We start from the raw sequence: 87,639 nt of genomic DNA, 5'->3' as shown, positions 1-87,639 counted from the left end.
GAGCCGATGGTACTGCGGTAAAACGTGGGAGAGTAGGTCGGTGCCAAATCTTAAATCAAGCCCTTGCTGGAAACAGTCAAGGGCTTTTTTGCGTTTCATTGGTTCACTGGTTCATTGGTGTTCGGTTGGATACCGTACCGTTCGGGTGTTCGGCACTGAACGCTTATATGGTTTATAGACAGTAGGTTAAGTGTTCGGGCAATCATAGAACATGCAATTCACAGGCTGATCAACGCCTCCGTTCGCAGGCATAGCCATGTTATAATCCATCAATCTTCAGAATAGCACAGCGGAATAGGGGTATCCCTGCCGGCACCTCGTCGGCTCCTTATCTGCCACCGTTAGGTCGCCATCGCCTACCTTAATGCCGTCAATATGTACCCTTCGGGTACCGGGGTTTGGGTGTGGGCTGTTTTTGGCGGGGGCTGAGTGGGAAAATCCATCTTGTTATATTGGTAATTTCTGTTAACAGAATTGCGGCGGGTAAGTACCCTGTCGCGACAGTGCATTTGAAGATATAGAACCGAACCAGGCGTTATAAGGATGATTGTTTTGAGGTTTACGTCTGGTACCTCAGCTCGGCCGGTTCGGCGGCTGTTTCGGCAATAAAAAAGCGGGTTTTAATATCGTCGCGGTGCTTAAAAAGCGTTAAATGCTCGCCCGTTGCCAGGCGCTTTAAAAATATCGAAGCCACCGTTTGGGTGGTATCAAAACCATCGGGCAAATCGGGGAAACTGGTTTTATCCATACTTACCGGGCCGGTATAGCTCATGTAGGTTTCCGCGCCGCTTATCCCAAACCCTTTAATAGCCTTAGCATCAAGCTGCTGCACCTGGTTACCCGTTTTCTCAACCTTAAAGTCGACAAGTATGGGCGATTGCTGCCAGTCGCGGTAATTAATATACCCTTTTACGGTATCGCCGTTATTTTTTAAAATATAACCCGCATGATAGTTTGATTGTGCAAAAATAGCCAGCGGAAAAGCTATTAACAGGATAAGGCAAAAAGGCTTCAAATACATAGTGCGACTTGGTTCAGACGCCAAATATAACATAATTCTGTTGCGTATCATGTGCTGCGTGTCGCCAATTTAAAAGCAACCAACCCGCCGGTGAAACTAAAAAAGTCTTGCTACCTGCTACTTACTACTTGATACTAAAACTCCCCATCCCCGCACACAAGCCCAAAAAAATCTTGCTACCTGATACTTACTACCTGATACTAAAACCCCATCCCCGCACACAAGCCAAAAAAGTCTTAACTCTTGATTCTAACCTCTTGAATTCTTCTTCCGGGCGTTCCCTGCGGGCCGGGCTTTACATTCATACGCCTGCAGGCATTACGCTCGTGGGCCGGTACCCATTTCAATCCCTAACGCAAACGCCGGGAAATTGTAAACCTAAGGCCTCCCAATAGAATCCAGGTTTGCACGCGGGTACACCGGCCTGCCGCAGCATTAAAGGTTGCTTTTCTACAGCATATGCAACAAAGTCGAACGAATTTGCAACATATGAGTAGGTGTTTTCTTTGGTCGACTAAGTTTATTTGTAGAGAAATAAATGACACTTATGGTTAATTAATTAACTGAATTGGTGGTATTTATTGCTCTTAATTTAAATAATCAAAAAAACAAAAACCATGAAACACAAACAGTATGAAGTTGATCCGGAAATGACCAACAGTTTAATCGAAACCATCAATCATCCTAACTTTAAAAAGTTTATTTCGGATATCGAGGCGCAGCCCGAAGCAGAGCGGCTTGATTATGCCCGTAAAATTACTAATATCGATGAAATGAGAAAAAGGCATATTCCCATCAACGAGAAATTCAGGATCACGTTACGCACTTTTGAAGATCCCTCACATCCGCTGGCATCATTTGATTATAACCCCGCTAAAGATGATGATGCCTTAAGGATAGGAGGCACGCATACCATTTGTGGTTCTGTTGGCTATATTGCCTGCGCTACCTACGGTTACTCGTGGCCTGCAACCGATACACCTCAATAACCTAAATTTTTTTTTGACATATGACACAATCCTTAGTAACGTACACCGAAGACGAATTAAAAAGTGTTTATGCCGAGCTGATCTCTTTTTACAACGATGAACCGTTTCAAAAAGTGGTTGCCGAACTTTTTTCAATACCCGATAGAAGCGGGCGCTTTGAATTTGTAAAAGAGCAACTGATAAACAAGGAATATTTGCTTGCAAAAGGTGTTGATGTGCCTGAAGACATCATTGTTCAACGGTCGTATTTTTACGATAACCGCCCAACATTATTTTGCCTTACCAAATACCTGCAGGATAAAAAAAGAAAAGTGACGATAACTATCGACGACGGCGCTTTTTAATGCGGCGCTGGTTTTTGCCGGCTAAATGCAACGCCAGGTTCACTTGAGCCTGGCGTTTTGTTGTTAACTGACGTTTTGAGGCGTTAGCGAACCAGGCGAAAGTATGGCATATTCGCGTGCGCTATCGGATGGGAGCGTTGTTGATAAGATCGGCCATAGGTTGACAAGCTAAAACGGTTTACAAATTGCCCACCTTTTTGCTTACGCACGTGTGTCGTTATCCAATTGCCGGTATCGAACTGGAAAATATATACTGTGTCATGGCGTTTACCTATCAGTAGCACACACGAAACGGATAGGTCAGCATAGGATAAAATCGGTGATAGCCTGGGATGCTAAAACGATTTATAAATTGCGCACGTGTTTCAACCTGTGGGCAGTGTGATAACACCGACCAGAAGCTAAATGAAACAACAAGACTCACAATTACATTGGTATATGAGAGGATTGGAAATGGGGAATAAATAATTAAATTGAATTATGAAACAGTATTTAACCGAAGAGCAGATTAAATCCAACGTAAGACTTGGCAAATCCATAGAACAGTGGTTAGGTTTTACCGGGGAAGATGATTGCGTGATACTTAAATGGTTAAGGATCGATAAGGAGAAAAATCAAGGCTATTCAGTATCATATTTTGAATCCTTCGACGAAGGAAATGAAGACTTATTAGACATTTACGAGTTTTTATTATTAGATCCTGATGAGCCTTTCGGAGTAATAAATACGTTTGCATCAATAGATGAAGCCTTGGAATTCGCAACTCAAACATATAATGCATCAAATACTAAATATGTTTCGGCTGGAATGATTCAAGAAGAGTATAGGGATTATCTTAACCGATAATTGTAAACTATAAATAATATAACACAGAATGCAAGAGCTCACTATGCGCACTACCGCGTAGATAGCTACCGCAAGCGTTTTGTCGCTGCCGCAAGGCTCCAGCCTTGTGGCCCGCTGATAGGTAAACGCCATGATAAGTAATGAATATGCAAATCCCGGATGTTTAATTTCATCCAGGATTTTGTATTTTAAACAGAGCATAAGAGTAATAGAAGAACTTAAGGTTAACAACAAACATTGTTGATTGTCCTAAAGGCACGGCGTAAACTTAGCATGTGGGCCACAAGGCTGGAGCCTTGCGGCAGCGGGGGGGGGGACTCGTTCGATTGAATCTAATTAAGCACTTATTTTACTTCTAAAAGCTTGTTGTTTAGCAACGCCGCTAATTCGCAGCCGATACGTGGCCATCTCAACGCTTGAATTAAAGTGATGAGCAATTTGTTCAACTGTATAGCCCCGCTTTAATGCCCATTGCAGGCCTGGTCGCGCTATTTGAAGAGTAGAGCCAAGACAAATTGCTTCTTCTTCCTGTAACTCATCAAAATGTCTCATACCTAAAGGTATATTGAAATCGTAGATGTCCAGTGATTGTTTATGCTCACATATAGCATGTGCTAATTCATGCATTATATCACTTTGTTGCCGAGCTTGAGAATGGTATGGATTGTGAATTATGATTCTATTGTTCGCGCGGGTAACCATCGTTAATGCGCTCCAGCCAAAATTCTCATTAGAAAGTTTATCTATCTCATTAGGCAAATTCAAAAACTCGGTAGCACTATAAATAGGTATATTTAGGTGCTCGGCAAGTTTAAAAGCGCAAAGAGGTGCACAAGGGTGTATGGACATTTTTGTCCGAAACTCTACTGATAACCTTTCAGCTTTTGCTTTAAAACCATACTTGAGTAAATCTTTGCCCGCCACGTCAATATTATTTTGAATTATAAGCCATATCAATCATTTTGACAAGCATATCAACAGTTTCTTTGTTCAACTCCTTATCTGCGCGAAGATGAGCGACTACACGTTCTTGATTTGACGACTCGTTATCAGACTGGCCGATGATGAAAAAATCAGTCGATACTTTGAGCCATTTACATATACTTACAAAAGTATCTACATCAGGAACTCTGCCTTGTTCTATTCGTGATAATGTGGGAGCGCTAACAGTCCCAATTTCTGCCGCAATTGCTCGCAAGCCCTTGTTACCTCTTTTTGATTTGAGCATATCTGCCAACTTCGATGTATCGAGTACAGTACTCATATGTTGATAACTTGCATAAATGTGTTAGTAATTAAACAAATGTTTCACTTGTGATACATATCTGTTTTGTATCTTTGATGAAACGAATGTATTAATAAAACAACATTCGGTGCAAATAAATTTCAATAAAAATTAACTGTTACGAAATGAACAAAAGAGTGTATGTTGAACGCCGTGATCAGGGTGATTACGCCGTTAGAAGGCAAGGTTCTCAGAGAGCATCGGATGTTTTACCTACCCAGGGGGAGGCGATTGAAAGAGCGCGGGAATTAAATCCCGGTCACTCTCCAAATGTAGAACGGGTTCGACATACGAGTGTCGGCAAACCTGATCAATGGAGAAAAGCTTAATTGGAGGCAAATGGTTAAATTAAGTATCGATGTTTTATAACATCAATACTTTTTACCATGGTCAATGTAGGGATTATAAATTATTATTTGTAATACCTTATGGATGATAGAAGTTGAGCTAATCTTTAAATAAGTGATAATGGAAAAAGACAAAACTGCATTTAAGATTCTATCGATAGATGGTGGCGGTATCAAAGGTCTATATAGTGCAACTATATTGGAACACCTTGAGAAAAAACATGGTCAGATATCCGATTATTTTGATATGATATGTGGCACTTCTACGGGTGGGTTAATTGCGTTGGCTTTGGCACAAAAAATACCTATATCAACAATATGTAAAATGTATCAGGATAAAGGAGGTGTGATTTTTCCAACACAAAGCAAGATAGCAGGAATTTTAAAGCAAATTATGTGGAAGGGAAAATATAGTGACAAGCCTTTAAAAGATGTGTTGACAAGCCTTTTTGGTGATGCTAAAATTGGCGATAGCTCAAATTTGCTTTGTATACCGTCCTATAATTTTACTAATGCTATTCCAAGAGTTTTTAAGTTTGACCATAATCACTTGCCCGGCAGAGATAACAATCTCTCTTGCGTAGACGTTGCATTGGCAACATCAGCAGCACCGACTTATTTCCCCCTTTGTGAAATTGAATCACTTGACAATCGACAGTTCATAGATGGCGGAGTATGGGCTAACAATCCTACAATGGTCGGGGTAATTGAAGCATTAACATATTTTGTTGGAAAAGATAGAGATTTTGACTCAATTGAAGTATTATCTGTAAGTAGTTTAAATAATGCATCCGGTAAGCCACTTAACTTGAAGAGGGAACGGTCTTTTTTACAATGGCGTAATGATTTATTTGAAACCTCATTGATAGGACAAAGCTATTTTACCAACTACATGATGGAAAAGCTTTGTGAGCTGAACAATATAAATATTAAATACATTCGTATACCATCCGAAACAATATCAGCAGAACAACAACATCTTGTACAACTGGATTGTGCAACTCCCCACGCTATAAGATTTATTAGAGGAAAAGGTAATGACAGAGGCTTCCTTGTTCAAAATGATCAAAATATAGCTAAGTTTTTTAAAAGTCGTAAACATTTTAATATCAACTAAATGGCTAATTGTCATAATTTATTTCAAGATTATAATGGTAAAATCAAACTTTCTGATGCCAAGCGAATAGAATTGATAACCGTAAGAGATGATTTGCGAGCAAGGATCATTAATGGCTACAATTTATTTAGCCACGCATTAGCTCAGTACCATCGCATAGAGTTTCAAAGCCAAGGCTCATTTGTCATGGATACAATCATAGTACCTATCCACGATGATTACGATTTAGACGATGGGGTTTATTTCATAGGCAACATATCTAAAGAACAGAGGCCTGCCCCGGCAGTTTTTCATGAATATGTCATCAGAGCAATTGATCACGGGTATGATGATATTGAAAAAATTGTTGATAAAGAAACTTGTGTAAGGGTAATCTATAAAAAAGGGTTTCACGTTGATATCCCCATCTATTATGCAGATAATTTGGACCATCCAGACCTTGCAAATAAAGCTTTAGGATGGATATTAAGTAACCCAATAGAATTCATCGCATGGTTTGAAGATAAAATACAGTCAGGCTTCAAAAAATCATACCTCTTAGAAGCTGCAATGTATGATGAGTACCGCAGATGGATAACCGACATTCGCAAGCAAGATCATCAATTGCGTAGGATTGTACGATATCTTAAAAGTTGGGGGGATTTACGCAGAGAGGAAATGCCCTGTGGTTTGATTATGACTATCCTTGCTACTAACCATTATCATCCGCACGAACGGGACGATATAGCTTTAAAAGAAACGTTGGTAAATATGCAAGCTTCCCTACAACGAAAATTTGAATGTACACGTCCTACTACGCCAAAGGGAGAAGATTTGCTCGGGAATTATAAGAACAAAGATGCTTTTATGAACTACATCGGACAGTTTATCGAAAATGCAAAAAAGGCTCTTGAGGAACCAAACCAAAAAATAGCATGTGGCCACTGGCAAAAAAGCTTGGGGGACAGGTTTTCTTGTGAGAATTCTATAAATAGTACAAGTTTTAATATTGGCTCTGCCGGCTTAGCGGCTGGTGCTGCAAGTTCAAGGCCATGGGGGAAATTGGTTTATTAATGGGGTATGAGTTGTTTCTTGCTCAAATACCTGCCGTGTTAAATAAATACCCTAAACTCTTTCAAATTGAAAGAGATGGGAAATCCATTTTAGCAGGGGAAATCGATGTTGTAGACAGAAACGACAAATTTTGGGAAACATACAATGTTGAGATATTTTGTAGTGATGGTTTTCCAAACAGATTTCCTAACTTATATGAAGTAGGTGGCAAAATACCAAAGATAGCAGATTGGCATATATATGAAGATACTTTATCTTGTTGCGTTAAAATTTTGCCTGAGGAGATTTTGCGATGCATCAAAGGTATCTCATTAGAACAATATGTGACGGAAGTAGTATTACCATACCTCTTTAATCAAACGCATCGAAAAGTAGAAGGGTATTATGTAAATGGCGAGTACAGTCATGGTAGTTTGGGGTTTTACGAGTACTATTCGCAACTCTTGAAGACAGGGAATTTAACTCAAATTGCAAGGCTTTTACATGGTATCGCTACGATACTTAAACCTGATAGAACGAGTTTGTGCTTTTGTGGTAGTGGGATAAAATATCGTTATTGCCATAGAAAGAGTTACGAAAAACTCGCCCCCTTGGGAACAGAATTACTAATCGAACACGCAGTGAAGTTTTACAATATTTCTAATAAATTATGATAAAGCGTGGTGGCCTGTGTTGGCAATCTTGGTTAGTAATTTGGTGGGGCATTAAAAAATGTAAAGTTTATTTTGGATGGGTCTACTTATCTAATTGAGTTCAACAAAATGAAATATGGTCAATCACAATTTATTAGATCGCGTACTTACTTAAACCCTTCTTAAAAACATTCCTATTATGCCATTCCACATTCCCTAAATCAGGATAATAAACTTCGTGGTTAGGCAATTTAATAGGCGTACCATGCAGATGTTTCAGGCTGTAGGGATGTTCGGCATCTTCAATAATATGGGCCGATACCATTACCCGGTAATTGGCGTCGATGCTGATAAGTCCACGGTCGAAGGCGCGGTGCAGGTTGGGGCAAAGGGCAATGCCGTTGCTAACCTTATCATCGTGAGTAATGCTAAAGGGTACAATGTGGCAGGCATCGATAAAATTATGCCCAAAGGAAGATGCCAGGCGCATGCCGGTAATGCAGCAGGTGTTGTTGTAAACTTTGGGGATCAGTTTTTTAAACAGGCCGCCGCGTACAAACTCGTCTTCCTCGGTTTCAATTTTTATTTTGCGGTATACGGGTTCGGGTTCGTTTAAAACGTAGCCTTCCAGGGCATGCAGGTAACCATAGCCGGTTTGCTTGCTTTGCAGGTAATTGGCTTTGGTGCCGGGGAAATAGGTATCTAATAACAGGGCTTTGATGGCAGTCCGCGAAACGGCATCCTGCAATAACAAATAAACTTCGGGCGAGAAATAGCCAAAATTTAACACATTGGCTAGGGTGTTTACGCTGCCTATGTAGGCGTTTATCTGGCAGCCCGGTTTGGCTTGCAGAAACCAGAATGGCTGGCCGTTAAATTTTTCGTTTTGCAGGTGGTAAAAGGGCAGGGTAAAGTCGGGCGTATTGAGGGTGGTAACCAGCAAGCGCCAGTTTTCCTGGAAAGTGCCCACAAGGTCGGTATCGACAAATAACTGGTTGTTGGTTATTATTCCTTTTTCAAATAACTCCACCATGGTAACTAACAGCACAGGTTTGTGCGGTGCCTTGCCATAAGCGGTATTACCACGGTTTAACCGTGCTAACTTGTTAAGGAATTGGGTTAGTAATGACAACGGTGTTTATTATATGTGAAAATAGAAAATTTTGTATGGCAGCATATCGTGATACAATAATTTAATAAAACGTTTGCAAATAGCGTTTGATTAATGATATATTTATAATATAAACCACTAACTCCTTATACCTAAATAGTCACAATGAAAAAAAAACACTTTTTGCTGCTCAGCTTTTTTACCGCGTTACTCTTAAATGCATATGGTCAAGACCAGATGATTATGAAAAACGGCAACGAGATACAGGTAAAAGTACTTGAAGTATTACTCGATGCCATAAAATATAAAAAGTGGGACAATTTAGATGGCCCATCTTATACGGAAGATAAAAGTAATGTTTTCATGATAAAGTACAAAAACGGCAGCAAGGACGTGTTTAATCAAACATCCCCTGTTGCTGTTGCACCTGTGCCGACATCGGCAGAAGACGAGAAAAAAGCCATGGCAGTTGAAATGGTAAATAACTATTATAAGAATTTTTTTGGGAACGATCCTACTCATAGTTACAACTTAATTTCATTTAAAAAAACCAATGGCATTATGCGTAATGTGATGGGGCAATACGTATATGAAATTGATTTTGAGATAACGATACAAACGCAACGAGGCGGGTATAAGACAGGGAATGGGATGGTAGGATATTGGCAGGATTTTAGTTTATCACCGCAAAAACCAGATCTATATGCAACGGGGCAACAATTTTTGTATGATGTTAAATTTGTGCCCGTAGGTACCGTTTTGGTTTTTACAGGTGAGATTACCCTTGAAAGTTCAGATAATGGGTATCAGATTAAAAAAAGACATATCAGTACTGTAAAAGATCTGGGTGTAAGGAGTGTATCAAATATCGCCGCACAACAAACTGAAAATGGAGCTGCACCTGCTGTATCGTACACCGCCCCACCCGTAAATTTGACAAATGTGTTAGGTAGAATGATAGCCGATGAAAAAAATTACATTGTTAAAGTAAAAAGCATTGATGTTACCGATGCTGCTACCAATGCTAATTATGTAATATCTAAGTTGGTTAAATTTTTGGCGAATGATAAAATTCTTGATCGTACCCTGGAAGGTTTGGCGGATACGTTAAAATTAGTTGCAAAAGTTAACCTGTCAAGCCGGGATTATTCTACTAATACCAAGTTGGCTTTTTTTACGGATGCCGTTGTTGAGTTATCATTTTTAAATACAAAAACCAATCAGACAAGCTGTTTTAATAGTTTTAAATTAACAAATTTTAGCCTGTTGGCCACGGCATACTCTTCAAAGCAGGAATCAGAAAATGCGTTTGTTAACTCAGAACTAATACCAACAATAGGGATTTATTTGATAGGAAGTTTTCCAATTACAGGAAGCATCACTGAAATTACGGAACGAAATAGTAAAAAGGATGAGGCTAAATTGGTTAAGATAAATATAGGCAGAAACCAGGGGTTGATGGATAACTTTGAATTATATCTGCCTGATGTTGGCCGAACAAAAAATTTCGACCTCATAATAAAGGAGTTATATCCGGATTATGCTATTTGTAAGGTTAAAAACAACAGTAAAACGATAGCGACAACTGTTGATATGGGAAAAATTGTAAAAGTAAAAACATATTATTTACCCACTGATAAATAATATGTTCATCCACCTTGTTCTACTCGTTACCCAAATGATGATGCATAAAACCAAACCTTCTTTGCCTGTATCATACTACCGGGCCGACGAATATTTGCGCTCTCCCCCAAAGCTGGCGCACGCGTATCGCGTGTGCCCCGATGATAGGTAAACGCCATGCTTAGTATTGAAAAATGCAAATCCCGGATGTTAAGTTACACCCGTTTTTTAATTTACCCGCAGCTCGCGTTAAGGATTGCAGTGAAAAGCCCGCAGCGCGCAGGCCCCGGCTGCAAAGGCATGGCGAGGACTTGTAACGTAAAGCCTGACCGCCGCTTCTACCAGCGGGGGTAACGCCATTATTTTAATTTCGAAAGGAAGTACTAAATGCTTACTCGCCCCAAACCCTAATACTTAAAATCAAACGGAACAGGGCTATACGTGCTTTCGCTGCCATTGTGCGTTAATGCCGAACTGTGCGGGATACTCCTCCGCCCTTGTTGATATTCCTCCCCGCACTTTGTTAGAGTTGTCCTCCAACAAACTCGTTACCCGTTATAACGTCGCAGAAAACCGAACCCTCTTTGCCAGTATCGTAATACCGGCCGACGAATATTTGCGCCCTGTGCTCTTGCCACTGCGGCTGATGTGCCGCCCTTTCATGGCTATTTGGTTGGTGTATTTTAATCGATGGGCTATGCCCATCGCAGGCGGATATTGCCCTTTCAGGGCTGGCCAGGGGCGTTGCGGCATATTTTTAGTACCCAGGTAAATTTTTGAATTTTCCCGGCCCTGAAAGGGACTAATCTCTCAGCACCGGGCATCGCCCTGTGCTGTTTGGTTGGCATGGTTTAATCGATGGGCGATGCCCATCGCAGACGGATGTCGCCCTTTCAGGGCTGGGCAGGGGACGCCGGTGTGCTGTCTTTCTTTCAGAATTTTGCGAAATTTTAGGGTTATACATGACGTGTTCGGGGGGCATAAACCTTCGGTTGAACGCCGGCTACGACTCACCCCGGCTACGCTTCGCTGGCCGACCCTCTCTCCGGCTGCGCCGCAAAGAGGGTTGAGGAAAGAAAAATAATTTTTTGGCCCCTCTATGCGCGAAGCGGAGGGGCAGACGGGCTACGCCCGACCACCCTCTCTTCACCTGCGGTGGAAAGAGGGGCTTGAACGTTCAATATCAATATATTATAGAAAAAATAAATAATAAATTTTCAAGCCCCTCTTTCCGGCGAAGCCGAAGAGAGGGTGGCCAGCGCAGCGTTGCCGGGTGAGTCTTCGCCGCCATGCGATACAACCCACTCAAAACTGCAAACTACTTCACCACCGTTACACTGCCCGATAGCGCCTTCTTGCCGTTTTTCAGGTTTACGATGTAGTAATAGGTGGCGGGCGGAACGGGCTGACCGTTGAAGGTACCGTCCCAGGAGGTGTTATAGCCGGCAGAACGGAATATCCGCTGGCCGTACCGGTTAAATACTTCTACCGTGTTTTGGGGGTAGGCGCTTAAGCCGGTGATGGCCCACAGATCGTTGCTGCCATCGCCATTGGGCGAGAAGCTGTTGGGGATGCTGATATCAACCGGAACCGCCGACGGGTTTACGGTAATGGAAAACTGAACCGGCAAACCGGGGCATTCGTTATCGCTCAAAATAGCCATAAACCTGCCACCGGACTGAACGGGGATTTGTTGGGTAACCGCGTTGGTAGCCGCGTTGATGACGGATATATACGGCGAAAGGGAATTAACCACATAAACCTTGCTGCCATCGCTGTTGGTGGTGATGCCTGCCGGGTTTTGGCCTACATCAATAGGGGTTACAATGCTGCGGCTGAGGGTGTTGATGACGATGACTTTTTTGTCGTTAATCAGGGATACGTAAAGCCTTGCGCCATCGGGGCTTATGGCCAGGCAATTGGCGGCCGTGCCAACATCTATTTTATACAGGATACGCCTGGCGGCAATATCTATTACGGCTACATCGCGCGAGTTATAATTGGCCACGTACAGCGTTTTATTATCCGGGCTGATGATAATACTGTTGGGCGTTGTGCCGGTAATGATGGCATATTCAAAATAACCGGTGGCGGTATCATAAAACTGCACCAGGTTTGAGCCGGCATTGATGATGTACAGTTTTTTACCGTCGGCGCTGATGGTTAAATCATACGGGGTATCGCCCGTGGTAACGGTTTTTATAACGGCGTAATTAGCCGTGCTGATGGTGGTTAACTGGTTGGTGCTGCCATCGGTAACATATAACTTACTGCCGTCGGGGCTTATGACCATGCCAACAGGATCAAACCCGGCCGGGAAGGTAGTGACTACCTTATTGGTGACGGTATTGATTACGGCTATGGTATGCGAGCCCTCGTTTTCTACATACAGCAGGCTTTTATCGGGGTTAAACAACAGCCGCTGCGGGCTGGAGTTTGCAGGCATCCCTTCGGTAATAACCTGCTCGGTATTGCCGGTAATGGTATTGATAAGCGAAACCGAGTTGGCCGGGCTGTTGGCTGCATAGGCATAGCTTGCCGGCGCCGGGGTAACGGTAATATGTGCTGTAACAGGCGCAGCACCCGTGTTTACGGCTGTAAACGAAGGTATACCCTGGTTTCCGCTGGCGGCCAGGCCGATGCTGGTGTTGTCATTTGTCCAGCTGAAGTTGCGGGCGGTGCCGGTGAAAATAACGCCCATGGTAAGCTGTCCGTTTTGCAGGGTTTGATCGGGAATTGGGCTAACCAGGGGCAGGGGGTTAATGTGCCCGGTTACTCTTGCCGTTTGCGTTACATCGCCGGAAGTTAGCGCGACATCGCCCGAAATATTACCCGCTACCGCCTGTGCCGATGAACGTACATAAACCACCTGGCTGGATATTAAGCCGGATGTTTGCGTAAGCATAACACTTGCGCTAAAAGTGCCATCGGCAGTAAGCGATACCTCGAAATCTGCGGGTGCTGTAACCAGTACATCGGCAGATAAGCCGCTTGCCGAGACCGTAAATTGCTGAATGGCCGGACTTGCAGACGCGGTACCGGCGCAGGCAGAAATAGCCCCGGTTACCTCGCCAATGATAAGCTGTGGCGTGGCGGTTTCGGCCTGGTGTGATATTTTAAATAAAATAGGGTTTACTGGTTTGCCCGGCCGCGCCCAAACTCCTGTAATTACAAGAAACAGGGATACAATTATTAACAGGATAGGCAGGTGTTTTTTCATATAACTTCGTCGCCGGAAAATTAAAACGAATGTTAAACGCTGTAATCTATGCAAATATAGGGCTATCCTGACTTACCTGGTAAAGCTTGGGCATACAAACACTGTTTTTAAAGTTTTTCTTTTAAAACATGGGTAGCTTAAGCAATTAAAATCCATTTATTCCTGCATCATCTGCTATATTCATTTTTTTAGTACTTAATTGTATTATTTTATTGCTATTAAATACAATTAAGTACTATATTTGTTTATTCAATAATTGGTTTATCCCCAACGATAATCCATATTTACATAAACAATCATTTAAGTGATTTTGAACGATACTACCAACATTGCTGTTATAGGCTCGGGTTTTGCCGGGTTAAGTGCTGCTGCGTACCTGGCCAAAGCCGGTTACCAGGTGGATGTGATTGAAAAAAATTTGGTAACTGGTGGCAGGGCAAGGCAGTTAACTACCGATAACGGGTATATGTTTGATATGGGGCCAAGCTGGTACTGGATGCCCGAAGTGTTCGAAAAATTCTTCGCCGACTTTGGCTGCAAACCGGCAGATTTTTATGAACTACAGCAACTGGATCCCGGTTTTACGGTAGTGTTTGGCAAAAATGATGTATTGGCCATACCTGCCGATTTTGATGCTTTATGCCGGCTGTTTGAATCGATAGAAACGGGTAGCGCGGCGCAATTAAAGGCGTTTTTGGCCGAGGCCGCTTATAAATATAAAACAGGGATGGATAAACTGGTTTACAAGCCGGGTTTGTCGCTTACCGAATTTTTGGATTGGGACCTGTTTAAAGGTGTTTTTAAACTGCAGGTGTTCACCGCTTTTAGCAAGCATGTGCGCGGGTTTTTTAAAAACCCCAGGCTAATTGCGCTTATGGAGTTCCCGGTATTGTTTTTGGGCGCCATGCCCCAGGATACTCCGGCTTTATACAGCCTTATGAATTATGCGGGCCTGCAGTTGGGTACCTGGTACCCAAAAGGTGGTTTTGGCAAAGTAATAGATGCCATGCAGCAAGTTTGCGCATCGCAGGGGGTAAAATTTAAAACCGGTACTGCGGTTACTGCTATCAGGGTTGATAAAAACCGGATTTCGGCCGTTGTTACCGGCGATGACAGTAAGGCTTATGATGGCGTTATAGCCGCCGCCGATTACCACCATGTGGAAGAGAAGCTGCTGGAGCCCCGGTTAAGAAACTATAAAGAAGCTTATTGGGATAAGCGGGTGATGGCGCCATCGAGCCTCATTTTTTACCTTGGCGTAACCTGCAAAATTGACCGCCTTGACCACCACACCCTTTTTTTTGATGCCGACCTTGAACAACACGCGGTGGAAATATATAAGGAACCGCAATGGCCGTCGAAACCGCTTTTTTATGTTTGCTGTCCTTCAAAATCGGATGATGCCGTGGCGCCGCCCGGTCACGAAAACCTGTTTATCCTGATGCCGCTTGCGCCGGGAATTAAGGATGATGATACCCTGAGGGCCAAATATTTTGATTTGATTATGGATAGACTGGAAGATTTTACGGGCATGGCTATCCGCAAACAGCTTGATTATAAAAAAAGCTATTGCGTAAATGATTTTATGGCCGATTATAATTCATACAAAGGGAATGCCTATGGGCTGGCCAACACGCTGATGCAAACGGCCAACTTAAAACCATCCATCAGCAACCGCCGGGTAAATAATTTGTTTTATGCCGGGCAGCTTACCGTGCCGGGCCCCGGTGTGCCGCCGTCAATCATATCGGGCAAGGTTTCGGCCCGTCAACTGATCAACTACATCAACCAAAATAAATGAAAGCGACATTCGACAAGTTATCTGCCACATGCAGCAGGGAAACTACCCGGCTGTATAGTACCAGTTTTTCGCTGGGCATCTATTTTTTGAAGAAGGAGCTGCGGGCGCCCATTTACGCCATTTATGGCTTTGTGAGGCTGGCCGACGAAATTGTAGATAGTTTTCATGAGTACCCCAAAGCTGCCTTGCTGGAAGAATTTAAGGAAGAAACTTTCCTGGCCATTAGCCGCGGCATCAGCATAAACCCGGTGCTTAATTCGTTTCAGCAGGTGGTTAATAAGTACCGCATTGAACACGGCCTTATAAGGCAGTTTTTAAAAAGTATGGAAATGGACCTGGCCGCACAGGAATATACACCGGATAAGTATGAAGAATACATCCTTGGATCGGCTCAGGTGGTGGGGCTGATGTGCCTGCATGTGTTTACCAACGGCAACGCTGCCGATTTTGAGCGGCTGCGCCTGCCGGCTATGAAGCTGGGGTCGGCTTTTCAAAAAGTAAATTTTTTGCGTGATATCAACGCCGATTACCGGGAACTTAACCGCACCTATTTTCCGGAGGTAAACCTGTCTGCTTTTTCTGATAGTGATAAAAAGGCTATTGAGGAGGATATACATCGCGAGTTTAATGAGGCCCTGGCCGGTATCAGGCAGCTGCCGCGGTCATGCCGGAAAGGGGTTTACCTGGCCTATGTTTATTACAGGCAGCTGTTTCGTAAAATAGCCAATGTACCGGCCGAAAAAGTATTGGACAAACGGATCCGGGTATCAAACGGGCATAAATTTTGGCTGATGTTTGATTCGCTGGTGCGCTACAAGTTAAACGTGTTATGAAGCTTGCCCTATATATTACGCTGATGCTTCCCTTACTTAGCCCGCAGCAGCAGGGGCCGCCGCTAAAACAGTTGCGGTCGCTTTACAGGTATGCGGTAACCGACAAAGACTCGTCGGCAAAATTGCTGCAGCTTACCACAACAGTTGATAGCAGCGCGGCGCCTATACTGAGTTGTTACAAAGGTGTGGCCCAGGTTTTACAGGCCAGGTTTACCGGCAGCCCTTTCAGTAAGTTCAAAAAATTCAACGCTGGTAAATTAATAATGGAAAACGCCATAGTCCGCGATACACTGAATGTAGAGATGCGGTTGTTGCGTTACAACATACAGGCAAATGCCCCGGCGTTTTTAGGATACAATGGTAGTTTGCAAAAAGACGGAGCATTTTTAAGGGCCAACCGTTACAAACTTGATGATACCGATTTAAAACTGATGGTAAATAAAGCTTTGGCGGCCCCCAAAAGCAAATGATAATTTAATACAGGTACGATGGAAGAGCGTGTTATTTTGGTTGATGATGATGATAACCAGGTGGGTACCATGGAAAAGATGGAGGCCCACCTGAAGGATAAAAAGCACCGTGCATTTTCGGTATTTGTTTTTAACCTCAAAGGCGAGTTGCTGTTGCAGCAACGGGCACTGGATAAGTACCACTCGGGCGGTAAATGGACAAACACCTGCTGCAGCCATCCGCGGCCTGGTGAGGATACACTTGAGGCTGCCCATCGCCGCTTGATGGAAGAGATGGGTATGGATTGCCCGCTAAACCACGTTTTTAGTTTCAGCTATCGCTCGGTATTGCAGGCAAACATTGTTGAAAACGAATATGACCACGTATTTTTTGGCGTAAGCAATACAGCGCCCAATCCATCGCCCGGCGAGGTAGAAGCCTACAGGTACATCAGCCTTGAAGACCTTGCCCGGGAGCTGTATGAACATCCTGCCGATTATACCGAATGGCTAAAGATATGCTTTGAGCAGGTGCGCGCAAATTATTACCAATAACCCCAATTAATCTGCAATAATGAACGCTCTAATTATCATAATCACTTTTATGGGCATGGAGGGTGTTGCCTGGCTCACCCACAAATATGTAATGCACGGTTTGTTATGGGTATGGCACCGTGATCATCATAAAAAAGAACAGCCCGGATACCTGGAAAAAAATGACCTGTTTTTTCTCATCTTCGCTATACCGGGTATCAGTTGCCTGGCTGTGGGTACCTTAGGAGCTATGCCGGTTTTTACTTGGGTGGGTACCGGTATAACGCTTTATGGTGCCTGTTACTTTTTTGTGCACGATTTATTTATACATCAGCGCATCAAAGTATTGCGCAACTCGCAAAACAGGTATTTAAAGGCCATTCGCAGGGCGCATAAAATGCACCATAAGCATATTGGGAAAGAAGAAGGCGAATGTTTTGGCATGCTATGGGTTCCTCTTAAATATTTCCGCGAAAACAAAAACAGTCAGCCCGCATGAAAAACACTTATCTGTTGATTGATTTTTTTTCAATCCTGGTACCTTTTCTGTTTTCGTTTCATCCAAAGCTAAAGTTTTACAAAAGCTGGCCGGCCTTTTTTCCGGCAGTGCTTATTACGGGTTTGCTTTTTATTGGGTGGGACATGTATTTTACGCACCTGAAAATATGGGGGTTTAATCCGGCTTACCTTATCGGCATAAATGTTGGTAACCTGCCCATTGAGGAAGTGCTGTTTTTTGTATGTATTCCTTATTCCTGTGTTTTTTCTTACGTGTGCCTTAATATGCTCATCAAAAAAAATATACCAAAGGCGCTGGAATCTGCCATTAGCATTGCCCTGGTAGCTTCATCGGTTTTTATGGCGGTGTTTTTCAGGAATTTAAGCTACACAACCTTCACTTTTACGGCGCTGGCCATCCTGGTTTTTGTAGCAAGGTTTGTTTTGCAGGTAACCTGGTTACCCGGTTTTTATGTGAGTTACCTTATATTATTATTGCCATTTTTAATTGTGAACGGGTTGCTTACTGGCACAGGTTTGCAGCAGCCGGTTGTTTGGTATAACCCGGCACAAATGCTCAATATCCGCATCCTGACCATACCCGTTGAAGATGTTTTTTATGGTATGGACCTGATACTTTTAAACGTAATAATTTATTCATGGATAGGGGATAAGCAACGCCGCCACAATGAACTTGCTAAAAAAATGGCGCCAGTTATAAACCTGGGTTGAATTGTACACCGAACACTCAAATATATTAATGATAAACAACGATACTTTAATTAAAAACGATAGGGGCAACGATTTTGCCGATGCTGCACTGGAACATGCTGGTTCGGCATTTGATACACCTTTGCGCAGCGACGCTTTTGAGCTTGACGATGAAACTAAAATAGAATTGATTGAAAAGCATTTTGCCGGCATTATGCATGTGTTAGGCATGGACCTGGACGATGATAGCCTGAAAGATACGCCTAAGCGGGTTGCCAAAATGTATGTTAAGGAGATATTTAGCGGCTTAAACCCGGCTAACAAGCCTGTGCCCACGCTTTTTAAAAACCCATTTAATTACAACCAGATGCTGGTTGAAAAAAATATAGCGGTATTTAGCAATTGTGAGCATCACTTTGTGCCTATTGTGGGCAAAGCTCATGTTGCTTATATCAGCAACGGGCAGGTAATTGGCTTGTCAAAACTTAACAGGATTGTTCAATACTGCTCGCAAAGGCCGCAGGTACAGGAAAGGCTTACGATACAAATTGCAGGCCTGATAAAAGAGGCACTGGGGACAGAAGATGTGGCGGTAATAGTAGATGCTTACCACCATTGCGTTTCCAGCCGGGGTGCAAGGGATACAGGCAGTACAACTATTACGGCCGAGTACAGCGGCAAATTCCTTAATCCCGAAACAAAAAATGAATTTCTTAAACACATAGGCTCATGAATTTTCATGGCAAAAATATTGTGGTAGCGGGCGGCAGCTCGGGCATCGGGCTGGCCCTGGTTAAACAGCTTAGCCAGGCCGGGGCACAGGTTTATGTTATCTCCAGGAACCTGTCTGCCAGTTTGCCGCAGGGTGTTAAGCACCTGGCAGCTGATGTTACCGGCAATCTGGAAACTGCAGCCACTTTTTTTCCCGAAGTATTGCACGGCGTAGTTTACGCTGTTGGCAGCATCAATTTAAAGCCATTCGGCAGGCTTACCGATGTTGATTTTTTGAATGATTACCAGCTAAACGTGGTAGGTGCGGCCCGGGTTGTACAGCAGGCGCTAAAAGCGTTAAAGGCCTCGGGTTCATCATCTGTAGTATTTGTAAGTTCGGTAGCGGCAAAAACAGGTATGCCATATCACGCCAGTATAGCGGCAGCTAAAAGCGGGCTCGAAGGGATGGCCCTGTCCTTGGCGGCCGAACTGGCCGGTCAAAAAATAAGGGTAAACGTTGTTGCGCCATCGTTAACAGATACCCCCATGGCGCAAAACCTGTTAAGTACCCCCGAAAAAAAGGAAGCATCAGCAAAAAGGCACCCCATGGGTAAATATGGGCAGCCCGAAGATATTAGCCAGGCCATTGCTTTTTTATTGTCGGACGATAGCAGCTGGATAACGGGCCAGGTTATAGGTATTGATGGCGGATTGGGTAAATTGAAAACAAACTGATATGGCAAGTATTAATAGCGGGCAATTTGCGGCTATGGAAAAACGGTACCGGGTTAACCTGGTAAATAGTTTAAACGGCTTTAAATCGCTTAACCTGTTGGGTACCATTAACCCCAATGGTATAACCAACCTGTGTTTGGTTAGTTCGGTTTTTCACCTTGGGTCAAACCCGCCGTTGTTCGGTATGATCATCCGGCCCGAGCGCGAACATAATGATACCCTGCGTAACATTAGCCAGGTGGGGCAATATACCCTTAACAATGTGCTGCCGGCATGGTACAAGCAGGCGCATCAAACCAGTGCAAGCTACCCGTCTGGCGTGTCGGAATTTGACGAGTGCGGATTTAAAAAAATGTATAGCCGGGGTTTCCTGGCACCCTTTGTTGCAAACTCCACCTTGCGGATGGGGCTCGAACTGCGGGAGATGACAGAGCTGGCAATAAATGGCACTACCATGGTGATAGGCGAGGTAGTATTACTAATGGCCGATGATAGCCTGATAGCCGATGACGGAACGGTGAATCATGTTGCCGCGGGCACCATGACGGTGTCTGGATTGGATAGCTATTACCTGCCGCAGCCTTTGGGCCGCCTGGCGTACGCAAAACCGGGTGTTCAACCTAAAGAAATAGAATTATAAACGGGCAAATGAATGGCTCGATTAATGCAGCAATGAAGAGCAGAAGGCTTGCAGCAGGAGCTATTATTCAATCAATGAATTAAAATGAGTGGGCACCATACTTATACCAACGAGTTTTTGAACGGCAAAAGATTGCTGGGCGACCAGCCTGCCGATGCGTTTATTGCCCAGGCTTTTAAGGATGCCGGTTTGAAAAAGGATTTGCAGCTTTGGTTAAGTGGTGCCGCGGGCTATAGCCGGTTAACTGAGCAATTTCCGGGTGTGGCATTCATAAATGAAGCCAATTGTTTGCCGGCATGGGCCAGTCCCAGGCTAATGAAAATCGGGGCTGCTTTTTTTGCAAGGCATGCCGAAACTATTATGACTTTGCTGGGCCTGCTTTCGCTTCCGTATTGTTACACCGCTGCCAATGGCGCCATGGTGCTCTATCTTTCGGAGCGGATGAGAAATGAAACCAGTAAAAGACTGCACGAAACCGCAGTATTTGTTTGGGAAATAATGGCGCCCGGCGCTTTTGCAGGCGATGGGAATGGTTTTACCGAAATACTGAAGGTAAGGCTAATGCATGCCGCCGTACGCTACTATACGCTGCAAAGCGGTAAATGGGACGATGCCTGGGGATTTCCTATCAACCAGGAAGATATGGCCGGTACTAATCTTTCGTTTTCCCTAATCGTTATCCGTGGTCTGCGTCTTATGGGCTTTACCGTGAGTGAGGCCGACCAGGAAGCCTATATTCACTTATGGAATGTTATCGGCTATTTATCAGGCCTTCAGGAGGATTTAATCCCCACAACCTCAAAAATGGCCCAGCTGCTTGACCATACCATTAATGCCCGCCAGTTTTGCGTTTCGGAACATGGCCGCCGGCTTACACAAACACTTACAACACATATCGTATCGGTTAACGAGGGTAAAGCCACAGCCAAAGAGATACTTGGGCTAATGCGTTATTTACTGGGTGCTGATGTTGCCGATATACTGGGCATTGATGCGCCTGTTTTGCCCGCTTATAAATTAACGCTGTTGCGCACTATAAATTTGTTCAAAGGCTTTAAGCCCGAAAAAGATCCGCAAACGGCTTATAGTAGAGCCTATTCGGAGTTCAAAAAGCAGAAAACAGCATAACAAGATAAAACTTATAAATTTGGCAACAAATGGTAGTAACCGGTAAATAGAAAAATCATGAAATCATACAAACTCATTCATCAATTGATAAGCCTTGTAGAAGAGATGGAGAAAGAGCATAAAGGCGATGAAGTTTCTATTCAGGATTTTACCGGTTTTTTACTTAACCATGTAGCCGACCCAACAGACGAATATGTTAATGGTGATGTCCGTTTTGGTAAAAGCGAAAAAATGGCTCTTGAAGTGGCGTACCAGCTTGATAATAATATAGGCAGGCTGTTTGTTTTCATGAGCCGTTATGCCAAATTCTATATTAAAAAAGCGCTGGATGGCACCCCCCTGCAAACCGCCGAGGAATTTACCGGGCTGGCTATTTTGCTTACGCATGATCATTTAACAAAAAGCGAGTTGATTAATTATAACCTGCAGGAAAAAACATCGGGCACAGAGGTGATCAGGAGGCTGATAGCTGCTGGCCTGGCCAGGCAATGGGACAACCCTGAAGACAAACGCGGCAAATACGTGGGTATTACCGATAAGGGCAAGCAGTTATTATACGAGGTTTTTGTGGATACCAGCTATGCAGGCAAAATGATAACCGGCAAACTCAGTATTCCCGAGAAACTTACGCTGCAGCACCTGCTTCAAAAGCTGGAAGATTTTCATTATGAACATCATGAAAAGAAAACCATCAGCACAAAAGCCGATATGAAAGCATTTATTGAAGAGGGCGTTGATTAAAAATCAAACCTAACGTTTTGTGAAGCCATATGGAAAATAGCACCTCAATCATCTCGCCAGCCGAACTTACCGCGTTATTGTTATTGGCAAAGCAAGCCGGCGCCGGTATTTTAACAGTTTACAATACGCACATCGAGGTAACGCTGAAAGATGACTTGTCGCCCTTAACGCTGGCAGATAAGGTATCACATGATATTATTACCGAAGGTTTAACCGCGCTTACTCCCGATATCCCTATAATTTCTGAAGAAGGCAAGGATATTCCCTATGAGACCAGGAAAAATTGGGAGTACTACTGGTGTGTTGATCCGCTTGACGGCACCAGGGAGTTTATTAAACGCAACGGCGAGTTTACCGTGAACATTGCGCTTATGCATAACAATATCCCCGTTTTAGGCATCATCTACGTACCGGTAACCGATGTGCTTTATTATGGAGGTGAAGGGATTGGCAGCTGGAAAGAAACAGCCGAAGGCGGAAAAACGCAAATTTATGCCGACGTGAACGCGAAGGAATGGATATCTGTAGGCAGCCGGTCGCATGCATCAGCTGAGGAAGCGGAGCTGCTGGCGCGATACCCTGTTTCGGCTACTATTTCCATTGGCAGTTCCATTAAGTTTTGCCTGATAGCCGAAGGTAAAGCCCATATTTACTACCGCCATGGCCCCACCATGGAGTGGGATACCGCCGCCGGCCAGGCCATTGCCATTTATAGTGGCGCCGTAATGACCAGGCCCGATGGTCAGCCATTTGAATACAACAAACCATCGTTATTAAACGGAAGTTTCCTGGTGAAGGTAGGATAGGGGAGAATATTAACCAAATCGATTTGCCAGGCGAAAGCTGTAAAGGATAATTGGAAAGTAGATAGGGGATTGAAAAAACGGTAAGTACATATTGAGCGATTGAGTTTAACGTTTTTCCAAATCCTGCACATTAAGGAAACTTATAAAAGTTTATCGGTGCCATACAAAGCCATCTCCAGGCTGTTATCTAAGTTATAGATGTCGGTAAGGCTTATCAGTTCACCATCTTTTATTTCGCAGGTTAAATAAGTGATTTTGATGGGCATGGCTTTCTTAAGGTAGATGTTTTGCTTAAAATAAGTGTTCAGCCCTTTATCCAGTACCTTGATCTTGTCGGCCGAGTCGTCATTTTTTAATAAAAGTATTGCAAACCGGCGTGCTTGTTCAATGCGGATACAGCCGTTGCTTAAAGCCCGGTTCTTTTTGGCAAATAACGATAGCTGCGGGGTATCATGCAGGTATATTTTATAAACGTTATCAAAACGGAATACCACCAGCCCAAGCGCATTGTCGCAGCCGATGGTTTGCCTGGCATAGTATTGCGTGGGGTTGTTTTTTATTTTGGTTAGGTTCGCCGGGGTTGGGTCAATAAAGTCGCCGGCCTGGCTATATATGCCGTAATTGTTATTGTTAAGGTACGCGGTATCATTAATAGCGTTTGGCAATACGGTGCCGGCGAACATTGCTGCAGGAACTTTCCATTCGGGGGCAGTTGTTAAATAGTTAACGGCGCTTTGCAGGGTTGGTGTTGGCGTTTCTGGCCTGCCTACAATAACTTTAAAACTACAGGTCGAATCTTTAATATGCAATTTTAAAGTGTACGATGGAATATTGATATGTATGTAATACCTGTCGCCGGTATTTATCCATCTCAGTCGTTCCATATTAATGGCAATCTTGCGTTCCTGCGCTTGCGGAAGCTCGTAACAATTATTTTGGCGGAGGCCTTCAAGCAGGTAAAGTTTTCGGCGCAGGTCTGCGTATTCAGGCATGGCAGGCTGAACTGCAGCTATGGCTGTTATTAATTTTTTTTGCAGCAGGGCAAGCGTCAGTGTTTTATCGGCCATGAAGGCCGCATCGGTCAAAGCGTCAATTTTGCTTGCCGGGTACTCGGGGTTTAGCTTTCCGTAATGCAGGTTATTAATCAGGTTAATGATGGCATCCGTCAGCATAATATCAAACATGGCCTGTTGCTGAATTCGCACCTTTTTTGGGGTATCCAATATGTTATGTAATTGGTCATTAATCAATTCTTTAGGATGGTAGTCGGCATGCGAAAGTCCGAATTGCAAAACGCAATCAATCATTTGCATGGCTTGCCAGGCTGGCCCTTCATAGTTTTGCGGTTTTATCCACACCGGCATAAAGCCCGTTTGTGTATATAAGCGGCTTACCGATTTGGGGTAGTATAATTGCAGCCTTACATCCTTATCGGCTAATTGCTTTTGAATCTCGTTGCCTAAGCTATCAACAGGGTTAATGTTATTGTTGAACGCAAATGCACTTTCAACGCGGGCACCTGATAGCATGAACATGGTTATGCCTGCCAACAAAATGCACTTGGTTAAATTCGATTTCATGCTAATGGGATTATAGCGTAAAAATGGATGATTGAACGCCCTTAAATAATGACTTTGGGCATGTTTAATTTTGATTTTAAACACGATAAAACTCCGGGGAAAATGAAAAATACCCACATAAGCAGGCACTCAAACTGTTAATAATAAGGCTTCAATTAGGTTGTAATAGCGTTATTAAACTTGTGCGGTATTTAACTGTTTCTGATGCACAGGGATAAAAGCCATAGCCATCCCGACCGGGTTGTTACAACAACCAGCCCCATGTGCGGGCCATTGTCGGGGATACGTTATTGGTTACCAAAGTCATATAAATATGCGCTTGCGCCGCCAAATGTATATGATTCAATTTTTTTGTATTTCAATTTATCTAATGTACCAATTATAAATTTTTCTGCATCCGTACCTTCATAACTTAGCAAAAGCCAATTTTTACCTTTCAATAGTTTCAACTGGTTTATATAGTTATTTCGGTCCGGGTCGTAAAATCCATAAGTAACAGGATTCTTTAGGTTCATAAACCGGGTTTGGTTATAATATGTAAAAGCCGGCACTAAATCATAGTAAACATACACCCGCTGGTTATCTTCCAGCCTGGATTTGATAAAATTAATGCTCTGTTTTATCTCCGTATGCACCATTGGGAAAGAATTAAAGTAAACGAAGGAGCAAAAATAGATGGGTATAACTACCACAACAGGTGCCAGCTTCGCAAGTACTTTAGGTTTTACTATGCCTGCCAGCTTTACCCTGCAAAAATCGAATCCAAAAGCTATTGTGATAATAAAAATTGGATACAGATACAATATCAGGCGCTTATCAAAAGGATACATTTTGAGCCCGGATAGTGCTAAATGCACCATAATTGGCAATGTGATGAGCATGATACTGCCAAATGCTTTTCTGCTGTATAAATTAAAAATGCCAGTTAAAAATAGTAAAGGAAAAAAAATCTTCCCAAGGTTGCCATACCCGAACAAAAAGTAAAAAATCATCTGGCTTTTTGCGAAAAGGAAAAGATAAAAACTCCGGCTTAATGGGTTTAGGGGAAGGAACGCCTGCTCTCTTGACCAATACCCTACCATATAATCTCTTGTTGGGTGATTTAGGATGAAGGAAAAATAATATATTCCAAACGTTATTGACCATGTTAAAAATACATAGATAATACCCGGATGCCATGCCTTTTTTTTGTAACTATTAAAAATGAGGTATAAGCCAAATGTAAATAATATGATAATGGAGATGTTTGATAAAAAGATAGATACCGCGCCAACAATAGCCAGGGTAATGTACCTGTTGAAATCGCGCTTATAGGTTTTTAGTAAACAATAATATAGCACATTGGCAACCAGTACATCGCTCATATACTGCTTAACCTCACTTGAATAGTAAAGTAAAACAGAATTAAATACAAATAACGATAAAGCAAAAATATGTGTTGCGCGATTTTTAAACGCAATTTTAAGAATCTGATATAAAAAGAATATGGAGGCTATAAAACTCAATAAAGGGAACAACCTTAATCCGTATTCGGTTCCTGAAATAAAATAAAAGGTGAAATGCTCAATTTCCAAAAACAACAAAGGGGCAACCTGGGCAAGATCTAACGGTTTAAGTAATTTAGCAGGGCTTTTATGGATAATATTTAAAGATAATGTAGCTTCATCATTCCATAAACTTCTGTTGTAAAGAAACTGGTAAACGGATAATAATACCCCCAGTGAGATAATAAAGAAGATCAAAAGTTTAAACAGGCCCGGTTTATTCATGCTTGAAAGTTAACAAAATTCAGTGTACCTGCCTGAAGGTGCTGATATAAAATATACCTTTTGTAACCCCAAACGTCCCGATTAATGATTTTGCCGGTTTTGAGAGGAGGCGGTAGAATGCAATAATCGGATGCCTAAAGGAAGGATAGCAGCTTTGCCGGTTGTGTTTTTTTATTTTACCATTTGAAGTTACCATCCATGAATTTTTGGTACCCATAATAGGCAGATGCTTAAATATAACGTTGTTGCCTGGAAATAAAAAAGCGCCCGTATAAACAGGCGCTTTAACTGTTAATAATAAGGCGTCAGTTAGGTGGTAATAGTTTTATTAACTTGTGCAGTATCCAGTACCAAATTAAACAGGTCTTGCTTAACCTGCCTGAATTCGCGGGTAAGGTTGGTCATAAAATAGGCCAGCTTTACCTGGGTAGGCGCAAGTGCATCGGTATCTTCGGGTATAATATCTTCAGACATGAGTTCCAGCAGCCTTACCTGTCTTGTCAGCAACTCTTCAACTTCTGTATCCTGGAGGTGTTTTAAAGCTTTCCCGGCGGCAATTAATTTATGGATATGATTGGCATCCTGCAAATTGGCAATATGCTTATCCAATAACCTTTGCAGGAACGATGTTTCTATCTTAAAAAACTCAAGATCGGATAACCAGCGCCGCGCTATTACGTAGTACTGTAAAGAACGTGCAGACATTGATGTGGTAGATTGCATATTTAATTTACTAATTATTTAAGATTGCATTATTGCTTCGCCGGTAAAATTAGCCGGCCTTTTATACATAAAAAATGATCGTGGTCATCTTTAAGTTAATTAAGAGCACGCTCAAACAACCATTTAATTGGTTTAGGCTTAGCTTTTGCTTTCAGGCCATATTGTTTAATGCTTTTTTCTTTGATAAGGTTTACAGCCTCTTCAATATCATCGGTAACCAGGCAAAGGCTGGCGTCAAGTTCGCCTATTGTGGCGTTCTCTTTCATAACCTGTATATGCTTAACCAGTTCTTTGTGGTATTCTGTACCGAAAATGATTACCGGAAAATTGTTTATTTTATGTGTTTGGATAAGGGTAAGCGCTTCAAAATATTCATCTAAAGTGCCGTAGCCGCCAGGCATCACTATAAATGCAAACGAGTATTTTACCAGTAAAACCTTACGCAAAAAAAAGTGCTTCATGTACACCCACTTATCCAGGTAGGGATTGGGTTTTTGTTCAACTGGCAGCTGAATATTACAGCCAACCGAGCGGCCCCCAACGTCTTTGGCGCCACGGTTGGCAGCTTCCATCAATCCGGGGCCGCCACCCGTAAGAATAGTAAAACCAAGCCTGGCAAATTCGCCGGCCGCCTTCCTGGTAAGCTGGTAGTAAGGGTGATCTTCCGGGTACCTGGCCGATCCGAAAACGGTTATACACGGGCCAATAAAATGCAGGGCCCTAACGCCGTGTATCAGATCGGCCATGGTTTTAAACGTAAATTTGAGTTCGCTTAACCTTGATTGCGGGCCTTCAAGAAATTGTATCTCTGCATTATTCATGTTTATTTTTATTAGGTTAATATCCATCAAATACAACGTAAAGGTTTAAGTTATTTATTGCTCAAAACATGACAACGAACATTATAGTACATGTTTGTTGTCAGTTTACCGGGCGGCCGGGCCAGGCACTATAGCGTAAACGAATAAAAAATGATCATCGTCACATTTATACATGAAAACAATTATATTTTAATCGGCTGTTTATGCTAATATTTGTGATGTTTATCAGTTTATGGAAAACACCTGTATATGGAAAATGCGGCCTTACTAAAAGCTATTATTGAAAACGCTATTGATGGTATAATAACTATCAACGGACGGGGCATCGTAGAAACGATTAACCCTTCGGCTTGCAAGCTGTTTTTGTGTACGCCGGAAGATGTTATTGGCAAAAATATATCGGTACTGATGCCGCAGCCATATAAGGCACAACATGACGAGTACATCCACCGTTATCAACAAACAAACGATCCTCATATTATAGGCATTGGACGGGAGGTTACAGGTTTGCGAACAGATGGTACAACCTTCCCCTTCAGACTTGCAGTAAGCGAAGTTGATTTTGCCGGCAGAAAGATTTACGCCGGTTTTATACACGACCTTTCAAGGGAAAAAGAAGCCGAGGAGCAGTTGCGGGATTATGCCGCCCACCTGGAAGATTTGGTTGAGCAGCGTACACAAACACTTAAAAATACAGTAGGCGCACTGCAACAGGCAAAAGAAGAGGTGAGTGTTTCGCTTGAAAAAGAGAAGGAACTGGGGCATTTAAAAAGCCGTTTTGTATCTATGGCCTCGCACGAGTTCAGGACGCCTTTAAGCGCCGTGCAGCTATCGGCGTCGCTAATAGAAAAATATGCCCAGCCTTATGATAATGCCAACATCCGCAAGCATGTAGCAAAAATTAAAAACGCGGTTGGCAATTTAACAACCATCCTTAACGATTTTCTGTCGCTTGAGAAATTGGAGGCCGGCCGGGTTGAGCCAACCTGTACACCGTTTGACCTGGTGAAATTTTCGGAAGAAATAACCGAAGAGCTGCAAATGGTTGCCAAGCAAAACCAAAGTATTATTTATCAGCACACCGGCACGCGCAGTATAGTAAACCTCGACCCTAACCTGCTTAAAAATTGTGTTATTAACCTGATGTCAAATGCCATCAAATATTCGGGCGAGAATACTTTTATCGAGTTTAATACCGAAATTGCCGATAGCAACTGTATTATAACTATAAAAGATAACGGCATTGGCATACCTGATACCGATCAGAAACATTTGTTTGAGGCATTTTTTCGTGCGCATAATACGGGCAATATTCCCGGTACGGGATTGGGCCTTAATATTGTTGCACGCTATACCAGTTTAATGAATGGCCGTGTTGAGTTTAAAAGCAATATTAACCAGGGTACATTGTTCACAATAACTTTTCCAATATCATGAATAAAAAAGTTTTGATCATTGAAGATAATAACGACATCCGCGAAAACGTGGTTGAAATTCTGGAGCTTGCCAACTACCAGGTTTTTGATGCCAATAATGGCAAAAAAGGGGTAGAGATTGCCGTAAAAGAGTTACCGGATATTATTTTATGCGATATCATGATGCCCGAACTGGACGGTTATGGCGTATTATATATGCTGAACAAAAACCCGGAAACAGCCGCCATTCCTTTTATATTTTTAACGGCTAAAGCCGAAAGGCTGGATTTGCGTAAAGGCATGGAAATGGGCGCTGATGATTACCTTACCAAGCCTTTTGATGACATGGAACTTTTAAATGCTATTGAAAGCCGGTTGAAGAAAAAAGAACTGCACGAAACCTTTTACAGTAAATCGTTAGACAGGCTGGGCGGCCTGATAGCAAAAAATGACGGCCTGGCCGAATTAAGGAAGATAATCAGCGAGCGTAAAAGCCGCCATTTTAAAAAGAACCAGGTAATTTATTACGAGAGTGATAAAGGTAACGGCCTTTACCTTGTAATAACCGGCCGTATAAAAACAATAAAACTTGCCGAGGACGGACGCGAACTGATGACTGGTATTTACGTTGGTGAAGATTACCTGGGTATTAATGCTATTTTATCTAACGAGCCCTATTCAGATACGGCCACTGCGCTTGAAGATAGCACACTTTGCCTTATCCCTAAAGACCAGATAGATCACTTGCTGAGCCATTACCCCGAAGTGGCCCGGGAATTTATAAAGTTACTTGCCAATGATATTCGTGATAAAGAAGATCAGTTGATGCAGCTGGCTTATCACTCGGTACGTAAAAGAATGGCCGAAGCGTTATGCCGACTGCACCGGCAGCATGCGGATAATGAGGGGATTAAAATTACCCGCGAAGACCTGGCCGCCATGGCCGGCATGGCTACCGAAACGGTAAGCCGCACGCTGTCTGACTTTAAAGACGAAGGAATAATAGAAAAAAAAGGCAGCCTGATTACAATTCTTCAGCCCGAAAAGTTATCTAAAATGAAAAACTGATAATAATCATTTATTGAGTTGATAGTGCTCATTCTATTGCTGCTTATGCAATTGTAGTTTTGTTTTTATAAACAAGATACGATGAAAGCGGTAGCCTACAGTATAAAACCTTTCGAAAAAGAATACCTGGCCAAGGCCAATCAAAAAAAGCACGATATCACCCTGATTTCAAATCCATTGGGGCCCGATACTGCTGTTTATGCCGAAGGTAAAGATGCTGTTATTGTATTTACCAATGATGATGTTTCGTCCGTTGTAATAGGAAAACTGGCTGCACTTGGGGTAAAATATATCGTTACCCGATCGTCCGGTACCGATCATATCGATAAAGATGCCGCCGCCGCGCATCATATAAAAATTGCAAACGTACCTTCTTATTCGCCGCAAGCCATTGCCGAGCATGCCGTAGCTATGGCCTTTGCCCTTAACAGGCAGGTTGTGAAGGCCGATCAGCATAGCCACGCGTTTGATTTCAGGAACGACGGCCTCATCGGCTTTAACTTTGCCGGAAAAACCGTAGGGATAATAGGATTAGGTAATACCGGCCGGGCCGCGGCGGCTGTTTATCATGGGCTGGCCTGCAACGTTATTGGCTACGACCCATTTTTTCCGGCCGATGAAATTTACGCTAAACCGGTATCGCTTGATTATTTACTGCAAAATGCAGATATCATAACCCTGCACGTTCCGTTAATGACAGGAACAAAGCATTTGATAAACGCCGAAAGTATTTCGAAAATGAAAAACGGCGTGATGCTGATAAATACCTCGCGCGGCTTGCTTATTAATACCGCCGATGCGCTTTCGGCAATTGAAAGCGGCAAAATAGGATACCTGGGTATTGATGTGTATGAATTTGAGAAAGGTTTATTTTTTGAAGACCATCAAAAAGATGCTGTAAAAGATCCTTTGCTAAATAAGCTGATGGAGCATCCCAATGTGCTGGTAACCCCGCACCAGGCATATCTTACCCGCGAGGCATTGCAGGAAATTGCCAACTCAACCATATCAAGCCTTGATTTGTGGCAGCAAAATAAATGCGTAGGCAAAGCCTGCGCATGTTCAAAAGAATGCCGGAAAACGGTAACCAACAACATAACGACAGACGTTAATAATGGAAAATAAATCGCTCCTGCTAACTGATAAATATAATGTAGCTGTTCCGCGCTACACCAGTTATCCAACAATGCCTTATTGGGATGCCAATACCTTTAGCCCCGAATTGTGGCAGCAATCGGTTAAATTTTCGTTTACAGAAAGCCATGCCCAATCGGGCATCAGTTTATATATTCATTTACCTTATTGCGAAAGCCTGTGTACCTATTGCGGCTGCAATACCCGTATCACCAAAAACCACAGGGTGGAGGAACCTTACATAGCGGCTGTTTTAAAAGAATGGGCTATTTATTTAGCAATGTTTAACGATATGCCCGTAATAAGGGAAATTCACCTGGGCGGGGGTACACCTACTTTTTTTGCCCCCAAAAACCTGCAAATGCTGATAAATGGCATTATTAAAAAAGCCAAAGTTCATCCTGATGCCGAATTTAGTTTTGAGGCGCACCCGGCAAATACAACGGTCGATCATCTGCAGGTTTTGTATGATCTTGGTTTCAGGAGGCTTTCATTGGGGATACAGGATTTTGATCCTAAGGTGCAGTTTATCATCAACCGGCATCAAACCGCCGACCAGGTAATGGCCGTAACCCAGCAGGCCCGCCGGATAGGTTATACATCAGTCAATTACGATTTAATATACGGACTGCCTTTGCAAACTTTGGCCGGCCTTGCCGATACTATGAACAAAGTTGCCTTATTCAGGCCGGATAGGATTGCTTTTTACAGTTATGCCCACGTGCCATGGATAAAACCCGGCCAAAGGCGTTTTACCGAGCGTGACCTGCCCGATGCCGCCGCCAAAACCAAACTGCACGAAACCGGCAGGGCTTTGCTAATGCACTACGGCTACCATGAAATTGGTATGGATCATTTTGCACTGCCTGGCGATGAGCTTTTACACGCAGAACAAAATGGCAAACTGCATCGTAATTTTATGGGGTACACCCACCAGCATACACAGTTGCAAATTGGCTTGGGCGTATCATCTATAAGCGATTCATGGTATGCTTTTGCCCAAAATGTAAAAACGGTTGACGAGTACCTGCAACTTACAACTGCAGGGCAACTGCCGGTGTTTAAAGGCCATATTTTAACTGCAGAGGATTTGATTGTAAGGAAACATATCCTGAACATTATGTGCAAAGGCCAAACAGTGTGGAACCATCATGGCCAGCCTTGCGCTGCCGTAGCTGATGGCCTGGAGCGATTAAATGCCCTGGCAGATGACGGCCTGGTTGAACTAACTGCCCTGGGGATGACTGTTACCGAAATTGGCAAACGCTACCTGCGCAATATTTGTATGTGCCTTGATGCCCGCCTATGGGCCGATAAACCTGCGTCGCAGCTGTTTAGTATGGCTATATAAATATTGAGTGTCAATTAATTAAAAACAAAATGTCATTTCGACGAATCTGAAGGGGATTGTGTACAGGGGGAGAGGAGAAACTATCTCTTGAGCGCAGCGAAAAATCTTTTACACCCTGCATTCCACGAAGCATTGTAAGTATAGCAGGGCGTAAAAGATTTCTTTTTCGCGCCCTGCTCTTTTCCCTCCCTTGCTCTATCGAAATGACATTTTTTGTTGAAAAGATGTTGGTACACGGTAGCTTTATGCATTAATTCATTGCCGTTGGCTTCAGCCTGATTTTCGCATTCTGCCTTAAGCTTATGTCCATAGTATTTTTTAGCCCAAATAAAAACCAGGTAACTTTTAGGTTCCTGGCTTTTGTTTGGATTATGATGTTGATTTTTGGGGCGATATTTTATGGTTTGGCTATCTCTAATACAACGCGGCCGTCAATTTTGCCGGCTTTCATATCGTCAAACACCGTGTTGATATCCTCTAATTTAGCGGCGTGTACCGTTGCTTTAACCTTGCCCTCAACTGCAAACGCAATGGCTTCTTCCATATCTTTACGGGTACCAACTATTGATCCTCTTACGGTATAGCGGTTAAGCACGGTTTCAAATATCGGCAGGTCAAAGGCACCTTTGGGCAAGCCGTTAAGCGCTATGGTACCTTTGCGGCGCAGCGCCGATATCCCCTGGCTAAAAGCTATTGGCGATACTGCCGTAACCAAAACACCATGCATACCGCCGGTTTCTTTTTGCAGGTACGCGCCGGGATCTTGTTCTTTAGCATTAACAATCAGTTCGGCGCCTAATTTTTGGGCAAGTGCCAGTTTATCATCAGCAACATCAATTGCCGCCACGTGCATGCCCATGGCCTTGGCATATTGTACAGCAAGGTGGCCTAAGCCGCCAACGCCGGATATAGCTACCCATTCGCCAGGTTTCACTTCCGTTTCTTTTAATCCTTTATACACCGTTACACCGGCACAAATAATAGGCGCCATCTCGGTAAAATTAATGCCCGCAGGGAAGTGCGCCACATAACGCGGATCGGCCAAAACGTACTCGGCAAAGCCGCCATCTACACTGTAGCCGCCGTTTTGCTGGGTTCCGCAAAGGGTTTCCCAGCCTGTAATACAAAACTCGCAACAGCCGCAGGCGCTGTGCAGCCAGGGCACACCTACAATATCTCCTTCTTTTACGTTCTTCACCTCGGCGCCCAGGGCCACAACATAGCCAATAGCTTCATGACCCGGAATAAGGGGGAGTTTGGGTTTTACCGGCCAGTCGCCATTGCAGGCGTGCAAGTCGGTGTGGCAAACACCACAGGAAATTACTTTAACCAATATCTGGTTTGCGTTCGGGGTTTTAACCTCCACGTCTTCAATTTGTAGTGGTGCGCCAAACTCACGTATTACGGCTGCTTTCATTTTTTGAGGTATCATAGGTATATTAAATAGTAAACACAATAAGCATCAGGGCATGAAGCGCTATGCTTGCAGCAAACAGGGTAAGCAAGGTTTTAATGCCGGCGCCGCCCATACCCGCAATAATGTTGGCAAAAAATAACGTTAAGGTTACAACCAAAACAAGTATAGGGGCGTTAAAATAATATAACAATATGGCGGGTACCGGTAAAAAAAATACACCCTGAAAAACCAGTGATACCAGAAACCATAATGTTTTACTATCGGCCTGGCTATTTACAAAGGTGTTCCATTTGTAAGTTAAACTTTGGGTGTTTTTTTCTGTTGTTGGTTTGGTGGTCCATTGGACACGGGTACTCATTGTAGTTTCCATGATTCAATTTATTTTTATACCGCAAATATCCCTGGAATTAACAGGGAGCACCATGACAACAGGCACTGCAAAAAGTGATGATCGTCACACCATGGGTGTTTGGAGGAAATAAAAAGGAGGGGGTGTGCGATTCGTTATTGGGGGAAGGAGGTATATCACATGGCGACTAAGACTCACCCGACATCGCTGCGCTTGTCACCCTCTCTTCACCTGCGGTGGAAAGAGGGGCTTGAATGCTGAATATCAATATATTATATAGAAAAAATAAATAATAAATTTTCAAGCCCCTCTTTCCGGGGAAGCCGAAGAGAGGGTGGCGGGCGTAGCCTCACCGGGTGAGTCTCGGCCAGCGTTCAAAGTCGATGTTTGACTAAACATGGTACCAGTAGGATGTAAAAAAATTACAGTAGCCCGTTGGAAGTAATTAAAAAATATTCGATTGCAGTATTTAAATCGGCCCTTTCAAACGGCCTTGCATACTCCGGTAATATTGCTTAACCGCAATGCGAAAAATATCATACAACAAGGTGTATATTAATATGATAACAGGGACGAAAAAACAATAAAAATGCAGCCAGCGAAAAATATAGGCACCTGCCAACGCGCCGCACATAAAAAAGAGGATAATAGCCATGCGTAATTTTATTTTAGCTTTTAAGGCTGTCCTATCCTCTGCTTTACGCCTGAAAAGCTGGGCGAGTTCAATTCCAAGGTCGGTAAATGTACCGGTAAGGTGGGTGGTACGTACAACCGAACCCGACACCATTGATACAAGCGCGTTTTGCAGCCCCATGGCAAATAGCAGGCTACCGGCAAATATTTCTTTTCCCACTAAGCTATGATCATACCGGTGGCCCAATAGTGCAACGCTGAGCAGTATGGTAGTTTCAATTAAAATAGGTATTACGTAAGAATAACGCTGATTTTTGCCTATCCGGGAAATAATAAAACTCGACACAAATGCTCCGGCTAAAAAAAGGAACATCCATAAGGCAATTACCCGGGCTGTTTTCCAGTTTTGCAGGGCAATTTGCTCGGCAAATAGTGCCGCATGCCCTGTTACATTGGTGGTAAGCACGCTAAAGCCAAGAAGACCGGCTGCATTTACAAAACCTGCAGTAAGCCCAAGCAGCGAAGCAAGTTTTACGTTATGCTTGTACGTTCTTTTATTACCCAGGTGTCTCAGCATTTGTTATAAATAAGTCTTAAGTACTAAGCCCGAAGCCTTAAGTTCTGAGCTTGAATTGTCATTTTTGACTTAGAACTTAAAACTTTCGACTAAGAACTATCCTAACGGCAATTGTTTATTTCCTGCGATTGTGTAGCAGGGCTTAGGTAGGGGATGTTTAAACCCAACCCGCGCAGCACAAACCACAACCCTAAACATACCATTAGGTAAGGCATGGCTTTATTAATACGGTTGCGAACCCGCGGCCCGATAAAACCCATACTTACCGTGGCCAGTAGCATTAACGGAAAAGTACCTATCCCGAACCAGAACATATACTGCGCGGATGAATAGGGCGAACTTGTATTTACCGCGCCAATAAGGGCCAGGTATACAAAGCCGCAGGGCAGGAAACCGTTAAGCAAACCTACCGCGAAATGACCTGCCTTATGTTTCAGCGCGAAACCTATAAGCTTGTTAATTGGGGCCAACATTTTGGGCATCAGCTTACTTTGGCTAAACTTAATTTTAAACATACGCGAAAAGCCGGCCATGATAATTAATAAGCCGCTTATTATACTGACACTTTGTTGTAAACCGGCCAGCCAAAGCTGCCTGCCCAATAAGCCTATCAGCAAACCCAGCAGGGTATAAGTAATAACGCGCCCGGCGTTGTATACAAATTTATCAACCACTACCATCCACCACTGCGAATGAAACGATGGTACTGCAAAAGCAAGCGGGCCGCACATGCCAATGCAGTGCACGCTGCCAAACAGGCCAATAAAAAAAGCTACCTGGTTGCTGCTCATTCTATATCTACTTCCTTTTCGTACAGGTACAATTTTCGGTCGCTCTTCCATTCCAATACCATATTCCAACGGCCTTTAACAAGAGCAGCAGCATCGAGATTGGCAGTTTTGCCGAGTTCGGTGTTTATGGAGAAGGTTTTATCGAGCGCCTGGCTGGAAGGGCGAATGAATTTAACGCTGCCTGTTGCGGGCGCTATAAAGGTTATGCTTACCTGTTTGCCGTTTATGCGTATTACCGGTTGGGCATGGTCTGTAACAACCTGTTTTTCTTTTGCATAATCTTTATCAAAATTAAGCCCTTTTTCATAATAATGGTGGTCATATTCATCGGCTGGTAAAGCAAACATTTTTACGCACATAAATATGATAAACAGCATGAACATGGCCATGCCCGCAATTAATCCTTTTCCCCAATTCATCTTTTTAATCATTTGGTGGCCCTACAAACGCTGTACTGACCGTTTGAATTACTTTGTTATTTAATACCAGGTTGATTTTGACATCCGTTTTTGCCGATTTGATATGCGTGGCCGGGATCATCAGGAAAAACACGGTTTTAACCGAGCTTCCGGCAGCTATTTTTCCGGGTGTCTGGATGTATTTTATCTTTATAGCCGGATCGTTAGGTTGTATGGTAATATCGCGGCTTTGGTTTGATTTGTTTATAACCTCGGCATTATAAATATTACTTATAATACCATTTTTTTGTTCCTGGTACAACATGCCGGCGCTGCGCATAACCGCAAGGTCCATATCGCCCCTGCTGAAAATGAAGTAACAAAGCACCGTCATTAAAACAATAATGATTCCGCTATAGCCCATCATCCTGCCGGTAAACGACGGTTTCTGCTGCTTGTGGATCATGTTTTCCGAGTAAAATCCAATCAAGTTAAGCGGTTTATGGATTTTATCCATTACCTCGTTGCAAACATCAATACACGCAGTACAGTTAATACATTCCATTTGTGTGCCCTGCCTTATATCTATGCCGGTAGGGCATACAGATACGCACAGGCCACAATCTACGCAATCGCCTTTTTTGGGGCCATTATTGGCTGTTTTTGAAAGCTTTCCCCTTGGTTCTCCGCGCACCTCATCATAGGCTACCACCAGGGTATCCCTATCCAGTAGTACACCTTGCAGGCGTCCGTAGGGGCATGCTACCGTACAAACCAGCTCCCTTACCTGGCTGTAAACCAGGTAAAAAACAATAGTAAAAACCCAGATGCTTAAAAAGCCAACCAGGTGCAGCTGTACCGGTTCGGTTATTATTTTAAATAATACATCGCTGCCTACAAGGTAAGCTAAAAAGGTGTTAGCTATCAGGAACGAGAATATGATGAACAGCAAATGTTTGCTCCCCTTTTTCAGTATTTTTTCTTTGGTCCAGGGGCCTGCGTCTAATTTTTTTTGTTTGCTGCCATCTCCTTCAATCCAGTTCTCAATCTTTCTGAAAAACATTTCCATAAAGATGGTTTGCGGACAAATCCAGCCGCAAAAAACACGGCCGAAAGCGATAGTAAACAATACCACGCACACCACAAATACCAGCGATGCCAAAACAAACAGGAAGATATCCTGGGGCCAGAAAACCTGCCCCAGGATAACAAAATGCCTCTCCATAAAATTCAGCAGCAGCAATGGTTGCCCGTTGATCCTGATAAGCGGGCCTGCAAAAAATAGCAGCAGGTAGCCATAGCTAATCCACGAGCGCCATTTATATAGTTTTCCTTTACGGATTAGCGGGTATATCCACTTGCGCTTATTCGTCTCTTTCGCTACCAGTAATCCGTCCATGGTTATTTATTTGCTGCAAGTTTATCGTCTGTATCGGTCTCTTTTGTTCCCTGCGGCTCTTTTGCGCCAGCGGGGTGAGTACCGTGTAATGATTTAACGTAGTTGGCCACATCGGCAATTTGCTTTGGCGATAATTGTTTTTCCCAGGTTGGCATCCCTTTGGCAAGCACTCCGTATTTAATGGTTTTAAACAAATCGTTTATTTTGCTGCCGTGCAGCCAAAAATCATCTGTAAGGTTGGGGCCAACATTTCCCTGGGCATGATCGCCGTGACAAGCAACGCAATTGGTTTTAAATATCCCCTCGCCAGCTGCAAGTACCGCCGGATCTTTCACCAGTTTTACCGTGTTTTCATCAACCCGGTTGGCGGCTTTGCTCAGGAACGCCTTTTTTTCGATGTCGGCCTGTGCCATTTCTGTTTTATACTCGGCATATTGCAACTGCCCGGTTTTAAATACATGGTAGTTAAGCAGGTAGCCTGCTCCAAAAATAATGGTGCCATAAAAAAGATACATAAACCAGCCGGGTATTGGGTTGTCAAGTTCCTGTATGCCATCGTAATCATGCTGTATAAGGAGTTCATGTTCCTCTTCCAGGGGCCTGAGTGAAAGAAGCTTTTGCCAAACTTCTGCTTTTGGTTTCCTGGCTTTCTTTTCCTTAACAGGGTTCATTTGCTCGGCTATTTCGGCTTCTGATAATCCCTGCTGTTTAAGCATTACACGTGCTAAAACGTTAAAGGTTTTTACCAGTACCAGCATAGCTATTAAAAAAAGCAGCAACATGCCAACAACAACTCCATAAGCAATATAATTCATTACATCACCCGGAATAAGACCATCAGCCATAACGGGCTGAATAAATAATACAAATGCTGATATTAATATAATGCGTTGGTACTTCATGACTGAAAAGGTTGTTGATCTGTTAAACTATCTTCTAATGGCAAATCGCTCATATATTGAACATGTGGCTTCCTGATGCGAATGAGCATAATGGTTACTACAATAAAAAACACAAAGAATATCCCCAACGAGAACAGCAGGTATGCCTGGTTTGCGTTGATGTTTTCTGTAAATTGCTTAAACATGATGGTGATTATTTATTGGCAGTTTTGTTTGCTTTAATGTCTGTTCCTAACCGTTGCAGGTAAGCAATTAGGGCGATGATTTCCTTGTTGCTTTTAACCTTAATGTGGTCGGCATAAAGGTTGTCCCTAATTTCTTTTTCCTGTTTTTCGAGGTCCTGGTTAGCTATGTTTTCATAACCTGCCGGATATGGTACACCTAATTTGCGCATAGCGTTTATTTTTGCGCGGGTTGATGCCGTATCCAGGTTTTGGGTTATCAGCCAGTCGTAATTAGGCATGATGCTTCCCGGCGACATCAGGCGCGGATCCATCAGGTGATTGTAGTGCCATGCGTTACCATATTTTTGACCTTCGCGGGCCAGGTCGGGTCCGGTACGTTTCGATCCCCATAAAAACGGGTGATCGTACACAAATTCGCCGGCCTTGCTATATTCCCCATACCGTTCTGTTTCAGACCTGAAAGGGCGGATAGTTTGCGAGTGGCAGCCAACACAACCCTCGCGAATGTATAAGTCGCGGCCCTGAAGTTCAAGTGGTGTATAAGGTTTTACAGCGGCAATGGTTGGGATATTTGAAGATACAGTTAGCGTTGGCATCAGTTCGATAAAGGTGCCTACAAGGATAACCAACAGGGCAGCAATGAGCATTTGTATGGGTTTACGTTCCAGCCTGCGATGCCAGCTGTTTTCCCTCGCAATCATATGAACGGGCTCAAGTGGCATTGCCTGCGCTGCTTCATCGGCAACCAGCTTGCCTTGCAAGGCTGTGCGGGTAAGGTTATAAGCCATTACTATTACACCCAATAAATACATAGCGCCGCCTGCAGACCGCATCATGTGCATAGGCAATATCTGCAATGTAGACTCCAAAAAGTTTGGATATTTCAGCATGCCTTCGGCGGTAAACTCTTTCAGCATCAGGCTTTGTGTAAAACCGGCCCAGTACATGGGTATGGCATAAAATAGGATACCCAGTGTGCCTATCCAGAAGTGGAACGAAGCCATTTTTTTAGAGAACAACTCTGTTTTATAAATACGTGGGATTAACCAGTACAGGATAGCAAAGGTTAAGAAACCATTCCAGCCTAAAGCGCCAACGTGCACGTGTGCAATAATCCAGTCGCTAAAGTGCGCTATACCGTTTACTTGTTTAAGCGAAAGCATAGGGCCTTCAAAAGTGGCCATACCGTAGGCGGTTAAACCTACAACCATAAATTTAAGGATCACATCGTCCCTTACCTTATCCCATGAACCGCGCAGGGTTAATAATCCGTTTATCATACCGCCCCAGCTTGGCGCTATCAGCATTATAGAAAAAGCTACACCTAATGATTGTGCCCAGCCGGGTAAGGTGGTATATAAAAGGTGGTGAGGGCCGGCCCATATGTAGATAAATATAAGCGCCCAAAAGTGCAGGATACTTAATTTATAGGAGTAAATAGGGCGGTTGGCCATTTTGGGCAAAAAGTAATACATCATACCCAGGTAAGGGGTGGTCAGGAAAAACGCAACAGCATTGTGGCCATACCACCATTGCACTAATGCATCCTGAACGCCGGCATAAACCATATAGCTTTTAAATGCAGATACCGGTAACTCAAATGAGTTTACAATGTGTAACACGGCTATGGTAACAAAAGTGGCTATGTAAAACCAAATGGCTACGTATAAATGTCTTTCGCGGCGTTTAAATATGGTGCCAAACATGTTCCAGCCAAACACCACCCAAATTACGGTGATGGCAATATCTATAGGCCATTCCAGTTCGGCATATTCATGTGATGTAGTTAAACCTAAGGGAAGTGTAATAACTGCCGATAAAATAATAAGCTGCCATCCCCAAAAATGGATTTGGCTAAGTACATCGCTAAACATCCTTGCTTTGAGCAGGCGTTGCAGCGAATAATAAACGCCCATAAAAATGGCATTGCCCACAAAGGCAAATATTACCGCATTGGTATGTAACGGACGGATACGACCGTATGTAGTGTACTGGTTACCCATGTTGGCGGCCGGGTGATAAAGCTGAATGGCTACAATTAAGCCTACAGTCATGCCGATTATCCCCCAGATTACGGTAGCGATACCAAAATTCCGGACGATTTTGTTGTCATAGTAAAATTTTTCGGGCTGCATAAAATGTTATCTTTTTATGGGTGTAAAATTATTGAAGTGCAATGGGTGACAGAATGATGACAGTTTGCTTTAAAAGTGATTAGCATCACTTTTTATCGGCTTCAGCATCGTCATCATCAAGCAGGATACGCATAGATGGTGTGTACAGGTCATCATTTTGACCGCTGCGCTGCGCCCAGAAAAAGGCGGCTAAAAATATCAGCGCGAGCAAAACGCTGCAGCCAATTAAAAAATAAATGATGTTCATATGAGTTTTCGTTTTTTGGCTGCAAAATGGGTTGCCAGCGTAGTAAATGAAATAATGGTAACAGTACTCAATGGCATTAATATGGCGGCTATTAAAGGAGATAAATGACCGGTAACCGCGTAACTAAGGCCTATGATATTGTAAGTAAGGGAGATGAGGAACGACAGGCGGATAACGTTTACCGTATCCCTGGCAAAGCGAAGGAAAGCTGGCAGTTTGCTAAATGATTTTCCATCTAAAATAGCATCACAGCCCGGCGAAAAGTTGTTTACATCGTCTGTAACCGCTATCCCGGCATCGCTTTGTTTTAGTGCACCCGAATCATTTAATCCATCGCCCAGCATTAAAACTTGTTTCCCTTTTTGCTGAAGCGCTTTTATAAACTCCAGCTTATCCTGGGGCGACTGGTTAAAATGCATGGCTTTATCTGCCTTAAAAAATTGTACCAGGTCTGTACGTTCATGATCATGATCGCCTGAAAGCAAAAACAGGTCATAGTTATTAGTTAGCGAGCCGATGTTTTCCATCCCCGCCCTGTATTCCTGCGCAAATTGAAAATACCCCAGGTAATGGTTATTAATCATTATATGCACACTGGTATTGCGCACGCCACCTTCGGCAAAGCCAAATACGAAGGCCCCGCTACCCATGCGTAAAGTATTGCTTTCTACAGTTGCTGTAATTCCCTTACCGGGAATCTCTTTATAATCTGCTACCGGCAGCTTTTTATAGTCGCCTAAAAATTGACAGATCATTCGGCTTAGGGGATGTATCGAGTTACGGCAGGCACTGTATATCAACTGTTTTTGTTTTTCGGTAAGCTGGCCTTGTATTACTACGCTTTTGCTGTTACCTGTTGATATAGTGCCGGTTTTATCCATTACAATAGTGTCAATGGCGGCCAGTTGTTCAACAATCCGGGTATTTTTAAGGTAAAAAAGGTTCCTGTCAAATATGCTTAGTGCCGCGGCCATGGTAAAGGGCGTGCTTAGGGCAAGGGCGCAGGGGCAGGCAATTATAAGTACGGCAGTAAAAGCATCAATTCCCCGCCGGTAATCGGTAAATAGCCAAGCCAATAATGCCCCAAATGCAATAATCAGCAGCGCTATTGTAAAGTATTTGCTAATTGTTTCACTAAAGGTCTTCGTTCTGCTATCCTGTTTCCGGGTAAAAGCTTCGTTATTCCAAAGCTGTGTAAGGTAGCTTTGCGATACCGGCTTCACTACTTCCAGCTCAATGGCATCGCCGGTTTGCCGCCCTCCCGCGTAAATAATTTCGCCCCATGTTTTATTTACAGGGATTGCTTCGCCGGTAACAAAACTAAAATCAATGAGCGCATCTCCTTTTAGCAGGATAGCATCAGCCGGAATAATTTCATTATGGCGTATCAATATCCTTTGGCCGGTAACAAGCTGTGCCAGGGGTATAGGTTTTTCAGTATCGCCGGTTAATACCTGTACTGCAACGGGAAAAAATGAGCGGTAGTCGCGCTCGAACGAAATATGGTGATATGTTTTTTGCTGTACAAATTTGCCCACCAGTAAAAAGAAAACCAGGCCGCAAAGGGTATCGGCATATCCGGCCCCGGTATGGGCTAATACTTCGGCTACGGTGCGAATGAAAAGTACAGCGATGCCCAGCGCTAATGGAAAATCAATATTGAGGGTCCTGGCTTTTAAATTATTAAAGGCAGAAACAAAATAATCGCGACCACAAAAAAATACCACGGGCAATGTGAATACTATATTCAGGTAGCCAAAAAAATGTTTAAAAGTTTGCTCAAAGGCCGAAAGGCCAAAATATTCGGGAAAGCTTAGCAACATAACATTGCCAAAGCAAAAACCGGCCACAGCTATTTTTTGAACCAGGTTGCCTTTATTGGCTGAGTTTTGCTTTTTGATAACATCCTGCAGGCTGATTAATGGTTCGTAACCGATATCATAAAGCAACTCTACCAACTGTTGCAAGCTGCAAATACGATGATCAAAACGTACTATTAATTGCTTTTTTAAAAAGTCGACCCTGGAGTAATGTATGGCAGGGTTAAACCTGTTTAATTGTTCAAGCAGCCACAAACACGAGCTGCAATGAATGTGAGGTATATATAAAGTGATGATAGTGATATGCTCATCGGTATAATCCAACAAATCGTTAACTATAGATGATTCGCTTAAATAATCAAATCGTTTGCTAACCCGTGCCCGGGTTGCACCCGGGTGATCGTTGTAATTATAATAACTGCCAAGGCCGCTGCCTGCCAAAATCTGGTACACGCTTTTACAGCCCTGGCAGCAAAACTGTTTTTCATCTGCTACAAATGAGGTAGTTAAACATTCATCGCCGCAATGGTAGCATAATGTTTTAACAAGAATTGTGTCGTTCGTCATCTTTTTATTCTGGTTTATCAAAAGTCCATTTTCAGGGCGGGAGTTTAAATGATGGACGTTATGGGCTAAAGTGACCCTCGTCATTTTTTGGGAGCATGAACGCTGATAGATTTGTTGTTGATGAATAGGCCGGAAACTTTTGATGTTAGGATGATTGTTCCAGACACAACGCACGTTGATATTTTTGAAAAGCTAAGTGCGTTGGAGATTGGTCAATCAATAGTAATAAATCATGACCAAAACCCGCGGCCGCTTTATTTTCGTTTACTGGCAGAGTGTAAGTATGCGTTTGGCTGGGAAACACTGCATGATGGGCCCGAAGTTTGGCGTGTTCAGGTCACCCGGAAAACGGCCTGGGTAAATAATGAAACCATAGGCGATATAGTATCTAAAGATTACCGGCATGCCACGGTGTTTAAAAGGTTGGGCATTGACTTCAGCTGCAACGGAAAGAGGACGTTGGAAGAGGTTTGTCTTGATGATCATTTGGATATAAATGACCTGCGCCAGCAGCTGGCACAGTGCTTAAACCAGCCCATGATACAAACTATAAACCTATTAAGCTGGGCGCCTGCTTTTTTGTGCCGTTACCTTGTTAATCTAAATCACCAATACATCAAAATAAATACGCCATTCATAACCGAACTTGCCCAAAAAATGGCTGTTAGTTATGGAGAAAGCCATCCGCAGATTGGCCAGATTAGCACAATTTTTTTTAACGCGGGGAAGGTTTTGATGCATGATGTATCAATTGAAGAGTCCTCGTTGTTTCCGGATGTTGTAAAGCTATCAGAATGTTATGTTAAAGGACGTACGCTTGCAGAGGATGAAACGGGAGCTGTTTTAAGTGCTTTTTACGATATAATGGCTTCGCACGAAAAGATAGCAGCCGATTTTCGCCTTATCAGGCAGCTAACCAATAATTACCAGGTTCCACGTTATGTTTCTCCATCCTACAATATATTATACAAGCTTTTGCAGGACTATGAGGACGATTTGCTATTCAATTTTCATCTTGAAAACAATTTGCTTTTTCCTAAAGTGATAGCGATCCGCGATAAAATGCGATCAACCTAAATATTCCCTTAGTTACCTATTTATAAACACTGATGTCAAATAATTCTGCTCTTAAATATTTTATATTATGATTCACACATTTCATATCCCGGTTTTGGGCCTTGGTTACTCCATTGATACCCCGCTAAAAGTTGCCCGTTATGGCATATCGTCTGTTATATCTATTGTAGACGATGAGCTGATTGAAAGAATGCGGGCTTACCACAGCCAGCTAAATAATGAGCCCTATACCGCGATAACCAAAAAAGAACCTGATTACAGGGCAAAGCGGATTACCGCGTATCTCGACCTGGTTAACCTGTTGGCCTCGCGGCAGTTTGATCATTTGCGGGCCATGGACTTTGACAAAGGAAACGACCTTTGTCGGTATTTTGAGCTGCTGCCTGAGCAGTCAAGATTAAGGCAGGGGTATGACCTGATGCTCGATTATCCCGAAGGAATGCAAAAGAAATTATTTCAGCAAAGGCTGATTAAAGAGATGGAGCCGGGAAGCATTGATGTAAACATCATGTCGAAACTGGATAAAATGAATTACACCGCCAACGGCGATTACAGTGGTGATACCTTTACAGATGCCCTGGCAGCGTTGCGGGGCTTTGCGAATAGTAAACTCCGTTCGTCAATTATTTTATCGGCAGGTATGAACCCTCGTTTATATAGTTACCTGGAGGCTTTTCCCGTTTTTTTTCCTGACGATGACGGGCAGTTGACTAAAAAAGTTGTTTTAAAAGTAAGCGATTTCAGGTCGGCGTTCATACAGGCCAAATTTTTGGTTAAAAAAGGCTTGTGGGTATCTGAATTCAGGATAGAATCGGGCCTTAACTGCGGCGGGCATGCGTTTGCAACCGAGGGCTTTTTACTTGGGCCTATATTGGAGGAGTTTAAACAAAAAAGGCAGGAGATGCTTGACGAGCTGTTTAGTACTTACCAGGCCGTGTTGTTACAAAAGCAAATAGTTATAGCCCACCCACCAAAACAAAAGCTTACCGTACAGGGAGGTATTGGTACGGCGTATGAAAACCGTTTTTTGTTAGATTATTATGATATGGACGCTACCGGGTGGGGAAGTCCTTTTTTGCTGGTACCTGAAGTAACCAACGTTGATGAAAACACGCTTACCCAATTAGAAACCGCTACCGAAGATGATTTTTACCTAAGCGGATCATCGCCATTAGGGATTCAGTTCAATAACTTTAAAAAAAGTACCTCGGAAGAATTGAGAATGAGTCGTTTAGAAAGAGGCCGGCCTGGCAGCCCATGTACTAAAAAGTATTTGGTAAGCAATACCGAGTTTACCGAAACACCGATTTGTACGGCCTCAAGAGAGTATCAGCATTTGAAAATTGAACAGCTGCAAACCCTGGAACTTACAGCCGACGAATATGAGCAGCAGTACCAGGCAGTTACCGAAAAAATATGCCTGTGCGAGGGGCTTTGCGCATCTGCTTATATAAAATACGATTTGTTAAAACCAAGGGAAAATAAAGCGGTTGCCATTTGTCCGGGCCCTAACCTCGCTTATTTTTCTCGGGCTTACTCATTGGATGAAATGGTGCAACATATTTATGGCGCCACGGATTTGCTTGATAAAATAAAGCGGCCGCACATGTTTATAAAGGAATTGAACCTTTATATCGATTATCTTCAAAACGATTTACAATCGCAACTGAAAGATATCACCGAAAAAAAGAAGAAACAATTGAGCAAATTTAAGTTACAGCTGCAGGATGGAGTTGCCTATTACAAAGAATTGTTCGCCAGTTCGGCAAATCAAACATCTGGTATAGTGCAGGATTGGATAAATGATTTGACCACTTCAGAAGAGCAGTTGAGCGGAATAGCCATATAGTTATAGCCAAAGTGGAATATATGGGCAGCCCTTTTTTGTGAGGGCTGCCTTTTTATTTATTAAATGTTCAGGGCCTTTTAGGTAATACCATAACCGGGATGGTTATATGGTGGGTTACGTGGCTACTTTGGCCGCGTTTAAAAAAAGATATCATTTGTTCTTTCGGCTGTTTAGCAACGGCCAACAAGTCTGCCCGTTTATTGGCTTTTAGCCATTCCCAATCTTTTTGATGCTTTATATCGGGTACACTACGAAAGTATACGCCTCCGCAACGCAGGTCGGTATAAAGTTTGCGGTTAATTTCTTTTTCCGCAGCTTTTGTATCATTGTCGGCTGGCTTATTGTTCAGGTGAGCAACCATCAATTCGGCGTGGAAACCATCCATCAGGCTGCCAAGTTCTGCTATTGATAGGATATCTCCGGCGTCCAGGGTAGTGGCAAATGCCATTTTTTCAATATTGCGCAGCGGGGTGTTTTGAGGCACTACCAAAACGGGTACAGTTGTCCAGTCTATTATCCTGCAGCATGCGTCGCTCATTATAAAAGATGCCAAGTCATCAGTTTCAAGCGGGGCCATAACAATAAAGGCTATCTCCGTATCGTTTATGATTTCTGTCATCACATCTACCATATCCGTACTGCCGGTGTAAACAGATGTTTGCGGCATAAATGATCCCGGAAAAACCCGTTTCATTAAGTCGGCTTCCAATATTTCTGAAAACGCTGCCAGCTTGCTATCAATCATCAATTCTTCAGGATAATCCTCTCCGCTTAAAACCGGCTGCGCATGAAATATCGCCGGTACCAGTTGCAAGTGATAAAATTTAACATTAACCCTCATCTTTCTGGCAAGGTGTAACGCATACTTGGCCGCATGGGCAGATTTTTCTGAAAGGTCGGTCAAAACTGCTATCGTCTTCATTTAGTTATCTTTTAATACTGGAATAATTTTGCCGGATGCCATAATTCTTTCCGCATAGGTAAATAACTTATTTTTTGTTGCCTTTAAGGCATTCATAGCTTCGGTTAAGCCACTTGCCAGTTCACTATATTTTTCAATAAAATGAAGGTTCATCGCTTCTTTCTCATTACCTACAAACGGTTTAAGAAATACGAGAAATGCAGGTATATCGGATTTAAGACTATCGATTTTTTTTGCCTGTTTGGATACTTCCTGTTCAAATTCTTCCTTTTTTATCATCATATCAGGAGTAAGTTCAGCGTTGTTATATTTACAAAGAATGTTATTAAAAAAACGGATTTCATCCTCCATAAAACAAACATCTTTCATCCACTGGCCGGCTAAAATATAAAGCTCCTGTATTTCATCTTCTAACCCGGTATCGGGTGTTAACTTATTCATGGTGGTAATTTTTATTAAAGTAATTGTTAAGATTTTGCTGGTATTACTAATAAGGGCGATGCAATGTGCCCTGCCATTTTTTTAGTATGGCTGCCGGTAAACAGCGAGGCAAGTAAACCGCGATGGTGGTGCACCATAGCCAGCATATCAACATTCCCGTAGTTACATAACCAGTTAAGCCCGGTTTCGGTTGGGGCCTGTTTAATAATTAATGAACCTGTTTTAGCATATCCTGCAATTTGTTTAACCTCTTGCACCATTTCGGTCAGGTATAATCCTGCTTCGGCGGTGTCTTCGCCTTCGTGGCAAATGTGTATCAATTGTATGGTTGCATTTAATAAAGTTGCCAGCGGCAGTATGCCTGTAATGGTCGTAAAATCTTCGGCCTTATGTTTCATATCAAGTGCAATAGCAATGGTTTTAATATGGGTATACCTGAAGCCCGATGGGATAAGCAATAATGGGGTTGGTGTGGCATCAATCATATTGCGTGCATGGTTACCAAGCATTAAGCTGCTTATGCCCCCGGCGCCATGTGTTCCGGCAACTATCAAGTCAGCATGATCCTGCTCGGCCAGTGTTTTTAACACATCAGTAGCTGTGCCTGGTTGGGCCTTAAGGCTTATGTGGGGTTTAAAATCGCCATCGGCGTGTTGTGCTTCAAGTGCTTTTTTTAGCAGCTTTAGTTCGGCTAGTGCGCCTTCTTCAATAACGTGATATTCTTCCATAGGCCACACAATTACGCCAGCTTGCGGAATTTCGGCCGGGATTATCATCGCTGTACATATTTCTATATCGCTTTTGGTTTGCACTGCCAGTTTGTAACCAAAAATGGCGGCATTTTTAGCATTCTCTGAAAAATCGGTACCAATCAGTATTTTTTTCATGGCTTTTACGGTTTAATTATTTTTGAGTAAAGCTCAGGAAATGAGGGTGTTTAAAAAGTGACGCCTGTCACTTTTTATTATGATGCTATATCATTTGAAGCGCTAACCTGCACCTGTGGAATTGTTGTGGCGAAACTAATTTTGAACCCGAATGACTGATATCACCTATGATTATGCCCGCTGTCATTTATTATAATGCACAGCAAACTGATATTTGATAACAACTTAAAGTTTTGGTTATGAACACAATACTGGTGCCTACGGATTTTTCTCCCTGCGCGGTAAATGCAAGCCATTATGCTTTACAACTCGCCGCGGGGCTAAGGACCGGTGTACACATCTGTCATGCTATATTATTGCCTGTGCAAACATTGGTAGCCAATCCGGATGCTTGGGCAACAGCCGACTACTCGCACCTGGAAACAGCCACTATGGACGCCTTAAGCGTTACCGCGATTGAAATGGAGCATGAGATGGCGCGTGAACTTGCCCCTAACGCGGGCAATTTTAAACCCCATGTTGGTTATTCGTGCCAAATGGGTTTGGTAGCCGATGTGGTTGGCGAAATTGTTCAGGAAAGGCGGCTATCGTTGGTTGTAATGGGGATGTCGGGTGCGGGCGCATTGAGTAGGCTATTCATGGGCAGTAATAGCCGGTCGGTAATTGATCATGCAAAATTCCCGGTGCTGCTGGTGCCGCCTAAAGTTAAATTTAAACCCTTTAAAAAAATAGCTTTCACTACCGATATGCTGGCCGGAGATATTGATGTATTAAATTCCGTTGCCGAAATAGCCAGATATTTTAATGCCGAAATTTTGATAACACACATTACCAGCCAGGATAAGGATGCCCATTTGGATAATAAGCAGGTGAATAAATTTTTAAGTGATGTAACGGATAAAATTAACTACCCTAAAATTTACTACAGAAACATAAAAAGCGCCGATGTAGATCAGGGACTTGATTGGATATGTAAACATGGGCAAATTGATATGATTGCTACCGTGCACCGTCGACAAAATTTTTTAGAACGATTTTTTTCAGGTAGCTACACACAAAAACTTGCTAAGCATATCGGCATGCCCTTATTGGTTTATCCGGCAATTGCTGCGGTAAAATAATATTTAGCCGCTCCCGCTAATTCAAAACAACTTACCAACCGGGATAGTTGCGGTGGTTGGCTGTTACCTTTTATAAAACCAAAAATTGATAATTATTTTTTTTATTTCAACATTAAGTGTAGCTTACACAATTAAACTAAAACCAGTTGAACCTAAAATTCGTGGCCGTAATGGTTTCATGCCGATTTGTAAATTGGTAACTTGCGGTTATGTTATTGTGTGTTATTGGGCAGTATGGAGTGTAGTTGACGCCTGATTTTTTATGAAGAAAATAATTATACTATTTGCTTTACTGATTTTTGCGCTTTGGGGTTATGCCCAATCACCTATAAAAAATAAGGTGCTTAAATATTCGTTAAAAGATGGGCTTTCTTTTGGCATCGTAAATAGTATTACGCAGGATAATAAAGGGTTTATGTGGTTTGCCACCAATGAGGGGCTTAACCGTTTTGATGGTACCACCTTTAAGGTTTTCAGATCTCGCCAGGGCGATTCAACTTCATTGGCAAGCAACTTTGTACAAAGTATAATTTTAGGAAAACAGGGATATATCTGGGTTTCGTCCAGGAGCGGCCTGAGCAGGCTTGATACCCGTACCGAAAAATTCTCGCATTATAAATTCACGTATGGCAATAATGTTAAAAATGCCGTAAACAACATTGCCAAAAGTACCAACGGTAATCTTTGGATAGCATCATATGGCGTAGGCTTTTCCTATTTTAATACGCAAACGTTAAAATTTAAAAATTACAACAGCAAGTCGCTGCCGGGGTTGTCAAGTTACCGGATAACCGCCTTGCTCGAAGATTCAAAAGGTTTGCTCTGGTTAGGTACAGATAATGCCGGTATCAATATAGTTAATCAAAAAAATGGCGTAGTTGCCAATAAGGCAAACCTGCCTGTGCCTATAAACAACTTTATGGTTGGGCGCATAAACGATATTTTCGAAGATCATTTTCACAATGTATGGATAGCTACAGGCAAGGGTATTATATATTATAACCGCGATAAAAACATGTTTTCGCAATTGCAAACTGCCCAGCCTGCTTTTAAAAATAAAAGATATTTATCCATAATTGAAGATGGCAGTAACCAGTTGCTGGTTGGCTTACAGGATGGCGGCGTGTACAAGGTTTTGACAGACCGGGACCCAACGTCAATAAATTTTTCGCTTTTGCCAATTACCGGCGATGATGATCATCACATAACACAACGTTCTGTTCAAACCCTGTTTATAGATAAGGACAAAAATACCTGGCTTGGCACCTATGATGATGGTATTGGAATGATAAGTAATATCAAGGCGCGGTTTACCAATATCCAAAAGAAAAGGGTTGAGAAAAGTGGCGAAAGTTGGGTCCGGTTTTACGGAATGTGCCAGGACGGCGATGGCTATTTATGGCTTGGTACCGATGGCGACGGTATTTTTAAAATGCGGACCGATGGAAGCCTGGTTAAACAATACAAAGCCAACAACCGCCCTGGAGGCCTTACGGATAGCGCTTTTTTGTACGGCTATACGGATAGGAATAAGAATGTTTGGTTTGGCACTTATGCACGGGGGCTTTTTTTATACAATAAAAAAACAGACTCGTTCACAAACTTTAGCCATGACGCAGCAGATAATAAAAGTATCGGGGGGAATGATGTAAGAGCTATTTACCAGGATATACATAAAAATTTGTGGGTTGGTACCAACGGAGGTGGGTTGAGCCTTTTTAATCCTGCTACCAAAACGTTTACCAATTACACCCCGGCCAACAGTGGCTTTGGGTCATATGACGTACGGGCCATAGCCGAAGACGAAAAAGGGAATTTGTTTGTAGGTACCTATGGTAATGGATTGATATACTATGATGTTGCGCAAAAAAAGTTTTCGCGGCTGTTTAAGGATGATGCCGAAAAAAGGAATTTCCCGAGCCAGATCATTTTTTCACTTTATCCTGATAAGAAAAATCAATTATGGATAGGTACCGAAGGCGATGGACTGATTGTGTATAATCTTAAGTCAAAAACGTTTAAAAAATTCAATGAAAAAAACGGACTGGCAAACAATACCATAAATGCTATAAAAGAAGCAGGTAATGGCACGGTTTGGATTAGCACCAACCAGGGTTTATCATGTATTGACACTTATACCAATAAAATAATCAACTACGATAAATCGGATGGATTACAATCAGGGCAATTTAATGCCGGGTCGGTTGTAATGGATACCGTGGGTAAACTGATGTATTTTGGCGGAACTGAAGGGCTTAATATTTTCGATCCCGAAAAAGTAAATCAAAATCATTACAAATCGCCGATAATGATAACCGGTTTGCAGATTTTTGATAAGCAGATAGAGGTAGGCATCCAGGGCAAGGACGAAACCGTATTATCAAAAACCATTAGTGAAACTGCTCTACTTACGCTTCAGCCAGACCAATCGGTGTTTTCAATTCAATACACTGCTTTAAATTATGTTTATCCTCAAAAAGGCAATTTTGCGTATCGGCTGGATGGGCTTGATAAATCATGGAACTATGTGGGTAACCAGCGGTCGGCAACCTATCGTTACCTGGGGGCCGGCGATTATGTTTTTAAGGTAAAAGCAGCCGACCAGGACGGTATCTGGATGGATGACTATGCAACATTGCATATAAAAATTTTGCCGCCATGGTACAAAACATGGTGGGCTTATTTATGCTACCTGGCTACAATAGGAGTTATTATTTATTACTATATACAATATAGGGCCAACCAGTCGAAGCTAAAATATGATATTAAAATAGCTCAGCTCTCGGCCGAAAAAGATAAAGAGCTGAATGAGCGGAAGCTTTCGTTTTTTACTAACATATCCCACGAGTTCAGAACACCGCTAACCTTAATTATTAACCCCGTAAAGGATATGTTGTTTGGTCCGGCAGATAAGGGCGATGTGGGCAACCTGCACATTGTTTACAGGAATGCGAGGCGGCTATTAAGCCTTGTTGACCAGTTACTGCTGTTCAGAAAAGCAGAAAGCGATACCGATAAACTAAAATTAGTTAAGCTAAATATTGTAAACCTATGCCGCGAAGTTTTTTTATGCTTTAACCACCAGGCCAAAACAAAACAAATACAGTTTGATTTTATAAGCCAAACAGACGCGATTGAAATATTTGCCGACCGCGAGAAGATAGAGATTGTTTTGTTTAATTTGATATCAAACGCCCTTAAGTTTACACCGGAGCGCGGCGCTGTAAGCTGTACGGTAATAAACGAAGCCGACAACGTAAGGATTGAGATACGTGACAACGGCTGCGGCATAACCGAAGGCACGGGCGAGCAACTATTTAACAGGTTTTACCAGGTTGAAAATGCTGCCCCCATGGCAGGTGGGTTTGGTATTGGCTTGTACCTGGTTAAAGTGTTTGTTGAAAACCATAAGGGTAAAATTGCTTATGAAAGTAAACCCGGTAGCGGCACCGTTTTCAATATTTGTTTATTAAAGGGGAAAGCCCATTTTGGGCAGCAATTTGTTTTTGAGGATGTTGCTGAAACCTCTGTTTTTTTAGATGAACTGATAGAAAATAAAGGGGAGTTAACACCGGATGCCCCAGGTGGTAAACAGGCAAAAGCCAAAAATGCCGATCTGCTGAGCTCTGATACCAAAACCATGCTGCTTATAGAAGATAATCAGCAAATCCGCGATTACCTTAAGCAAATATTTAATGATGACTTTGAGATTTTTGAGGCGGACAATGGTACAGATGGGCTTGCGCTGGTTTATCAGCTTGTGCCGGATATTGTTATCAGCGATGTAATGATGCAGGGTTTAAGCGGTATCGAAGTTTGCCATAGGGTGAAGGAAGATCCTATTTTAAATCACATACCGGTAATTTTGTTAACAGCAAGTTCATCTGCCGAGATAAAATTAAAAGGGATTGAAGGCGGTGCCGACGATTATATTACAAAGCCATTTGAAAAAGAAATATTGATAGCCCGTGTTAACGGCATTTTGAAAAGCAGGAACAACCTGCAAAAATACTTTTATAACGAGATAACCCTCAAATCAAACGATCTGAAGATATCGCAGGAATACAAAGAGTTTTTAGAAAAGTGCCTGGTTATTGTAGAACGACATTTAACCGACCCCGAGTTCAGTATAAAAACACTGGCTGCCGAAATAGGGATGAGCCACTCCAATTTGTACCGGCGTATTAAGTCTATTTCGGGGCAATCGGCCAATAGTTTTATCCGGTTTATCCGGTTAAGGAAGGCCGCCGAGATCCTGTTAACTACCGATAGCACCATTTATGAAACCGCCTATAAAGTGGGCCTAAATGACCTTAAATATTTCAGGGAACAGTTTCATAAGCTGTTTGGAGTAAACCCGTCAGATTACATCAAGAAATACCGAAAACCATTCCATAATAATTACAACGTAAACCGCGATGTAATTAAAGAAAATTGATGGTGATTAATTTACCCCCTAAGCAAAACCCACTTAAATCACGTATTTAAGCGGGTTTTGCTTATTTACCCCCTATTTAATTGAGAATTTACCCCTCACTCAATTTTGCTATTTAACCCCATTTTGGCCTTACCAATTAACCGGAGATAAATCGTAATTCATTACCGGCCATTTTAATAACATGTAAAAAGCTTTGTAAAATCATGAGTTTACGCGGCTTGATGCAGCTGTTTTAATTGCCCGGAAAATGCGTTCGATCGACATCCTGAATTTAGAAAACCCAGTAAAATATGAAATCAAATTTACACGTAAAGCATTCCCCTCACCGGAAAAGATTACCCCGGCTTTTCTTATTAGCCACAAGTATGGCCATTGCTTGTTTAACTACTACTGCAATACCAACCCAGGTATATGCGGGAGTTAAAAACGTTAACAAGCAAGACCTTAAAATAAGCGGTGTTGTAACCGACGAAAAAGGTGAAACCCTGCCAGGCGTATCAGTAACTTTAAAAGGTACTACTACCGGTGTTATTACCGACATTAACGGTAAGTTTACACTAAACGTGCCCGATGCTTCGGCCACATTAGTTTTTACCTATATCGGTTATACCAGGCAGGAGGTACCCGTTAACGGCCAAACAATTATCAACGTAAAATTAGAGGCCGATGCAAAATCACTAAACGAAGTTGTGGTTGTCGGTTACGGCACACAAAAGAAAGCTACATTAACCGGTTCTATTTCCCAGGTTAAGGGCTCGGAATTGGTTAAAAGCCCGCAGCCCAACCTTTCAAACGCATTAGCCGGAAGATTCTCAGGCGTTATTGTTAACAACCGCAGCGGCGAGCCTGGATACGATGGATCAAACATCACCATTCGTGGTTTGGCTACTACCGGAAGCAACAACGTGCTAATAGTGGTTGACGGCGTGCCAGGCCAGATAGGTGGTTTGGAAAGGCTTGATCCTAATGACATCGAAAGTATGTCGGTGTTGAAGGATGCATCGGCGGCCATATACGGTAACAGGGCGGCAAATGGTGTTATCCTGGTTACCACTAAACGTGGTAAATCGGGTAAGCCAACCATTAACTACAGCTTTAACCAGGGCTTCAGTTCGCCAACGCGTTTGCCAAAAATGGCCGATGCTGCAACTTATGCCCAAATCATGAACGAGATAAGCCTTGACTCGAATCCTGGCGGAGGCCCAAACCAGTCATACTCGGCAGACCAGATCCAGAAATTTAAAGACGGTTCAGATCCATTAAATTACCCTAATACCGATTGGGAAAAGCAAACACTTAAAAGCACTGCCTTACAAAATCAGCATAGTCTTTCGGTTGCCGGTGGTAGCGAAGATGTAAAATACTTTGTTTCGCTGGGTACTATTTACCAGGATGGCTTATACAAAAATGGTGTTACCAAATATCACCAGTATAATTTCCGTTCAAATATTGATGCTAATGTTACCAAACGTTTAAAAGTAGGCTTGTCACTTTCAGGCAGGGAAGAAGACAGGCAGTTTCCTGAAGTAGGCGCCGGCGACGTATTCCGTTCTGTGTACCGCGCAAAACCTATTGTTGCAGCCTACTATCCAAACGGATTGCCAACAACAGGTATCGAAAACAACAACCCGGCCGTTCAGGTAACCGATATTGGTGGTGTTAACAATAATCCCACCCAGGTGTTTAACGGTATTTTAAAGGGCAGCTACGCACTTCCGGGTATTGAAGGTTTGTCTTTGGATGGTTTCTTTTCTGTTGATAAATCATATGCGTTTGACAAAAACTTCAGTAAGCCTTATATTCTGTACAGCTATGATGCCAATGCAAAAACTTACAACAAAAATGTGGTTGGCGGTAATAACAACGCTCCAACACTGTTTGAGTCGCAAACCAACCAGGCATTACTTACCTCAAACATTAAGCTGAATTATGTACGCAAATTTGGCAAGCACGATGTAAATGCTTTTGTTGGTTATGAGCAAAGTAAAAATCACCTTGAATATTTTGATGCCACGCGCTACAACTATTTATCATCACAACTGCCCGAGCTTTCACAGGGTGGCAGTGCCGCAACAGATTACCTGAACTCGGGCTATAGCTCAAACTATAACCGTCGTAGTGTAATAAGCCGTTTAGCATATGCCTTTGATGAAAAATACTTATTTGAAGGCCAGCTTCGTGCTGATGGTAGTTCGATATTCCCTTCTGGCAAGCAATGGGGTTATTTCCCATCGGCATCGGTAGGATGGAGGATCACCAAAGAAAATTGGTTTAAAGATAATGTTAGCTTTTTTGATGATCTAAAACTAAGGGCATCGTACGGTTCGTTAGGTAACGACAACGTAAACGGCTTCCAGTATTTTGACAATTATGTTTTGGTTAACAACGGTTTTGTAGCCAGCGTTCCGGGCAGCGGGTCAAATACCATTCAGCCAAACGTTAACCTGGTAAAACTGGCTAACCCTAACATTACCTGGGAAGTTGCCAAAAAGCTGGATATTGGTGTAAATGCTACATTCCTGCACGACTTTACAGTTGAGGCCATATACTTTAAACAAAAACGTTCTGACATCCTTGCTGCAAGGAACGCGTCGTTGCCAGGTACTTCGGGTATCGTAAATCCATACGGTTCTGATCCTTTGGTTCCGTCGGAAAATATTGGTAAAGTAAACAGCGAAGGTTTTGAGGCAACCCTCGGCTACAACCACACCAGCAATAAATTTAGCTGGGGTATAAGCGGTAACGTAACCTATGCTAAAAGCAAAATCATTTTTATCGATGAAGCCAGTGGCGCTATAAGTTATCAGCGCCAAACCGGCAGGCCTTTGAACACCTACCTGCTTTACAATGCCATAGGTATTTTCCGTACCCAGGCAGATCTTGACAGTTATCCGCATGTTACAGGCGCCAAAATTGGCGACTTAAAATACCAGGACTTTAACGGCGACGGCCAAATAAATGCCGACGACCAAACACGCACCAAATATGGTAACATCCCACAAATTACTTATGGATTTACGCTGAACGCGGCTTACAGTAATTTTGATCTTTCGGTATTGTTTTCAGGCCAGGCGCAGGTTAGCCAATATGTTTTACCTGAATCGGGAAGCATTGGTAACTTTTACAGCAGCTGGGCCGATAACAGGTTTAGCGCCTCGAATCCAAACGGAACCTATCCAAGGGTAACAGATCGTGCATCTAACGCTATCAGCGGTGGTCAGTACAACAGTACGTTTTGGCTTAATGATGCTTCGTTCTTCAGGTTGAAAAACGTTCAGTTAGGTTATAATTTCAATACAGCTTTCCTTTCAAAAATTAAATTAGGCGGCTTAAGGGTGTATGCAAGCGCGTTCAACTTGTTCACCATCACCAAGGTGAAGGATTATGACCCTGAAGGAACCAGTGGCAGCGGTCAGTTTTATCCGCAGCAGCGAATTATCAACTTAGGTGCAAACGTTAAATTTTAATTAGAACAGATCATGAAATTACAATATAAAACCCCGCTATATTTCATCGTATGCGGCATGCTGTTCACAACGGCATGTAAAAAAGACCTTTTAAATGTGCAACCTACAGACAGGATTGCTACATCGGCCATTCAATCGGATACAGCTGTTTTCGAGGCTTATGTAACCAATCGTTATATCGGTGCCAAGTTACAGGATAAAGAGGGCGACGGATCAAACCCCGGTTTTGGCCGCGGTTTTGAGTACAGTATGTGGAGCTCACTTACAGATGAATCTATTTACAATAATGATGACGCTACGTGGCTCATACAGCGCGGACAATTGGCCCCCGAAAATTTAGGTGGAGCAGGCGTGCTTTGGGCCCGGAGTTACCGTAGTATAAGGGAATGTAACTATGCTTTAAGCATTTTACCAAACCTGCCTTTAAGCGCCGGGCATAAAACACATATTGAAGGTGAGTTGAAATTTATCAGGGCTTTCCGTTACCAGGACCTTATCCGCAACTATGGCGGGGTAGTGCTAATGGGCGACAAGGTGGTAAATCTGGGTGATAATTTGCAGGATCCATCCCTATTCAAAAGAGCAACCATTAAAGAAAGCATTGATTATGTTACAGCTCAGCTTGATGATGCCGCTGCTAAGCTTCCTTTAAATAATGACGGAACCTGGTTGTTAGGCCGTGCTACCAAAGGTGCTGCATTGGCTTTAAAATCACGACTAAAGCTCTATGCTGCAAGTCCGTTGTATAATGCCGGCACATGGGCCGATGCTGCAACAGCGGCACAAGCGGTTATCAGCTTAAATAAATACGGTATTTATTCAGGCGGTTATGATAACATGTTTTTGGTTAACGAAACCAACGAGGTGATTTTTGAGCGTCTGTACACCAAAAATGCCAACCATACCCACATGGAAATTGCCAACGGGCCAAATGGCTATGGAGGTTGGGCTGGTAATACGCCGCTGCAAAACTTAGTTGATGATTATGAGATGGATAATGGTAAAGCAATTACCGATCCTGCATCCGGATACGATCCTACTCATCCTTATGATCATCGTGACCCAAGGTTTGATGCAACTGTATTACACAACGGATCCCCATACAGAGAGCGTACTGTTGAAGCATTTATTCCAGGTGGAAAAGACAGTAAAGATGGCGATAGCAACTGGAATACCACTAAAACAGGTTACTATTTACGCAAATATATGGACGATGCTTACCCGCTTCAAAACCCATGGGGCAATGCCGGGTTCCATCCATGGATATATTTCCGTTACGCCGAAATCCTGCTGAACTTTGCCGAAGCAGCCAACGAAGCTTACGGAGCCGATGTTATTCCGGCTGGTTCAACCATGTCGGCAAGGCAGGCCATCAATATGATCAGGGCAAGGCCGGGTGTTAATATGCCTGCATTGGCCGCCGGATTAAACCAATCACAAATGCGCGATGCTGTTAGATACGAAAGGCGTGTTGAGCTGGCATTTGAAGAACATCGTTTTTATGATGTACGCCGTTGGAAAATTGCCGATGTTACCGAAAACAAGCCGGCGGGAGGTGTAATAATCACCAAAAATGCCAATGGTACATTTTCATATACGCCTAAAGTGGCATTGGATGGGCGCAGTTTCCAAACCAAACATTATTGGTTGCCAATACCACGCACCGAGATCCAGGCATCTGGAGGTCAGTTACAGCAAAATGCAGGTTACTAAAAAGAGCATCACCTAAATCCTCTCCAAAGGAGAGGACTTAAAAAATGGGCTAATCAAGAACCCTCTCCTTTGGAGAGGGCAGGGTGAGGCTAAACAGAAGGGAGTATTACTTGCTCCCTTCTGTTTTAACGGGGCTAAAAAACTACATCAATCATGAAAAAAATATTTAGTTTACTAATCGCAGCGGGTATTTTAATAACCGGCTGTAAAAAAGATAATAGTCCTGCAACTCAACCTGTAAAAACAGAGGTGACCACTCCGGATAAGCCCCTCACTGTTGATTCAACCCCGGCAAGCGCGCTAAAAGGGGTTAACTGGGCTTGCGATGGTGATAACTTTAGCGATGGGATATTGGTTTTAAGCGGCCTGGCATCAACCGATAGTTATGCCACCGTATCGGCAAAGGCCGATGCTGTAATATCAGGCCTTCAAACCAACACAGGTGCAAATACGCTGCGGTTGCCGGTAAATTACCCAACAGTATCACAAACCTGGTGGAACTCCTATACAGGAGTAATTGATAAAGCCCTCAGCAAGGGTATGAACGTAATATTAGGTTGCTGGGAGTCAAAGTCGGCTGCGGATGGGGTAATAGATAATACAACCCAGTTTTGGTCTATGTGGCAAACCATCGTCAATAAATATGGCAGCAACACACACGTTTACTTCGAGATATTTAACGAGCCTCATGGTTATACCTTAAGCGCGTGGACAACCATTTGCGCGCAATGGCTAAGCAATTATCCATCCATACCACAAGGCCGCATTTTGGTTAGCGGAACTTCCTACTCGCAGGATATTACCGGCGTTGGGGCCGATAGCCGTTTTAGTGGTTGCTTGTTATCTATACATGATTATACTTTTTTCAGCAACGGCACCAACACCACTGCCGCGCAATGGGAAAGCAGGCTGCGGGGCAATATCGGCAGCTACAGCAGCCGAGCGGTATTAACCGAGTTTGGCGTACCCATGACGGGTGGTAAAAATTACACCGGCGCCATAGGCGGCGATCAGGAAATTGCGTACCTGCAGGGCTTAACCAACCAGGTACGGGCATTTGGCATGGGCAGCGTTTACTGGCCTGGCATCCGCACCGGTGATAGCTACGCCATGGAAACTTTGGGCGGTACAGGTACAAGCCTTACCGTTTCAAACACCAATGCTTCGGGTTTAAGCCGGCTAAAATATGGCTGGGGCGTGGGCGCAGGTGGTACCGATACCTTTTACCCAACAGCTTACTACCGTTTGTTAAACGTCAACAGCGGTTCGGCTTTAGATGTAAATGGCTCGTCGACAGCTAATGGGGCGGGTATTATACAATGGCCGCAAAACGGAGGCAATAACCAGCAATGGATAATAACCAGCAATGGCGGCGGATACTACAAAGTAACCAACCGTAACAGTACACTGGCACTTGATGTTAACAGCGCCTCAACCGCCAACGGCGCAAGCATTATTCAGTGGCCGTGGAATGGCGGCAATAACCAACAGTGGCAGTTTACAGCCGTAACCGATGGCGTTTACAAAGTAATTAACCGCAATAGCGGGCTTGTGTTGGATGTTAATGGCGGCGTAACCACCAATGGTGCCGGCATTATTCAGTGGCCATGGAATGGCGGTAATAACCAGCAATGGCAAATTGTACAACAGTAAATTTTAAGTTCTGAGTCTTGAATGTTGAGTTCTGAATTTTGAGTAATGAGTATTTGGTCTTAAGCCGCAAATTTGATTTGTTGTTTTTTGACTCGATACTCATAACTCAACACTTTAAACAAAAAATAATACGGTTACTAAACATGAATATTAAAAACGTCATCTGCTTTTTTTTACTGGTAACGCTTCCGGTGGCTTTGTTTGCGCAAGATAAATCCAGGCCGATATTGTTTAATTCGGGATGGGGGTTCCATAAAGGGGATATTACCAATGGCGATAAAGGCGGCGCAGCCGGTGTTTTATGGAAAGCCGTTGATTTGCCGCACGATTGGAGTATTGAAGGACCCTTTAGTGAGGACTGGGCCAGCGCCACGGGCTATTTACCCGGCGGCATAGGCTGGTACAAAAAGACATTTAATGCCGAAGCCGGATGGCAAGGCAAACAGGTTTACATTTATTTTGATGGCGTTTACAAAAACAGCGAAGTTTGGATAAACGGCCATTACCTGGGCAAGCGCCCCAACGGATTTATTCCGTTTCAGTATGAACTTTCAAAATACCTTAATTACAAGGGACAAAATATAGTAACTGTAAAGGCAGATCATAGTGAGTTTGCCGATTCAAGGTGGTATACCGGTTCTGGAATCTACCGCAACGTTTACCTGGTGGTTAAAAATTCGGTCCATGTGGATCTATGGGATGTGGCTTTTACTACGCCAAAAATATCTGCAGATAAAGCGGACATCAACGTAAAAGTAAACATCAGCAACGGCACAGCAACCCAGGCAGCTATCGGCATTAAAATAAACCTGGTTGATAAAGCAGGTAAGATTGCCGCAGCTATACAAAAGCAGGTTAAGGTAAAACCTGGCAAACACGAAACAAGTTTTGATGCCGAAGTATCGTCTCCCCGTTTATGGGATGTCGAACACCCGGAACTATACCAATTACAGGTACAGCTAAGCCGCAACGGCAAACAAATTGATGCTGTAAACCAGACGGTCGGCATCCGCAGCATTCGTTTTGATAAGGATAATGGTTTCTTTTTAAATGATAAAAGCACCAAACTGAAAGGCGTATGCATCCATGACGACGCAGGTGCTTTGGGCGTAGCCGTTCCGCGGGAAGTTTGGGTGCGCCGTTTAAAAATATTAAAAGACGCCGGCGTTAACTCACTGCGCCTTAGCCATAACCCTCACGCCGATTATTTATACGACTTGTGCGATAAAATGGGCTTTTTGGTAATGGATGAAGCCTTTGACGAGTGGGAACTGGGCAAAAATAAATGGGTTAAAGGGTGGAATGTAGGTACCCCTTCTAAAGATGGCTATCACGAATATTTTAAAGAATGGGCTACTCGCGATCTATCCGATATGGTATTACGTGCCCGCAACCATCCGTCCATTATTATGTGGAGTATTGGTAACGAAATTGATTACCCAAATGATCCATACACACACGAAGTATTAAACACAGGTAAAAATCCGCAGATTTATGGTAAAGGCTACCTGCCTGATCATCCTGCTGCAAGTGGGTTAACCGTAATTGCCAAACAGCTGGTTAAGGCTGTTAAGGCAATTGATACTACCCGCCCGGTTACTGCAGCGCTTGCGGGAGTAGTGATGTCGAACGAGGTAGGTTACCCGGAAGAACTTGATGTTGTAGGCTATAATTACCAGGAGTACCGTTATGCCGATGATCATAAAAAATATCCAAACCGCATTATTTATGGCAGCGAAAACGGCATGCAGCGCCAGGCCTGGACCGCGGTTGACAGTATCGAATACATATCTGCCCAATACCTTTGGACGGGGATTGATTACCTGGGCGAGGCCGGTAAATGGCCGCAGCGCAGTAATGGCGCCGGGCTTATTAACCTGGCAGGCTTTAAAAAGCCCGAATACTTTTACAGGCAAAGCCTTTGGGCTTATAAGCCGATGGTTTTTATTGGCGCCAAGCCTGTTACGCAACTGGAAGATAAAGGTATCTGGAGCCACAAAGCCATTGAGCCCGTATGGAACTGGCCGGCCGGCAGTAAAATAAGGGTTGATTGTTTTACCAATTGCCAGGAAACAGAATTGTTTTTAAATGGCAAATCGCTCGGTAAAATTTCACGCGTCGATGCTAAAGGCCAAATACCATCGTGGGCGGTTGATTATGAGCCGGGCGAACTACTGGTAAAAGGCTATAATAACGGAATTGAAGCAGCCAGCTACACTTTAAAAACAGCCGGTGAAGCTTCTGATATCAAAATAATTGCCGATGGCACAATATTTAACACCAAAACAAAAGGATTAAGCCAGGTAGAGGTACAGGTTACCGATAAAAATGGAGTCTTGGTAGCTAATGCCGACAATGAAGTTGTGGTAAAGCTAACCGGTCCCGCTAAATTACTGGGATTAGAAAGCGGGAGCACCACCAGTCATGAAAACTATCAGTCAAATACCCGCAAGGTTTTGAAAGGCCGCCTGTTGGCCTATATACAAATAACCGGCAAGCCGGGCAAAACCACCGTGCAGTTTAGCGCTGCCGGGCTTAAGTCTGCATCAATCACTTTAACCACAAAATAGCTTCTATCGTCAACCCTAATAAACAATTGCCTGCATTTTTTTAATTTATGAAATTTTTTAAACTATTAATTTTACCCGTTATTCTACTATGTGGCATCAGCGCGAATGCGCAAATAGCCAAACATACTTTTGCATTAACCGATAGCACATTTTTGCTGGATGGCAAGCTATTGCAAATTATATCCGGCGAAATGCATTACCCCCGCGTACCCCGCGAAGCCTGGCGCCAGCGTATGAAAATGGCAAAAGCAATGGGGTTAAACACAATAGGTACCTACGTTTTCTGGAATGTTCATGAACCCCAAAAAGGCCATTTTGATTTTACCGGTAACAATGATGTAGCTGCGTTTGTAAAAATGGCGAAGGAAGAAGGCTTGTGGGTTATTTTACGCCCAAGCCCGTACGTTTGCGCCGAATGGGAATTTGGCGGATATCCTTACTGGCTCGAAAAAGAAAAAGGCCTGGTAGTGCGCAGTAAAGAACCGACATATTTGAAAGAATATGAGCAATATATTAAAGAGGTGGGTAAACAGCTTGCCCCCTTACAGGTAAACCATGGCGGCAACGTTTTAATGGTGCAAATAGAAAATGAATACGGATCATATTCCAACGATAAAGATTATCTGGCGCTAAACCGTAAAATGTTTATCGACGCCGGTTTTGATGGACAGCTGTATACCTGCGACCCCGAGGCGGCTATTAAAGATGGGCACCTGCCCGGCTTATTACCGGCAATTAACGGTGTCGATGATGTGGCAAAAGTAAAAAGGTTGATTAAAGAAAACCACGATGGTAAAGGCCCGTTCTTTATTGCCGAATGGTACCCTGCCTGGTTTGATTGGTGGGGAACAAAACACCATACCGTACCTGCAGAAAAATACCTGGGTAAATTAGACTCGGTTTTGTCCGCAGGGCTTTCTATCAACATGTACATGTTTCATGGTGGTACAACCCGTGGCTTCATGAACGGCGCCAACTACAACGACAAGGATCCCTATGAGCCGCAAATTAGCAGCTATGACTATGATGCCCCGTTAAATGAGGCTGGTAATGCTACCGATAAATATAACAAGTTTAGAGAGGTAATCAAGAAACACCTTCCGGCCGGCCAAACACTGCCTGATGTACCAGCTGCCAAACCGGTTATGAACCTTCCGGCCGTTAAGCTCACGCAAACAACAGGTTTGTTTGATATACTGCCAGCTGCCAAACTTAGCAAAACACCCTTAACTTTTGAAGATCTTAACCAGGCCTATGGTTTTGTTTTGTACCGTACTACCATCAATGGTGGTAAAAAAGGTATCATCAAAGTAAATGGTCTGCGCGATTATGGGATTGTATTTGTAAACGGCAAACGCGTAGGTATCCTGGACAGGAGGCTGAAACAGGATAGCCTGTTAGCTAATTTGCCAAAAGGAAAAATACAACTGGATATCCTGGTCGAAAATCTGGGCCGTATCAATTTTGGGCCTTATTTATTGAAGAATACCAAGGGTATAACCGAAAATGTAACTTTTGCGGGAACCGAAATAACCAACTGGAAAATGTTTGGTTTACCGTTTGACGATATCAGCAAAATAAAGCCCAAAGCAGGCAAACTAAGGGCAAATGAGCCGGTAATTAAAACTGGAACTTTTAAACTGGCCGAAGTTGCCGATACCTATTTGGATATGAGTAAATGGGGTAAAGGCGTGGTTTGGGTAAACGGACATAACTTAGGGCGTTATTGGAATAACGGGCCGCAACAAACATTATATTTACCTGCCGAGTGGTTGAAAAAAAGTAACAATAATATTGTAGTTTTAGAACTGATTAAACCGTCGGTAAATGTGATAGACGGGTTGGATAAACCAATTCTTGACCAGCTTCAGTAACTCATCAAATGTTAAAAATATCAGGTAAGCAAAGCAGGCAAAAGCAGGGGTATCTCCTGGTATTGCTTGCTTTTATTGTTTTGGCAGGTTGTAAATCGTCATCCAGCGCCGATAAGCCAGGTGATACATTGTTTCGTTTGCTAAAACCAGAAGAAACCCATGTCGATTTCAGCAATACTTTAACCGAAGGCTTAAATACCAACGTGTTAATGTATGAGTATTTTTATAACGGTGGAGGGGTCGCCATTGGCGATCTGAACGGCGATGGCTTACAAGACTTGTACTTTACTGGTAACATGACCGATAATAAATTGTATTTGAACAAAGGTCATTTACAGTTTACCGATGTTACCGCCGCTGCAGGCGTGGCAGGGCGCCCAGGCCCCTGGAAAACGGGTGTAAGTTTGGTTGACATTAATGGCGACGGAAAAATTGATATTTACGTTTGCTATTCGGGGAAATTAAGCGCCGAAAAAAGAGTTAATGAGCTGTTTATAAACCAGGGGAATGATAGTAACGGCACGCCGGTATTTAAAGAAATGGCGGCAGATTATGGTCTCAATTTTCCTTCTTTTAGCACACAGGCCTATTTTTTTGATTATGACAGAGATGGCGACCTGGATATGTTACTGGTAAACCACAATCCTAAACGCCCAAATAGCATTGATGAGATTACCATAAGCAGTCTCATGAGTAAAACCGACCTTGAGTCGGGCATTAGGTTGTTCCGCAATGATAACGGACATTTTCAGGATATAACCAGCGAGTCGGGTATTGTAAACACTTCGTTATCGTATGGCTTGGGCGCAGGTATTGCCGATATTAATGGTGATGGCTACCCCGACATATACATATCCAATGATTACAATGTGCCGGATAGGCTGTACCTCAATAATAAAAATGGCAAATTTACCGACGAACTGCCCAGGCAACTGGGACACACGTCGTTTTCATCAATGGGTAACGATGTAGCAGATATTAATAATGACCTTAGCCCCGATATCTACACATTGGATATGCTGCCGGAAGATAACAAAAGGCAAAAAATGTTATTCGCATCGGATAATTACGAAGCTTTTAATCTTAACCTTAAAGTTGGTTTTTACTACCAGTATATGCGTAATATGTTGCATATGAATAATGGTAACAACACATTCAGCGAAATTGGGCAACTATCCGGAATATCGAATACCGATTGGAGCTGGGCTCCCTTATTTGCAGATTATGACAACGACGGCTGGAAAGATCTTTTTGTAAGCAACGGTTATACCCGCGATTACACCAACATGGATTTTTTGAAATATGCCGGCGATAAATTAAGCGACAGGCGTGTAATGCGGCAGGATCTTTTGAACCTGGTTAGCCAAATGCCATCGTCGGAAGTAAAGAGTTACTTTTTCAAAAATAACGCTGATCTTACTTTTACCAACACAAGCGCACAATGGGGGATAACCCAACCATCAAACAGCAATGGCGCCGCATACGCCGACCTGGATAACGATGGCGACCTTGACCTGGTGATTAACAATGTGAATAAGCCGGCATTCATCTACGAAAACCAGTCGGTACAGCAAAATAAAAATCATTACCTGTCGGTACGGCTAAAAGGGTCAAATAAAAACACCGAGGGTATTGGCGCAAAAGTTATAATTTATGCAGCCGATAAAAAGCAATATCTTGAACAAATGCCCACCCGTGGGTATGAATCTACTGTATCGGCGGTATTGCATTTTGGCTTAGGCAGCGCTAAGGAACTGGATTCGCTACACATTATATGGCAAAGCGGTAAGGCGCAGGTAGTTAAAAATATCAAATCAAACCAAATTATTACACTATCCGAAAAAGACGCCACGGCGCCTTATATCGAGCAAAATATAATAAAACCTTTATTTACCGAAGTGCCATCCCCGGTCAAATATCATAGCGCCATGAGCCTGGTTAATGATTTTAAACGACAGCCCTTGCTGGTTAATCCGCTATCTTACAACGGTCCATGCATGGCCAAGGCCGATGTAAATCACGATGGGCTGGAGGATGTTTACGTAGGCGGCGACAACGGTAGCCCCGGTGCCTTATATCTTCAGCAAAAAAACGGTGGTTTCACATTGAAAAAAGAAATTGCTTTTGAATCCCGTAAAACCAGTACCGATGCTGCCACGGTTTTTTTTGATGCCAATAACGATGGTAAGCCCGATTTATATGTGTGCGCCGGTGGGTACCACAATTATATGCCCGATGATGCCGCTTTACAAGATAGGTTATATATAAATGATGGTTCGGGGAATTTTACAGAATCAACTAATGCACTGCCTAAAATGAAAAGCAGCAAAAGCTGTGTTAAAGTGGCCGATATTAATGGCGATGGCTACCCCGATTTGTTTGTCGGCGGCAGGGTAATACCAGGCCGGTACCCCGAGGCGCCCGAAAGTTATGTGCTGCTAAATGATGGTAAAGGCCATTTTACAGATGCCACAACAAAATTAAATCCTGCTTTGAAAAGGATAGGGATGGTTACTGATGCCGCCTGGGTAGACATGAATGGCGACAACAAGCCCGATCTGGTGGTAGTTGGCGAATGGATGCCAATAACCGTTTTTGAAAACAACAACGGTAAACTCACCGATGCCACCGCTAAGTATTTTGACAAAAAATACGCTGGCTGGTGGAATTGTTTAACCGTGAGCGACGTTAACCACGACGGTCACCCAGATATCATTGCCGGTAACATGGGCCTCAATACACAATGCAAAGCAACCGACAAAGAGCCGGCCGAAATGTATTATAAAGATTTTGACGACAACGGATCAATTGACCCCATACTATGTTTTTACATTCAGCATAAAAGTTACCCTTATGTTAGCCGCGATGAAATGCTTGACCAGATTAGCATGATGCGTGGCCGGTTCCCGGACTATAACAGTTATGCTGATGCAACTATTGACAAGATTTTTACCCCCGAAGAAATGAAAGGAGCTGGGCACCTGTCGGCAAATTGCCTGTCAACCATGTGCTTTGTAAGTAACAACAAGGGTAAACTACACCCAATAGCCTTGCCATTGCAGGCACAGTACGCGCCTGTGTTTACTATAACTACGTTGGACTATGACAAAGATGGGCAGGTTGATCTTTTATTGTGCGGAAATATTAACCATGCAAGGGTAAAGTTTGGTAAGTACGACGCCAACTATGGAGTATTACTCAAAGGAAATAGCAACGGAACATTTAACTATTTGCCTCAGCAAAAATCCGGGTTTAAATTACCCGGCGATGTAAGGGCGGTTTTAAAAGTAAATGATTTGTATTTGTTTGGAATTAACGGCGTGGGTGTAAAAGCATACCGATAATAGCTGTTGATTTATTTCCGACACCGTTACATATATATATACACAGACGAATCCCGGATGCTACTTGCACCCGGGATTTGCTTGTTTAAAGAAGTAATTGTTTAGCCTTCGGCGCTAATCGACCCAATGTGCTCCGGCTGACTCAAAAAGATATATCATTTAAGAAAACAGATAGGCGAAGCAGACAGTTGAGGTTGCCGGTTTTATTTTAATGATTTAAAATAGCTGAATTATAAACCGAAGATATTTCAACCTAAAACATAACGCCGGTTAGCGGTGGATTTGTAAAGATTCAATTATTCTCATTTAGCTAATAAATCACTTATCCGCATTACATGCAGTATATCTATAAAAACGTTTTTAGGTTATTTTTAACCCTCGCTGTTTTGTTTGTTACCAATTTGCCCGGTATAACCCAGGTGAAACAGCAACAAAAAAACTATTCGCAAAAACTACTCTCCGGGTTTAAAATGCCGCCCGATTCTATCCAAACCAGTATATACTGGTACTGGATGTCGGATAATATCTCGAAACAGGGGGTTATCAAAGACCTGGAATCAATGAAGCGGGTAGGTATCAACCGGGCATTCATTGGTAATATCGGTATCCCCGAAACTCCATATGGCAAAGTGAAATTATTCTCGGCCGAGTGGTGGGATATTATGCATACCGCGTTAAAAACCGCCACAAAACTTGGTATTGATATCGGGATTTTTAATGGCCCGGGATGGAGCCAGTCTGGCGGTCCATGGGTTAAGCCGGAGCAGGCCATGCGCTATCTTACATCATCGGTGATACAGGTAAAAGGCCCCATCGTTTTCAACGCAAAATTGAGCAAACCTGCCAATCAGTTCCAGGATGTTAAGCTGTTAGCCTATCCTGCACCGCAGGATAATGATTTAACAATTGGCGATTTAAAGCCGGTAATCAGTGCTCAACCTTCAGTGGGTAATGTCACCAACATCATGGATGGTAATGAAAATACCGTTTTAGTACTGCCCGACAATAAAACATTTACCATTGATATAAAAGCAGACACTTCATTTACCGCGCGTGGCCTAACTATTTACCCCGCCAAAACCGCCATGCGTTTTGAAGGCGACATTCAGGCCGATATCAATGGCACCTACCAAACCATTAAACAATTTGTGGTTGACAGAAGTAATAGCGAACTTAATGTGGGCTTCAACCCCTATGGCGCAGCAGGTGTATCAATGCCGGCCACTACGGCCAAAAACTTCAGAATTGTTTTCAATAACGAAAGCCAGCATAGTGCAATTGCCGAACTGAAGTTATCCGCATCGCCGGTTGTTGAAAATTATATTGAGAAAACGCTGGCTAAAATGTTCCAGACACCTTTCCCTTATTGGAAGGAATATCAATGGCCCGTGCAGCCCGCCGTTGATGACGTGCGCTACGTGATAGACCCTCAAAAAGTGATTGACATTTCAAAATATCTTGCTGCCGATGGTGCTTTAAAATGGAACGTGCCAGCAGGTAACTGGGTAATTATGCGCAGCGGGATGACACCTACCCAGGTAACAAACGGTCCCGCATCGCCTGAAGGCCGCGGTTTTGAAACTGATAAAATGAGCAAAAAGCACATTGCCGAACATTTTAATGCCTTTTTGGGCGAGATACTGCGCCGCATACCGGCTGCCGATCGTAAGAGTTTTAAAGTAACCGTTGAAGATAGCTATGAAACCGGCGGCCAAAACTGGACAGACGGTTTAACGGAAAAATTCAAATTGTCGTTTGGGTACGATCCAACACCCTATATTCCCGTAATGAGCGGTAACGTTGTGGGCAGCCAGGATATGTCTGACAGGTTTTTATGGGATATGCGCCGGTTTATTGCCGACGAGGTTGCCTATCAATATGTTGCCGGCCTTAGGGATGTTAGCCACAAAAACGGCCTTACTACCTGGCTGGAAAATTATGGTCACTGGGGATTCCCCGGCGAGTTTTTACAGTATGGCGGCCAGTCGGATGAGGTAGGTGGCGAGTTTTGGAGCGAGGGCGACCTGGGTAATATCGAAAACAGGGCGGCATCGTCATGCGCGCATATTTATGGCAAAAACAAAGTATCGGCCGAATCATTTACCTGCGGCGGCGGCGCATATTCGCGCTACCCGGCTGCAATGAAACAGCGTGGCGATCGGTTTTTTACCGAAGGCATCAACAATACATTACTCCATGTTTATATCGAGCAGCCCTATGAGGATAAGATACCGGGCGTTAACGCAGGCTTCTCCAACGAGTTTAACCGGTTAAATACCTGGTTTTATGATATGGATATGTTTGTCCAATACCTTAAACGCTGTGGATATATGTTACGCCAGGGTAAATACGTAGCTGACGTTGCCTATTTTATTGGCGAAGATGCACCTAAAATGACGGGTATCCGCGATCCTGAACTGCCCAAGGGTTATTCATTCGACTACATTAATGCCGAGATATTAAATGAACGTGCAACTGTGGCGAATGGTAAACTGGTATTGCCAGGAGGTATGGCCTACAAAATACTGGTGCTGCCTAAACTGGAAACCATGCGGCCGCAATTGCTCAAAAAAATAAAAGAATTGGTAGGGCAGGGGTTAACTATTTTAGGGCCTGCGCCAAAACGGTCGCCCGGTTTGCAAAATTATGGCCTTGCAGATGTTGAGGTTAAAAAAATAGCCGCCGAACTTTGGGGAGATATTGACGGGGAAAAAATAAAAAAACATACCTATGGCAAAGGCTTGGTGATTAATGGACTGGATATGCAACAGGCGCTTAACCTGGTAAATGTTATACCCGATTGTAAATTTAATAAAGTTGATGAAGCCTTGTTTATTCATCGCAAACTTGACAATGGCGACGTATACTTTGTATCCAACCAAACCAATAAAGAAGTTGATTTAAATGTCACCTTCAGGGTTCATGGAAAACAGCCCGAACTATGGGATGCGGTAACCGGAGCGGCCCGCGATTTGCCTTCATTCAAACAAACAGGTAGTGTTACTGAGCTGCCACTTAAACTATCGGCCAATCAAAGTGCATTCATTGTTTTTCGTAAAGAGAGTAAAGCTGGTACCAAACCTAATGTTGATGTTAACTTTCCCGAAGGAAAAAGTGTGGTTAAATTAAATACGCCATGGACTGTAAAGTTTGACAGTAACAGATGGGGGCCTGCCAAACCGGTAGTTTTTGATAAACTTACCGACTGGACTGAAAGGGCAGAAGACAGTATCAAATACTTTTCGGGGCATGCCGTATATCATAATACCTTTAAAGCTTCTAAACCTGTAAACGGTCAGCATTTAATACTTAACCTGGGCGCTGTAACAGCAATGGCTAAGGTAAAGTTAAATGGGGTAGATGTAGGTGGCGTTTGGACAGCCCCCTATCAGCTGGATGTTACCAAAGCCATTAAACCGGGTGTAAATACCATTGATATTACCGTAGTAAATACCTGGGTTAACCGCTTGATTGGCGATAGCAAGCTGCAGGCCGATCAAAGAAAAACATGGACTGTGGTAAACCCTTATAACGAAAATAGCAGGTTACAACCATCCGGGCTTACAGGCCCTGTAACAATAAGTTCAGTTAATTATTAATAATGGATATTTTCTGGAATAATAGATAGCTTGATAGTTGAGATCAAGCCATGATAAACTTAACGTTTATTAAAGTGATAAGGTTTAGGCTTATAAAGCACTATTGGGTTGGTTAAATAACTGCGCCTTTAGTTTCTTTATGATGCTAAATTAGTGTTAAACCATAAGCCCCGCAATACTGAAAAAGGGGTATATCATATAGCGCGAAATTTGTTTATGGCTTCCACTTTATTTTGTACCTGCAGCTTGGTATAGGTATTGCGTATGTGCTTTTTAACGGTACCTGTGCTAATATCAAGTTTGTCGGCTATTTCTTTGTATTGAAGGCCGCGCGCCAGGTGGTTAAGTACTTCAATTTCTCGTTCCGTTAGGTTTTCGGTAGCAGTGGCTTGTTTTGGCCTGGCGTCGTTAAATGAAGCAATTACTTTACGCGATATATAGGCACTCATGGGTGATCCGCCCGCTGCAATTTCGGTAATCGCGTTCCTTATCTCGTTGGCCGATGATTCTTTGAGGATATAACCTGTAGCGCCGCTTTTAAGCGATTCAAAAATGTGGGTGTTGTCGTCGTTTATAGTACACATCAAAAACTCGGCCTTGGGCATCACTGGTTTTGCCCGCCTGATGAATTCTATGCCCGACATGCCTTCCAGGTTTATATCAACAATAAAAATATCCGGCTTAAGCACGTCTATTTTTTTTAATACAGTTTCGGCATTGGTGTATGATCCCATCAGGCTTACGCCGCTCATATCATGAATAATTTGTTCCAGGCCACGCCGGTAATGTAAATTATCTTCTAACAAAATTATCTGGAGCATGCTTGCGGTAAATGTAAAATGCTAATATCCTAAAATTATCCTTGATTAAAATACCTATTATGGCCACCATTTAAAGGTTCAGTTTAAGGCTAATGGATGCACCCTTGCCGGGAGCTGTGTCAATTTTTAAATCGGCATTCAATCTTTTTGCTCGAGCATAAATGTTGCGGATGCCCATGGTTTCGTGTTTGCGTACATCGGGCACAAAGCCACGTCCGTCATCTCGGATGCTAATATGCAGCCGGTTTTTGTAAAGGCTAATTGCCAGGAACGCGTTTTGTGCGTTTGAATGTTTAATAATGTTGTTTAAAACCTCTTTCACCAGTAGGTATACCTGCCGTCTTTTTTCGCCGCTAATGGCAATAGTGGCTTCACCAACCGAGATGCTTTCCTGTAGACTGATGTCGCAGCTGTCAAATAATTTAATAGCTTGTTTATGTATAAAATTAGCCAGGCTGCCTACCTCATCATTTTCAACGTCAAGGCTCCAGATAATTAACCTCACCTGGGTAGATATATCGGTAATGGCATCATGAATGGCATCTATTTCTTTAAAAACAGGTTGGTTGGTTACTTTCCGGCTTAGCATTTCGGTTTGCAGTTTTATGCCCGATATACTTGCCCCCAAATCATCATGCACCTCGCTGCTGATGCGCTGGCGTTCGCGTTGCAGGGCAAGTGCGTTTTCATAATCCTTTTTTTGTAACCCAATGATAGACAGGTAGTATTTCCGTATAAGCAAAAAGCTTATAAATATAGCGCCTGTAACAGCAATAACTTGCAGCCACAGTTGCTGGTACCATAACGGCATTACAGTAAATTGAAAAACAAGCGGACGGCTTAATTGGTTAAAACGATCGGCAGCTACCGCTTCTAACTCGTAATGGCCGGGCGGCAGCAGGTCAAACCGCTTCTCTCCGGTCGGCGCAGCTGCCCAATTTTTATCAACATCTTTGAGCCTAAACCTGTATTGTATTTTACCCATGCTTTTGTAGGATAAGGCAACGCAATTAAACACAACCGGCTTACCATACATAAAATTACTCTGTTTTCCGGGTACGCCATCATCAAGCAGTATTGGCCTGGACAGGTTGGTATTCCATAAATTTTGAGTAACAGCTATTCCCTGATCGGTAGCTATATAATAATCATTTCCATGGCGAACTACATCGGCAACGTTATCTGACGGAAGCCCGTTACTGGTATTTAACCGGCTTACCCGGTAAGTTTGGTAATTATTGCTAAAGTTAATGATACTTACACCATTGTCCGTGCATGCCCATAATGTATTAGCGTCTGTCCATATCAACTTGCGGATGTTGCCGGATGAAATAACAGGCACGGTAAATTGACTAAGTGTTTTACCCGTTAACAAGTAAACTCCTTTATCTTCGGTGCCAATCGCGCATACCTGTCCATTAGATGCCAGGCACTTTACAGCATTTATTCCTTTATCTGCCAGTATTCGCACATATTTAAAGTGTTTCATGCTAATTGGGGTGGCAAGTTTATATAATCCATATAGTGAACCTACAAGCAGCTGATCTTTTTGCCAAACTAATGACGTTACCCTGATAGGAGAAAATTCGTAGCCGGTTCCGTCTGGTAACGTCACAATTCCCTGGGAGGTAAGGAAATAAATTGTATCACGATGTTGAACAATGCCCTTTACCGGGCCTCCTTGATAGAGTATTGGCTGCCAGGATAACGGATTGTTATTTGATACGTTTAACCCGAAGATACCATTATCGGTACCAATCATTAGCTTATTGCCGCTAATTGGCAATAAACTGGTTACCCGGTTAAAATCCGACCGGTTTTGTTTCAAATATAGCGTGCCTATAGGTGAGTTTTTATTAGCACTAAGTTTCATATAACTCAGCCCTGTTAAAATGTGGCCCGTAAAAAGATAGCCGCCGGCAATGTTTAGCTTTAAAACGTTTTCATTAACCAGGCCGCTTTCTTTATTGATGACTTTTACATCGGGATTGGTGCTTAAAAAAATGCCGCTTTCATAAGTGCCAAACCATAAATTATTTTCGCGGTCAATAAGCGTAGATGTAGTAATTTGGTTGTTAAGATAATTTTTCCGCTCGCCTGTAATATAGTTAATGATGTATGTGCCTTGTTTTACGGTTGTAACGGCAAAAGTATTTTTGCCTGTGAGGTAAACCGAAGTTACATTACCGGTGAAACTAATTTTAGCAAGAGGGATGAGTTTGCTTTTTTGATATTGATAAACGTGTACCCAATCTTTAGTTATCAACAATAAATGATTTTGTTGTATGGCCAATCTATAAGGTTTGGTATTGATTTTGGCTGTTGTGTCGTTGAAATGCGCAGTGCCAAGCTCATTTTTGAGCAGGGTAAGGTCGTGTTCAGAAAGGGGAATCTCTTCCTCGCTTGCACCATAAATACTGCTGAATGGTTGTTGGCCCGGATGCTTTCGGGATTTTAGTTCCGCAAAACTGTAAACTTTGGTTTCTAGCCCATAATTTACACAAAGTTCATTGTAACGGTTAAAAAACATGTTGGCAAACGGCTGCACCAAAACCCGCTGAGTTGACCTAAGTTTGTGTATAAGCCCGTTTTCGTAGTAACAAACCCGGTAGTTACTGCAGTAAAAAAAAATCCGGTGATAATTGTCTTCGGCGATGCGGAATGCTTCATTGCTTTCAAGCCCATCGGTTGTTGTGAAATTTTTAAAGTGCTGCCCATCAAACCGGCTCACGCCCTTATCTGTGGCTATCCAGATAAAGCCTTTGCTGTCCTGCATTAAATAGTTAACCTGCGAGCCGGGAAGGCCGTCGCTTGCTCTATAGTTTTTTAAATAAACTACCTGGTACGGCGTACTGGCATATACCCCCGAAAATATAAGTTGACTAAATAGTAAAAGTTTAAGAATAGGACTTTTTAGCAGCATTTTATCATTTGTATCAACCCAACGTCGCGCCTTCATATCATTATATGTAATATGTAGGGGCCGGTTTTGCGCAATTATATTATCTGATAAATATAAAATAAATCGCCCACAATCAATATTGCTTCCTAATATTTAAGCAAAACGGTTCTCTAAACATTTATTATATTGCCACCCCTTAATTGTAAATTGCAATGAACAAATTGCCCGATTTGGAACTGAAAATTCAAGCCGAGATTGATAAAATACACGCCGTTGCCAACCTGCTGCCGGGTGTAACCATTATACACCGGATGCCCGATTTTAAACTGGAGTATATGTCCCAAAATGGGTTAAACCAATTGGGAATAACTTTAGCTGAGCTCAGGAGTTATTCTACCCCTGATTATACTGCAAAATATTTTAACCCCGAAGACGCAGAAACTTATGTGCCAAAGGTAAAAGATATGGTTGAAAGAAATACCGACAATGACATCACCTTTTTTCAACAGGTAAAAATAAATAATAGCCCGGATTGGGTATGGCATCTAAGTACTATGAAAATTTTGATGCGCGATGATGAAGGGCTTCCCTTACTTGTGATTAATATGGCTTTTAAAGTTGATCCCATTCAGCACGTTACGGCCAAGGTGGAGCGGATGCTGGAAGAAAATATCTTTCTGCGTAAGAATTTCGGAAAGTTCTCCAACCTCACCAAACGCGAGTGTGAAATTTTACGCCTGATGGTACTGGGCAAAAGCTCGCCCGAAATTGCCAGTCAATTGTTTATAGCTGCAGGCACCGTCGATACACACCGCAAAAACATCAAGCACAAATTAGGGGCAAATTCATCTTTTGAATTATCGCAATACGCGCGGGCTTTTGATTTGATATGAGCGCCGGCAACAGATTACAAAGACAGACGGGCTGCATAACCCTGTTATTCAATATGATAATAACGTAACTGTGGTTTCTTGATTCAAAATCGAAAAGAATAAAGGCTGACGAAAAGACTTGCTTAATCAATTTTAAGCGGCATAGCCATCAAGCTACACCATTAAAATCAATATTGTACCCCGGCTTAAAAAATTGCATCCCTAATCCAAAGCTATAGGATGTATTTTATATTGCTCTTCTTGGCCTTTTGGCTTTTGGCGTGTCGTCGGCAGGTCTTTTATAGCTGCTGTTACTTTTGCCGTAGCTGCTACCGCTACTACTGCGGTTAGTATTACTGCTATAACCTCCGAAACTCCTTTTGGGTGGTGGCGGTTTTACTGCATTTTCTTCGTTTATTTTTACATTCAGGGTTCGGTCGCCCATAGGGGTGCCGTCTAAAGCAATCACAGCGTTTTCGGCGCCTTCGCGGTCCTTCATCTCTAAAAAGGCATAACCTTTACAAATTCTCGTTTTTTTATCCCGTACTATTTTAATCGTACTCACTTCCCCGTGCAAGTTAATTATCTTAACCAGATCAAGTTCTGTCATGTCCAAAGGGAATCCGCCGACAAATAATTTCACCATTAGCTTTAATGCTTTATTTAGATTTAAAGTTACTCATTAACCAACGAATATCGGTTTCGTTTTATATTATTAGCTAAAAAAAAGAATTTTTTTTTTGATTGAGGCCGCGTATCGGAGTTTATTAAATGGGAAGCTATTGGTTAACAGCAGGTTTGCCAGGCTTTCGCCCTCAAAATCGTTAAGTTAAAAATGTAAAAGCTTCGTCGCCTACGCTGTAAACTGGCCGGGAAAGCCAAAGATTAACTTGAAATTCCCGTTCGTCCCCAAACGGCTGCGCCTATGTATTTTCGCTTTATATTACCAAATAGTTTTTGTTGGTTTGTTTTGTTAAGCCAGACAAGACAACAGTGAAACAGCAAAAAAGCATATCGTTATATTGGTCGTGCCAGCTCATTGGCTGGTCATTAGCTGGTTTGTTCTGGGGATTTTCGGCCTGGATACAAATGTATACCGGCGGCCATAGCGGGCAATATAGTTACACGCTCGCACTGTTTCATTTTGTGCTTGATCTTGGTATTGGCATCCTGATTACCCATGCTTATTATCGCTTTGCGCATAGGTTTAACTTCACCCGTTTAAAAGTGCAAAATATGCCTGCGCGCCTTATTCCGGCTGTGCTTTTAATGGGTATCTGCTACATGCTGCTGGTTACTGTTAAACTGTACATAGCCCGCTATTATTTCACATTTGCTTACAGTGAAAGCTTTGGGTTGTTTTTTCGTCAAAATTACCTGGTGCTGTTGGCGACCGGTATCAGGCTTATGGCCATTTGGGTGCTGGCTTTTCACCTGTACCATTATGCCCTGATGGAGATTGGCACGGCCACCGATAATGCCCGTTTACAGGTAGTTGCCCGCGATGCGCAAATGCAGCAACTATCGGCACAGCTTAATCCGCATTTCTTTTTTAACTCCCTCAATAGTGTTAAAGCATTAACTGCTACCAACCCGGTAAAAGCGCGGCGCGCGATAGATTTACTGTCCGATTTGCTGCGCGCCACTTTGTATGGCGATAATGCAAGGCTTATATCATTACATGACGAGGTTAGTTTGGTTAATGATTACCTGGAACTTGAAAAAATCCGTTTTGAAGAAAGATTGCAGTTTGCCATTGATATGGAAGAGGGGATAGAACACTGTTTGATACCTCCGCTAAGTATTCAAACTTTGGTTGAAAATGCCATTAAACATGGCATTGCACATCAGAAAGCGGGAGGTGAAATTAAAATAACAATCAAAAACACCGACGGAAAAATACGCATTGCCGTTTTAAACCCAGGCCGGCTCACTGCTGCAGGTAACCAGCATGGCCTTGGTTTAAAAAACCTAAAAGACCGTTTACTATTGCAATATCAAAACCAGGCCAGTTTTGTAATGGAGGAGGTATATGGCGATAAAGTTTCATCAACCATCATTATACCGGCATCATGAAAAAGATAAAGATAATTATTGTGGACGACGAACGGCTTGCCCGCGAAGAGGTAAGAACAATGCTGGGCTATTATGATGATGTTGAAATTGTTGCCGAGGCGGCAAATGCCGATGATGCAAAGCTTTTAATACAAGAGCATCAACCTCAATTGATATTCCTTGATGTGCAAATGCCCGAAAAATCGGGGTTCGACTTGTTAGAAATGCTTGACACCGTGCCCGAAATTATTTTTACTACCGCCTTTGATCAATATGCTGTAAAAGCGTTTGAAGCTGACGCCCTCGATTATTTGGTAAAACCTATCCGTGATGAGCGTTTTGCCAAAGCTATGGAAAAGGCGAGGGTTAAGCTAAACACAACCACGGATAACAGGCAGATTTTTATAAAAGATGGCGGCAAATGTTATCTTTTAAAGGTAAATGAAATTCACCTGATTGAATCGATGGATAATTACGCGGTATTATATTTTGGTGATAAAAAAACATTCCTGAAACGCTCACTAAACCTGATGGAAGAAAGGTTAGACGCCGCAACGTTTTTCAGGGTAAACCGCGCACAAATCATCAACCAAAACTATATTGATCAAATTAACCATCTGCCGGGCGGAAAGCTGAGCATCAGTTTAAAAACCGGGCAGGTGGTTGAAGTGTCGGAAAGGCAATCCGTAAAGTTTAAGGGGAAGCTGAAGGCTTAAAGCCCGATGTAAGGAATAGGTGAAAGGATAAAACTGAAAGGCAAAAGGCCGGATTGTAATTAATTACCAATAAATAACAACTGTTAATACAAAAAAAGCTTTCTGCTTTTGCTCACCATAAACTAAAAAATAAACATGAAAAAACTAATGTTATTACTGGCTTTAATAAGCCAGGGGGCAACTCTTTTTGCCCAAAAATCGGCTGATGCTGATGTGGAAAAGTATATTATTAATGATAGCGTGCTTATTAAAACCCCGCAGGGGCATACGTTATCGGCTGTTGCTGTGCGCCGGCGCGATGTGGCCGGGCCCCAACCTGCAGCGCTGTTGTTTTTTATTTACTCGGATACTAAAAGAAGTTTGCTTGAAGCCAAATACGCTGCCGATCGTGGTTATGCGGGCATAGTGGCCGATGTGCGTGGCAAGCGTTTAAGCCCCGAAGAGATAGTTCCTTATGAGCACGATGCCGAAGATGTTTATTGGGTGATTGACTGGATAAGCAAACAAAGCTGGAGCAATGGCAAAGTGGGAATGTATGGGGGGAGCTATTCAGGTTTTGCGCAATGGGCTGGTTTAAAATATAAGGTGCATCCCGCGCTCAAAACCATTGTACCCTATGTTTCGGCAATTCCGGGTATGGGGCTGCCTATGGAAAACAATGTGTTTATTAACGCCAATTATGGCTGGGCCTTTTACGTAAGCAATAATAAATACCTGGATACCGCTACTTACAATAACCAGCAGCGCTGGCGTAATTTAAATGAAAACTGGTACCAAAGCGGAGCTGCCTATAACAAAATTGATAGTGTTGACCATGCGCCTAATAAGTGGCTGCAGCGATGGCTTAAGCACCCCGGTTTTGATAAATACTGGCAAGCTATGATCCCATACGGTAAGGAATTTGAAAAAATCAATATCCCGGTGCTGGCTTTTGATGGTTATTATGACGACGGGCAAACATCCGGCTTATATTACCTGCGCCAGTTGGCCAAATACAACCCCAGAGCCGACTATTACCTGGTACTTGGCCCGTACGACCATTTTGGCGCACAAAGGGGAGGCGAACCTGTTTTGCGGGACTACAAGGTTGATTCGGTAGCTATCATCAACACCAAAGCAATTACTTTTGAATGGTTTGATTATATCATGAAACAAGGTAAAAAGCCTGCCATTATCAAAGACAGGATCAATTACGAGGTTATGGGTGCCAACCGCTGGGACCATGCGCCGTCCCTTGATAAAATGTACCAAAGCATGATTCGGCTTTACCTGAGTAATGTAAAAAAGGATGATGGGTTTAGGTTATCTCCCCAAAAGCCGGTTAAACCGGCATACCTTGAACAGAAAGTTGACTTTGCCGATCGCACTACATCCAATAACTACGCATATCCGTTCCCTATTATTCAAAAAGATGTTTACAGCAACGGGTTTACCTTTATAAGCGACAGTTTAAAACAACCACTTATTGTGAACGGCGCCTTCCTTGGGCAAATCACGGCTGCTATAAACAAAAAGGATTTTGACTATAGTGTAGTACTTTATGAAGTGATGCCCAACGGCGAATATTTTGAGCTTACCTACTTTTTGGGGCGGGCCAGCTATTCGTGGGACATTACCAACCGTAAACTGCTGCAGCCGGGCAAAATAACAACGCTACCGTTTTCAAATACAAAGGTGATAAGCAGGCAACTGCGTAAAGGCAGCCGCCTGCTGGTGATTATCAACGTAAACAAAAACAATTTTTGCCAGGTTAACTACGGCACCGGTAAAGAAGTAAGCCAGGAAAATGTTAACGACGCCAAAACACCACTTAAAGTAAAATGGTACAACAGTAGTTATATCGATGTGCCGGTATCAAAATGAAGGCTGTACGACAAACTTGGCTGTAAACGCAGGGTAAACGCATCCAATTGGGTTAACATAACTTAACATATTTTAGATATTTTATTTATAAGTATTTAATAATCAATATTTTATATTTTATCATGGTTAACACTAAAATCATCGCCCAATTTAGCATCCAAATATTTGTGCCTGTTGCTGGCCAATATATTCGATCATCAATTAATGACATTTATTGTAACCGTTTTTTCCGGCATCAACGGGTCATATTTACGAACGGGACACTTACGCAGGTAAATATCGTGTCAAATAAAACAGCATGTTCTCAATTATAAAACAAGTCGGGCTCTATTAGTGTTAGTTATTGTACCTGCTTAACACAAGGATGATTATGGATACCTCGACATTAAAAACCATTGCTTACCAACTGATGCAAGGCAACAAAGGTTTGCTGGCCATGGACGAAAGCACTGCCACCTGTAACAAGCGTTTCCAGGAACTGGGCATCCCACAAACTGAAGAATATCGCCGCAAATACCGTGATCTGATTGTAAACGCGCCAGGGTTGGAGGAATACATTAGCGGGGCGATCCTGTTTGATGAGACCATAAAGCAAAGTACTGCCGATGGCACGCTGTTCATAGATATTTTAAAGCACAAAGGGATAATTCCGGGTATTAAAGTTGATGAAGGCGCTATACCTATGGCTGGTTTTCCCGGCGAAAAGATAACCGAAGGGCTGGATGGCCTGGGCGACCGTTTGAAGAACTACTATAAAATGGGCGCCCGTTTTGCCAAATGGCGGGCTGTTATCACTATAGGCGCCGATATCCCGTCGCCAACCTGTATAAAGGCAAATGCTTACACCCTTGCCCGTTACGCCATGTTTTGCCAGGAAGCCGGTTTGGTACCCATTGTGGAGCCCGAAGTAGTGATGGATGGCGATCATTCGCTCCAAAAATGTGCCGAGGTTACTACCGAGGTAATACATGCCCTATTTAACGCCTTGTACCAGCACCGGGTCGACCTGGAAGGCATTATCCTGAAACCTAATATGATATTGCCGGGCGAAAATAGCCCCGAAAAGCCGGGTTTAGACGAAGTGGCCGAAGCAACCATTAAATGCTTCTTAAAAACCGTACCTGCATCGGTACCTGGCATAGCCTTCCTTTCGGGCGGCCAACAGGCAGCGCTTGCTTCCGAAAGGTTAAATCGTATGCACACCCGCTTTGGCGATGTAATGCCCTGGGTGCTTACTTTTTCTTTCTCGAGAGCGATACAACAACCAGCGCTGGAGCTTTGGAAGGGTAATGATGATAACATTGTTGCAGCCCAACGTGCATTAGTACACCGCGCTGCTTGCAATAGTGCCGCCAAAATGGGTGTATACAGCGCCGATATGGAAACCGGCCCTCAGTAGTTGTTTGCCAATTACGCCCTGTTTGGTAAAAATCTGTCGGTTGTTATTTTTCTAATGACCGGCACGCCCTTTTGAAAAACTTACTCCTTTATTCACGCTGTCCTATCCAGTCAGCCAAAAGTCTTAACTTGATTCCTGACTCTTGCCTCTGTTCTCCCGCTCTGTAACAATCTTTAAACATGCTCAAATAAAAAAAAGCATTAATTTGCGCTTTAAACATAAGTTGACACTCATGAATAAATATTTACTCACCATTCCGGCGTTTGCCTGGGTTATGTCGGCGTATGCCCAGCAGGGTAGCACCTTAACCACAAAGGACTATGAACATGCCGAAAGTTTTATGACCTACAATACCGCCCCGTTTGTTGACCGGGCCGATGTAAGGCCTAACTGGTTACCAGGCGATAAATTCTGGTACCGTGTACTCACCGCACAAGGGAGCGAATTTGTATTGGTTGACCCTGTTAAGAAAACACGCGAAGCGGCCTTTGACCATCAAAAACTGGCCCAACTGCTGTCAGCGGCTTCGGGCAACAAATACGATGGCAATATGCTGCCTTTTCAAACCATCAGTTTCCCGGCAGATGGAAAAAAAATAATGTTTACGGCAGCCGATAAACACTGGCAGTATGACCTGACCACAGACCTGGTTACTGCCGGGGCGGAACCGGAACGGGGCCGCATGCAGCCTGGCGGACGCAGGGGCAAAACAGAAGAAGTATTATCGCCAGACGGCAACCGGGCAGCCTATATCAAAGACTATAACCTTTGGGTGCGCGATACAAAAACAGGCAGCCAAAGCCAGCTAACTACCGATGGTATTAAAGATTTTGGCTACGCTACAGATAATGCCGGCTGGCAAAACTCCGACGCGGCAATTTTACGCTGGTCGCCCGATTCAAAGAAGATAGCCACCTTTAAGCAGGATCAGCGTAAGGTAAGCGATATGTACCTGGTTACCACCAATGTGGGCAAACCGGTATTAAAGCAATGGAAATACCCTTTGCCGGGCGATGAAATTGCAATGATAACCAGGGTGATTATTGAAGTAGACCATCCTAAAGTAATTACCCTGCAGGTACCCCCTGATGCACACCGCGCTACGCTGAGCGACGACATCAGCAGTAGCGGCACATTTGATGATGTGGATTGGAGCTCCGATGCTTCGAAACTGGCCTTTGTATCCACCTCGCGCGATCATAAAAACGAGAAATTCCGCATTGCCGATGCAGCAACTGGCGCCGTTAAAGAGGTTTTTGAAGAAACCGTGAAAACTCAGTACGAATCGGGCTGGGGCGCTATTAACTGGAAGTTTTTGCCCAAAACCAACGAGATCATCTGGTTTTCTGAGCGCGACAACTGGGGCCATTTGTATCTGTACGATGCAGCTACCGGTAAAGTCAAAAATCAAATTACCAAAGGCGATTTTGTAGTAACCAGGCTATTGAAGGTTGACGAGAAAACCCGCACGGTTTATTTTATTGCCGGTGGCCTTGAAAAGGAAAACCCATATTACAGCCAGTTATGTAAAGCGGGGTTTGATGGTAAGCATTTTACCGTGCTTACGCCCGAAGAAGGCAACCATAACATTACCCTATCGCCAGGTGGCGGTTATTTTGTTGACAGCTACTCTAAACCAGACGTTCCGCCGGTTACCGTTTTACGCGGCATGGATGGCAAGCTGATAACCAACCTGGAAAAAGCCGATGTATCAAGGCTAACCGCTACCGGCTGGAAAGCGCCAACCCCGGTTAAATTAATTGCAGGTGATGGCAAAACCGATATTTACGGACTTATTTTTACGCCGACCAATATGGATGCCAGCAAAAAATACCCGGTTATTGATTACATATACCCGGGGCGGGAGCGTAGGCAGCTGGTCGTTTGTGGCTTCAAGGGGTGATAATCAATCACTGGCCGAGCTTGGTTTTATTGTGGTAGTAATTGAAGGTACCAGTAACCCGCTGCGTTCAAAAAGTTACCATGACATGAGCTACGGAGATATGTCTGAAAATACTTTGCCCGATCAGATTGCAGGTATCAGGCAGTTATCAAAACAATATCCCATAGATACCAATAAAGTAGGCATCTGGGGACACTCGGGCGGTGGCTTTGCAACGGCTGCGGCCATGTTCCGCTACCCCGATTTCTTTAAGGTGGGCATCTCCGAATCGGGCAACCATGATAACCGCAACTACGAGGATGACTGGGGCGAACGGTATGACGGCCTGGTATCAAACTCCGATTATGCCGCCCACGCCAATGAAACGTATGCCAAAAACTTAAAAGGCAAGCTAATGCTGGCCCACGGTTTAATGGATAATAACGTACCGCCGTACAATACCATGCTGGTGGTTGAGGCACTTGAAAAAGCTAATAAAGACTATGATCTGGTAGTTTTCCCAAACAGCCAGCACGGTTATGGCCCTTACTCGCCCTACATGATGCGCCGTCGCTGGGATTACTTTGTGAAAAATCTGTTAGGTGTAGAGCCGCCGCATGAATATGTGTTGAAATCGAAAACAGATCCGAGGAATGTGGTAAAGTAGAATAATAATATCGAACGCCGGATAACCAATGTAGAATGATGAAGTAAATTCATTATTCGATATTCAAAATTCGGTGTTCGATATTTAATTGGGTTATTTATGTATTTAGCTTAATATCACAGCTTCCCCTTTAGCCTTTCCTTAACCCCGCTTTCCCATTCATCTTTTAAAATACTCAGTATGATGGAGTCGCGCCTGCCACCATCTTCCAGGGGCATGTTGCTGCGTAAAATGCCTTCAACCTGGCAGCCTATGCTTTTCATGGCGGCAATGCTGCGTTCGTTACGCGCATCGGCCCGGAATTCAACCCGCATCATATTCAATTCTTCGAACGCGAATTGCAACAACAAAAATTTGCAATGTTTATTTAAACCCGTACCCCTGAATTTTTCTCCATACCAGGTATAGCCCAGCTGAAGCGAGTTTAGTTTAGGCTGTATATCGTAATAACGGGTGCTGCCGGCATATTGGCCGGTTTGCTTGTCAATCACTATAAAAGGATATTCGCGGCCTTCTGCGCGGGCTTTGAGGGCGTCATCAACATAACGGCGCATGCCGTCCTCATATTTGGCGCTTACGTTGGAGTATCGCCAGGTGGTGGGTTCATTAATAGCAAACGGGAGCAGGTTTTCAAGATCATCGGCTTGTAAAGGGCGTAGTAATACCTTGTCGTCTTCTAAAGTATAGTTAACTGCTGTGTCAAAATGAGAGATCATTAATTATTGGATTTTTTATAAATCTACAGGAATAAAGTGGCTCCCTCATACATAAAAGTCAAATTTTCAGGAGTGGGCCAGCCTATAAGCAATAGTAAAATCGGCAGATTCTGAAGGGGAAGTTATCTTCAAAAATAAAAGCCCTGTCATCCTTGACATATTTAATATTTACACAAACATTGGCTTTTAACGCTGGCTAAGACTCACCCGGCGAGGCTACGCCCGCCACCCTCTCTTCACCTGCGGTGACTGTTGCACAACTAAACAAGCCAACAGTGGCTTTAGAATTAAGTTCTTTGAAATATTGATTAAAATATTGATTATTAGTATATTAG

69 protein-coding genes are annotated in these 87,639 nt (G+C 43.1%); 42 read left to right on the top strand and 27 right to left on the bottom strand.

Going from position 1 to position 87,639, the window contains the following annotated elements; genetic code table 11:
* Nucleotides 1-559 precede the first annotated feature (559 nt).
* The gene (locus BMX56_RS28625) at nt 560-1,072 is read right to left on the bottom strand and encodes a hypothetical protein (RefSeq protein ID WP_143065558.1); all 513 of its coding nucleotides are present in this window, start codon (nt 1,070-1,072) and stop codon (nt 560-562) included.
* Between the two features lie 566 nt (nt 1,073-1,638).
* On the opposite strand from BMX56_RS28625, the gene BMX56_RS28620 reads away from it, so the two are divergent.
* The 3 genes from BMX56_RS28620 (at nt 1,639) to BMX56_RS28610 (ending at nt 3,200) form a co-directional block, all read left to right on the top strand.
* Nucleotides 1,639-2,010 carry a hypothetical protein gene (locus BMX56_RS28620; protein ID WP_090653145.1) on the top strand — a complete coding sequence of 124 codons (372 nt, stop codon included), beginning with the start codon at nt 1,639-1,641 and terminating at the stop codon, nt 2,008-2,010.
* 20 nt (nt 2,011-2,030) lie between these two features.
* On the top strand, nt 2,031-2,354 hold the full coding sequence (locus BMX56_RS28615) for a hypothetical protein (RefSeq protein ID WP_090653144.1): 324 nt from the start codon (nt 2,031-2,033) through the stop codon (nt 2,352-2,354).
* Nucleotides 2,355-2,834: 480 nt separating this feature from the next.
* Complete coding sequence (locus tag BMX56_RS28610) at nt 2,835-3,200, top strand: hypothetical protein (RefSeq protein WP_090653143.1); 366 nt, start codon at nt 2,835-2,837, stop codon at nt 3,198-3,200.
* Between the two features lie 336 nt (nt 3,201-3,536).
* Here the strand turns inward: BMX56_RS28610 and BMX56_RS28605 are convergent, their stop codons facing one another.
* Nucleotides 3,537-4,124, bottom strand: a complete 588-nt coding sequence (locus tag BMX56_RS28605; RefSeq protein WP_143065557.1) for an ImmA/IrrE family metallo-endopeptidase — start codon at nt 4,122-4,124, stop codon at nt 3,537-3,539.
* Between the two features lie 7 nt (nt 4,125-4,131).
* Nucleotides 4,132-4,464, bottom strand: coding sequence for a helix-turn-helix domain-containing protein (locus BMX56_RS28600; protein WP_090653141.1), 333 nt, complete (start codon nt 4,462-4,464; stop codon nt 4,132-4,134).
* A gap of 146 nt (nt 4,465-4,610) precedes the next feature.
* Between BMX56_RS28600 and BMX56_RS30720 the strand changes: the two genes are divergently transcribed.
* From BMX56_RS30720 to BMX56_RS28580, 4 genes are all read left to right on the top strand, one after another.
* Nucleotides 4,611-4,814: a DUF2188 domain-containing protein gene (locus BMX56_RS30720; protein WP_090653140.1), complete on the top strand. Its 204-nt coding sequence runs from the start codon at nt 4,611-4,613 to the stop codon at nt 4,812-4,814.
* A 139-nt stretch (nt 4,815-4,953) separates the two neighbouring features.
* Nucleotides 4,954-5,949, top strand: a complete 996-nt coding sequence (locus tag BMX56_RS28590) for a CBASS cGAMP-activated phospholipase (protein WP_090653139.1) — start codon at nt 4,954-4,956, stop codon at nt 5,947-5,949.
* A complete protein-coding gene (locus BMX56_RS28585; RefSeq protein WP_090653138.1) occupies nt 5,950-7,002 on the top strand; it encodes a cyclic GMP-AMP synthase DncV-like nucleotidyltransferase in 1,053 nt (350 codons plus the stop codon).
* Nucleotides 6,981-7,655 carry an SEC-C metal-binding domain-containing protein gene (locus tag BMX56_RS28580; protein ID WP_143065556.1) on the top strand — a complete coding sequence of 225 codons (675 nt, stop codon included), beginning with the start codon at nt 6,981-6,983 and terminating at the stop codon, nt 7,653-7,655. The genes BMX56_RS28585 and BMX56_RS28580 overlap by 22 nt, the downstream gene beginning before the upstream one ends.
* Before the next feature lie 133 nt (nt 7,656-7,788).
* On the opposite strand, the gene BMX56_RS28575 is transcribed toward BMX56_RS28580, so the two are convergent.
* Nucleotides 7,789-8,766 (bottom strand): HNH endonuclease, encoded by a 978-nt coding sequence (locus BMX56_RS28575; RefSeq protein WP_218152508.1) that lies wholly within the window; start codon nt 8,764-8,766, stop codon nt 7,789-7,791.
* 372 nt (nt 8,767-9,138) lie between these two features.
* Here BMX56_RS28575 and BMX56_RS28570 point away from each other — a divergent pair, with 372 nt between their 5' ends.
* Nucleotides 9,139-10,389: a hypothetical protein gene (locus tag BMX56_RS28570; protein ID WP_143065555.1), complete on the top strand. Its 1,251-nt coding sequence runs from the start codon at nt 9,139-9,141 to the stop codon at nt 10,387-10,389.
* Between the two features lie 1,297 nt (nt 10,390-11,686).
* On the opposite strand, the gene BMX56_RS28560 is transcribed toward BMX56_RS28570, so the two are convergent.
* Nucleotides 11,687-13,588 carry a T9SS type B sorting domain-containing protein gene (locus tag BMX56_RS28560; protein ID WP_090653134.1) on the bottom strand — a complete coding sequence of 634 codons (1,902 nt, stop codon included), beginning with the start codon at nt 13,586-13,588 and terminating at the stop codon, nt 11,687-11,689.
* Between the two features lie 310 nt (nt 13,589-13,898).
* On the opposite strand from BMX56_RS28560, the gene BMX56_RS28555 reads away from it, so the two are divergent.
* The 12 genes from BMX56_RS28555 to cysQ all read left to right on the top strand — a co-directional run bounded on the left by BMX56_RS28555 (nt 13,899) and on the right by cysQ (nt 23,175).
* On the top strand, nt 13,899-15,389 hold the full coding sequence (locus BMX56_RS28555) for a phytoene desaturase family protein (protein ID WP_177183954.1): 1,491 nt from the start codon (nt 13,899-13,901) through the stop codon (nt 15,387-15,389).
* A complete protein-coding gene (locus tag BMX56_RS28550) occupies nt 15,386-16,222 on the top strand; it encodes a phytoene/squalene synthase family protein (protein ID WP_090653133.1) in 837 nt (278 codons plus the stop codon). Before BMX56_RS28555 ends, BMX56_RS28550 begins: the two co-directional genes overlap by 4 nt.
* On the top strand, nt 16,219-16,692 hold the full coding sequence (locus tag BMX56_RS28545) for a hypothetical protein (RefSeq protein WP_090653132.1): 474 nt from the start codon (nt 16,219-16,221) through the stop codon (nt 16,690-16,692). The genes BMX56_RS28550 and BMX56_RS28545 overlap by 4 nt, the downstream gene beginning before the upstream one ends.
* A gap of 18 nt (nt 16,693-16,710) precedes the next feature.
* A complete protein-coding gene (gene idi, locus BMX56_RS28540; RefSeq protein ID WP_090653131.1) occupies nt 16,711-17,226 on the top strand; it encodes an isopentenyl-diphosphate Delta-isomerase in 516 nt (171 codons plus the stop codon).
* Nucleotides 17,227-17,245: 19 nt separating this feature from the next.
* Nucleotides 17,246-17,704 (top strand): sterol desaturase family protein, encoded by a 459-nt coding sequence (locus BMX56_RS28535; protein WP_090653130.1) that lies wholly within the window; start codon nt 17,246-17,248, stop codon nt 17,702-17,704.
* The gene (locus BMX56_RS28530) at nt 17,701-18,435 is read left to right on the top strand and encodes a lycopene cyclase domain-containing protein (protein WP_090653129.1); all 735 of its coding nucleotides are present in this window, start codon (nt 17,701-17,703) and stop codon (nt 18,433-18,435) included. Before BMX56_RS28535 ends, BMX56_RS28530 begins: the two co-directional genes overlap by 4 nt.
* A 28-nt stretch (nt 18,436-18,463) precedes the next feature.
* The gene (gene folE, locus BMX56_RS28525; RefSeq protein WP_090653128.1) at nt 18,464-19,147 is read left to right on the top strand and encodes a GTP cyclohydrolase I FolE; all 684 of its coding nucleotides are present in this window, start codon (nt 18,464-18,466) and stop codon (nt 19,145-19,147) included.
* Nucleotides 19,144-19,860: an SDR family NAD(P)-dependent oxidoreductase gene (locus BMX56_RS28520; RefSeq protein ID WP_090653127.1), complete on the top strand. Its 717-nt coding sequence runs from the start codon at nt 19,144-19,146 to the stop codon at nt 19,858-19,860. The genes folE and BMX56_RS28520 overlap by 4 nt, the downstream gene beginning before the upstream one ends.
* Before the next feature lies 1 nt (nt 19,861).
* Nucleotides 19,862-20,500, top strand: a complete 639-nt coding sequence (locus BMX56_RS28515) for a flavin reductase family protein (RefSeq protein ID WP_090653126.1) — start codon at nt 19,862-19,864, stop codon at nt 20,498-20,500.
* 84 nt (nt 20,501-20,584) lie between these two features.
* Entirely contained in the window at nt 20,585-21,628 is a 1,044-nt protein-coding gene (locus BMX56_RS28510; RefSeq protein ID WP_090653125.1) for an oxygenase MpaB family protein, read from the top strand.
* A gap of 57 nt (nt 21,629-21,685) precedes the next feature.
* Complete coding sequence (locus tag BMX56_RS28505) at nt 21,686-22,369, top strand: MarR family winged helix-turn-helix transcriptional regulator (protein WP_090653124.1); 684 nt, start codon at nt 21,686-21,688, stop codon at nt 22,367-22,369.
* Between the two features lie 29 nt (nt 22,370-22,398).
* A complete protein-coding gene (cysQ, locus tag BMX56_RS28500) occupies nt 22,399-23,175 on the top strand; it encodes a 3'(2'),5'-bisphosphate nucleotidase CysQ (protein WP_090653123.1) in 777 nt (258 codons plus the stop codon).
* 140 nt (nt 23,176-23,315) lie between these two features.
* Here the strand turns inward: cysQ and BMX56_RS28495 are convergent, their stop codons facing one another.
* From BMX56_RS28495 to BMX56_RS28475, 4 genes are all read right to left on the bottom strand, one after another.
* Nucleotides 23,316-24,755 (bottom strand): L,D-transpeptidase scaffold domain-containing protein, encoded by a 1,440-nt coding sequence (locus BMX56_RS28495; RefSeq protein WP_090653122.1) that lies wholly within the window; start codon nt 24,753-24,755, stop codon nt 23,316-23,318.
* Between the two features lie 287 nt (nt 24,756-25,042).
* Complete coding sequence (locus BMX56_RS28490; protein ID WP_090653121.1) at nt 25,043-26,524, bottom strand: glycosyltransferase family protein; 1,482 nt, start codon at nt 26,522-26,524, stop codon at nt 25,043-25,045.
* A gap of 309 nt (nt 26,525-26,833) precedes the next feature.
* Nucleotides 26,834-27,229, bottom strand: a complete 396-nt coding sequence (locus tag BMX56_RS28480) for a hypothetical protein (RefSeq protein ID WP_090653119.1) — start codon at nt 27,227-27,229, stop codon at nt 26,834-26,836.
* A gap of 113 nt (nt 27,230-27,342) precedes the next feature.
* On the bottom strand, nt 27,343-28,068 hold the full coding sequence (locus BMX56_RS28475; RefSeq protein WP_090653148.1) for an LOG family protein: 726 nt from the start codon (nt 28,066-28,068) through the stop codon (nt 27,343-27,345).
* 249 nt (nt 28,069-28,317) lie between these two features.
* Between BMX56_RS28475 and BMX56_RS28470 the strand changes: the two genes are divergently transcribed.
* The 4 genes from BMX56_RS28470 to hemN all read left to right on the top strand — a co-directional run bounded on the left by BMX56_RS28470 (nt 28,318) and on the right by hemN (nt 33,036).
* Nucleotides 28,318-29,505 (top strand): PAS domain-containing sensor histidine kinase, encoded by a 1,188-nt coding sequence (locus BMX56_RS28470; RefSeq protein WP_090653118.1) that lies wholly within the window; start codon nt 28,318-28,320, stop codon nt 29,503-29,505.
* Nucleotides 29,502-30,551, top strand: coding sequence for a response regulator (locus tag BMX56_RS28465; RefSeq protein ID WP_090653117.1), 1,050 nt, complete (start codon nt 29,502-29,504; stop codon nt 30,549-30,551). Before BMX56_RS28470 ends, BMX56_RS28465 begins: the two co-directional genes overlap by 4 nt.
* Nucleotides 30,552-30,632: 81 nt before the next feature.
* On the top strand, nt 30,633-31,676 hold the full coding sequence (locus tag BMX56_RS28460; protein WP_090653116.1) for a 2-hydroxyacid dehydrogenase: 1,044 nt from the start codon (nt 30,633-30,635) through the stop codon (nt 31,674-31,676).
* Nucleotides 31,666-33,036, top strand: coding sequence for an oxygen-independent coproporphyrinogen III oxidase (hemN, locus tag BMX56_RS28455; RefSeq protein WP_090653115.1), 1,371 nt, complete (start codon nt 31,666-31,668; stop codon nt 33,034-33,036). Before BMX56_RS28460 ends, hemN begins: the two co-directional genes overlap by 11 nt.
* Before the next feature lie 397 nt (nt 33,037-33,433).
* On the opposite strand, the gene adhP is transcribed toward hemN, so the two are convergent.
* The 11 genes from adhP to BMX56_RS28400 all read right to left on the bottom strand — a co-directional run bounded on the left by adhP (nt 33,434) and on the right by BMX56_RS28400 (nt 44,456).
* On the bottom strand, nt 33,434-34,468 hold the full coding sequence (gene adhP / locus BMX56_RS28450) for an alcohol dehydrogenase AdhP (RefSeq protein ID WP_090653114.1): 1,035 nt from the start codon (nt 34,466-34,468) through the stop codon (nt 33,434-33,436).
* A gap of 7 nt (nt 34,469-34,475) precedes the next feature.
* Entirely contained in the window at nt 34,476-34,823 is a 348-nt protein-coding gene (locus tag BMX56_RS28445; protein ID WP_090653113.1) for a hypothetical protein, read from the bottom strand.
* Nucleotides 34,824-35,271: 448 nt separating this feature from the next.
* Entirely contained in the window at nt 35,272-36,012 is a 741-nt protein-coding gene (locus BMX56_RS28440; protein WP_090653112.1) for a YoaK family protein, read from the bottom strand.
* A 101-nt stretch (nt 36,013-36,113) separates the two neighbouring features.
* Nucleotides 36,114-36,803: a sulfite exporter TauE/SafE family protein gene (locus tag BMX56_RS28435; RefSeq protein WP_090653111.1), complete on the bottom strand. Its 690-nt coding sequence runs from the start codon at nt 36,801-36,803 to the stop codon at nt 36,114-36,116.
* Nucleotides 36,800-37,222 (bottom strand): FixH family protein, encoded by a 423-nt coding sequence (locus BMX56_RS28430; protein ID WP_177183953.1) that lies wholly within the window; start codon nt 37,220-37,222, stop codon nt 36,800-36,802. Before BMX56_RS28430 ends, BMX56_RS28435 begins: the two co-directional genes overlap by 4 nt.
* 4 nt (nt 37,223-37,226) lie before the next feature.
* The gene (ccoG, locus tag BMX56_RS28425) at nt 37,227-38,600 is read right to left on the bottom strand and encodes a cytochrome c oxidase accessory protein CcoG (RefSeq protein WP_090653109.1); all 1,374 of its coding nucleotides are present in this window, start codon (nt 38,598-38,600) and stop codon (nt 37,227-37,229) included.
* 2 nt (nt 38,601-38,602) lie between these two features.
* Nucleotides 38,603-39,502 (bottom strand): cbb3-type cytochrome c oxidase N-terminal domain-containing protein, encoded by a 900-nt coding sequence (locus BMX56_RS28420; RefSeq protein ID WP_090653108.1) that lies wholly within the window; start codon nt 39,500-39,502, stop codon nt 38,603-38,605.
* Nucleotides 39,499-39,687, bottom strand: a complete 189-nt coding sequence (locus BMX56_RS28415; protein ID WP_090653107.1) for a hypothetical protein — start codon at nt 39,685-39,687, stop codon at nt 39,499-39,501. The genes BMX56_RS28420 and BMX56_RS28415 overlap by 4 nt, the downstream gene beginning before the upstream one ends.
* An 8-nt stretch (nt 39,688-39,695) precedes the next feature.
* Complete coding sequence (ccoN, locus tag BMX56_RS28410; protein WP_090653106.1) at nt 39,696-41,822, bottom strand: cytochrome-c oxidase, cbb3-type subunit I; 2,127 nt, start codon at nt 41,820-41,822, stop codon at nt 39,696-39,698.
* An 85-nt stretch (nt 41,823-41,907) separates the two neighbouring features.
* Nucleotides 41,908-42,069 (bottom strand): cbb3-type cytochrome oxidase assembly protein CcoS, encoded by a 162-nt coding sequence (ccoS, locus tag BMX56_RS28405; RefSeq protein ID WP_090653105.1) that lies wholly within the window; start codon nt 42,067-42,069, stop codon nt 41,908-41,910.
* A complete protein-coding gene (locus BMX56_RS28400; protein WP_090653104.1) occupies nt 42,066-44,456 on the bottom strand; it encodes a heavy metal translocating P-type ATPase in 2,391 nt (796 codons plus the stop codon). Before BMX56_RS28400 ends, ccoS begins: the two co-directional genes overlap by 4 nt.
* Before the next feature lie 120 nt (nt 44,457-44,576).
* Between BMX56_RS28400 and BMX56_RS28395 the strand changes: the two genes are divergently transcribed.
* Complete coding sequence (locus tag BMX56_RS28395) at nt 44,577-45,533, top strand: DUF542 domain-containing protein (protein WP_090653103.1); 957 nt, start codon at nt 44,577-44,579, stop codon at nt 45,531-45,533.
* Between the two features lie 67 nt (nt 45,534-45,600).
* Nucleotides 45,601-47,382: a hypothetical protein gene (locus BMX56_RS28390; RefSeq protein WP_090653102.1), complete on the top strand. Its 1,782-nt coding sequence runs from the start codon at nt 45,601-45,603 to the stop codon at nt 47,380-47,382.
* 67 nt (nt 47,383-47,449) lie between these two features.
* Here BMX56_RS28390 and BMX56_RS28385 read toward each other — a convergent pair whose 3' ends face one another.
* From BMX56_RS28385 to BMX56_RS28375, 3 genes are read right to left on the bottom strand one after another with little or no spacing between them, the layout of a single operon-like run.
* Nucleotides 47,450-48,304: a universal stress protein gene (locus BMX56_RS28385; protein ID WP_090653101.1), complete on the bottom strand. Its 855-nt coding sequence runs from the start codon at nt 48,302-48,304 to the stop codon at nt 47,450-47,452.
* Nucleotides 48,305-48,745: a hypothetical protein gene (locus BMX56_RS28380; protein WP_090653100.1), complete on the bottom strand. Its 441-nt coding sequence runs from the start codon at nt 48,743-48,745 to the stop codon at nt 48,305-48,307.
* Nucleotides 48,746-48,771: 26 nt separating this feature from the next.
* Nucleotides 48,772-49,632: a universal stress protein gene (locus BMX56_RS28375; RefSeq protein ID WP_090653099.1), complete on the bottom strand. Its 861-nt coding sequence runs from the start codon at nt 49,630-49,632 to the stop codon at nt 48,772-48,774.
* A 239-nt stretch (nt 49,633-49,871) separates the two neighbouring features.
* On the opposite strand from BMX56_RS28375, the gene BMX56_RS28370 reads away from it, so the two are divergent.
* From BMX56_RS28370 to BMX56_RS28330, 9 genes are all read left to right on the top strand, one after another.
* Nucleotides 49,872-50,753, top strand: coding sequence for a universal stress protein (locus tag BMX56_RS28370; RefSeq protein ID WP_090653098.1), 882 nt, complete (start codon nt 49,872-49,874; stop codon nt 50,751-50,753).
* Between the two features lie 262 nt (nt 50,754-51,015).
* Nucleotides 51,016-55,191, top strand: a complete 4,176-nt coding sequence (locus BMX56_RS28365; RefSeq protein ID WP_090653097.1) for a hybrid sensor histidine kinase/response regulator transcription factor — start codon at nt 51,016-51,018, stop codon at nt 55,189-55,191.
* A gap of 290 nt (nt 55,192-55,481) precedes the next feature.
* Nucleotides 55,482-58,658, top strand: coding sequence for a SusC/RagA family TonB-linked outer membrane protein (locus tag BMX56_RS28360; RefSeq protein WP_218152507.1), 3,177 nt, complete (start codon nt 55,482-55,484; stop codon nt 58,656-58,658).
* Nucleotides 58,659-58,670: 12 nt separating this feature from the next.
* Nucleotides 58,671-60,371, top strand: coding sequence for a RagB/SusD family nutrient uptake outer membrane protein (locus BMX56_RS28355; protein WP_090653095.1), 1,701 nt, complete (start codon nt 58,671-58,673; stop codon nt 60,369-60,371).
* A gap of 153 nt (nt 60,372-60,524) precedes the next feature.
* Nucleotides 60,525-62,024: an RICIN domain-containing protein gene (locus BMX56_RS28350; RefSeq protein WP_090653094.1), complete on the top strand. Its 1,500-nt coding sequence runs from the start codon at nt 60,525-60,527 to the stop codon at nt 62,022-62,024.
* 143 nt (nt 62,025-62,167) lie between these two features.
* A complete protein-coding gene (locus tag BMX56_RS28345; protein ID WP_090653093.1) occupies nt 62,168-64,594 on the top strand; it encodes a glycoside hydrolase family 2 TIM barrel-domain containing protein in 2,427 nt (808 codons plus the stop codon).
* A 47-nt stretch (nt 64,595-64,641) separates the two neighbouring features.
* A complete protein-coding gene (locus tag BMX56_RS28340; protein WP_090653092.1) occupies nt 64,642-66,468 on the top strand; it encodes a glycoside hydrolase family 35 protein in 1,827 nt (608 codons plus the stop codon).
* 8 nt (nt 66,469-66,476) lie between these two features.
* On the top strand, nt 66,477-69,812 hold the full coding sequence (locus tag BMX56_RS28335) for a VCBS repeat-containing protein (protein ID WP_090653091.1): 3,336 nt from the start codon (nt 66,477-66,479) through the stop codon (nt 69,810-69,812).
* 335 nt (nt 69,813-70,147) lie between these two features.
* Nucleotides 70,148-73,411 carry a glycosyl hydrolase gene (locus BMX56_RS28330; RefSeq protein ID WP_090653090.1) on the top strand — a complete coding sequence of 1,088 codons (3,264 nt, stop codon included), beginning with the start codon at nt 70,148-70,150 and terminating at the stop codon, nt 73,409-73,411.
* Between the two features lie 194 nt (nt 73,412-73,605).
* On the opposite strand, the gene BMX56_RS28325 is transcribed toward BMX56_RS28330, so the two are convergent.
* Complete coding sequence (locus BMX56_RS28325; protein WP_090653089.1) at nt 73,606-74,232, bottom strand: LuxR C-terminal-related transcriptional regulator; 627 nt, start codon at nt 74,230-74,232, stop codon at nt 73,606-73,608.
* 70 nt (nt 74,233-74,302) lie between these two features.
* The gene (locus BMX56_RS28320; RefSeq protein ID WP_090653088.1) at nt 74,303-77,191 is read right to left on the bottom strand and encodes a sensor histidine kinase; all 2,889 of its coding nucleotides are present in this window, start codon (nt 77,189-77,191) and stop codon (nt 74,303-74,305) included.
* 155 nt (nt 77,192-77,346) lie between these two features.
* Between BMX56_RS28320 and BMX56_RS28315 the strand changes: the two genes are divergently transcribed.
* Complete coding sequence (locus BMX56_RS28315) at nt 77,347-78,027, top strand: response regulator transcription factor (protein ID WP_090653087.1); 681 nt, start codon at nt 77,347-77,349, stop codon at nt 78,025-78,027.
* A gap of 226 nt (nt 78,028-78,253) precedes the next feature.
* Here the strand turns inward: BMX56_RS28315 and BMX56_RS28310 are convergent, their stop codons facing one another.
* The gene (locus BMX56_RS28310; protein ID WP_090653086.1) at nt 78,254-78,652 is read right to left on the bottom strand and encodes an RNA recognition motif domain-containing protein; all 399 of its coding nucleotides are present in this window, start codon (nt 78,650-78,652) and stop codon (nt 78,254-78,256) included.
* A gap of 347 nt (nt 78,653-78,999) precedes the next feature.
* Between BMX56_RS28310 and BMX56_RS28305 the strand changes: the two genes are divergently transcribed.
* The 6 genes from BMX56_RS28305 (at nt 79,000) to BMX56_RS30435 (ending at nt 86,588) form a co-directional block, all read left to right on the top strand.
* The gene (locus BMX56_RS28305) at nt 79,000-80,082 is read left to right on the top strand and encodes a sensor histidine kinase (protein WP_090653085.1); all 1,083 of its coding nucleotides are present in this window, start codon (nt 79,000-79,002) and stop codon (nt 80,080-80,082) included.
* Nucleotides 80,079-80,777: a LytR/AlgR family response regulator transcription factor gene (locus tag BMX56_RS28300; protein ID WP_090653084.1), complete on the top strand. Its 699-nt coding sequence runs from the start codon at nt 80,079-80,081 to the stop codon at nt 80,775-80,777. The genes BMX56_RS28305 and BMX56_RS28300 overlap by 4 nt, the downstream gene beginning before the upstream one ends.
* Nucleotides 80,778-80,912: 135 nt before the next feature.
* On the top strand, nt 80,913-82,640 hold the full coding sequence (locus BMX56_RS28295; RefSeq protein WP_090653083.1) for a CocE/NonD family hydrolase: 1,728 nt from the start codon (nt 80,913-80,915) through the stop codon (nt 82,638-82,640).
* A 370-nt stretch (nt 82,641-83,010) separates the two neighbouring features.
* The gene (locus BMX56_RS28290) at nt 83,011-84,039 is read left to right on the top strand and encodes a class I fructose-bisphosphate aldolase (protein WP_090653147.1); all 1,029 of its coding nucleotides are present in this window, start codon (nt 83,011-83,013) and stop codon (nt 84,037-84,039) included.
* A 232-nt stretch (nt 84,040-84,271) separates the two neighbouring features.
* Nucleotides 84,272-85,942, top strand: coding sequence for a DPP IV N-terminal domain-containing protein (locus BMX56_RS28285; protein WP_218152506.1), 1,671 nt, complete (start codon nt 84,272-84,274; stop codon nt 85,940-85,942).
* Nucleotides 85,881-86,588, top strand: coding sequence for a prolyl oligopeptidase family serine peptidase (locus BMX56_RS30435; protein WP_218152505.1), 708 nt, complete (start codon nt 85,881-85,883; stop codon nt 86,586-86,588). Before BMX56_RS28285 ends, BMX56_RS30435 begins: the two co-directional genes overlap by 62 nt.
* A 116-nt stretch (nt 86,589-86,704) precedes the next feature.
* Here the strand turns inward: BMX56_RS30435 and BMX56_RS28280 are convergent, their stop codons facing one another.
* A complete protein-coding gene (locus BMX56_RS28280) occupies nt 86,705-87,304 on the bottom strand; it encodes a GNAT family N-acetyltransferase (protein WP_090653082.1) in 600 nt (199 codons plus the stop codon).
* Nucleotides 87,305-87,639: the final 335 nt, after the last annotated feature.

The organism is Mucilaginibacter sp. OK283, from assembly GCF_900110415.1.
Lineage (GTDB): Bacteria > Bacteroidota > Bacteroidia > Sphingobacteriales > Sphingobacteriaceae > Mucilaginibacter.
Note: the sequence above shows the minus strand (reverse complement) of the source record. Positions and strands in the feature narration are given on the sequence as shown.

Bases quoted from the DNA above. Each gene is read 5' to 3' on its own strand.
- BMX56_RS28470 (WP_090653118.1), top strand. From the start codon at position 28,318: ATGGAAAATGCGGCCTTACTAAAAGCTATTATTGAAAACGCTATTGAT.
- BMX56_RS28585 (WP_090653138.1), top strand. From the start codon at position 5,950: ATGGCTAATTGTCATAATTTATTTCAAGATTATAATGGTAAAATCAAA.
- BMX56_RS30720 (WP_090653140.1), top strand. From the start codon at position 4,611: ATGAACAAAAGAGTGTATGTTGAACGCCGTGATCAGGGTGATTACGCC.
- BMX56_RS28290 (WP_090653147.1), top strand. From the start codon at position 83,011: ATGGATACCTCGACATTAAAAACCATTGCTTACCAACTGATGCAAGGC.
- BMX56_RS28475 (WP_090653148.1), bottom strand. From the start codon at position 28,068: ATGAATAATGCAGAGATACAATTTCTTGAAGGCCCGCAATCAAGGTTA.
- BMX56_RS28505 (WP_090653124.1), top strand. From the start codon at position 21,686: ATGAAATCATACAAACTCATTCATCAATTGATAAGCCTTGTAGAAGAG.
- BMX56_RS28300 (WP_090653084.1), top strand. From the start codon at position 80,079: ATGAAAAAGATAAAGATAATTATTGTGGACGACGAACGGCTTGCCCGC.
- BMX56_RS28480 (WP_090653119.1), bottom strand. From the start codon at position 27,229: ATGTCTGCACGTTCTTTACAGTACTACGTAATAGCGCGGCGCTGGTTA.
- ccoN (WP_090653106.1), bottom strand. From the start codon at position 41,822: ATGCAGCCCGAAAAATTTTACTATGACAACAAAATCGTCCGGAATTTT.
- BMX56_RS28465 (WP_090653117.1), top strand. From the start codon at position 29,502: ATGAATAAAAAAGTTTTGATCATTGAAGATAATAACGACATCCGCGAA.
- BMX56_RS28380 (WP_090653100.1), bottom strand. From the start codon at position 48,745: ATGAATAAGTTAACACCCGATACCGGGTTAGAAGATGAAATACAGGAG.
- BMX56_RS28415 (WP_090653107.1), bottom strand. From the start codon at position 39,687: ATGTTTAAGCAATTTACAGAAAACATCAACGCAAACCAGGCATACCTG.
- BMX56_RS28590 (WP_090653139.1), top strand. From the start codon at position 4,954: ATGGAAAAAGACAAAACTGCATTTAAGATTCTATCGATAGATGGTGGC.
- cysQ (WP_090653123.1), top strand. From the start codon at position 22,399: ATGGAAAATAGCACCTCAATCATCTCGCCAGCCGAACTTACCGCGTTA.
- BMX56_RS28620 (WP_090653145.1), top strand. From the start codon at position 1,639: ATGAAACACAAACAGTATGAAGTTGATCCGGAAATGACCAACAGTTTA.
- BMX56_RS28345 (WP_090653093.1), top strand. From the start codon at position 62,168: ATGAATATTAAAAACGTCATCTGCTTTTTTTTACTGGTAACGCTTCCG.
- BMX56_RS28280 (WP_090653082.1), bottom strand. From the start codon at position 87,304: ATGATCTCTCATTTTGACACAGCAGTTAACTATACTTTAGAAGACGAC.
- BMX56_RS28615 (WP_090653144.1), top strand. From the start codon at position 2,031: ATGACACAATCCTTAGTAACGTACACCGAAGACGAATTAAAAAGTGTT.
- BMX56_RS28490 (WP_090653121.1), bottom strand. From the start codon at position 26,524: ATGAATAAACCGGGCCTGTTTAAACTTTTGATCTTCTTTATTATCTCA.
- BMX56_RS28530 (WP_090653129.1), top strand. From the start codon at position 17,701: ATGAAAAACACTTATCTGTTGATTGATTTTTTTTCAATCCTGGTACCT.
- BMX56_RS28510 (WP_090653125.1), top strand. From the start codon at position 20,585: ATGAGTGGGCACCATACTTATACCAACGAGTTTTTGAACGGCAAAAGA.
- idi (WP_090653131.1), top strand. From the start codon at position 16,711: ATGGAAGAGCGTGTTATTTTGGTTGATGATGATGATAACCAGGTGGGT.
- BMX56_RS28460 (WP_090653116.1), top strand. From the start codon at position 30,633: ATGAAAGCGGTAGCCTACAGTATAAAACCTTTCGAAAAAGAATACCTG.
- BMX56_RS28350 (WP_090653094.1), top strand. From the start codon at position 60,525: ATGAAAAAAATATTTAGTTTACTAATCGCAGCGGGTATTTTAATAACC.
- ccoG (WP_090653109.1), bottom strand. From the start codon at position 38,600: ATGGACGGATTACTGGTAGCGAAAGAGACGAATAAGCGCAAGTGGATA.
- BMX56_RS28440 (WP_090653112.1), bottom strand. From the start codon at position 36,012: ATGCTGAGACACCTGGGTAATAAAAGAACGTACAAGCATAACGTAAAA.
- BMX56_RS28355 (WP_090653095.1), top strand. From the start codon at position 58,671: ATGAAATTACAATATAAAACCCCGCTATATTTCATCGTATGCGGCATG.
- BMX56_RS28400 (WP_090653104.1), bottom strand. From the start codon at position 44,456: ATGACGAACGACACAATTCTTGTTAAAACATTATGCTACCATTGCGGC.
- hemN (WP_090653115.1), top strand. From the start codon at position 31,666: ATGGAAAATAAATCGCTCCTGCTAACTGATAAATATAATGTAGCTGTT.
- BMX56_RS28370 (WP_090653098.1), top strand. From the start codon at position 49,872: ATGAACACAATACTGGTGCCTACGGATTTTTCTCCCTGCGCGGTAAAT.
- BMX56_RS28295 (WP_090653083.1), top strand. From the start codon at position 80,913: ATGAAAAAACTAATGTTATTACTGGCTTTAATAAGCCAGGGGGCAACT.
- BMX56_RS28385 (WP_090653101.1), bottom strand. From the start codon at position 48,304: ATGAAGACGATAGCAGTTTTGACCGACCTTTCAGAAAAATCTGCCCAT.
- BMX56_RS28550 (WP_090653133.1), top strand. From the start codon at position 15,386: ATGAAAGCGACATTCGACAAGTTATCTGCCACATGCAGCAGGGAAACT.
- BMX56_RS28580 (WP_143065556.1), top strand. From the start codon at position 6,981: ATGGGGGAAATTGGTTTATTAATGGGGTATGAGTTGTTTCTTGCTCAA.
- BMX56_RS28435 (WP_090653111.1), bottom strand. From the start codon at position 36,803: ATGAGCAGCAACCAGGTAGCTTTTTTTATTGGCCTGTTTGGCAGCGTG.
- BMX56_RS28390 (WP_090653102.1), top strand. From the start codon at position 45,601: ATGATTCACACATTTCATATCCCGGTTTTGGGCCTTGGTTACTCCATT.
- BMX56_RS28365 (WP_090653097.1), top strand. From the start codon at position 51,016: ATGAAGAAAATAATTATACTATTTGCTTTACTGATTTTTGCGCTTTGG.
- BMX56_RS28430 (WP_177183953.1), bottom strand. From the start codon at position 37,222: ATGAATTGGGGAAAAGGATTAATTGCGGGCATGGCCATGTTCATGCTG.
- BMX56_RS28395 (WP_090653103.1), top strand. From the start codon at position 44,577: ATGAATAGGCCGGAAACTTTTGATGTTAGGATGATTGTTCCAGACACA.
- BMX56_RS28320 (WP_090653088.1), bottom strand. From the start codon at position 77,191: ATGAAGGCGCGACGTTGGGTTGATACAAATGATAAAATGCTGCTAAAA.
- ccoS (WP_090653105.1), bottom strand. From the start codon at position 42,069: ATGAACATCATTTATTTTTTAATTGGCTGCAGCGTTTTGCTCGCGCTG.
- BMX56_RS28330 (WP_090653090.1), top strand. From the start codon at position 70,148: ATGCAGTATATCTATAAAAACGTTTTTAGGTTATTTTTAACCCTCGCT.
- BMX56_RS28375 (WP_090653099.1), bottom strand. From the start codon at position 49,632: ATGAAAAAAATACTGATTGGTACCGATTTTTCAGAGAATGCTAAAAAT.
- BMX56_RS28520 (WP_090653127.1), top strand. From the start codon at position 19,144: ATGAATTTTCATGGCAAAAATATTGTGGTAGCGGGCGGCAGCTCGGGC.
- BMX56_RS28560 (WP_090653134.1), bottom strand. From the start codon at position 13,588: ATGAAAAAACACCTGCCTATCCTGTTAATAATTGTATCCCTGTTTCTT.
- BMX56_RS28340 (WP_090653092.1), top strand. From the start codon at position 64,642: ATGAAATTTTTTAAACTATTAATTTTACCCGTTATTCTACTATGTGGC.
- BMX56_RS28445 (WP_090653113.1), bottom strand. From the start codon at position 34,823: ATGGAAACTACAATGAGTACCCGTGTCCAATGGACCACCAAACCAACA.
- BMX56_RS28310 (WP_090653086.1), bottom strand. From the start codon at position 78,652: ATGGTGAAATTATTTGTCGGCGGATTCCCTTTGGACATGACAGAACTT.
- BMX56_RS28535 (WP_090653130.1), top strand. From the start codon at position 17,246: ATGAACGCTCTAATTATCATAATCACTTTTATGGGCATGGAGGGTGTT.
- BMX56_RS28515 (WP_090653126.1), top strand. From the start codon at position 19,862: ATGGCAAGTATTAATAGCGGGCAATTTGCGGCTATGGAAAAACGGTAC.
- BMX56_RS28325 (WP_090653089.1), bottom strand. From the start codon at position 74,232: ATGCTCCAGATAATTTTGTTAGAAGATAATTTACATTACCGGCGTGGC.
- BMX56_RS28360 (WP_218152507.1), top strand. From the start codon at position 55,482: ATGAAATCAAATTTACACGTAAAGCATTCCCCTCACCGGAAAAGATTA.
- BMX56_RS28315 (WP_090653087.1), top strand. From the start codon at position 77,347: ATGAACAAATTGCCCGATTTGGAACTGAAAATTCAAGCCGAGATTGAT.
- BMX56_RS28610 (WP_090653143.1), top strand. From the start codon at position 2,835: ATGAAACAGTATTTAACCGAAGAGCAGATTAAATCCAACGTAAGACTT.
- BMX56_RS28335 (WP_090653091.1), top strand. From the start codon at position 66,477: ATGTTAAAAATATCAGGTAAGCAAAGCAGGCAAAAGCAGGGGTATCTC.
- BMX56_RS28545 (WP_090653132.1), top strand. From the start codon at position 16,219: ATGAAGCTTGCCCTATATATTACGCTGATGCTTCCCTTACTTAGCCCG.
- BMX56_RS28420 (WP_090653108.1), bottom strand. From the start codon at position 39,502: ATGAAGTACCAACGCATTATATTAATATCAGCATTTGTATTATTTATT.
- BMX56_RS28600 (WP_090653141.1), bottom strand. From the start codon at position 4,464: ATGAGTACTGTACTCGATACATCGAAGTTGGCAGATATGCTCAAATCA.
- BMX56_RS28285 (WP_218152506.1), top strand. From the start codon at position 84,272: ATGAATAAATATTTACTCACCATTCCGGCGTTTGCCTGGGTTATGTCG.
- BMX56_RS28495 (WP_090653122.1), bottom strand. From the start codon at position 24,755: ATGAAATCGAATTTAACCAAGTGCATTTTGTTGGCAGGCATAACCATG.
- BMX56_RS28625 (WP_143065558.1), bottom strand. From the start codon at position 1,072: ATGATACGCAACAGAATTATGTTATATTTGGCGTCTGAACCAAGTCGC.
- folE (WP_090653128.1), top strand. From the start codon at position 18,464: ATGATAAACAACGATACTTTAATTAAAAACGATAGGGGCAACGATTTT.
- adhP (WP_090653114.1), bottom strand. From the start codon at position 34,468: ATGATACCTCAAAAAATGAAAGCAGCCGTAATACGTGAGTTTGGCGCA.